The sequence below is a fragment of the Pseudomonas sp. SYWMCR5 genome, from assembly GCF_057197165.1.
In genome coordinates this window covers 1-98696 of sequence record NZ_JBXUNH010000012.1, presented here as the reverse complement: position 1 = coordinate 98696, position 98696 = coordinate 1, and the positions used below count along the sequence as shown (strand labels likewise).

The window sequence follows — 98696 nt, the reverse complement described above, 5'->3', positions numbered from 1 at the left end:
TCGAAAAGGATCACCGGGCGATCAGGTGGGCCGCCGGTTTGTACCCACATCCAGGATTGGCTGCTGGGCCCACGACCTGCGTGAGCTGGGAGAGGAATGCGGGCGGAATAGAGTCGGTCGTCTGATGCAGGCAGAGGGGTTGCGTTCGCAAACGGGCTATCGCCGTCGTCCTGGGTTTTATGGCGGAAAACCAACTGTGGCCTCGCCCAACCACCTTGCCCGGCAGTTCAAGGTCAGTGAGCCGAATAAGGTCTGGGTGACCGATATCACCTACATCCGTACCTATGAAGGGTGGCTGTACCTGGCGGTAGTGCTTGATCTGTTCTCTCGCCAAGTCATTGGTTGGTCAATGAAGCCCAGAATGAGCAGCGACCTGGCCATCGACGCCATGCTGATGGCCGTGTGGCGACGCAAGCCACAGCAGCAAGTGATGATTCACTCAGACCAAGGCAGTCAGTTCAGTAGCTCAGACTGGCAAAGCTTCCTGAAGGCCAACAATGTGATCAGCAGCATGAGTCGACGGGGAAACTGTCACGACAATGCTGTAGCCGAGAGCTTTTTCCAGCTTTTGAAGCGGGAACGAATCCGACGAAAGATCTACGCAACGCGTGACGAAGCCCGAAGTGATATTTTCGATTACATCGAGATGTTCTATAACCCCAAGCGTCGACACAGCGGTGCTATGCAGCTGTCTCCAGTAGAGTATGAGAAACGCTATTTTCTGAGCTTGGAGAGTGTCTAGAAGACCAGGGGCGATTCAGTTTTTTCTTACTTGGAGTGCTCTATAGCAGATTGTGGAGCTGGCTGCTTCTGGCCGGATAGCGACGGCCTGCCTCGACCGTCGCTATGCATGGTCAGACCTCGGTCTGTTCCGCCATTTCCAAGGCGTCATCGACCTCAATCCCCAGGTATCGGACGGTGCTTTCAAGCTTCGTATGGCCGAGCAGGAGTTGGACTGCCCTCAGGTTCTTCGTCCTGCGGTAGATCAGGGATGCCTTCGTACGCCGCAGCGTGTGGGTGCCGTACATGACAGGATCAAGGCCAATGGCTGTCACCCAGGCTTTGACGATTCGAGCGTATTGCCTGGTGGAGAGATGATCTGAGCCTCGCAACCGGCTCGGAAACAGGCAATCCTCGCTGCGGAGTTGGGCCTAAGGCGTCAGCAGCGTCCTGCCAAATCTTGCCGGCCTTTGTCATATCGACCTTCCCTGCGACATCTAAAGCCTCCTCCTGAACTCGGAGTGCCGTGCGGGAGCGCATACCATCCCACTTCCAGACGATCTCCTGCGACAAGGCTAGGTGGAAAGCCATGTCCATACGCAGCTCATCAATCCACTTCTGGCGCTTATCCGCAACGAAAGTCGCCGTTGCGCGATGGGATACCAAGTGTTGGAGATCAAGCTGCTTCGTAATCTGTCGTCGAGAGAGATGGGCAATCAAGAACTGGGTTGCTACGCCGCCGGCCGCAATAATCGCAGTCCACTCAGGCATTGTTAGTGTCATTGGAATTCATTTTCAGAAGTGGCGAGAGCGCAAGATTGTAATCGTTCAGATGTGCAACCGCTCTACAGCATCATTGAAGTGCCTTCGGGCGGCGTCAGCGCTCTACGTTCAGTTGAATAGATGAATGAATAGCCTCCGAATTTGTCGATATGCGATGACCGCTTCTGGCCGATTCCTGCCGGCAACAACCAGCAGAAATCGACCTCTTTTGCTTTGACTCCAGGCCGATCAGGTGCCGGTCTTGATCTTGGTCCAGCTGCGCGTACGCACGCGTTCAAGCCGCAGGGGCAGGGTTTCCAGCGGATAGAGGGAGCTCATGATCTCTTTGGACGGGTAGAGCGCCGGGTTGTCGCGCAGAGGGGTGTCGATCAGGGCGGTGGCGTCCTTGTTGCCGTTGGGATAGCCCACATAGTTGGAATTCTGCGCGGTGATCTATTGCAGAACGAAGAACCTAAGAGCAGTGCAGTTGCTGCTCGGCCATACGAAGCTGGAGAGCACTGTTAGGTATCTGGGTATCGAGGTCGACGAGGCTCTGGAGATGGCGGAGCAGACAGAGGTTTAACCATGTTCCCTCGTTGGCGCCGGGCTTCGGGCCGGCGCCTCCTGGGGCAGCTAGCGGCCAAATACCGCCGGTGAGGCTTGCAGGTATCTACGGCAGAGGGTGGACTCACTTCCTCGGTCATCACGGCATCTGTCCAGACACTAGTTGCTGAACCGAGCGAAATCTTGGAGATGGCGACTCATGCGCGTGCGGTAGCAGCTCGCAACCAACGGCTGGGTGGCGTCGAAGATATATTTTAGCCTCTTCGCTTCCCCGGCCTTGAATTCCGACTTAGCGCCCCTATCTGATTTCAAAGAGCCATTACGCATCAGTGTTCCTGATGTCTCAAGGAGGCCTCGTGGGAAAACAAGAAAAAGCCAATGTTGCCACCGGTCGCTACAACACCGACGACGTGACGAAGCGTGTCGTGTGGACTCAGGCTGCAGGCCATTGTGAGTTGTGCGGTACCGACCTCATGTACGACTACCGTGCAGGTAAGCCCATGAATTGGGGCGAGGTAGCCCACATCCTGCCAGCTAGTCCAAAGGGGCCACGGGGTCGGTCTGACCATGACGAGGGCAAGGCTGCGTCGCTTACGAACGACCCAGCCAATCTCATGCTCCTCTGCCCTGGCTGCCATGACAAAATCGATCGGGATGCTGATGGATATCCGGAAAGCGATCTGAGCGGCCTGCACCAAGCTTACCTGGAACGAGTCCGGCTGGCGGCAACAACTCCTGACGGTGGAAGAGCGATTCCAGTAATTGTCCAAAGCCAGCATTTCGCGACGAACAACGACATACCCGTTCGTGATCTGTTGGTGGCGATGTCCTCAGAGGGACTGACTGCATTCGATCATCCCATCAAGATCACTTTTCCGGCCCCGAGCCATCGTGGCAGGGATGCCCACTATTGGCAGAGTATTCAGGACAATATTCAGCACGAGTTAGAGCAGCAGCTAAAGCGCCGCGGAGGATCCTATGGTGATGTTCCTGCGCTGGCCGTAGTGGGCGTGGCAGATATCCCCGCGCTGATCATGCTAGGGCAGTCTTTAGGTGATCGATCCAAGCGCCTGCTTTTCCAGCCCCTGAGCTGCTGCTTACATGGCTCATGCCACACCTTGCTCCTGACGACAGCGCTCAGTTGTTAGCTTGGTTCAATGCTGGGCTCGGTCCTGACCTGCCTGACACCCGTGGTGACCTTGTCGTTCCTGGTGACCACGCCCGAGGCCTGGGTGGCGAACCTGGGCGATGCGCGGTTCGGGTTTCCCTACCTGTCGGGGGCCGGGCGCCTGGTGCTCAAGGATGTGCTGATGCTGTCGGGAGTTGTAGTGATGGTCGCCGATTCGGCCCGCCAGGTTTTGTACCAAGTCGCCGCGAGAAATAGGCTCACAAATTCTTAGGATAAATCCTTCATTTCCTACGGATTGTGTCAATGTTTCCCTACAGAGCTTTGTCGTATCGTCGGTTGTTTTTTCAACAAGGACGAAGCTCATGCAAACACTGGAACGCGTGCTCGACATACAGCCGCTCAAGGCGGCTGAAATCACCCTTCAACTCAATGGCCAGGCGGTGCAGGCCGCCGAAGGCGAGACGGTACTCAGCGTACTCAACGCCGTTGGCCTGCGCCGTCTGGCGCAGAACGATCATGGCCAGCCAGCTGGCGCCTTCTGCGGCATGGGCGTGTGCCATTGCTGTCTGGTGGCGATCGACGGACGGCCCAAGCGCCGTGCCTGTCAGACGGTAGTCCGCCATGGAATGCGGGTAGAGACCGAGGTCAACCGCGTTGTCGAGGGGGCGCAGTCATGAGCTTGCGTCCAGTGATCGTCGGCGGTGGCTCGGCCGGCATGGCGGCGGCCATCGAACTGGCCGAGCAGGGTGTCGATTGCCTGCTGTTCGATGAAGCGTCGCGTCCGGGTGGCGTGGTCTATCGCGGGCCGCTGCGCGCCGGTGTCGACCTGGGTTACCTGGGGGCGCGCTACAGCAAGGCGCTACAGACATTGCACGAGGATTTCGCCGCCAATGCCGAGCACATCGACCTGCGCCTCAACCATCGTGTGGTTGGCGGTGATACCGAGCGCCTTATGGTGCTCGATGCCGACGAGCAACTGCACGAGATCGACTATTCCCATCTGCTGCTGTCGGCCGGCTGCCATGAGCGCAATGTGCCGTTCCCCGGCTGGACGCTGCCTGGAGTGATGCTGTTGGGCGGGCTGCAGTTGCAGATCAAGAGCGGTGCGGTCAAGCCACTGGGCAGCACTTTGATCGCAGGGACCGGTCCACTGCTGCCGCTGGTGGCCTGCCAACTGCATGCGGCTGGCGCCAAGGTTGCCGGAGTCTATGAGGCCTGCGCCTTCAACCGTATCGCCAAGGAAAGCCTGGCGCTGCTGAATAAACCGCAGCTGTTTCTCGACGGCCTCAGCATGCTGGCGTACATGAAGCTCAACGGCATTGCGATGCACTATGGCTGGGGCTTGGTCAGCGCCAGTGGTGAAGGTGAACTGCGCGAAGTCAGCCTTGCGCCCTATGGCCAGGATTGGAAAGCCGACATGAGCCGCGTGCGGAGCGAGCCGGTGGACACCTTGGCAGTCGGCTATGGCTTCATCCCGCGCACCCAGCTCAGCCAGCAGTTGGGGCTAACGCATGGGTTCAGCGACGACGGCTACCTGCGCGCGGTATGCAATGTCTGGCAGCAGAGCAGCCAGGCGCATATCCACCTGGCCGGCGACATGGGTGGTATCCGTGGTGGCGAGGCAGCGATGCTGACCGGGCGCATCGCTGCGGTGTCGATCCTGCAGCAGCGTGGAGTGCTCGACGCTAACCAGGCCATCGAGCGGCGCGAGCGATACCTGGGCAAGCTGGCTGCGATCACGCGCTTCAGAGCGGGTGTCGAGCGCTATACCCAACGTGGCGCAGCGCAGATCGAGCTGCCGCAGGCCGACACAGTGATCTGCCGCTGCGAGCACGTCACCCGCAGCGATATCGACCTGGCGCTCGAGCAAGGCGTGCAGGACATGGCCAGCCTGAAGATGCGCACCCGGGTGAGCATGGGCGACTGCCAGGGGCGCATGTGTGTGGGCTACTGCAGCGATCGCCTGCGCGCCAGCACCGGGCGAGCGGATGTCGGCTGGCTGCGGCCGCGTTTCCCGATCGATCCCATCCCATTTTCTGCATTCCAGCACCTGGCCACGGAGGCCTGAGCATGAACAAGACCTATGACATCGTCATCGCCGGTGGCGGGGTGATCGGCGCTTCGTGTGCCTATCAGTTGTCCAAGCGCAAGGGGCTGAAAATCGCCCTGATCGACAGCAAGCGTCCAGGTAATGCGACACGTGCATCGGCGGGCGGCCTGTGGGCCATCGGCGAGTCCGTGGGCCTTGGGTGCGGAGTGATCTTCTTTCGCATGATGTCCTCGCGCAGCAAACGCGAGGCCCATGGCGCAGCAGTGGCAGTGGATTCGAGCACGCCGCATATCCTGCCGCAGTGCTTTTTCGACCTGGCACTGCAATCCAACGCACTTTATCCACAGCTGCACCAGGAGCTGATCGAGCGCCATGGCATGGACTTCAAGTTCGAGCGCACCGGATTGAAGTACATCATCCAGGACGATGAGGACCAACTGTACGCCGAGCACATCGTCGCGCAGATCCCGCATCTGGCGGACCAGGTGCGCTGGCTGGATCGCCAGGCACTGCGCGAGAGGGAGCCGGCGGTGACCCTGCAGGCCAAGGGGGCGCTGGAGTTCCTCTGCGATCACCAGGTCAGCCCGTTCCGTCTGGGCGATGCCTACCTGGAAGCCGCGCGGCAGAACGGCGTCGATCTGTACCTGAACACAAACATCACCGATGTGCTGCATGGGAACTCGCAGATCAAGGGTGTGCGTACTGCCGAGGCGGGGGGGTTCCATTGCCACACCTTGCTCAATGCTGCGGGGGCCTGGGCGGGCGAGCTCAGTGAGTGGGCCACCGGCACTTCGATCCCGGTCAAGCCGGTGAAAGGCCAGATCGTTCTCACCGAACGTCTGCCCAAGCTGCTCGATGGCTGCCTGACCACCAGTGATTGCTACATGGCTCAAAAGGATAATGGCGAGGTCCTGATTGGCAGCACTACGGAAGACAAGGGCTTCGATGTCAGCACTACCTTCCCCGAAATTGCCGGGTTGGTGCAGGGGGCAGTGCGTTGTGTGCCGGAACTGGCGCAGGTGAGCCTGAAGCGCACCTGGGCAGGATTGCGGCCCGGGTCGCCTGATGAACTGCCGATTCTCGGTCCTGTGGATGACGTGCCCGGCTACTTCAACGCCTGTGGACACTTCCGCACCGGGATTCTCACCTCGGCCATTACCGGCGTGCTGCTGGACAAGGTTATCCACAGCGAGCCACTGCCGCTGGACCTTACGCCTTTCCTGGCGAGGCGTTTCGGGCGGGCTGTGGATAAGAACTGGGCGGTGGGGTAGGGGCTCGGGCGGGCGCTCCTGCAGGCTTCGTAGTCGCTGCAGGAGCGGCCTTGTGCTCAGATCTGCATCGCCATCCCTTCCACGTTCATCGCTGCCTGGCGCAAGGCTTCGGAGCGGGTCGGATGCGGGTGGCAAGTCAGGGCGATATCCTCGGCCGAAGCGCTGAACTCCATGGCCACGCAGAACTCGCCAATCATCTCGCTGACGCTCGGCCCGACCAGATGCACACCCAGCACCTCGTCGGTCTCGGCATCGGCCAGCACCTTGGCGAAGCCTTCGGTCTCATGGTTGATCTTGGCGCGGCTGTTGGCGGTGAAGGGGAACTTGCCGACCTTGTAGGCACGGCCCTCGGCCTTGAGCTGTTCTTCGGTCTTGCCGACGCTGGCCAGTTCCGGTCGTGTGTAGATAACGCCGGGGATCAGGTTGTAGTTGACCTCATGCGCCTTGCCGGCAATGCGCTCGATGCACGACACCGCTTCGTCTTCGGCCTTGTGCGCGAGCATCGGCCCAGAGGTGACGTCGCCGATCACCCAGATGCCGGGGACCTGGGAGCGGTGGTGGTCATTGGCGAGCATGCCGCGTTTGTCGGTCTGCAGGCCGACGCTTTCCAGGTTCAGGCCTTGGGTGTACGGGCGGCGGCCGATGGCCACCAGTACATAGTCGGCCTCCAGGGTTTGCGCATCGCCGCCAGCTGCAGGCTCAAGCGTCAGGCTGACGCTGCTCGCCGAAGGCGTGGCCTGGGTCACCTTGCTGCCGAGCTTGAAGCTCATGCCCTGCTTGGCCAGGGCTTTTTGCAGGGTCCTGGCGGTTTCCTCGTCGGTGCCGGGGCAGATGCGGTCGAGGTATTCGATCACGGTCACTTCGGCCCCCAGGCGACGCCAGACCGAACCCAGTTCAAGGCCGATCACGCCCGCGCCGATGACCACCAGGTGCTTGGGAACCTGGGGCAGCGACAAGGCGCCGGTGGAGTCGATGATGCGTTGGTTGTCGATTTTCACCCCCGGCAGAGGGGTTGGCTCGGAGCCGGTGGCGATCACGACATCTTTGGCCTGAAGCGTGGTTTCGCTGCCATCCTCGGCCTTGACGATGACCTTGCCGGCGCCGTCGAGGCGGCCCCAGCCCTTGACCCAGTCGACCTTGTTCTTACGGAACAGGTACTCGATACCCTTGGTCAGGCCGCTCACGCTTTCATCTTTCTGTTTCATCATCTGCGCCAGGTTCAGGGTCGGCTTGACCTCGATGCCCAGGTGCGCGAACTCGCTGCCGCTGGCGGCTTCGTACAACTCGGAGGCATGCAGCAGCGCCTTGGAGGGCATGCAGCCGACGTTCAGGCAGGTGCCGCCGAGGGTCGAACGTCCTTCGACGCAGGCCACGCTCAGGCCCAGCTGACCGGCACGGATGGCCGCGTTGTAGCCGCCAGGGCCGCCACCGATGATCACCACATCATAGGATTTCATGGGATTCACTCCAGGGAAGAAGATGCGCGAGAGGGCCACAAGGTTAGTCGCTGAATGGAGGATTGTATACAATCTGTTGGTCGCGGTATGGCCGTTAGCATTGGACTATGGTCGCTATAAAAGGAAACTTCCGACGAATGAACTACCCTGATCCGGTGACGCTCGAATCCTTGTACGGCGTCCGTAATTGAAAGGGGGTCTTTCATGCTTGCGCAACTTCCACCTGCGTTGCAGAGCCTGCACTTGCCTTTACGTCTAAAGCTGTGGGACGGCAACCAGTTCGATCTAGGGCCTAGCCCGCAGGTCACCATCCTGGTCAAGGAGCCTCAACTGATCAGTCAGCTGACGCACCCGAGCATGGATGAACTGGGCACAGCCTTTGTCGAGGGCAAGCTTGAACTCGAAGGGAACATTGGCGAAGTCATCCGCGTTTGCGACGAGCTCAGCGAGGCTTTGCTCAAAGACGATGAAGATGTAGTCCCGGTGCGCACCTCGCACGACAAGAAAACTGACGCCGAAGCCATTTCCTACCATTACGACCTGTCCAACGAGTTCTACCAACTGTGGCTCGATCCGGACATGGCTTATTCCTGCGCCTACTTCAAGGAGTCGGACAACACTCTCGCCCAGGCCCAGCAAGACAAGTTCGACCATCTGTGTCGCAAGCTGCGGCTGCAGGCCGGCGATTACTTGCTGGATGTCGGCTGCGGTTGGGGCGGCCTGGCGCGTTTTGCCGCACGCGAATATGGCGCCAAGGTGTTCGGCATCACCCTGAGCAAGGAGCAATTGACGCTGGGGCGCCAGCGGGTCAAGGATGAAGGACTGGCCGACAAGGTCGACCTGCAGATCCTCGACTACCGCGACCTGCCCCAGGATGGCCGTTTCGACAAGGTGGTCAGCGTCGGCATGTTCGAACACGTCGGCCATGCCAACCTCGAACTGTACTGCCAGCGACTGTTCGGCGCCGTACGTGAAGGCGGCTTGGTGATGAACCATGGCATCACCGCCAAGCATGTGGATGGTCGGCCGGTTGGGCGAGGTGCTGGGGATTTCATCGATCGTTATGTATTCCCGCACGGCGAGCTGCCGCACATCTCGATGATTACCGCGCGTATCTGTGAGGCAGGGCTGGAAGTGGTGGACGTGGAAAGCCTGCGTCTGCACTACGCCAAGACCCTCAATCACTGGAGTGAAAACCTCGAGAACCAGCTGCATCGCGCTGCGGCGCTGGTGCCGGAGAAGACGCTGCGGATCTGGCGGCTGTACCTGGCCGGATGCGCCTATGCCTTCACCAAGGGCTGGATCAACCTGCATCAGATTCTTGCAGTGAAGCCGTATGCGGATGGCCACCACGACCTGCCGTGGACGCGAGAAGATCTCTATCGTTGATCAAGACGGGGCCGCCTTTGCGGCCCCGCTTCTTTTCTGGCTACAGAATCGGTGAAATCAGGCGCGCGATGCGCATCCCCAACTGCTGCAGCCGATGAGTGTCGCGGCTGTCTTCGGCGGTTATCTCCCGCGACTGCTCGAAGTCGCACAGCAGCATGGCCTCGACCTGATCTGCAAAGGCGCGGTCGATGGTCAGCAAGGTGATCTCGAAATTCAAACGGAACGAGCGGTTGTCGAGGTTGGCACTGCCGATGGCGCTGACATCGTCGTCCACCAGCACCACCTTCTGGTGCAGGAACCCTGGCTGATAACGGAACATCCGCACACCTGCCCGCACCGCCTCGAAGGCGAACAGACTGGACGCGGCATAGACGATGCGGTGGTCTGGCCTCGACGGGATCAGGATTCGCACATCGACGCCACGCAGCACCGCCAGGCGCAGGGCTGCGAACACTGCCTCGTCGGGAATGAAATAGGGGCTGGTGATCCAGATGCGCCGGGTCGCCGAGTGGATGGCTTCGACGAAGAACAGTTGGCAGGTTTCCTGGGGGTCGGCCGGGCCAGTGGCGAGGGCCTGGCACAACACGCCGTTCTCCGGATAGGCATCCGGCAGGATCAGCGGCGGCAAGGCACGGGTGGCCCAGTACCAGTCTTCGGCGAACGACTCCTGCAGACAGGCCAGCACCGGGCCGCTGACCTGGACATGGGTGTCACGCCAGGGCGACAGCCTCGGATGCCCACCCATGTACTCATCGCCGACATTGTGCCCGCCAACGAAGCCGAGCAGGCCATCGACCACGACGATCTTGCGGTGGTTACGGAAGTTGACCTGGAAGCGGTTGAACCAGCCACGGCGCGAGGAAAAGGCCTGGATCTGTACGCCACCCTCGCGCAGCACCTGGCTGTAACGCGCCGGCAAGGCATGGCTGCCGACCTGATCGAACAATACGTAAACCCTTACCCCTTCAGCGGCCTTGCGCAGGAGCAGTTGTTGCAGTTCCTGGCCGATGGCATCGTCGTGGATGATGAAGAACTGCACCAGCACAGTGTCCCGCGCCTCGCTGATGGCAGCGAAGATCGCGTCGAAGGTCGCAGTGCCATCGATCAGCAATTTCACCTGGTTGTTGGCCAGGCAGGGCATGCGGCCAAGCTTGGGCATGGCACGCAGTGCCGCGTAGCTTTCCGACTCCCGCGCGGTCAGGGCTTCCTCCACCCAGGGGCGCCAGTTGAGGTCGGCCATCGCCAAGTGCATCTCCTGGTTGGCCTGGCGCCGCGCCTGGATATAGGCGTAGAAGGAGCGGGCGCCAAAGACCAGATAGGGCACCAGGGTCAGGTAGGGAATGAAGAACAGTGACATTGCCCAGGCGATTGCGCCCTGAGCGGTACGCACAGTGAACACCGCATGCAGCGCAGCGACGATGCCCAGGAAGTGAATCAGTCCGAGCAGGTAACCGAAGAAGTAGGGGCTGTGGTAATCCATACGCATCCTGCATTCCAAGAGCACTGCCGCCTAACAGAGCATGTTCCCGGGGCCGCTTGCAACCCGCGGGCGAAAAAGACGTCTAAGGCTCTGTCCGGCCTGGAGCCGGTATTTCGAGGAGCACTGATCCATGAAGATTCGTCTGCCACTGATTGCCCTGGCATTGGGCCTGGGCAGCCCGCTGCTGGCGCAAGCGCAGATGCTGCAACCCGGTCTGTGGGAGTTGACCACCAGCAACATGCAGGTCGACGGCAAGCCACTGCCCGACATGGCGTTCATGCTCGGCCAACTGAAGAACCTGCCGCCGGAGCAGCGCGCCATGATGGAGGGCGCCCTGGCCAAGCAAGGCATCACCGTGGGTGGCAATGGCGTGCGCTCGTGCCTGACACCAGAGCAGGTCGCTACCAACGATATTCCGCTGCAGGATCCGCAGTCAGGTTGCACGCAGAAGATCACCGACCGCCAAGGCAATGTCTGGAAGTTCCAGTTCAGTTGCCCCAAGGCCCAAGGCACCGGTCAGGCAACCTTCCTCAGTGATCGCGAATTCACCACCCAGGTCAGCGGCACCTTCAATGCCTCGGGTGTTCAGCAGCAGGGCAGCATGAACACCCGGGCGGTGTGGCTGGGTAATGACTGCGGAAACGTACGTCCGCGCAGCTAGCTAGCGCCTCACCATTGCCATTGGCTGGCAGCCACTGCGTCGTGGGCATGCAGGCTTTCTGCATGTTCCACGCGGAGGTCGAAGCCGGTGGCCCATTCCAGTTCGCGCAACGCTCGGTGCAGGCGACGTGCAGCATCTTCGCAGAACATCAGGTTCTGACCATTGGCCAAGGCGAACGCCTGTTCGTCGGCTCTTTTCACGGCCGTCTGCACTGCTGTGCCCAATGCGCTTTCCACGGTATCGATCAGCGCGTCGAGCGGTAGCGTCTGCAGGTTGTGCTGCAGGCGCACCTTGACGATGGCCTGACTGCGCTGACTGTGGGGCGTCGCGACGATACCTGCGCTGCTGCCAAGCCATTGCAGAATGGCCTGTGGGTCGAGTGTCTGGTTGGTGAAATCCTTGAGGAATTGCTGTTGAATCAGCTGGCGGGCCAGCGCAGCGGAGCATGGGCAGGTCGACGAATAGGGGATTTCCACTTGTTGTTCCACGTGGAACATCTCATTCTCGATGCGTGCGTCAAGGATGATCGGGTAGCGTTTCCAGCCTTCCAGTGGGCTCACGAGCGCAGGACGTTTCAGCAGATAGTCGAACTTCAATCGCAGGTAGGCGCTGGACGAAAGCCCTTCGTGGCTGTCGAGAAAGCGAGCCAGGAGCTGGCGCAGTGCCAAGGGGGTCAGCTCGGTGTGCTCCAGTGCTTCCAGGGCGAGGTACAGGCGCGACATATGGATACCGCGCGATTCGCCATCATCCAGGCTCACGCCGGCGTCAGCCCAGGCGCTGAGGCGATGCCCATTCAATTGCACAGGCAGGGCGATACCGCGCATCCCGACCCAGTCCAGGGGTTGGAGCTTGTGGCTGGTTTGCGCGGCGATGTCGGGAAGCGTCAGGCTGGTCATCGATAGAGTCCATGAAAAAGGGGCTTCAGCGGCAACCTCCGATCAAGCTGCAGTGCAGGTTGAAACGTTGGCCGCTTGAGCTGGATACGCGGTTCAGGGTGGTCCAGCCGACGCGCCGGCTGTAGCCCACCCAGGCTTCGCCGTCGCTGGCCAGGCCGGTGAAAAAGGTCATCTGTCCATAGCGGCTGTTGGTCTGCGCCCAGAGTCGTCGACTGTTGCTGTCATACCCGCGCAGATGAAAGTCTCGGCCTTCGGTTCGCACACTGTAGTAACTGCCTTTGCCGTCTTCGCAGGCCAACAGCGTGGCGCTGCGGGTGCACAGCGCCAGGCCGGGCTGTGGGATCGCAGCGTAGAGCGGGATGGGCACGGCAAGTGCCAGCAGCAATAGGGCGAGGTTCGAGTGCTTCATGTCCATCCTCTCGGGCAGCCGTTCGACAGACGCGGCTTGGCGAAATTGTATTGTTATATTATAACGTTGTGCAATGCATCGTTTCGAATGCGCTTTGCCCGATGAGGTTCACCATGACCAACCGCCTTCCCGTCACCGTGCTGTCCGGCTTCCTCGGGGCCGGCAAGAGCACGCTGCTCAACCATGTCCTGCGCAACCGTGAAAACCTGCGGGTTGCGGTGATCGTCAACGACATGAGTGAAATCAACATCGATGCCAGCGAGGTACAGCGTAATGTGAGCCTCAATCGCGCCGAAGAAAAGCTCGTCGAGATGAGCAATGGCTGTATCTGCTGCACCCTGCGCGAAGACCTGCTCGAGGAAGTGGCACGGCTCGCCGACGAAGGCCGCTTCGATTACCTGTTGATCGAATCCACCGGCATTTCCGAACCGTTGCCGGTGGCCGAGACCTTCACCTTCCGTGACGAACAGGGCCGTAGCCTCTCCGATATGGCGCGCCTGGATACCATGGTCACTGTGGTGGACGGCCTCAACTTCCTGCGGGATTACCAGGCGGCAGATAGCCTGGCCAGTCGTGGCGAAACACTGGGGGAGCAGGACGAACGCTCGATCAGCGACTTGCTGATCGAGCAGATCGAGTTCGCTGACGTGTTGCTGCTGAGCAAGATCGACCTGATCAGCCAGCACGAACGCGAGGAACTGAGCGCAATCCTGCGCAGCCTCAACGCTCGCGCCCAGATTGTGCCGATGGTGATGGGCCAGGTGCCGCTGGAGCGTATTCTGAATACCGGGCTGTTCGACTTCGAGCAAGCGTCCCAGGCGCCGGGCTGGTTGCAGGAACTGCGCGGCGAGCATGTGCCGGAAACCGAAGAGTACGGAATCGCCTCGACCACCTGGCAGGCGCGCAGGCCGTTTCATCCACAGCGCTTTTTCGACTTTATCCACAACAGCTGGAGCAATGGCCGGCTGCTGCGTTCGAAAGGCTTTTTCTGGTTGGCCAGCAAGTACCAGGAAGCCGGCAGCTGGTCGCAGGCAGGCGGCATGATGCGCCATGGTTTGGCGGGTCGCTGGTGGCGTTTTGTGCCGCGTGAGCAGTGGCCGCAAGATGAAGAGAACCTCGAAGCGATCCTCAAGCAGTGGACGGTCGAGACTGGCGACTGCCGCCAGGAGCTGGTGTTCATCGGTCAGAACATCGACTTCGCACGGTTATCCACAGAGCTTGAAGCGTGCTTGCTGACGGATGAGGAGATGGAACTAGGGCCGATGGCCTGGTTGCGCCTGGCGGACCCGTTCGGCCCCTGGTATGAAGAGGCGGCAGCATGAGGGTGGCATCGCGGCTTGTGGATATCCGCCAGGCGTTCGGTGAGTCGCCGCAGGTGATGACCGAAATCCTTCAGGATGGCGTCAACCTGGCCGTGTGGCAGCGACGCTTGCCGGCACAGGTCGAGGACTTCGCGGCCCTGGTGGTCAACCTTGGCCAGTCGATGTCGGATGAGCGTGTGATGGAGGTGGATGAGCGGGAGGCACCGGTGTTGCATCGCTTGCTGCCCGAGGCGGCGGACCTGCACGGTTACGAAGGCTTCGTGGCTGACGTGTCGTGGCTGGTGGCGGCCTATACCTGCCTGCTGGGCGCTCGCCGCGTGGGCTTGCGGCTGAAGGTGCTCGACGGGGCGATGTGTCCGCGCTTTCATGTGGATCATGTCCCGCTGCGGCTGCTGACCACCTATGTGGGCGCCGGCAGTGAGTGGCTGGAAGAACGCGACATTGACCGCAATCGCTTGCAACTGGCGGAAGCACCTGTGGATAACATTCGGCGCTTGCAGGTGGGCGATGTGGCCTTGCTCAAGGGGGAGAAGTGGCTGGGTAATGAGGGCGCGGGCCTGGTGCACCGCTCGCCGCCGACGCCGCGCGGTGAGAAACGTTTGTTGTTGAGCCTTGATTGGTTGGGGTGAGGGTTTTGCCCGCGAAGAGACCAGCAAAGGCAAGATACCTGCATCCAAGATAGACTGGCTTCACGTCCACCTAGACTTCGAACCATGTTGCAGCACATTCCCACCTACGTCATCGCCGGCCCACTGGGCGCAGGCAAGACCAGCCTGATTCGCCACCTGCTCGGCCAGCGCCCGGAAAACCAGCGCTGGGCGGTGCTGGTCAATGAGTTCGGCCAGATCGGCCTCGACGCTGCCCTGCTCAGCACAGACGAGGACGGCGTCGCCATCGGTGAAGTCGCGGGCGGTTGCCTGTGTTGTATCAACGGGGCGCCGTTTCAGGTCGGCCTGGGGCGTCTGCTGCGCAAGGCCAGGCCCGACCGGCTGTTCATCGAGCCCTCCGGCCTCGGTCATCCCGTGCAATTGCTGGAGCAGTTGAAGCAAGCACCCTGGATCGGTGTGCTGGATGTACAGCCACTGCTGATGGTGCTGGATGCTGTGGCGTTGGCGCGGGGAGAACCGCTGCCCGACGCGCAACAGCAGGCAGTGGCGCAGGCGGGGTTGTTGATTTTCAACAAGTCAGGGGCTGTGGATGACGCTCAGCGGCTGTTGATAACTGCGCAATTTGGCGGAAGCAGGGCGGTCTGGACGGATCATGCTGTTCTCGCCCTGGACAAGCTGCCCATTCTGCCCACAGAGGTTTTCCCCCCGGCGAGTCTTTCCAGCCTGCCTGTGGACAAGACTCCAGTCAGCTTGGCTACCCTGTGGACAGATCCGCGCGAGCCCATCTGCCAGGCGCAGCAAGGTGAGGGCGGGTGGAGTGTTGGCTGGCGCTGGCACCCGAGCCAGCGCTTCCATGAGGCTGCATTGCGTGGCGTGCTCGCGCAATGGGCGTGGCGGCGGGCCAAAGGGGTTATCCACAGCGCTCGGGGTTGGCAATCTTTCAACGGCCTGGAGGGCGGTGTGCCTGAGTGGCGTTCGAGCGAATGGCGCAGGGACTCGCGCATCGAGCTGATCTTCGATCAGCCTCAGCCGTTGCAGCCCCTTCAGGCCGCCATCGAGCACTGCCGCGTAAACGGCTGATCAGTTGCGCCAGCGGTTGTGCTCCTGGCGCCATTGCTGCATTTCGATGACGTTGTCGGTGCGCGGCGGGGTCTTTATCTCGAACGGGTAGGGCGCCAGTTCGATCTGTACGGTATGGGCACCGAACTGGGTCACGGTGCCGGGGTGACGCTGTTCACCGGTGACGGTGAACTCGAAGGCATAGACCCGTGCCAGGCGCTTGCGGCCATTGGCATCGCGCACGAAGGCGATACGCTTGAGGGCCACGGCGTCGTCGAGCAGCTCCAGGTCGAGTTTCGCGCAATGCTGCTTGACCCGTTCCAGCGCCTTCTCACGCAAGCCATGGTTGTGCCACAGCCAGGCGCCAGCCGTCGCCAACAGCATCAGGACGAACAGGTTCTCCAGGGTCAACATTTGCATATGCTCCAGACAGGTGGCTTCAGCTTAACTGCGTCCCTGGCCTGTCGTACAGGTGGCTTTCGGGTTCATACTGCTCGACTTTCAGTTATCCACACAGCTTCGGAAATCTCCTGCATGAAACGTACACCGCACTTGCTCGCGATCCAGTCCCATGTGGTCTTTGGCCATGCCGGAAACAGCGCCGCGGTGTTTCCCATGCAGCGCATCGGCGTCAATGTCTGGCCGCTCAACACCGTGCAGTTCTCCAATCACACTCAGTATGGCCAGTGGGCTGGCGAAGTGCTTGCTCCGGCGCAAATTCCTGCGTTGGTGGAAGGCATTTCCAATATCGGCGAGCTGGGCCACTGCGATGCAGTGCTGTCGGGCTACCTGGGCAGTGCCGAACAGGGGCGGTCGATCCTGGCCGGCGTCGAGCGGATCAAGGCGGTCAACCCGCGAGCGTTGTACCTGTGCGACCCCGTGATGGGCCATGCCGAGAAGGGCTGCATCGTGCCCCAGGAGGTCAGCGACTTCCTGCTCAAGGAGGCGGCGTCGGTGGCCGACATCCTCTGCCCCAACCAGCTTGAGCTCGACAGTTTCTGTGGTCGGCATGCGCAGTCGCTGGAGGATTGCGTGGTCATGGCGCGCAGCCTGCTGGAGCACGGGCCGCAGGTGGTGCTGGTCAAGCACCTGGCGTACCCGGGGCGCGGCGAGGATGCTTTCGAGATGCTGTTGGTGACCCGCGAACAGAACTGGCACCTGCGCCGTCCGCTGCTGGCGTTTCCGCGCCAGCCAGTGGGGGTCGGTGACCTGACCTCGGGGCTGTTCCTGGCGCGGGTACTGCTGGGGGATTCGTGGCTGCGGGCCTTCGAGTTCACCGCGGCGGCGGTGCACGAAGTGCTGCTGGAAACCCAGGCCTGCGCCAGCTACGAGTTGCAGCTGGTGCGGGCGCAGGACCGTATCGCCCATCCGCGGGTGCGCTTCGAGGCACAGAGCCTAGATCACTCGGTCTTCAGGTCCTGATAGCGCTTCTCCAGCTCCTGGCGGATCTGGCGGCGCTGCTGGCCTTGCAGGAAACGGCGCTTCTCTTCGCTGTTCTGTGGCTGACGTGGCGGCACCGCAACCGGACGGCGATTGTCGTCGACCGCGACCATGGTGAAGAAGCAGCTGTTGGAGTGGCGAACGGAGCGCTCGCGAATGTTCTCGGTCACCACCTTGATGCCCACTTCCATGGAGGTGTTGCCGGTGTAGTTGACCGAGGCGAGGAAGGTCACCAGTTCGCCGACATGCACCGGCTCGCGGAAGATCACCTGATCCACCGACAGGGTCACGACGTAGGTGCCGGCATAGCGGCTGGCGCAGGCATAAGCCACTTCGTCGAGGTACTTGAGCAGGGTGCCGCCATGTACGTTGCCCGAGAAGTTGGCCATGTCCGGTGTCATCAGGACAGTCATGCTCAGCTGGGCGTTTCCAGGTTCCATAGTGTGCTCACGGTGAGGTTGCGCTGAAACGGGGCGGGTATCTGCAGACACTTCTGTTCCCCTCTGTTGAGGTTTCCCATCCTGGAAACGGACGTCGCTCGACGGTCCGTCGTCACGCCGATCATGCCATTACCCCGCGCACTTTTGCCGATCTGTTTCTACATATTGCACCGGCGTTTGACGAGCGGACGCGATGTTACCCTGAGTACGCCCATGCAACATGGGTGTTCCACCCTTCAACACAATCTGTACTAGCTGCTCGATCGGGGATGCCTGGCAGAGGAGCGGTCTGCCCCCCGTGCGTAGAGAAAAGGAGTGCCACGCCATGCATGCCATCAGTTTCATCCAGGATCTGGCCGTGATCATGCTGGTCGCAGGGGTGGTAACCATTCTTTTCCACAGGCTGCGCCAACCGGTGGTGCTGGGCTACATCGTCGCCGGATTCATCATTGGCCCGCACACGCCGCCGTTCGGCCTCATCCACGACGAAGACACCATCAAGACCCTGGCCGAGCTCGGGGTGATCTTCCTGATGTTCTGCCTGGGCCTGGAGTTCAGCCTGCGCAAGCTGTTCAAGGTGGGGGCGACTGCCTTCATCGCCGCCTTCCTCGAAATCGTGCTGATGATCTGGATCGGCTTCGAGATCGGCCGCTGGTTCGGCTGGAACACCATGGACTCGCTGTTCCTCGGCGCCATCCTGGCGATTTCCTCGACGACGATCATCGTCAAGGCGCTCAACGACCTGAAGATGAAGAACGAGCGGTTCGCGCAACTGATCTTCGGCGTGCTGATCGTCGAGGACATCCTTGGCATCGGCATCATTGCGCTGCTTTCAGGCATCGCGGTCAGCGGTTCGGTCAGTTCCGGCGAGGTGTTCTCCACCGTCGGCAAGCTGTCGCTGTTCATGATCGTGGCGTTGGTCATCGGCATCCTGCTGGTGCCGCGGCTGCTGGCCTACGTGGCGAAGTTCGAGAGCAACGAGATGTTGCTGATTACGGTGCTGGGGCTGTGCTTCGGCTTCTGCCTGCTGGTGGTGAAGCTCGAGTACAGCATGGTGCTGGGCGCCTTCCTGATCGGTGCGATCATGGCTGAATCGCGCCAGTTGCTGAAGATCGAGCGCCTGATCGAACCGGTACGCGACCTGTTCAGTGCCATCTTCTTCGTCGCCATTGGCCTGATGATCGATCCGCAGGTGTTGATCGACTACGCCTGGCCGATCGTGGTGATCACCCTGGCTGTAGTGTTGGGCAAGATGCTCTCCTGCGGCATGGGCGCCTTCATTGCCGGTAACGATGGGCGCACCTCACTGCGTGTGGGGATGGGGCTTTCACAGATTGGCGAATTCTCCTTCATCATCGCTGCGTTGGGCATGACCTTGCAGGTCACCAGCGACTTCCTCTACCCGGTCGCAGTGGCGGTCTCGGCCATCACCACCTTGCTCACGCCTTACCTGATCCGCGCCGCGGACCCCCTGTCGATTCGCCTGGGCAAGGTGGTGCCGCAACGCCTGTCGCGGGTGCTGTCGTTGTATGGCGAGTGGTTGCGCAACATTCAGCCTCAAGGCGAGGGTGCGATGCTGGCGGCGATGATCCGGCGCATCCTGCTGCAAGTGGGGGTGAACCTGGCACTGGTGATTGCGATCTTCTTCAGCGGTGGTTACTTCGCGGTACGCATCGGCACGTGGCTGAGCGAATGGATCGGTGATGTGGGGCAGCAGAAGGCAGTGATCTGGGGCGCGGCATTGCTGTTGTCTCTGCCGTTCCTGATCGCCGCTTATCGCAAGCTCAAGGCGCTGTCGATGCTGTTGGCGGAGATGGGCGTCAAGCCGGAGATGGCCGGGCGTCACACCCAGCGCGTGCGCCGCGTGATTGCCGAAGTGATTCCGCTGTTGTCGCTGCTGGTGATCTTCCTGCTGCTATCGGCACTGTCGGCGAGCATCCTGCCGACCAACGAGCTGTTGCTGGTCATCGCCGTGGTCGCGGCCGTGGTGGTTGCGCTGTTGTGGCGTTGGTTCGTGCGCGTGCATACGCGCATGCAGATCGCCCTGCTGGAAACGTTGGAGAACAGCCGCGATCACTCGCATTGAGGAGTAATCGCTCCCTGCACAAGACTTCATGGTAGTCCGAGGGGATCAGGCGGTAACGATGTCGCCAGGCGCAGAAAGCCTGGCGATTCTACGAGTAGTTAATGGCGATATGCCATTATTTTTCGTGTTCGGGTTCAGCTTTCCAGCCAGACGTCCCGCGCCCAGTGCCACACCGACTCCCAGCTTTCCTCGGCAACGATCTCGTCATCGCCATCCCACAGCACCACCGTCCCGTCTTCCTCGACGCAGTAGTAATTGTCGCCGTCCTGGCAAAGGGGGATCAGGTCGCGTGGTACGCCGGCATCCCAGGCATTGGCGGCAACATCAGGCAGGTAGGTGTGCGACTGCGGGTCGGTGACAGTGACCGGTTCGAGGGATCCATAGACCACGTCGCTGACGGTCAGCAGGAATTCTTTGAAAACGAACGGAATGTTGATGAACAGCTGTTCTTCGATTTCGACCAGTTGGTCTTCGTCGGGAAGCTCCAGGGGCACCGGTACTGGCTCATTGGCTTCACGGAGTTGTTCGATCACTTCTTCCACAGTTCACTTCCTCTTACCTTGATGACAACGCTTCGCGTTATACCCTAGTAGCCCAGTATGGCAAAAGCAAAAACCCCGGGACAGGCCCGGGGTTTTTCTGTGAAGCGCGTCAGAATCAGCCGTTCTGGCGGATACCGGCGAGCATCCAGGGCTGGTTCTCGCCCTGTGCACGCTCCATGTGCCAGCTTTCGCTGAACGCCTCGCCCTGATCGAAGCGCGAGTTCTTCGATACGCCACGGAAGGTCAGGGTGGCGATGGTCTTGTCGGCACGGTCGTCGACGCCTTCCAGTTGCACATCGAGGTCGTCGATGTAGGTGGACTGGAAGCCATCACCTTGCTCGGCACGCTCACGCTTGAGGAACTCGAGCATTTGCGGGGTGACGAACTCGGCGATCTTGTCCATCTCGTTCGCATCCCAGTGCTGTTGCAGCGTCTGGAAGTGGTTGCGGGCAGCGGCCAGGAAGCTCTGCTCGTTGAACCAGGCCGGGGCGTTGATGACCGGCGCAGCGGCGACAGGTGCGGCCGAACCACCGAAGATCGATTGCGCAGGCTGTTGCGGCACTTCACGCTGGTAAGGGGCGTGACCGGCGGCTGCGGCAGCTTGCGGCTGCTGCTGGCGACGGCGCGCAGCGATGAAGCGGAAGACCAGGAAGGCGATCAGGCCCATGATCAGGAAGTCGAGGATCTGCATGCCCTGGAAGCCATCGCCCATGAACATGGAGGCGAGCAGGCCACCGGCGGCGAGGCCGGCCAGTGGGCCCAGCCAGCGCGAAGCACCGCTGGCAGCGGCCGGAGCGCGGCCTGGAGCGGTCGGCGCGGCGGCAGGCGTGGTAGGGGAGGCCTGGCGGGTCTGGTGCATAGGCGCAGCGCCCGAGCTCTTGCCGCCGCCGAAGCGCTTGGCGTTGGCGTCGAGGCTCAGCGTCAGGCCGACGCAGAGCGCCAGTGCGATGCTAAGAAAACGTTGCATAAGATGGGATTTCCCGTTTTGTGGATTGCACGCGCGTCATGGTGCACATGATCTAGGAGACATGGCTAGCGCAAGAATGTTTCGAGCTTTTGCCTGAGCGTGTAGGCAGCGTCTGAATCTGGTGTCTGAAAGAGCATCGCGGGACGAGTCACGAGCGACTCGTCCTCAGAGCGCTTCCAGCTTGGCATACCCCAGCATCAGCCACTTGCTGCCTTCGTCGAAGTTCACCTGCACGCGTGCCTGTGCCCCGGACCCTTCGAAGTTGAGGATGACCCCTTCACCGAACACCGAGTGTTGCACGCGTTGGCCGAGGCTGAAGGCGGTCTGCGGGATGCTGGCGTTGGCGAACAGGCTGCTGGCCTGGGTCTGCGCACCGCCGAAAGGACGGCTGACCGAATTGGACAAGCGCACTTCCTGAACCAGGCCTGCCGGGATTTCCCGTACGAAACGCGACACCTTGTTGTACGTCTCGCTGCCATAGAGGCGCCGGGTCTCGGCGTAGGTCATGATCAGCTGGCGCATCGCGCGGGTGATCCCGACATAGGCCAGGCGGCGCTCCTCTTCAAGACGACCAGGCTCTTCCAGGCTCATCTTGTGCGGGAACAGGCCTTCTTCCATGCCGACCAGGAACACGTAGGGGAATTCCAGGCCCTTGGCGCTGTGCAGGGTCATCAGCTGCACACTGTCTTCGTGCTCGTCTGCCTGGGCGTCGCCGGCTTCCAGCGAGGCGTGGCCGAGGAATGCCGACAGCGGCGAAAGGTCGGCGTCTTCTTCACTGGATTCGAAGTTGCGCGCAGCGCTGACCAGTTCCTCAAGGTTCTCTACACGGGCTTGGCCTTTTTCACCCTTTTCTTCCTGGTGGTAGATGATCAGCCCGGACTGCTCGATGACGGTCTGGGTCATGGTGTGCAGCGGCATCTCCGTGACCTTGGTCGCAAGGTTCTCCATCAACTCGATGAAGCCGCCCAGGGCGCTGGCAGCACGGCCTTTGAGCGCTTTGGCGGCGAGCAGCTGGCACATCGCATCCCACATCGACAGCTGGCTGTGGCGGGCATGTTCGCGGATGGCTTCGACCGTCTTCTCGCCGATGCCGCGCGGCGGCACGTTGATCACCCGCTCGAGTGCAGCATCGTTGCCGCGGCCTTCGAGCAGACGCAGGTAGGCCATGGCGTTCTTGATTTCGGCGCGTTCGAAGAAGCGCTGGCCACCATAGATGCGGTAGGGGATGCGCTCACGCAGCAGGGCTTCTTCGAGCACTCGCGACTGGGCGTTGGAGCGATAGAGGATGGCGATGTCGCTGCGCGAATTGCCGTCCTTGATGATGCGCTCGATGCTTTCGACCACGTAGCGTGCTTCGTCGTGCTCGTTGTATGCCGCGTACAGGGTGAGGGGTTCGCCTTCGCCCAGGTCGGTCCACAGCTCCTTGCCCAGGCGCCCGCTGTTATTGGCGATCAGGGCGTTGGCAGCCTTGAGGATGCCACTGGTGGAGCGGTAGTTCTGCTCCAGGCGGATCAGCTCGGCGTCGGGGAAGTCGGCGGTGTATTGATGGATGTTCTCGATCTTCGCGCCGCGCCAGCCATAGATCGACTGGTCGTCGTCGCCCACCGCCATCAGGCTTTCGCCACCGCCGGCCAGCAGGCGCAGCCAGGCGTACTGCACGGCGTTGGTGTCCTGGAATTCGTCCACCAGCAGGTGGCGGAAGCGGCGCTGATAGTGCTCGAGCAGGCCGGGGTGGTCGCGCCACAGGTCGAGGGCGCGCAGCAGCAGTTCGGAGAAGTCGATGACCCCGGCGCGCTCGCAGGCCTGTTCGTAGGCTTCGTAGATGCCGCGCATGGTGGCCAGGAACAGGTCGCCGCTGGCCTGGATGTGCTGCGGGCGCAGGCCTTCGTCTTTTTGCCCGTTGATGAACCACTGGGCCTGGCGTGCCGGCCAGCGCTGCTCATCCAGGCCCATCTCGCGGATGACACGCTTGATCAGCCGCTGCTGATCGTCGCCGTCGAGGATCTGGAAATTCTGCGCCAGGCGCGCTTCCTGCCAGTGGGCGCGCAGCAGGCGGTGGGCCAGGCCGTGGAAGGTGCCGACCCACATGCCAGCCGGGTTGATGCCCAGCAACTGTTCGATACGGTGACGCATCTCCGCGGCGGCCTTGTTGGTGAAGGTCACCGACAGAATCGAATGCGGCGAGGCCTGCTCGACCTGGATCAGCCAGGCGATGCGGTGCACCAGCACGCGGGTCTTGCCGGAGCCGGCGCCAGCGAGCACCAGTTGACGCCCACGCGGGGCTGCTACGGCCTGGCGTTGGGCATCGTTGAGGGAGTTGAGCAGTAGGGAGAGGTCATCAGTGTGCATCCGGCCATTCTAGGTTGGCGCGGGGGCTGCGGGCAAATGCTCGGGCATTTGTGAAATCATGACATACAGCAGTTTGGCCTGGCCTTGCGCTTGTGTATGCTCCGTGCACGTTCGCGGCTGACCATTATAAGAACACTGCCATATGACCCAGAATTGCATGGTGATCGACGCATCACCCGAATCGACAAGGAGCGTTCGCAGGCAATTCGCAACCCAGCTCTCCATCGAGCGGACCCGCCTGCTTTACCAGGGCTCGTTGCTGCCCACCCTGTTCATGTTGCTCAACGGCCTGCTTTGCGCCTGGCTGCTGTGGAGTCCTGCCCGCTACCTGCTGGTCGGCGTGTGGATGGTCTGGTTGCTGGCGCTGGTGGCCTTGCGGGTGATCCAGGTGGCGGCTTTCGATGCGGCCACGCCGGCGCGCCAGGCCAAGCCGACCTGGTGGCGGATGTTCCTGGGTGGGTCGGCCTTCAGTGGCCTGACGCTTGCCTGTGCTGCACTCGCGCTGGTGCCGGTGGACAGTTTCGTCCAGCAGGCCTGGGTATTCGGCCTGCTGGGCGCAGCGGCGCTTTCGGCGAGCGTCGCCTATGCGGTCAGCCTGCCGGCCTTTCTCAGCTTCGTGTTACCCGGCCTGTTGCCGCCGATCGGATTTCTGTTCTTCTATCAGGACGGATTGCAGCGCGGCTGGGGCTGGCTTGGCCTTATCCTGCTCGGCGCCCTGATGGTAGTGGCCTGGCAGGTCAATCGTCTGATCGAGCGCGGTCTGCTCCGACGCTTCCAGAACCAGGCACTGATCGAGCATCTGCAGGGTGCGCAACGCCATGGCGAGCAACTGAACCAGGCCCTGAGTGCAGAGATCCGCCACCGTCGTCATGCCGAAGAGCAATTGCGCCAGGCTCAGGCCGGCCTTGAGCTGCGGGTGAGCGAGCGAAGCCGTGAGCTGGCGCTTGCCACCCAGGCCCTGGGCGCCAGCGAGCAGCGCCTGGCCCTGGCGCTGGAGGCCAGCGAGCTGGGGCTGTGGGACTGGGACCTGCAAACCGACGAAGTCCATCACACTCAGTTGCATGCCTTGTTCGGCCTGGAGCCTGGACAAGTGCGCTCGGTGCTTGCCGACCTCAAGCCGCGCCTGCATCCCGACGATCTGCCGCTGCTGCGGCGCACACTGGTCGAGCACCTCAAGGGCCGCAGCGGCGACTATCGCGTCGAATACCGGGTACGCCACACGCAAGGCCGCTGGTGCTGGATCGAGGATCGGGGGCGGGCGGTCGAGCGTGATGCCGACGGCAAGGTCCTGCGCATGCTGGGCACCCGCCGCGACATCACCGCACAGAAGGAGCAGGAAGAGCAGCAACGGCTGGCTGCCACCGTGTTCGAAGCGGCGAGTGAAGGCATCGCCATCCTCGATGCGCACTACCAGTTGCTGGCGGTCAACCAGCGGTTCTGCGATCTCACCGGTTACGGGCGCGAAGACCTGATCCTGCGTGACCTGCTGGAGCTGCCGTGCAGCCGCGACGCTCGCCGGCACAGCCAGTCGATTCTCCAGGCCCTTGAGCAGCAGGGGCGCTGGCAGGGCGAGCTGGTCGAGGCGCGCAGCAATGGCGAGCTTTACCCGCAATGGCTGCAGCTCAATGGCGTGCGCGATGGGCGGGGCAATATCAGCAATATCGTGGCGTTCTTCACGGACCTGTCGGCGCGCCGCGAGTCGGAGGAGCGCCTGCGCTACCTGGCCCACTACGATGACCTCACAGGCCTTGCCAACCGCGCACTGTTCCGCCTGCGCCTGCACGAGGCGGTGCAGCGTGTGCGCCTGAACGGCCGTAGCCTGGCGCTGCTGCATGTCGACCTGGACCGTTTCAAGCTGCTCAATGAAAGCCTGGGGCATGAGCTGGCCGACCAGTTACTGAAGAAAATGGCCCAGCGCCTGGCCAATGCGGTGCCGGAGGCCGACACCGTGGCGCGAATCTCCGGCGACGAGTTCGCCGTGCTGTTCGATGGCTACAGCAATCTTTCCAGCCTGGTGCGGGTCACCACACGGCTGCTCGACAAGCTGCGGGTGCCACAGCGGGTGGGCGGTCATGAGGTGGTGATCAGTGCATCGGTGGGCATCAGTGTGTTGTCGGAGGCCACTTTCGACCTCAACGCCCTGGTCAGCCAGGCCGACATGGCCAAGCAACATGCCAAGCACCTGGGGGGCGACAGTTTCCAGTTCTATACCGAAAGCCTGCGTGCCAGCACCCTGGAGCGCCTGCAACTGGAGAACGATCTGCGCAAGGCTCTCGACGAGAACCAGTTGCGAGTCTACTACCAGCCCAAGCTGTGCCTGCGTTCCGGCCGTCTGCATGCCGCCGAGGCGCTGGTGCGCTGGCAGCATCCGCAGTGGGGCATGGTGCCGCCGGGCGAGTTCATCGGGCTGGCCGAAGAAACCGGGTTGATCGCGCCGATGGGTGAGTTCGTCCTGCGTCAGGCGTGCTGGCAGGCCTGCGAATGGCTGCGCCAGGGCAGAGAGATCCGTGTTTCGGTCAACCTGTCGGTCTACCAGTTGCGCCAGGGCAAGGTGGTCAGCCTGGTGCGCCAGGTGCTGCAGGAGACCGGGCTGGCACCGCACCTGCTGGAGCTGGAACTGACCGAGAGCCAGTTGCTCGACAATGTCGAGCACATCATCGCCACCTTCCAGCAACTGCACGCATTGGGCGTGAAGCTGGCGATCGATGATTTCGGGACCGGCTACTCATCGCTGAGTTACCTCAAGCGCTTTCCGGTGGACTACGTGAAGATCGACCAGGCGTTCATTCGGGGTCTGCAGGAGGGCAGCCAGGATGCCGCGATCATCCGGGCGATCATCGCCATGGCCAAGAGCCTGGGGCTGGAGGTGGTGGCAGAGGGCGTGGAAACCCAGGAGCAGCTGGCATTCCTGCGTGAACAGGGGTGCGACGAGGCTCAGGGTTACCTGATCAGTCGACCGATCGATGCCGCAGCGTTCAAGGCGTTGCTGGAGCGCTCGCGGGGATGACCTGCGCCCCGGCGGCAAGTGCCGGGGCAGGGGATGGTCAGAGGTGCCAGTGTCGGCCCTGATGCGCCAGGAGGCTGTTGGCCTGCTCTGGCCCATTGCTGCCTGCCGGATAGGTCCGCGGTGCCTGGAAGTGTTCTTCCCAGCCCTTGAGGATAGGGTCGATCCAGGCCCACGCGGCCTCCACTTCGTCGCGGCGCATGAACAGTGTCGAGTCACCATCCAGTACATCCAGCAGCAGGCGCTCGTAGGCTTCCCAGCGGCGGGTCTGGGCGAAGGCCTGGGCCAGGTTCAGGTCCAGTTCGACTGGCGCCAGGCGCATGCCGCGGCCGGGGCTCTTGGTCATCATGCGCAGGCTGATGTGCTCGTCGGGCTGCAACTGGATCAGCAACTGGTTGACCTGGCCGCCCGCGAACAACTCGTGGGGCACCGGTTTGAACTGGATGACGATCTGCGACGAGCGCCGTGCCATGCGCTTGCCGGTGCGCAGGTAGAACGGCACGCCGGCCCAGCGCCAGTTCTCGATATGGGCCTGCACGGCGACGAAGGTTTCGGTGTCGCTGTCGTTGTCGACATCTTTCTCGAAGTAGTAGGCCGGCACTTCCTGGCCGCCGATCTTGCCGGCGCTGTACTGGCCGCGCACGGTCTTGTCCTGCACATCCTGGCCGGTGATCGGGCGCAGCGCACGAAGGATCTTCACCTTCTCGTCGCGGACCGCCTCGGCCTCGAACTGCGCCGGCGGCTCCATCGCCACCAGGCAGAGCAGTTGCAGCAGATGGTTCTGCAGCATGTCGCGGGTAGCGCCGGCGCGCTCGTAGTAGGCGCCGCGGTTCTCGACCCCGAGGGTTTCGCAGACGCTGATCTGCACATGATCGACCTGGCTGTTGCGCCATACAGGCTCCAGCAAGGCATTGGCGAAGCGCAGGGCCATGAGGTTCTGCACTGTCTCCTTGCCCAGGTAGTGATCGATGCGAAAGACCTGGGACTCGTCGAATACCGCGCCGATGGCTTCGTTGATCGCCGTGGCCGACTCCAGCGAATGGCCGATGGGTTTCTCCAGCACGATGCGCGCTTCGTTGTCGGCAAGGCCGGCCAGGCGCAGGTTGTTGGCGATGGACACGAACAGGTTGGGGGCGGTGGCGAGGTAGAAGATTCGGGTCAGGCCACCGGGCTCGCCAAGGTAGCGGGCCAGGCGTCCGAAGTCGGCACCCTGGGAGGCATCCATGGCGAAGTAGTCCAGGCGTGCCGAGAAGCGCTGCCAGACCTCCTCGTCGAAGTCGTTGCGGGCAATCTGCGCCCTGCAATGACGCTCGCTGAGCTTGAGGTAGTCGTTGCGCGGCAGGGGGCGGCGGGCCAGGGCGATGATCCGCACGGCGTTGTGCAGGCGACCCTCGCGGTAGAGCTGATAGAGCGCCGGCAGCAGCTTGTGCAGGGCCAGGTCGCCCGTGCCGCCGAAAACCAGAATGTCGCAAGGGATACTCAAGCCACCACTCTCCCATGTTCGTTTAGCTGGGCGGTCAGCCGGTCATGTAGTATAACTACAAGATAGCTACATCCCGGCCAGCCGATCATAACCGAGTCCAGCCTGTGAATCTGTTGCAACATATCGCTCAATCGCGCCACCTGCTGCGCAAATCGGAACTGAAAGTGGCCGACCACGTGCTGCTCGATCCGGCTGCCGTCATGCACAGCTCGATGGCCGATCTTGCCCACAGTGTTGGTATCAGCGAGCCGACCATCGTGCGTTTCTGCCGCGCCATCGGTTGTTCGGGCTTCCAGGACCTCAAGCTCAAGCTGGCGCAAAGCCTGGCGGCGGGCGCCAGCTTCGGCCAGTTCGCCATCCATGAAGACGACTCGGTCGCCGACTACAGCCTGAAGATTTTCGACACCACCTTGCACACGCTGATGGAAGTGCGCGAGCACCTCGACCCGCAGGCGCTGCAGCAGGCGGTGAGTGCCATGGCCCAGGCGCAGCGCGTGGAATTCTACGGCTTCGGGGCTTCCGGCGCGGTCGCCGCCGATGCCCAGCACAAGTTCTTCCGCCTGCTGCTCAGTGCCGCGGCCTATTCCGACCCGCACATGCAGGCGATGTCGGCGGTGACCCTCAAGCCGGGTGATGTCGCCGTGTGCATCTCGCAGTCGGGGCGCTCGAAGGATTTGCTGATCACCGCCAACCTGGTGCGTGAAAGCGGCGCCAACCTCATCACCCTGTGCCCCAGCCAGACGCCACTGGCGGAACTGTCGACCGTCAACCTGGCGATCGACGTGCACGAAGACACCGAGATCTACACCCCGCTGACCTCGCGGATCGCCCACCTGGTGGTGATCGACGTGCTGGCCATGGGTGTGGCCATGGCGCGTGGGCCGAGCCTGGTCAACCACCTCAAGAGCGTCAAGCGCAGCTTGCGCAGCCTGCGTTTGTCGCCCAAGTCGATCAAGGCTACCGACGACTGATTGCACTGCTACCGCACCGGCCTCTTTGGGAGCGGGTTTACCCGCGAAAGGGCCGGTACGGGCAATGAAAATTCACGATTCTGTCACCATTTCTCAGCCAAACCGTAAAACCCCGAAGCCACCCTGAAACTCCCGCACTCGATCTGGGAGACAGGCAATGGCAAACGATCACTTCGGTTCGTACCAACCCAGCGCCAAAGCTCGCAAGCAGGCTGAAAAGGATCAGCGACGCATGGAATATCGTCGCGCGATCGAAAGCTACTGCGACCAGCGCCAACTCTTGCGCGATCTCGCCGACTACCCGGAGCTGCAAGACATCACGGTGTGGCAGGTGGCGTCGGCAGCTTCCCAGAAAATCGCTCCACAAGCCCGCTGATCTTCGCACGTTCGCTGCGAATGAATGCCAGAAACGCCAAGGCCACCGGCGATTGCCGCTTGGCCTTGGACTGCACCACGCACCAGCTGCGGTACAGCGGCAGCTCCTCGACAGGCAACTCCCTGAGCATCCCGGTGGCCAGTTCCATGTTCACTGCATGGCGAGTCAGCAGGGCGATGCCCAAGCCTGCGATCACGCACTCGCGCTGGGCGTCGGCCGAGGCCACTTCCAGGGTCTGGGTGAAGTGCACGCGCTTGTCCTTGAAGTACTCCTCGCAGGCTTTGCGCGTGCCCGAGCCTTGTTCGCGGATGAGCAGGGTATGAGGCTCCAGATCCTGCAGGCGCAAGCGTTCGAGCTTGCACAACGGGTGTTCCGGTGGTGCCACCGCGATGATCGGGTTATTCAGGAATGGCAGGAACTCCAGCCCCATGTCCTGCGGCACCATCGACATGATGATCAGGTCGTCGCGGTTGTCGGACAGGCGTCGAATCGCCTGGGCGCGATTGACCACCGTGAGGGTGAGGTTGACCTCCGGGTGTCGTTGCTTGAAGGCGGCGAACAGGTGTGGCACGAAGTACTTCGCACTGGATTCGATCGCCAGCTTCAATTGCCCCTGAAGTGAGCCCTGCATGTCCGACAGCTGCATGTCGAGGTTTTCCAGGCGCCCGAAGATGTCGCGGCTGGCACGTTGCAGTGCCTCGGCCGCTTCGGTCAGGTAGAGCTTTTTGCCGACGTACTCGAACAGCGGCTGGCCGACCAGCTCTTCGAGCTGGCGGATCTGTAGACTTACGGCGGGTTGCGTAAGCGCCATCTCTTCCGCTGCGCGGCTGTACGAGCGCAAATCACACACTTCGTTAAAGATCTGTAGCTGACGCAAAGTCATACGCATCAAGGACTTACGCATTTATCCCCAGGCTCCGGCAAAACCTTGTTACCTCACTATAAGCTTTTGCTAATACAGCCTCTAACAAATATTGATTTTTGTTTATCAACCGGTAGCGCTAGTTTGAATGTGCGACTGGCCAGCGACGTCTGGTCACGCGCCGACCGGTGTAACCGGATCGTCTGTTCCTACGGCTTTGGGAAGACTCCAGTGATAAAAAAAATCCTGATCGCCAACCGGGGTGAAATCGCAGTTCGGATCGTGCGTGCCTGCGCCGAAATGGGCATTCGCTCTGTCGCGATCTTTTCCGACGCCGACCGTCACGCCTTGCACGTCAAGCGCGCCGACGAGGCCTACAGCATTGGTGCCGAGCCTCTGGCCGGTTACCTGAACCCGCGCAAGCTGGTGAACCTTGCTGTGGAAACCGGCTGTGACGCCCTGCATCCGGGCTACGGTTTCCTGTCGGAAAACGCAGAACTTGCAGAAATCTGCGCCGAACGTGGCATCAAGTTCATCGGTCCTGCTGCCGAGGTCATTCGCCGCATGGGCGACAAGACCGAAGCGCGCCGCACCATGATCCAGGCCGGTGTCCCGGTGACCCCAGGAACCGAAGGCAACGTGGCCGACATCCACGAGGCCCTGAGCGAAGGCGAGCGCATCGGTTATCCGGTGATGCTCAAGGCCACCTCCGGTGGCGGCGGGCGTGGTATTCGCCGCTGCAACAGCCGCGAGGAGCTGGAACAGAACTTCCCCCGGGTGATTTCCGAAGCCACCAAGGCATTCGGTTCCGCCGAGGTGTTTCTCGAGAAATGCATCGTCAACCCCAAACACATCGAGGCGCAGATTCTCGGTGACAGCTTCGGCAACGTGGTGCATCTGTTCGAGCGCGACTGCTCGATCCAGCGCCGCAACCAGAAGCTCATCGAAATCGCCCCGAGCCCGCAGCTGACGCCGGAACAGCGCGCCTACATCGGCGACCTGGCCGTACGCGCCGCCAAGGCGGTCAACTACGAGAACGCCGGTACCGTGGAGTTCCTGCTCGCCGATGGCGAGGTGTACTTCATGGAGATGAACACCCGGGTGCAGGTGGAACACACCATCACCGAGGAAATCACCGGCATCGATATCGTGCGTGAGCAGATTCGCATCGCCTCGGGCCTGCCGCTGTCGGTCAAACAGGAAGACATCCAGCATCGCGGCTACGCGTTGCAGTTCCGGATCAACGCCGAAGACCCGAAGAACAATTTCCTGCCCAGCTTCGGCAAGATCACCCGCTACTACGCCCCCGGGGGGCCGGGCGTACGTACCGACACGGCAATCTATACCGGCTACACCATTCCGCCGTTCTACGACTCCATGTGCCTGAAACTGGTGGTCTGGGCGCTGACCTGGGAAGAAGCCATGGACCGCGGCCTGCGAGCCCTGGATGACATGCGCCTGCAGGGGGTCAAGACCACCGCGGCGTACTACCAGGAAATCCTGCGCAACCCGGAATTCCGTAGCGGCCAGTTCAATACCAGCTTCGTGGAAAGCCATCCGGAACTGACCAACTACTCGATCAAGCGCAAACCCGAAGAGCTGGCCCTGGCCATCGCCGCCGCCATCGCCGCCCACGCAGGCCTGTGAGGAATTCAACAATGTCCAAGAAAATCCATGTAACCGACACGATCCTGCGCGACGCCCACCAGTCCCTGCTGGCCACCCGCATGCGCACCGAAGACATGCTGCCGATCTGCGAAAAGCTCGACAAGGTCGGCTACTGGTCGCTCGAAGTCTGGGGCGGTGCGACCTTCGACGCCTGCGTGCGCTTCCTCAAGGAAGACCCGTGGGAGCGTCTGCGCCAACTGCGTGCGGCACTGCCCAACACCCGTCTGCAGATGCTGCTGCGCGGCCAGAACCTGCTGGGCTACCGCCATTACAGCGATGATGTGGTCAAGGCTTTCGTGGCCAAGGCTGCGGTCAATGGTATCGACGTATTCCGCATCTTCGACGCCATGAACGATGTGCGTAACCTGCGCGTGGCCATCGAAGCGGTGAAGGCCGCCGGCAAGCACGCCCAGGGCACCATTGCCTACACCACCAGCCCCGTGCACACCATCGAGGCCTTCGTGAACCAGGCCAAGCAGATGGAAGCCATGGGTTGCGACTCGGTGGCGATCAAGGACATGGCCGGCCTGCTGACGCCATACGCCACAGGCGAGCTGGTCAAGGCGCTGAAGGCCGAGCAATCGCTGCCGGTGTTCATCCACTCCCACGACACCGCAGGCCTGGCCGCCATGTGCCAGCTCAAGGCGGTGGAAAACGGTGCCGACCACATCGACACCGCCATCTCCAGCTTCGCCTGGGGCACCAGCCACCCGGGCACCGAGTCGATGGTCGCCGCGCTCAAGGGCAGCGAGTTCGACACCGGGCTGGACCTGGAGCTGCTGCAGGAGATCGGCCTGTACTTCTACGCCGTGCGCAAGAAGTACCATCAGTTCGAGAGCGAGTTCACCGCCGTGGATACCCGCGTGCAGGTCAACCAGGTGCCGGGCGGGATGATTTCCAACCTGGCCAACCAGCTCAAGGAGCAGGGCGCCCTCAACCGCATGAACGAAGTGCTGGCGGAGATCCCGCGGGTACGTGAAGACCTCGGCTTCCCGCCGCTGGTGACCCCGACTTCGCAGATCGTCGGCACCCAGGCGTTCTTCAACGTACTGGCCGGTGAGCGCTACAAGACCATCACCAACGAGGTGAAGCTGTACCTGCAGGGCGGCTACGGCAAGGCGCCAGGTGTGGTCGACGAGAAGCTGCGCCGCCAGGCGATCGGCAGCGAAGAAGTCATCGATGTGCGTCCGGCCGACCTGCTCAAGCCGGAGATGGCCAAGCTGCGTGCCGAGATCGGCAGCCTGGCGCACAGCGAGGAAGACGTGCTGACCTTCGCCATGTTCCCGGACATCGGGCGCAAGTTCCTCGAAGAGCGTGAAGCCGGAACCCTCAAGCCCGAAGCCTTGCTGCCGATCCCGGAAGCCGGCGCTGCAACCTCCGTAGGCGGCGAGGGAGTACCGACCGAGTTCGTCATCGACGTGCACGGCGAGACCTACCGCGTCGACATCACCGGCGTGGGCGTCAAGGCCGAAGGCAAGCGTCACTTCTACCTGTCCATCGACGGCATGCCGGAAGAAGTGGTGTTCGAGCCGCTCAACGATTTCGTCGGCGGTGGCAGCAGCAAGCGCAAGCAGGCCAGTGCGCCAGGTCACGTCAGCACCACCATGCCGGGCAACATCGTCGATGTGCTGGTCAAGGAGGGCGATGTGGTGAAGGCGGGGCAAGCGGTGCTGATCACCGAGGCGATGAAGATGGAGACCGAAGTCCAGGCGGCCATCACCGGCAAGGTCGTTGCCATTCATGTGGCCAAGGGCGACCGGGTGACCCCTGGCGAGATCCTGATCGAGATCGAAGGCTGAGCGACAGCCTTCGACTGACAAGCGGTTTACCTCATGGGGAGCGGTTGCTCCCCTTTTTTTGTATTGGGTTTCAGGGCCCAATCGCGGGGCAAGCCCGCTCCCACAGGTACCCCGCTGTTTTCATGGGCAGCGGGGTATCTGTGGGAGCGGGCTTGCCCCGCGATTGCGTCAGGCCTGGCGGCACGCCTCCAGGGTCTTCACCTGCCCGTCAGGCCGCTGGTTCTCTTCGCTCAACCAGCGCTCGAACCCTGTCGCCACCGCTGGCCACTCCCCGTCGGTGATCGAATACCAAGCCGTGTCGCGGTTCTGGTCTTTCACCACCATGTGCTGGCGGAATACGCCTTCGAAGATGAAGCCGAACCGCTCTGCGGCGCGCTTGGAGCGCGCGTTGGCGTTGTTGCATTTCCATTCCAGGCGCCGGTTGCCCAGCTCGAAGCCGAGCTTGCTCAGCAGGTACACCGCCTCGGTGCCCTTGGGCGTACGCTGCATGGCCGCGCCAAAGGCGATATGGCCGATTTCGAAGCGTCCCTGCTCGGGGACGATCGACATGTAGCTGAGGATGCCCTGCACCTGCCCGTTGCGTTTGTCGATGACGCTATAGAACAGTGGGTCGCGGCTGGCTGCGTTGCCTTGCAGCCAGCGGTCGAAGGCGGCGCGCTCGGTAAACGGGCCGTAGGGCAGGTAGTCCCACAGCACCGGGTCCGAACCCGGGCCTTGCAGGACCTCCCACAGGTCGTCGCCATGGCGCGCCGGGTCGAGTTTTTCCAGGCTGATGAAACGGCCATCGAGGGGGGAGGCGTCCGGTGTTGCGGCGGGTTTCCAGTTCAGGGTCATGGTCGGCCTACAGTGCTTTGCGAAATTGAATGAAGCCCGGGCGCTCGGCGACTTGCTCGTACAGGCTGATGGCCGTGGCGTTGGTCTCGTGGGTCAGCCAGTGCACCTTGATGCAGCCGGCGGCCTTGGCGGTGGCGTAGACGTGTTCGATCAGCTGGCGGCCGATGCCCAGGCCGCGCTGCTCGCCGTCGACGTAGAGGTCCTGCAGGTAGCAGGAGTTCTCGATGCTCCAGTTGGAACGATGATAGATGTAGTTGACCATCCCCACCGCCTTGCCATCGACCCAGGCCAAGGCCGAGTGGGTGGGTTCGCTGGGGTCGAGCAGGCGCTGCCAGGTCGTGGCGGTGACCTCGTCGGCGAGCGTGGTCTGGTAGAAGCGCAGGTAGGCCTGCCAGAGGGGCAGCCAGGCGGCGTGGTCTTCGAGAGTGACCGGGCGCAGGGTGACGTTGGACATGGTGGTTTCCTTCAGAGCGAACGCATCTGCGTCGCGAGTTGGTTGTCGAGCGGGTCGGGGCTGCTGGCCAGGCCTTCGCGCACGCCCTGCACATCGTCGGCGCTGCGGTTCTGGCTGAGCTTGCGGGCACCCTGGATGCGGGTGATGGGCAGGCGGATGCCGACGATGGCGCGGAGCATGCCGTCGATGTAGTCGGCAGGAGCGTCGGCGACTTTCCAGGGGGCGGCGCGGCTTTGTTCATGCAGGTCGGTCAGGCGGCTGACGATCTCCAGCAGGGGCACCGGGTCATGGATGACCTCGACCGGCCCATGGGCATGCACCGCGACGTAGTTCCACGTGGGTACCACTTTCGGGTTCTCCAGTTTGCTCGGGTAGTAGCCGGGGCTCACGTAGGCATCGGCACCCTGGAAAACCAGCAGGGCTTCGCCGCCTCGCTCCAGGTCCTGCCACTGGCGGTTGGCGCGTGCCAGATGGCCGTAGACCGTACCGAACTCGCCTTCGTGAGTGTCCACCAGCACTGGCAGGTGGGTCGCCAGCAGGCCGTGTTCGCCGTGGCTGACCAGCGTGGCAAGGCGCGTCTGCAGCATCTGCTGGTGCAGGCGTTGGAGGTCGTGTTCCTGGTGAGGCTTGGCGTTGTACATGGCGAAGTCCTTGTTTGATGACCCCATCCTAGGCAGGCTATTGGTTCTGGGTAAGAGCCATTTGCAGCCGATTTGACAGGTCCAATGCCATGAGTGAGCGTCCCCTCGTTTTGCCTTTCGACCCCGCCGGCATCGTGCTCGACCGCCGCCGTGGCCTCAGCCAGCAGCTCTACCAGGCGCTGCGCGCGCGAGTGCTGGACGGGCGGCTGAGCAGTGGCACGCGGCTGCCGGCCACCCGTGACCTGGCTTCGATGCTGGCGCTGTCGCGCAACAGCGTGGTGCGCGCCTACGACCAGTTGTACGCCGAAGGCTTCATCGAAAGCCGGGTCGGGGATGGCACTTACGTGAGCCAGCTGCCGAAACTATCCACACAGTTATCAACAAGGTTATCCAGGGGGTTATCAACAGGGTTATCCACATTTTTACCTGATGATACTGAGGATTTATCCAGTTCAACGCGCTCGAGCGCACCCTTGGAGCGCTTGAAATCCCACCATCTTTCACCGCCCAGGACGGGCGCTCCGAGGGCTTTTCGGGTCGGTATTCCGGCGTTCGATCTGTTTCCGTTCGAGGTCTGGGCCAAGCTGCAAGCGGGTTTCTGGCGTGATCCCGATCCTGCGCTGCTCGGCTATGGCGACCCGGCCGGTGAGCCTGTGCTGCGCGAGCTGATCGCGGCCTACATGCGTCGCTCGCGAGGGCTTTCGTGCACCGCTGAACAAATTGTGATCACCAGTGGTGCACAGCAGGCCATCAGCCTTTGTGCACAGCTGCTGCTGCAGCCGGGCGAGGAGGTGGCTGTGGAAAACCCGGGCTATCGCGCCGCCGGGCATGCCTTTGCCCTGGCCGGAGCGAAGGTGCGCGGTGTGGCGATAGACGACGAAGGGCTGGTATGCGAGCAGCTTGCCCGGTTGCGCGACTGCCGCCTGGCCTACGTGACGCCTGCGCACCAGTATCCGACCGGCGTCACCATGAGCCTGGCGCGGCGCCTGTCGTTGCTGGCCTGGGCCGAACGCCAGGATGGCTGGATCATCGAGGACGACTACGACGGCGAGTACCGCTACAGCGGCGCACCGCTGGCGCCCCTTGCGGCACTGGATCGCCAGCAGCGGGTGATCTACATCGGCACCTTCGGCAAGATCGCCTTCCCCGCCTTGCGCCTGGGTTACCTGGTGCTGCCGCCGCGGCTGGTGCAAGCCTTCAGCCAGGGGCGGGCATTGGCGGTGCGGCATTCCGAAGTCGGTACGCAGTGCGTGATGGCGCAGTTCATGGCCCAGGGGCACTTCCAGCGGCATATCCGCCGCATGCGCCGGGCGGCGCTGGCGCGGCGCAATGTGCTCAAGGCCGGCTGGCCGCTGGATGTGCCGGGGCTGGGCGCAATGCCGGAAGTGGCGGCGGGGCTGCATGTGAAAGTGGATGTGGATAACTTCGCGCGCGAGCAGGTGCTGGTGGCCAGGGCTGAGGCGGTGGGGGTGGAGGTGCACCCACTGAGCGCCTACTGGCTGGAAGACAGCCAGGTGCCTGTGGATAAGCGTGCGGGGCTGGTGCTGGGGTTTGCGGCGGTGCCCGAGGCGGAGATCGCCGAGGCGCTGATGCGATTGCGCAGGGCTTGGCGGTAAGACGTTGGACCGGGCTGTCTGTTTCGCGGGCAAGCCCGCTCCTACAGGCTCTTTGTAGGAGCGGGCTTGCCCGCGAAGCAGGCGACTCAGGTGCCGGACTTGATCCGCGTCCAGGCCCGGGTCCTTGCCCGTTCGGCTTCCTTGCTCAGCGGCTTGAGGGTATACAGCGTGGTCATCGCCTCAGCCGTCGGGTACAGGTTCGGGTTGTTGCGAATCTGTGGGCTGACCTTTTCGGTCGCGTCCTTGTTCGGGTTGGGGTAGCCGACGAAGTCGCTGATCGGCGCGATCACCTCGGGGCGCAACAGGTAGTTTATGAAGGTGTGGGCGTCGTCCGGGTTCGCTGCATTTTTCGGAATGGCCAGCATGTCGAACCAGATCGGCGCACCTTCCTTGGGCAGGCGCATGTCCACCACCACGCCATTCTTGGCTTCGCGCGCACGGTTGGCGGCCTGCGAGAAGCTGCCCGAGTAGCCCACTGCCACGCAGATGTCGCCGTTGGCGATATCGGCCATGTACTTCGAGGAATGGAAGTAGGTGACGTGCGGGCGGATCTTCATCAGCAGCGCCTCGCCCTTCTTGTAGTCCTCAGGCTTGTCGCTGTTGGGCGACAGGCCCAGGTACTGCAGGGCCAGCGGCAGGATTTCCGACGGCGAGTCGAGCAGCGCCACGCCGCACTGCTTGAGCTTGGCGATGTTCTCTTCCTTGAAGATTAGGTCCCAGCTGTCCACCGGCGCGTCGTCACCCAGCGCGGCCTTCACCTTGGCCGGGTTGAAGCCGATCAGGATGGTGCCGTACATGTAGGGCACGGCGAACTTGTTGCCCGGATCGTTGGCCTCGATCAGCTTCATCAGCGTTGGGTCCAGGTGCTGCCAGTTCGGCAGCTTGCTGCGGTCCAGGGGCTGGAAGACCCCGGCCTCGATCTGCTTGGCGAGGAACACGTTTGAGGGCACGACCACGTCATAGCCGGAGTTGCCGGTCAGCAGCTTGGCTTCCAGTGCTTCGTTGGTGTCGAAGATGTCGTAGATCAGCTTGACCTGGGCATCCTTCTGGAAATCGACCAGGGTCTGCGGGGTGATGTAGTCGAACCAGTTGTACACCCGCAGGGTGCGTTGTTCGGCATGGGCCTGAACGCCACCGGCCAGCAGGCCGGCAGCAACGAGCGGGGCGAGCAGACGCTTGAGTGGACGCATGATCAGGCTCCTGGCTGGGCGCGCTGGAACCCTTCCAGCACATTGACTGCGTTGATGCCGATTTCCTCGACGGCATAACCGCCTTCCATCACGAACAGGGTCGGCTTGCCGAGCTGGGCGATGCGCTTGCCCATCTCCAGGTAGTCCGGGCTGTCGAGCTTGAACTGGGAGATCGGGTCGTCCTTGAAGGTGTCCACGCCGAGCGAGATCACCAGCACATCGGCGTCGAAGGCGGCAATGCGCTGGCACGCGTCTTCGAGGGCGGCACTCCAGGTGGCCCAGTCGCTACCTGCCGGCAGAGGATAGTTGACGTTGCAGCCCTCGCCCGCACCCTCGCCGGTTTCGTCGGCATAGCCGAGGAAGAACGGGAACTCGTCGGTCGGATCGCCGTGGATCGAGGCGAAGAACACGTCGTTGCGCTCGTAGAAGATGTCCTGGGTGCCGTTGCCGTGGTGGTAGTCGACATCGAGGATCGCGACCTTGCGCCGGCCCTGGTCGAGGAAGGCCTGGGCAGCGATGGCGGCGTTGTTCAGGTAGCAGTAGCCGCCCATCACTTCGGCGGCGGCGTGGTGCCCTGGCGGACGGCACAGGGCAAAGGCGGCATGGGCGCCGTTCTGGATCGCGGCCTGCCCGGTCAGGGCGACTTGCGCGGCGCTGTAGGCGGCTTGCCAGGTGCCAGCGGTGATCGGCGCTCCACCGTCGAAGCTGTAGTAGCCCAGTTCGCCGTGCAGGCCGGTGGGTTTGATCTGGCGCAGGGTGCGTGCTGGCCAGGTGAACGGCAGCAGGTCGCCCTCCTGGTTCATGGCCGCCCAGCGCGCCCAGGCGCCTTCGAAGAAGTCCAGGTAGGCGGCGCTGTGGATGCGCAGCAGTGGCGCGCGGCCGAAGTCGTTCGGGCCCTGGACCGGGCCAAGCTTCTGCTGCTGAACGCGAGCGAGCACATGGTCGGCGCGCGAGGGCATCTCGAAACACGGCATCAGCTTGCCGTCGATCAGCTCGCAGCGGCCGTGGTGCAGGCGATGGTCATCGGAATAGATCGTCAGCATTTGTTGTTCTCCGAAGGTGACTGGCGTGGGCCCATTGTGGTGCGCGGGCCAGGTGGGGAGAACGTTGCAAACGGCCAAAAGGGGATCGATATGGCCACTGGCGATGGCCGGATCGGGTCGTGCGGGGATATTTTCGGCCTCTTGCGCCCCGGCAGGGCCGCTGCCGACTACCCGCGAAAATGGCTGGGCGCTACGCCACTCCAGCGTTGGAACGCATGCCGGAAGCTTGCCGTCTCGCTGAACCCCAGGGTTTCTGCGATCCGGTAGATCGGCATCTGGTCTTCGGCGAGCAACTGTTTGGCCCGTTCGAAGCGCAGCTCATCGAGCAGCTGTTGATAACTGCTGCCCAGCGCCTGCAAGTGTCGACGCAAGGTGCGCGACGAGCAGTTCATCTGCCGCGCCAGCCCCTCGAGCCCAGGCGCCGCATCGAGCTGTTGCATCAGCAGTTGGCGAATGCGCCCCAGCCAGGCTTGGCGGCCAGTGAACTCCAGGTTCAGGCGCCTGCAGCGTTCGGCCATGGCTTTGTGGGTGATGGGATCGGCCAGGGGCAGTGGCATGTCGAGCCAGCGCCGTTCGAAGGCAAAGGCGTTGTCTCGCGATTCGAAGCCCGTCGGGCAGGGGAATGCACCGGCGTAGAGCAGATGATAGGCGGGACGTGCGTGTTCGAAGCGTGCCGCCAGCAAGGGTAGCGGCCGGCCGAGCAGGTCATCGCAGATGACTTTCAGCGAGACCAGGCAGAATTCGGCATTGAACGCTGCCAGTGCCGGCTCCTCGCGATAATCGCTGGCGCTCAGCCAGACACGCTGGCCGTCGTCGACCAGGCGCAACTGGAAGATTGTTCCCAGCAGTGCCGGATAACGCAGTGCCAGGCGCAGGGCGTCACCCAAAGTGGCACTCGAGAGCAAGGCGTAACCGAGCATGCCGTAGCACGACACATGCATCCGCCGCCCCAGCTCCAGGCCGATCTCCTCGCGTCGGGCGACCGCATTGGCACACACCTGCAGTTCTTGCTGGGTGGTGATGCGCGCATCGGGATGGCCCAGGTCGGCCGGGCCTATGCCGCTGCCGGCGAGCAGTTGCGAGGCAGTGCAGCCCTCTTCCTGGAACACGTTGAGAATCAACGAAACCGCGTTGAGGGTGGTGAGGTGGCTGTGCAGCATGCTCGGCATCCCGTTGGGGTGAGGGGCATTATCGAGCAAGTAGTGTGCCGGGAAGTGTCTGCGAGTGCTGCGTATAAAAAAAGGGCCCGAAGCGTGCGCTCGAGCCCTTGAAAGGTTGAGAGGTGTCTAGTCCCTCGACCTGGTGAGACAGGTTGCAGCGGTCGGGTTACGCCTTCAGCGGAACCAGACGTGGAGCGATCATGTTTTCCGGACGCAGGATGTCGTTGAGCATCGCTTCGTCCAGCAGCTTCTCTTCGCGCACCAGTTCCAGAACACCGCGGCCGGTTTCCAGGGCGACGCGGGCGATACGGGTGGCGTTTTCGTAGCCGATGTACGGGTTCAGGGCGGTGACCAGGCCGATCGAGTGCTCGACCAGTTCACGGCAGCGCTGTTCGTTGGCGGTGATGCCGACGATGCAGTGCTCGCGCAGCATGTCCATGGCGCGTTGCAGCAGGCGGATCGAATCGAAGATCTTGTAGGCGATCAGCGGCTCCATCACGTTCAGCTGCAGTTGGCCACCTTCGGCGGCGACAGTCAGGGCCAGGTCGTTGCCCATGATGGCGAAGGCGACTTGGTTGACCGCTTCCGGGATCACCGGGTTGACCTTGCCTGGCATGATCGAGCTGCCTGGCTGGCGCGCCGGCAGGTTGATCTCGTTGATGCCGGTGCGTGGGCCGCTGGACAGCAGGCGCAGGTCGTTGCAGATCTTCGACAGCTTGACCGCGGTACGCTTGAGCATGCCGGAGAACAGCACGAAGGCGCCCATGTCGGAGGTGGCTTCGATCAGGTCGGCCGCCGGAACCAGTGGCTGGCCGCTGATGGCTGCCAGGCGTTGTACCGCCAGGGCCTGGTAGCCCGGGTCGGCGTTGATGCCGGTTCCGATGGCGGTGCCGCCCAGGTTGATTTCGGTGAGCAGTTCCGGTGCCAGCGAACGCAGACGGTTGAGATCTTCGGTCATGGTGGTGGCGAAGGCGCGGAATTCCTGGCCCAGGGTCATCGGCACGGCGTCCTGCAGCTGGGTACGACCCATCTTCAATACGTGGCTGAACTCTTCACCTTTGGCGGCGAACGCCTGGATCAGGCTGTCGAGGCTGGCCAGCAGGGCGTCGTGGCCCAGCAGCAGGCCCAGGCGGATGGCGGTCGGGTAGGCGTCGTTGGTCGACTGCGCCATGTTCACATCGTTGTTCGGGTGCAGGTACTGGTACTCACCCTTCTGGTGACCCATGGCCTCCAGTGCGATGTTGGCGATGACCTCGTTGGCGTTCATGTTGGTGGAAGTACCAGCACCGCCCTGGATCATGTCCACCACGAACTGCTCGTGGAAGTCGCCACGGATCAGGCGGGCACAAGCCTCGCTGATGGCGGCGTGCTTGGCATCGCTCAGGTGCCCCAGCTCACGGTTGGCGTCAGCAGCGGCCTGCTTGACCATCGCCAGGCCGACTACCAGTTTCGGGTAGTGCGACAGCGGAACGCCTGAGAGGTGGAAGTTGTTGGCAGCGCGCAGAGTCTGGATGCCGTAGTAGGCATCGGCAGGGACTTCAAGGGTACCAAGCAGGTCTTTTTCGACGCGGAACGATGCAGCGGAGGACATGACGGATATCATCTCAATTTAAACCCGGCACCTGCCGGAATGCCGCCAATCCTAGGCTTCGGCAGATTTGTCGGCCAATGCTGTTAGGCGCTAACCTATGCACAAACGGCATACGGTTTGATGTGACGCCGATTGACAATCGAGCGTGTTCCATTTTGGTGCATGCCTGCGGAGCTTCTCGATGAATCTTGAAAGCAAGTGGCTGGAAGACTTCAGTGCCCTGGCCTCCACACGCAGTTTTTCCCAGGCGGCGGAGCGCCGTTTCGTGACGCAGCCGGCTTTCAGCCGACGCATCCGCAGCTTGGAAGCGGCATTGGGCCTGACCCTGGTGAACCGTTCCCGCACGCCCATCGAGCTGACCGAGGCTGGTCAGCTTTTTCTTGTCACAGCGCGTACCGTTGTCGACCAGTTGAGCGAAGTTCTCCGCCATTTGCATCATCTGGAAGGCGGACAGGGTGAGGTGGTCCAGGTGGCGGCGGCGCACTCGCTGGCGTCAGGCTTTTTCCCCCGTTGGGTGGCCCAGTTGCGCAACGACGGCCTGAACATCGCCACCCGCCTGGTGGCCACCAACGTGGGCGATGCGGTGCATGCCTTGAGGGAAGGTGGCTGCGACCTGATGCTGGCCTTCTACGACCCTGACGCTGCCTTGCAGATGGATGCCGAGATCTTCCCGTCGCTGCACATGGGCACCACTGAAATGTTGCCAGTCTGCGCCGTCGGTGCCGATGGCAAGCCGTTGTTCGACCTCGAAGGCGAGGGCAGCGTGCCGCTTCTGGCCTACAGCGCCGGGGCATTCCTCGGGCGATCCGTCAGCCTGCTGCTGCGTCAGCGCAACCTGCGCTACACCACGGTGTACGAAACGGCGATGGCCGACAGTCTCAAGAGCATGGCGCTCGAAGGCATGGGTATCGCCTGGGTGCCGCGCCTGTCGATGCGTGGCGAGCTGGAACGTGGCGAGCTGGCGATCTGCGGCCCTAGCCAGTGGCATGTGCCGCTGGAGATTCGCCTCTACCGCTGCGCCCTGGTGCGCAAGGCGAACGTGCGCCTGCTGTGGCGCAAGCTCGAAGGTGGCGCGCTGGCAGGCGCAGTTGACTCAAAAGTCAGTCAAAGCCCCGAAAAATAAGGCCGACAGTTGGTCGCCAGGGGTGCCAGCAATGCCTCGCGTTACGGTATACTGCGCGGCCCCTCGACCGGATCGATCCGGTCATGATCAGCAAACAAGCCACGCCGGTCGTCCCGCGTGGCTTGTTGTTTTTTGACGGCGCCCAAGGGCGCACAAGCGAAGAGGCTCGACGATGAGTGCACTGGTTGGCGTGATCATGGGCTCCAAGTCCGATTGGTCCACCCTTAGCCACACCGCCGATATGCTGGAAAAACTCGGCATTCCCTACGAGGTGAAGGTGGTGTCCGCCCACCGGACCCCGGACCTGCTGTTCCAGTACGCCGAAGAGGCCGAAGGCCGCGGCATCGAGGTGATCATCGCCGGCGCCGGTGGCGCTGCGCACCTGCCGGGCATGTGCGCCGCCAAGACGCACCTTCCGGTGCTGGGCGTCCCTGTGCAGTCGTCGATGCTGTCGGGCGTCGATTCGCTGTTGTCGATCGTACAGATGCCGGCCGGCATCCCGGTTGCCACCCTGGCCATCGGCAAGGCTGGCGCGATCAACGCCGCGCTGCTGTCGGCAAGCATCCTGGGTGCCAAGCATCCCCAGTACCATGCGGCGCTCAAGCAGTTCCGCACGGAGCAGACCGAAACCGTCCTGGACAACCCGGACCCCCGCCAGGCTTGAGGCTGACGACATGAAGATCGGTGTAATCGGTGGCGGCCAACTGGGTCGCATGCTGGCCTTGGCGGGCACTCCGCTGGGCATGAACTTCGCCTTCCTCGACCCGGCACCGGACGCCTGCGCCGCCCCCCTGGGCGAGCACCTGCGTGCCGACTACGGCGACCAGGACCACCTGCGCCAGCTGGCCGAGGAAGTCGACCTGGTGACTTTCGAGTTCGAGAGCGTCCCGGCGGAAACCGTGGCCTTCCTGTCGCAGTTCGTGCCGGTCTACCCAAGCGCCGAAGCCCTGCGCATCGCGCGCGATCGCCTGTTCGAGAAGAGCATGTTCCGCGACCTGGGGATTCCGACCCCGGCCTTCGCCGACATCCTTTCGCAGGACGACCTCGACGCGGCAGTGGTCAGCATCGGCCTGCCGGCCGTGCTCAAGACCCGCACCCTGGGTTATGACGGCAAGGGCCAGAAGGTCCTGCGCAAGCCAGAAGACGTGGTCGGCACCTTCGCCGAGCTGGGCAGCGTTCCTTGCCTGCTCGAAGGCTTCGTGCCGTTCACCGGCGAAGTCTCGCTGGTTGCCGTGCGGGCCCGCGATGGCGAGACGCGCTTCTATCCGCTGGTGCACAACACCCATGACAGCGGCATCCTGAAACTGTCGGTGGCAAGCGTCGCGCATCCGCTGCAGGCGCTGGCTGAAGATTACGTCGGCCGTGTGCTGCAAAAGCTCGACTACGTCGGCGTAATGGCGTTCGAGTTCTTCGAAGTCGACGGTGGCCTGAAGGCCAACGAAATCGCCCCGCGCGTGCACAACTCCGGGCACTGGACCATCGAAGGCGCCGAGTGCAGCCAGTTCGAGAACCACCTGCGGGCCGTCGCCGGCCTGCCGCTGGGCTCGACCGCCAAGGTGGGTGAGAGCGCGATGCTCAACTTCATCGGCGAAGTGCCTGCGGTCGCCAAGGTCGTGGCCATCGACGACTGCCATCTGCACCACTACGGCAAGGCGTTCAAGGTCGGCCGCAAGGTCGGTCACGCCACCCTGCGTTGCAAGGACATGGCCACGCTCAAGGCCAAGATCGCCGAGGTAGAGGCGTTGATCGCCGACTGATCGAACTTCTGCCTGGTGCAGGCCCTCTGAGATGGAACACGCCAAAGCGCTGTCTAGGCTTTGGCGTGTTCCATCTTCACTGCAGAGGGATTGCCATGGGCATCATCGGAACCATCTTCATCGGCCTGATCGTCGGCTTGCTGGCGCGCTTCCTGAAACCCGGGGACGACAGCATGGGCTGGATCATGACCATTCTGCTCGGCATCGCCGGCTCCCTGGTGGCGACCTATGGCGGGCAGGCCCTTGGCATCTACCAGGCCGGGCAGGCGGCGGGCTTCTTCGGTGCCCTGGTCGGCGCCATCGTGCTGCTGGTGATCTACGGATTCATCAAGAAGCGCTGAACACAGGCTAGAATGCGCGGCAATTCACCTGAGTTGCCGAGCATTGCCATGCGTGCGTTATTCCTTCTTCCCCTGTTGCTGGCCAGCACCCTGGCCCATGCCGAGCTGCCCGAGACCGACTGGCTGGAGTTGATGCCCAAGTCGGACCAGAAGGCTCTCGAGCAGATGCCCGAGATCGATCACAACTCCCCCGAAGCTATGGGCACCTTCACCGCCAAGGGCGGGCTGAAGCAGAGCAAGGGCTTGCCGGCGGTGATGTATTCGACCAAGACCGTGGCGGCCATGAACGGCAAGCAGATCCGCCTGGGTGGCTACCCGGTGCCGCTGGAGAGCGATGCCAAGGGCAACAGTACGTTGTTCTTCCTCGTGCCTTATCCGGGCGCCTGCATCCACGTGCCGCCGCCACCGCCGAACCAGCTGGTGCTGGTGCGCTATCCGAAAGGGTTGAAGATCGCCGATATCTACACGCCACTGTGGGTGACCGGCACGCTGAAGATCGAGAAGGTCAGCAATGACCTGGCCGATGCGGCGTACGCGCTGGACGCGGGGAAGGTGAGGGTGGTCGAGGACGCCGATCTTTGAGCCTGAACCGGTTCTTGCAGGGGCATAGTTCTCTTTGGGAGCAACTGTCTTGCTCAAAATCTAAAGGCCAGCCCAATCCCTCTGTGGGAGCGGGCTTGCCCGCGAACACGGGCATAGCCCGTGCCAGGCGGCGCGGTGTGGCGGTGTCCTGTTGAGTCAGAGCGCTTCGCGACCGATCACCAGCTGAAGCGCATGGCTGGCGCCAGGCTTGAGCTCCACCACGTCATCCCACACATTCGCCGTCTCCACGCACAGCATCCGCTGCCAGCCATCATCGGCCATGTCGGGAAGCTCGCGGGCGCGGTCGGTCCAGGGGTTCCAGATCACTGCACTGCGTGAGCCGGTGGCGTGCAAGGTGATGCGCCGGTTCCATTGCGGATCGACGATCGCCAGGCGCTCGGGTGCGTTCAGGTAGATGCGGTCGGTTTCGCCGGCAAAGCCCAGCTTGCCCTGCTGGGTGCGCTGTTCCCAGCCTTCCAGGGTCTCGATGTAGGGAAGCTCCTCGACGCCTTCCACCTGTACCTGGCGCACATCGCTGACGGCGAAATAGCTGTGCAGTGCCTGGCTGAGCGTGACGTTGGCGTCGCCCAGGTTGCGGCTGGAAAGCGAGACGTGCAGTTGTGCGCCCAGCTCGATCAGCAGACGCAGCTCGACCTTGTGCGGCCAGTCCGGCAGTTGGCCCTGGGCCTCGGGCAGGTCGAATTCGATTCGCAGGTTTTCACCGACTTCCTCGACGCCCAGCAACTGCCAGTCACGCCCGCGCACCAGGCCGTGGGCTGGCGCCTCGCTGCCGTGGTACATGGTCTTGACCGAATCGGGATTACGCTGGAAGTTGCTGAACCACGGCCAGCATACCGGCACACCGGCGCGTACTGACTTGCCCTGGCGGAAGATCGCCTGGTCACTGAGCCACAGCAGGGGTTCGTCACCGATGGGCTGGTAGCTGAGAATCTGCGCGCCCTGCTGGGCGATGAGGAGTTCGGCGTGCTGGCTGGTGATGCGCCAGCAATTGAGTTCGCCGTGTTGCTCGGTGTCGACCTTGAAGGTTGCCATGCGCTCGTCTCGTTGATTGCAGGTGAGGCCGTTGGACCTCGAAGCCTGCAACGAGTTTACCGCGCGCCGGGTTCAGCGACGAGGTACGGAGCGGGTGCGGCCACTGCCGTCGATGGCCACGAAGACGAACACCGCCTCAGTCACCTTGCGCCATTCACTGGACAGCGGGTCGTCGCTCCAGACCTCGACCATCATCTGGATCGAGCTGCGGCCGATCTCCAGGGTCTGCGTGTAGAACGACAGTTGCGCGCCCACGGCCACCGGCACCAGGAATGCCATGCGATCGATCGCTACGGTGGCCACACGGCCGCCAGCCACGCGGCTGGCCATGGCCGTGCCGGCCAGGTCCATCTGGGCGACCAGCCAGCCGCCGAAAATATCGCCGAAGCCGTTGGTTTCACGCGGCAACGCGGTGATCTGAAGGGCCAGGTCGCCCTGCGGGATAGGATCTTCTTGTTCGAGCTCAATCATGCCGTGGGGCCTCTGACCCGTGACGCTTCGTTGGTTGGCGCGGTGACGGACGCCCTGAAAAACGATTCAGCCAGAAACATACTACGCTGATTTCGCTCCGGTTGGCGGCCAAAGGGAAACTCTGCGAAACCGCCTGCCCTTAATGACCGGCGTTTTCGCACAACATCCCATATCGTAAGCAACCTTTTCCTACGAACTCCTACAAAGAGCGCAGTATATAGACGGTATCGGCCAGCGACGACCGCACATTGATGAATATCTGTAGGGTTTTTGTACCTCTATGAGCGACGCGGGGCAATTTGTTATCTTCCCCATTCCCGCGCCAGAAGCCGCAGCACAAGCGGCCTGCCTTATAAGAGAACGTCCATGACCTCCGTGCCGAGCAGTATCGAGCAGCCCTCGCGGCCGCTGACCCGCAGTGACTACAAGACCCTCTCACTGTCCGCCCTGGGCGGAGCCCTGGAGTTCTACGACTTCATCATCTTCGTGTTCTTCGCCACGGTGGTGGGCAAGTTGTTCTTCCCCGCCGACATGCCCGAATGGCTGCGCCTGATGCAGACCTTCGGCATCTTCGCTGCAGGTTACCTGGCGCGGCCGCTGGGCGGCATCGTCATGGCGCACTTTGGTGACCTGCTCGGGCGCAAGAAGATGTTTACCCTGAGCATCTTCATGATGGCCTTGCCAACCCTGATCATGGGCCTGCTGCCGACCTACGCACAGATCGGCCTGTGGGCGCCGATCCTGCTGTTGCTGATGCGCGTGGTGCAAGGCGCCGCCATTGGCGGCGAGGTGCCGGGTGCCTGGGTGTTCGTCTCCGAACACGTACCGGAGCGCAATACCGGCTACGCCTGCGGCACCCTGACTGCCGGCCTGACCGCAGGCATCCTGCTGGGGTCGCTGGTGGCGACCCTGATCAATACCGTCTACAGCCCGGAAGAAGTGGCCGACTACGCCTGGCGGATCCCCTTCCTGCTCGGTGGCGTGTTCGGCCTGTTCGCGGTCTACCTGCGTCGTTGGCTGCACGAGACTCCGGTGTTCGCCGAGATGCAGCAGCGCAAGGCGCTGGCCGAAGAACTGCCGCTGCGCGCGGTGCTGCGCGACCACCGTGGCGCGATCATCCTGTCGATGCTGCTGACCTGGTTGCTGTCGGCGGGCATCGTGGTGGTGATCCTGATGACCCCGGCGCTGCTGCAGAGCCTCTACCATGTCAGCCCGACCGATTCGCTGAAGGCCAACAGCCTGGCCATCGTCCTGCTGAGCCTGGGTTGCATCGGCGCCGGCAGCCTGGCCGACCGCTTCGGTGCCGGGCGTGTGTTCGTGATCGGCAGCCTGGCGCTGCTGGCCTCGTCCTGGGCGTTCTACCACAGCCTGCCGACTCGCCCTGACCTGCTGTTCCCGCTGTATGCCATCACCGGCCTGTTCGTCGGCCTGGTCGGCGCGGTGCCCTATGTGATGGTCAAGGCCTTCCCGGCAGTGGTGCGCTTCAGCGGGCTGTCGTTCTCCTACAACGTCGCCTACGCGATTTTCGGCGGCTTGACCCCGATGGTGGTGACCGCCCTGCTCAAGTTCAGCCCCATGGCACCGGCCTACTATGTGGCTGGCCTGTGCGCTGTAGGGCTGCTGGTCGGGGTGTACCTGCTGATCAACAAGCGCTGAGTCGGTTTCTTGCGGCGCCCGGAAGGCCATCCTCGGCAACGATGATGGCCTTTCATCCATTTGTCACAATTAGGTCATATCGTGTTCATGCGGCCTGCCGATACTGGGCCCCGTTCCATCCAACACCCCCATATTCCTGCTAGGAGCAAGGCATGAAACTGAAGCGTTTGATGGCGGCCCTGACCTTTGCCGCCGCTGGCGTCGCTGCCGCCAACGCGGTCGCCGCTGTCGACCCTGCTATCCCGACTTACACCAAGACCACTGGCGTATCGGGCAACCTCTCCAGCGTCGGTTCCGACACCCTCGCGAACCTGATGACTCTGTGGGCCGAGGCCTACAAGAAGGAATATCCGAACGTAAACATCCAGATCCAGGCTGCCGGCTCGTCCACCGCACCGCCCGCGCTGACCGAAGGCACCGCAAACCTGGGCCCGATGAGCCGCAAGATGAAGGACGTCGAGCTGCAGGCCTTCGAGCAGAAGTACGGCTACAAGCCGACCGCCATCCCGGTCGCTGTCGACGCCCTGGCCGTGTTCGTGCACAAGGACAACCCGATCAAGGGCCTGACCATGGCTCAGGTCGACGCCATCTTCTCCTCCACCCGCCTGTGCGGTGGCAAGGCCGAGATCAAGACCTGGGGTGACGTCGGTGTGACCGGCGACCTGGCCAACAAGCCAATCCAGCTGTTCGGCCGTAACTCGGTATCGGGCACCTACGGCTACTTCAAGGAAGAAGCCCTGTGCAAAGGCGACTTCAAGCCTAACGTCAACGAACAGCCTGGCTCGGCCTCGGTGGTGCAGTCGATCAGCTCCTCGCTGAACGGTATCGGCTACTCGGGTATCGGTTACAAGACCGCCAGCGTCAAGACCGTAGCCCTGGCCAAGAAGGAAGGCGGCGAGTTCATCGAAGACAACGAAGCCAACGCCCTGAACGGCACCTACCCGCTGTCGCGCTTCCTGTACGTCTACGTCAACAAGGCACCGAACAAGCCTCTGGCCCCGCTGGAAGCCGAGTTCGTGAAGCTGGTCCTGTCGCAGGCAGGCCAGCAGGTCGTGGTGAAGGATGGCTACATCCCGCTGCCGGCCAAAGTGGTCGAGAAGACCCTGGGTGACCTGGGCCTGTCCCACAAGTAATACGCGATACCCGGAAGGGGACGGCATCCGCTGCCGCCCCTTCCACGACTTTCTCCAGTCCGAAGCCAGGCACCCTGAGCGGCGGGCTTTTTTGCGTCACTACACTGTCATGTTTCTGTCATACGGGACCGCTAGGGTGTGCGCATGAATGATCTGGCCAATTCCAAGATGACCCCGAATACCCCTCCCGTGCGCATTGATTTCAATACGCCCGAGCTGCAACGCAAGCGCCGCCTGCGCGCGTTGAAGGATCGCCTGACCCGCTGGTATGTCCTGGTGGGCGGGCTTGCCGTGCTGGCAGCCATCACCCTGATCTTCTTCTACCTGGCTTATGTGGTGCTGCCGCTGTTCCAGGGCGCCGAGCTGACCAGCAAGAAGGCCCTGGAGCCGACCTGGCTGCAGCAGGATGCCGGCAAGCCGCTGATGATCGCCCTCGAGGAGCAGAACCTCGTGGGCATGCGCGTTTCCGACAAGGGCCAGGCGCTGTTCTTCGACACCAAGACCGGTGCCGAACTCAAGCGGGTCGAGCTGCCGTTGCCCGCGGGCACCACGGTCAGTTCGATCGGTACCGACCAGCCGGGTAGCCCGCTGGTGGTGCTGGGGCTGTCCAATGGCCAGGCGCTGGTGTTCCACCACACCTACAAGATCACCTACCCGGACAACAAGAAGACCATCAATGCGGGTATCGATTACCCCTATGGCCAGGATCCGTTCGTCCTCGACGAACAGGGCCGTGCGCTGGAGCACGTGAGCGTCAACCTCAATGGCGACACCCTGCTGCTGGCGGGTTCCACCGGTGCGCAACTGCAGGTGATCGAGCTGTCGCGCACTGAAAACATGATGACCGGCGAGACCACCACCGAGCAGAATCGCATCGCGCTGCCGCAGATGACCGAAACGGTGAAGAACATCTTCATCGACCCACGCCAGCAATGGCTCTACGTGGTCAACGGCCGTGCCACCGCCGATGTCTTCAGCCTGCGCGAGAAGAGCCTCAACGGTCGCTACAAGCTCCTCGAAGACGGCAACGCCGAAATCACCGCCAGTGGCCAGCTGGTCGGTGGCATCTCGCTGATCTTCGGTGACTCCAAGGGCGGCCTGAGCCAGTGGTTCATGGCCCGCGACCCGGATGGCGAATCGCGCTTCAAACTGATCCGCAGCTTCCAGCTGGGCAAGGCGCCGATCGCCCAGATCGATGCCGAGGAGCGTCGCAAGGGCTTCATCGCCCTGGACGCCGAAGGCAAGCTTGGTGTGTTCCACAGCACCGCGCACCGCACCCTGCTGGTCGAGCCGGTCGCCGATAGCGCCGGCGTGCTGGCCCTGTCGCCGCGTGCCAACCGCATCATGATCGAAGAAGGCGGCAAGCTGCTGCCGCTGAGCCTGCGCAACCCGCACCCTGAAGTGTCCTTCAGCGCGCTGTGGGGCAAGGTCTGGTACGAGAACTACGACGAGCCGAAGTACGTCTGGCAGTCCACCGCTTCCAACACCGACTTCGAGCCCAAGCTGAGCCTGTCGCCGCTGACCTTCGGTACGCTCAAGGCCGCGTTCTACGCGATGATCCTGGCAGCACCGCTGGCCATTGCCGCGGCCATCTACACCGCCTACTTCATGGCGCCGGGCATGCGCCGCAAGGTCAAGCCGGTCATCGAGCTGATGGAAGCGATGCCGACGGTGATCCTCGGCTTCTTCGCCGGCCTGTTCCTCGCGCCGTATCTTGAAGGCCACCTCCCGGGCGTGTTCAGCCTGCTGCTGATCCTGCCGATCGGCATCCTGGTCGCCGGCTTCTCCTGGAGCCGCCTGCCGGAGTCGATCCGCCAGCGCATTCCGGATGGCTGGGAGGCGGCAATCCTGATCCCGGTGATCCTGGCGATCGGCTGGTTCGCGCTGTACATGAGCCCGTTCCTGGAGAGCTGGTTCTTCGGCGGCGACATGCGCCTGTGGATCAGCCACGACCTGAAAATCACCTACGACCAGCGCAACGCCCTGGTGGTGGGTATCGCCATGGGCTTCGCGGTCATCCCGAACATCTACTCGATCGCCGAAGACGCCGTGTTCAGCGTGCCGCGCAGCCTCACGCTGGGCTCGCTGGCGCTGGGTGCGACGCCCTGGCAGACCCTGACCCGCGTGGTCATCCTCACCGCAAGCCCGGGCATCTTCTCGGCGCTGATGATCGGCATGGGCCGGGCGGTGGGCGAGACCATGATCGTGCTCATGGCCACCGGCAACACCCCGGTGATGGAGATGAACCTGTTCGAGGGCATGCGCACCCTGGCCGCCAACGTGGCCGTGGAAATGCCCGAATCGGAAGTCGGCGGCAGCCACTATCGTGTGCTGTTCCTCGCCGCCCTCGTGCTGCTGATGTTCACCTTCATCATGAACACCTTGGCCGAGCTGATTCGCCAGCGTCTGCGCAAGAAATACTCGTCGCTTTGATAGAAAGGTAGAGATCCGTGAAAAAGGATTCCCTCAAAGGCTGGTTCAAGAGCGGTGCGCCGGGCGTGTGGATCAGCGGTGGCGCGGTCGCCATGGCGGTGATCATGACCGTCGGCCTGCTCGCCGTGATCGCTGTGCGCGGCCTGGGCCACTTCTGGCCGGCCGACCTGATCCAGGCCACCTACAAGGTGCCCGGCCAGGCCGATCATGTGATCGTCGGCGAAGTGGTGCAGAAGGAAGAAGTTCCGCGCGAGCGCCTCAAGAGCGCTGGCCTGCCGGTGCCTGACCAGGGCCCGGAGTTCATGACCCGCGAACTGGTCAAGGTCGGTAACCGCGACCTCAACGGCAGCGACTTCACCTGGTTGGTCGGTGACTGGCTGGTGGACCAGAGCAAGCCCGCCGACCTGATCGCCCTGGAGCGCCGCGAGTGGGGCAACTTCTATGGTTACCTGGTCAGCGTCAAGGAAGAGGGCCGTGTGGTCGCCGAAGGTCCGAGCGCCTGGAACGAACTGCAGAGCCGCCTCAAGCGCGCCAGTGACCTGAACGACCAACTGGTGTCGCTCGAGAAGAAAGACATTGGCTCTATCAACCACGGCCTCGAACGCCTGCGCCTGCACAGCCGCAAGCTGGAACTGCAGGGCAAGCTGGATGCGGCTGCCCAGGCCGATATCGAATCTGAGCGTGCTGAGCTGAACAGCCGCTACAAGACCATCGAGGAGCGCCTGACCGGCCTGCACCAGGCTTTCGCCCGCGACAGCCTGGTGGCCCGCGACGCCAACGGCCGCCAGGTGGAGATCAACCTGAGCAAGGTGGTGCATGCCATCCAGCCTAACGGCATGTCGGCGATGACCAAGATGGGTGCCTACTTCAGCAAGGTCTGGGAGTTCCTCAGCGACGACCCGCGTGAAGCCAACACCGAAGGCGGTATCTTCCCGGCCATCTTCGGCACAGTGATGATGACCCTGATCATGGCCGTGATCGTCACCCCGTTCGGCGTGCTGGCGGCGGTCTACCTGCGCGAGTACGCCAGGCAAGGCCCGGTCACCCGGCTGATCCGCATCGCGGTGAACAACCTGGCCGGGGTGCCGGCGATCGTCTATGGCGTGTTCGGCCTGGGCTTCTTCGTCTATGTGCTGGGTGGCTCGATCGACCGGCTGTTCTTCCCCGAATCGCTGCCGGCGCCTACGCTGGGCACGCCAGGCCTGTTGTGGGCCTCGCTGACCCTGGCACTGCTGGCGGTCCCGGTGGTGATCGTCGCCACCGAAGAAGGCCTGGCGCGGATCCCGCGTACGGTGCGCGAGGGTTCGCTGGCCCTGGGTGCGACCAAGGCCGAGACACTGTGGAAGATCGTTCTGCCGATGGCCAGCCCGGCGATGATGACCGGCATGATCCTCGCCGTGGCGCGCGCCGCAGGCGAGGTGGCGCCGCTGATGCTGGTGGGTGTAGTGAAACTGGCGCCGTCGCTGCCGGTGGACGGCAACTACCCTTACCTGCACCTCGACCAGAAGATCATGCACCTGGGCTTCCACATCTACGACGTCGGCTTCCAGAGCCCCAACGTCGAGGCCGCACGGCCGCTGGTCTACGCCACGGCGCTGCTGCTGGTGCTGGTGATCGCGACCCTCAACCTCTCGGCGGTGTGGATCCGTAACCACCTGCGCGAGAAGTACAAGGCGCTCGACAGCTGAATCTGATTGCAAGCGGGCCGCCCGCAGAGCGAGCGGCCCTGTGAAACGAATTGATAGCGTATGGAGTTGACCATGCAGCAAGAATCCCACTCCCACGGCATCGACATGTCGGCCCTGGGCCGCGACAAGCAGAGCCTGCGCCTGGCCGAAGAGACCGTGGCTATCGAAGTCCCGGGCCTGTCGCTGTTCTACGGCGACAAGCAGGCGCTGTTCGATGTACAGATGAACATCCCCAAACAGCGCGTGACCGCCTTCATTGGCCCGTCCGGCTGCGGCAAGTCCACGCTGCTGCGCACCTTCAACCGCATGAACGACCTGGTCGATGGCTGCCGCGTGGAAGGTGCCATCAACCTGTACGGCAACAACATATACCGCAAGGGCGAGGATGTGGCCGAGTTGCGCCGCCGGGTGGGCATGGTGTTCCAGAAGCCCAACCCTTTCCCCAAGACCATCTACGAGAACGTGGTCTATGGCTTGCGTATCCAGGGGATCAACAAGAAGCGCGTGCTCGACGAAGCGGTCGAGTGGGCGCTCAAGGGCGCGGCGTTGTGGGATGAGGTCAAGGACCGCCTGCACGACTCGGCGCTGGGGCTGTCCGGTGGTCAGCAGCAGCGTCTGGTGATCGCCCGTACCATCGCCGTGGAGCCTGAGGTGCTGTTGCTCGATGAGCCGTGCTCGGCACTGGACCCGATCTCCACGCTGAAGGTCGAAGAGCTGATCTACGAGCTGAAGTCCAAGTACACCATCGTCATCGTGACCCACAACATGCAGCAGGCGGCGCGCGTCTCCGACTACACCGCGTTCATGTACATGGGCAAGCTGATCGAGTTCGGTGATACCGACACGCTCTTCACCAATCCGGCGAAGAAGCAGACCGAAGACTACATTACCGGGCGTTACGGCTAGCAGCGCGGCGATTCGGCGCCCCGACAAGCCCGCTCCTACAGGATTCAGGGACTAAAGAACGATGATCAATAAAGAAAGCCTTACCCATCACATCTCCCAGCAGTTCAACGCCGAACTCGAGGAAGTGCGCAGCCACCTGCTGGCGATGGGGGGCCTGGTCGAGAAGCAGGTCAACGATGCCGTGACCGCGCTGATCGAAGCCGATTCGGGCCTGGCCCAGCAGGTGCGTGAGGTCGATGAACAGATCAACCAGATGGAGCGCAACATCGACGAGGAGTGCGTACGCATCCTCGCCCGTCGCCAGCCGGCGGCGTCCGACCTGCGTCTGATCATCAGCATCTCCAAGTCGGTGATCGACCTGGAGCGCATCGGCGACGAATCGACCAAGATCGCTCGCCGCGCCATTCAGCTGTGCGAGGAAGGCGAGTCGCCCCGTGGCTACGTCGAGGTGCGCCACATCGGCGACCAGGTGCGCAACATGGTCCGTGATGCACTGGACGCCTTCGCCCGTTTCGACGCCGAGCTGGCACTGTCGGTGGCCCAGTACGACAAGACCATCGACCGCGAGTACAAGACCGCGCTGCGCGAGCTGGTCACCTACATGATGGAAGACCCTCGTTCGATCTCGCGGGTGTTGAGCGTCATCTGGGCCCTGCGCTCGCTGGAGCGTATCGGCGACCACGCCCGCAATATCTCGGAGCTGGTGATCTACCTGGTGCGTGGCACCGATGTTCGCCACATGGGCCTCAAGCGCATGAAGGCCGAGGTCCAGGGCGACACCTCCGGCGCTGCCGAAAAGGCTAATGTTCCGGACGAATCGGACGATAAGTAATATTGCTCCCGAGCATCAACGCCCGGCCTCGTCCGGGCGTTTTCGTTTGTGGCAGATACAGCAGGCACCCGCGAACAGTCTTGAAACGTCCCGGCGTGACCAGTGGTTTGGCAAATTGCCATCAGTCGGCGGTATGCTAGTCGGGATTCAAGAGGAGTATCGATGAGTAAAGTCAATGTGCTGGTCGTGGACGATGCGCCGTTCATCCGCGACCTGGTGAGGAAGTGCCTGCGCAATGCCTTCCCGGGCATGGTCATCGAAGACGCGGTCAATGGCCGCAAGGCCATGGCCATGCTGAGCAAGGAACGTTTCGACCTGGTCCTGTGCGACTGGGAGATGCCGGAGATGTCTGGCCTCGAGCTGCTGACCTGGTGCCGTCAGCAGGAAGAAATGAAAGCCCTGCAGTTCATCATGGTGACCAGCCGGGGTGACAAGGAGAACGTGATCCAGGCCATCCAGGCCGGTGTCTCCGACTTCGTCGGCAAGCCGTTCACCAATGAACAGCTGCTGACCAAGGTGAAGAAATCCCTGACCAAGATCGGCAAGCTCGAGGCTCTGGTGGCGGGCGCGCCGGCGCGAGTCAATTCGGCCTTTGCCAACGACTCGCTGAGCGCCCTGACGGGCGGCAAGCCCGAGGCTGTGAAGGTCGCGCCAACGCCTGCACCGACTGCGGCTGCCAAGCCGTTGATCAATGCACCGACGCCACAAAGCGCCGCTGCAGCCGCCCAGAGTGGGCGTGGCCAGGGGCAGTTGCGCCTGTCGAGCGGCATCCAGCCCTGCGTGATCAAGGCCCTGAGCCTCAAGGAAGCGCTGTTGGTGGTGCGCCGCAGTGCTGCGCTGCCGCAGGTGCTCGAAGGCGCGGTGCTCGACCTGGAGCAGGGCGAGAGCGCCGAGGTGGCGCGCTTGAACGGTTACTTGCACGCCATCGCTGCGCTCGAACCCAAGCCTGAGAGCGACTGGTTGCAACTGACGTTCAAGTTCGTCGATCAGGATGCTCAGAAGCTCGATTACCTGTCGCGATTGATCGCCCGCGGGACTGCGCAGAAGCACTTCACTCCGGGCGGTTGATCCGCTGTTCCACCTCCCTGCAGGAGCGGCACAAGGCCCCTCCTGCAGAAGTCGGGTCGGCCACCCGACCAACTGTCATCCCCCCGGTGTAACCCGCTGCTAGGCTCAAGACATAACAACTGTCAAAAAGCCACTATCATGCGCGCCTGCCTGCTGCTGTCCCTGCTCGTGGCTTCGGCACCGGGCATGGCCATGACCCTCTACAGCACCACCGACACCTTCGGCGTGGCGTCCTATTCCTATCAGCCCAGCCCTGGTGCACGGGCAATGGCGCTGCGCGAGCCGATGGTCGAACGTCTCGACGATCAAGTCCGCCTGCATCCCGAGGTACTGGTTGGCGGTGTGCGTTTTTCGGCGCGCAATGACCTGTTCGCACCCGTGGAGGTCGAGCTGCGTCTGGAAGGCCTGGTCAACGCGCGCGACGGCAATGCTCCGCGTCTCGTTCGACGTGTGCTGGCGCCGCGTTCCACGCAGGTGCTGAGCGTGGTGATGGCGCGTCCGGGCAGCCAGCTGAAATACCGGGCCAAGCTACGCCATGCCATGGGCGACCCCGCTCAGCGCCCGCAGGCGTATCGCTACCCGTTTCCTTGGCGCGGCGGGCCGTTCCGGTTGAGTCAGGGGCCCAATGGGCGCTACAGCCATTTCGGCCCTAAGGGGCGCTACGCCATGGACATCGCCATGCCCGAAGGCACACCGATCATCGCCGCCAGGGGCGGGGTGGTGGTGAAGATGGAGAATCGTCAGACCGGACGCGGTAACAATCCTTCTGGCAACTTCGTACGCATCCTGCACGCAGACGGCACCATGGGTGTCTATCTGCACCTGATGCGTGGGTCAGTGGTGGTAGCCGAAGGGCAACGCGTGGCGCAGGGGGAGGTGCTGGGCAAGTCAGGCAACACCGGCAACAGCAGTGGGCCGCACCTGCATTTCGTGGTGCAGCGCAATGTGGGGCTGGCGCTGGAGTCGATTCCCTACCGCTTCGACCGTCCGATTGGCGGGTTGCCGGACTTCACGGCAGGGAATCCTTGAACAGCGCTGTCAATCGAGCTTCAGCACCTTGGCCAGGACGATCTTCGGCCCTTTCATCTTCTTGATGATGATGCGCAGGCCTTCGACTTCCAGCACTTCCTCTTCCTCGGGCACGCGCTTGAGCGACTCGTAGACCAGGCCGGCGAGGGTCTCGGCCTCGATATGGTCAAGGTCGATGCCCAGCAGGCGTTCGACCTTGAACAGCGGCGTGTCGCCCCGCACCAGCAGCTTGCCCGGCTGGTAGGCGAGGATGCCGCGTTCGGCCTTGCGGTGTTCGTCCTGGATATCGCCGACCAGCACTTCCAGCACGTCTTCCATGGTCAGGTAGCCGATCACCTTGCCATCGGCTTCCTCGACCAGCACGAAGTGGGCACCGCCCTTGCGGAACTGTTCGAGCAACTGCGACAGCGGCATGTGTCGCGATACGCGCTCCAACGGTCGGGCCAGGTCTTCCAGGTCGATGGTTTCAGGGAGGTGGTCCAGTTCGGCCAGCTCCAGCAGCAGGTCCTTGATGTGCAGCAGGCCGGTGAACTCTTCGCGCTCGGCGTCGTACACCGGGTAGCGGCTGAACTTGTGGCGGCGGAACATCGCCAGGATGTTCTTCAGCGGTGCCTTGGCGTCGAGCACCACCATGTCTTCACGGGAGTTGGCCCAGTCGACCACCTCCAGCTCGCCCATTTCCACCGCCGAGGCCAGCACGCGCATGCCTTGGTCGCTTGGGTCCTGGCCGCGGCTGGAGTGCAGGATCAGCTTGAGCTCTTCACGGCTGTAGTGGTGCTCATGGTGCGGCCCGGGCTCGCCCTGGCCGGCGATGCGCAGGATGGTGTTGGCGCTGGCGTTGAGCAGGTAGATTGCTGGATACATCAGCCAGTAGAACAGGTACAGCGGCACTGCCGTCCATAGCGAAAGCAGCTCGGGCTTGCGGATCGCCCAGGATTTGGGTGCCAGCTCCCCGACCACGATGTGCAGGTACGAGATCACGAAGAAGGCGACGAAGAACGACACGGCCTTGATCAGTTCCGGGCTGTCGACGCCCAGGTAGGCCAGCAGCGGTTCGAGCAGGTGGGCGAAGGCCGGCTCTCCGACCCAGCCCAGGCCCAGCGAGGCCAGGGTGATGCCCAATTGGCAGGCCGACAGGTAGGCGTCGAGCTGGTTGTGTACCTTGCGCAGGATGCTGCCGCGCCAGCCGTGCAGCTCGGCGATGGATTCGACGCGGGTAGAGCGCAGCTTGACCATGGCGAACTCGGCGGCAACGAAGAAGCCGTTGAGCACTACCAGGAACAGGGCAAAGAGAATCATGCCGAAATCGGCGAATACAGAGGCGAGGCTGATACCAGGGGAAGGGTCCATGATGGAGTTTTTACGGGGTCCGTCTTTGAAAGAGAGAGAAAAAAAGTGCCAGCTCTAGCTGGCACAGGGGATCCAATGTAGCGGCTGAAGCTGCAAAAGCAAAGGGGATGCTTTTTGCCGTGGGGATTCTCAGCTGCGATTTGCCGCCAATTGAGCCGGCGCAAAATGACAGGTGAACGTGCTGCCATGCCCCGGCACGCTGCTGATTTCAAGCTTGGCGCGATGGCGCATCAGCACATGCTTGACGATCGCCAGGCCCAGCCCGGTGCCGCCGGTGTTGGAGGCGCGGCTGGAGTCGACGCGGTAGAAGCGTTCGGTCAGGCGCGGCAGGTGCTTGGCGTCGATGCCCACCCCCGAGTCCTGCACGCTCAGGTGTGCCCCTTGCTCGTCGGCCCACCAGCGGATGCGAATGGTGCCTTCCTCCTGGGTGTACTTCACCGCGTTGAACACCAGGTTGGAGAAGGCGCTGCGCAGTTCCGACTCGCTGCCTTTCAGGCGCAGGCCCGGCGCGGCTTCCAGCGAGATGTTCTGGCGCTTGGGCCCGGACAGCGCCTGCGCGTCGCCCTTGATCGACTGCAGCAGGGTATCCACCGCCACCGGCTGGTTGTCCGAGGGGTAGTCGGTCGCTTCCAGCTTGGCCAGCAGCAACAGGTCGTTGAGCAGGGTCTGCATGCGCGAGCCTTGCTGGCTCATCTGCTGCAGCGCACGGGCCCAGCGTGGGTTCACGTCTTCGACGTTGTCCAGCAGGGTTTCGAGGTAGCCGGTGATCACCGTCAGCGGGGTGCGCAGTTCGTGGGAGACGTTGGCGACGAAGTCCTTGCGCATCTGTTCGAGCTGATGGATGCGGGTCACGTCGCGCACCAGCATCAGGTGCTCGTTGTTGCCGTAGCGGGTGATGTGCAGTTGCACACGCAGGTGGTCATTGATCGGCGAGGGGATTTCCAGCGGTTCGACGTAGTTTTCCGCTTCGAAGTATTCCTTGAAGCGCGGATGACGGACCAGGTTGGTGACCGGTTGTCCGCCATCCTGGGGCGTCTTGAAGCCCAGCAGGGTCTCGGCGGCGCGGTTCCACCACTCCAGGTTGCCATCGCTGTCGAGCATGATCACCGCATCGCGCAGGGCAGCGGTGGACTCCTGAACCCGGTCGATCACCGCTTGCAGGCGCCCGCGGACACGCTGGTCGCGGCGCTGCAGGTGATAGATGCTGTCGAACACTTCGCCCCACAGCCCGTAGCCGTCCGGTGGCGCTTCGTCGGGCTGGTGGTTGCGCAGCCATTCGTGCAGGCGCAGCAACTGCTTGAGGGTCCAGCCCAGGTAGAGCGCCAGGCCAACCGCCAGGCTCCAGCCGTATTGCCCGCTGACCAGCCCGCCGAGCAGGCAGACGCTGATCAGCAGGAGCAGGTGGCGAATCAGGGTCGCGTGCCAGTTCGGGTTCAATTCACAGTCCTTGTACAGCGGCTTGCAGCGAAGCGTGCGGGCGTGTCAGCTCTTGGTCGAGAAACGGTAGCCGGTGCCGCGGACGGTTTGTACCAGATTTTCGTAGGCCTCACCCAGTGCCTTGCGCAGACGACGGATGTGCACGTCGACGGTGCGCTCCTCGACATAGACGTTGCCGCCCCAGACCTGGTCGAGCAGCTGGCCACGGGTGTAGGCGCGCTCCTGGTGGGTCATGAAGAACTGCAGCAGGCGGTACTCGGTCGGGCCCATCTCGGCGGGTTTGCCGTCGATGGTCACGCGGTGGCTGATCGGGTCGAGCAGCAGGCCGCCGACTTCGATCGGTGCCTCGCTGTCGCTCGGGCCGGTGCGGCGCAGCACGGCCTTGAGGCGGGCCACCAGCTCGCGGGGCGAGAACGGCTTGGTGATGTAGTCGTCGGCGCCGACTTCCAGGCCCTGGATCTTGTTGTCCTCTTCGCCCTTGGCGGTGAGCATGATGATCGGGATGTCCCCGGTCAGCTCGTCGCGCTTGAGGCGGCGTGCCAGTTCGATGCCGGAGGTGCCGGGCAGCATCCAGTCCAGCAGGATCAGGTCCGGCTTGCGGTCGACGATGATGGCGTGGGCCTGCTGGGAGTTCTCTGCCTCGAGGCAGTCGTAGCCGGCCATTTCCAATGCAACGGCGATCATCTCGCGAATAGGCGCTTCGTCGTCGACGATCAGAATGTTCCTGCCAACCATGCTCAAAACTCTCCCATCTATGGTGTCTTGGCCCGCATTAGATAACGGAATTATTGCAGCTGTGTGACAAGGCGTTGGCCGTTCTGGCGACATTGCGTGACTGGGCTAGGCTTCACAGGGCCGCTGCGGCGGTGTTCTCCCTCCTTCCCCCCCGACACGATGGTGATTCCAATGACACGACATACGCTGAGCTGGATGGCCCTTTTCGCTGCGCTGGCATTGCCGGGGGTGGCGTCGGCGCACCATGCGATGGAGAAGGACGGCATGTGGGTCGACCATGCCGGCATGACCCTGTACACCTTCGACAAGGATGCCGGAGGCAAGTCGATGTGCAACGGTGAATGCGCAACCAACTGGCCGCCGCTGCTGGTCAAGGCCGAGGATGAAGCTGCCAAGGACAAGTGGACGGTGATCGAGCGGGACGATGGCAAGAAGCAGTGGGCTTACGACGGCAAGCCGCTGTACACCTTCATCAAGGACAAGAAAGCCGGAGACAAGACCGGTGATGGCGTGAAGGACGTCTGGCATATCGCCAAACCCTGAAGCGTGCGCGGACTCTGAAGGAGCGGCGAAGCGCCGCTCCTGCCCTCAGCGCAGCGCGTAGTCCAGCACCACGCCGATGAAGATCAACAGACCCGCCCAGTGATTGTGCAGGAACGCCTTGAAGCAGGCATCGCGATCCAGCGTACGGGTCGACCAGAACTCCCAGGCGAAGCAGGCCAGGGCGCCCAGCAGCCCCAGGTGGAACCAGCCCCCCAGTTCGAAGCGATTGCCGGCCAGCAACAGGCAGCCGAGCGACAGCACCTGCAAGGTCAGGATGATCACCCGATCGGCCTCGCCGAACAGGATCGCCGTGGATTTCACGCCGATCTTCAGGTCGTCGTCGCGATCGACCATCGCATAGTAGGTGTCGAAGGCTACCGTCCACAGCAGGTTGGCGATGTACAGCAGCCAGGCCGCTGCTGGCAGCTCACCTCCCGCGGCCGTGAAGGCCATGGGAATGCCCCATGAATAGGCGGCACCCAGCACCACCTGCGGGTAGTAGGTGTAGCGCTTCATGAACGGGTAGCAGAACGCCAGGGCAACGCCGCCAAACGAAAGCCACACGGTGCTGGCGTTGGTGCACAGCACCAGCAGGAAACTTATTCCGGTCAGCACCACGAACAGCATCACCGCCTCGCGCGGCTTTACCCGGCCGCTGGCCAGGGGGCGGTCGGCGGTACGCTTGACGTGGCCATCGACCTTGCGGTCGGCGAAGTCATTGATCGCGCAGCCCGCCGCGCGCATCAACGCTACTCCGAGGCCGAAGATCAGCACGTTGGCCAGGGTTGGTGCACCCTTGGCAGCGATCCACACCGCCGCCAGCGTGGGCCACAGCAACAGGTAGATGCCGATGGGGCGATCCAGGCGGCTGAGCTGGACGAAGTCCCAGGCCCTGGGGTGCAGGCGGTTGAGCGACTTGAGCAGGTGCAGGTACATCAGGGCGATACCTCATTGTCCGCCTGCCACATCGCGGGCAGGAATACCTCGGCGACCAGCAGGTCCAGGCCATCGCGCTCGAAGCGCGAACGGCGGCCCCAGAGGTTGGCGCTGGCCACTTCCGTCGGCAACCACGCCTGTGGGTACGTGCACACCTCGATGGGATGGCGAATGAACGCCTGGTCGCAGAACAGCAGTTCGCCGAGCGAGCGGCTGCCCAGGGTTTCCAGGTCGAGGCCGCCGCGCTCCAAGGCCTCGCGGCTGGCGACGCTGCGGGCAAATACCCAGGGCCGGTCATGGCCACGCAGATAGACTTCACGCACCCAGCCCTGCGCGCCTGGCGCAAGATCCAGGGCAAGGCATTCGTCGTCACGCAGTGGCTGCCAGCCTTCGAACAGCGGCGTCACGCAGAAGTGGTCGTGGGAGAGGCGGGTCAGGCGACGAGTCAGGGAGCCTTCGTCGAACAGCCAGTCGAGGGTGCGCTGGTCGAGGTCGCTCGCCAGCTGTGGATACGCCAGCCACGCGACAGCGGCTGCTTGCGGGGATTCGTACGACACGTCGGTATGCTTGTTACATCCAGAGAGGCGGCGAGCTTAGCATGATTGCCGGGTTTGCTTGCATACTGCCGGCCGGGCCAGTACAAAGCCCGTCATGAATTGCGCGGTGAGTCCTTCGCGGCAAAGGGCCATCAGCAGCAACACAACGCCTGACCGAGGAACCCTGATGAAGAAGTGGCAATGCATTGTCTGTGGGCTGATCTACGACGAAGCCGAGGGCTGGCCGGACGACGGGATCGCTCCGGGCACCCGTTGGGAAGACGTGCCGGAAGACTGGCTGTGCCCCGACTGCGGTGTAGGCAAGAGCGACTTCGAAATGATCGCCATCGGCTGATCGACGACCCCCTGCAAGAGGAAGCACGACATGACGTCCCCCGTGGTGATCATCGGCACAGGCCTTGCGGGCTACAACCTGGCCCGGGAGTTTCGCAAGCTCGACGCTGACACGCCGCTGTTGCTGATCACTGCCGACGACGGTCGCTCTTATTCCAAGCCCATGCTTTCCACCGGCTTTGCCAAGCACAAGGACGCCGACGGCCTGTGCATGGCCGAGCCGGGAGCCATGGCCGAGCAGCTCAAGGCCGAGATTCGTACTCATACCCGCATCAGCGGCATCGATCCTGGCCACAAGCGCCTGTGGATCGGCGAGGAGGCGGTGCCCTACCGCGACCTGGTGCTGGCTTTGGGCGCGCAGACGTTACAGGTGCCGGTCGAGGGCGACGGCGCCGAGCTGGTTTTTCCGATCAACGACCTGGAAGACTACGCGCGCTTTCGTGCCGCCGCTGTCGGCAAGCGGCGCGTGCTGCTGCTCGGTGCCGGGCTGATCGGCTGCGAGTTTGCCAACGACCTCACGTTGGGTGGCTACCAGTGCGACGTGGTGGCGCCCTGTGAGCAGGTGATGCCGACCCTACTGCACCCCGCCGCCGCCAAGGCGGTGCAGGCAGGCCTGGAAGCCTTGGGTGTGCGTTTCCACCTGGGGCCGGTGCTGACTCGTCTGCAACGCTCGGGCGATGGCATGGAGGCTCACTTGTCCGATGGCCGAACGATTGCCTGCGACCTGGTGGTCTCGGCCGTCGGCCTGCGACCGCGTACAGACCTTGCCGCCGCTGCCGGGCTGCAGGTCAATCGTGGCGTGGTGGTGGATCGCCAGCTGCGCACCTCCCACGCCAACATCTTCGCCCTGGGCGACTGCGCCGAAGTGGAGGGCATCAACCTGCTCTACGTCATGCCGCTGATGGCCTGCGCCCGCGCGCTGGCGCAGACGCTGGCCGGCAACACCACGGCTGTGAGCTACGGTCCGATGCCTGTCACGGTAAAGACGCCCGCGTGTCCGCTGGTGGTTTCGCCACCCCCGATGGGCCGGGAGGGCACCTGGCAGGTCGAAGGGCAGGGCAGCGACCTGAAAGTGCTGTGCTACGGCGCTGATGGCCAATTGCTGGGTTATGCCCTAACGGGCTCGGCGGTGATGGAAAAGCTGGCGCTGAATCGGCAGCTTCCGCCGCTTATGGCCTGAATGCCGTTCGAACTGTCGCATTTGGCCTGTCCTTGGCGCGACAATGGCCGCCCAGACACTGGCGCGGCCTCGGTGAGCGTGCCATTCTCACTTCCGTCTGCCGCAGATTAGAGCCTGCGGCGCCTTGGGCGCTGCTTTCGCAGGTAGCACGGCATAACAACAAAAATCCCGTCAAAGAGGCTTCACTATGCGTAAACCAGAACTCGCCGCCGTCATCGCCGAAAAGGCCGATCTGACCAAGGAAAAGGCCAATCAGGTGCTGAACGCGATTCTCGACAGCATCACTGGCGCGCTCGACAAGGATACCGTCACCCTGGTCGGGTTCGGCACCTTCGAGAAGCGTCACCGCGGCGCGCGCACCGGCAAGAACCCACAGACCGGTCAACCGGTGAAGATCAAGGCCAGCAACACTGTTGCCTTCAAACCTGGCAAGAACCTGCGTGACAGCGTCAACGCTCCCGCCAAGCCAGCCAAGAAAGGCAAGTGATCGATTCCTGACACCCCAGTGTCATCCGAACGGGCGCCCCAGGGCGCCCGTTGTGCGTTCTGGCGTATGGAAACGATGTGGCGAGCTGGCGTAAAAAGTTTAAGAAAGGGATAAACTGCGAGCTTCAGTCATATTTCAATCGAGGCGCGTTGATGAAGTTTCGCTTTCTTCTCTGGGCCATGGGTCTGCTGATGGCCAGGGCCAGCCGCAACAACCCGGCTTTCCAGCAGCAACTGCGCGACAAGGACCTGGTGTTCCAGATGCAGACCTTGGACGGCAAGGTGGCCCGGCATTTCACGGTGAGTGGTGAGCGCATCAGCAGCAAGGGTGGCCTGCACCCACAGCCGGCCTTTGCCATTGCCTTCAAGGATGCCGCGTTCGGCTTTGCCACCCTGCAGGCTGGCAACAAGCAGTTGGCGTTCATGCAGGGGATTCAGGACAAGAACATCCAGATCAAGGGCAACCCGGCACTGGTGATCTGGTTCCAGGGGCTGATGAAGTACCTCAAACCTCGCAAGAATAAGGGCTGATTCGGCCTGTGCAGGAACGGGAAACCCCGCTCCTGCCAGTCAGTGCGGCGCCTGGAACTGCGATGCCAACTCGCGCAGCAACGCTTCGGCTTCCAGTACCTTGCTGACCACGTCCTCCGCCTTGTCGCGCGTCAGCCCCAGGCGTTCGAGCAGCGCATCCGGAATCTCTTCCTGCGGCCCTGAACCGATGCCCCGCGAACGCAGCAGCGACGTGGCCAGGCACACGAGGTTCGGGTAGGCCGAATACTCGCCTTCATAGCTTGGGTCATGCTGGAAGCGCAGCGCTGCAGACAGCTCGTCCGGCATGTCCCACAGTTTCATCAGCCAGGCGCCGATCTGCTCGCGGCTGATGCCCAGCAGGTGCTGCTCGACATAGCTGTGGTACAGGTGCGGGTTGACCTCAAGATGACGACAGATCAGCGAGAAATGCGGCGGGAACACGTGGGCCAGCAGCAGATAGCCGAAGTTGTGCAGCAGCCCCGCCAGGTAGGTGAGGCCGGCTTCGGGGCGTTCGGCGCGCGGCATGGCGCGGGTCAGGCCTTCGATCACTGCGGCCGTGTAGATCGACTGCTGCCAGTAAGGCGTGGCTTGTTGCGGGTGATCTTTCGGCAGGCTCAGGGTCTTGCCCAGGGCCAGGCCCAGCGCCAGGTTGATCACCAGGTCGAAGCCCAGCACGCGAACGATGGCATCTTCCACCGAGCGGATCTTGCCGGGTGACGCGTAGTAGGGCGAGGCAGCCCAACTGACTACCTGGGCGGCCAGTGCCGGGTCGGTTTCGACCACGCCGGTGATGTCGTCGACGCTGGCGTTGGGGTCGACGCGCAGCTTGATGATCTTCTGCGCGGTATCGGCCAGCGGTGGGATCTCGATGGTCTGCTCCAGGCGCTGCTGGATGCGTCGGGCAGTGAAGGCCTGGACCGCGTTGGAGATTTCCTTGGTGTCGTCGTGGGGGCGGTCGAGGTTGCGCTGGATACTTTCGACTTCAAGGCCAAAGCTGCCTGCAGTGGCCTTGCTCAGCATGCGCTTGAAATTGTCGCGGGCGATCTCGAGCAGCAGGCCCACCTCGCCGGACTGGATCAGCAGCGAGTCGGCGTCCAGCAGCCGCTCATCGTACAGGCACGGCGAGCTGGTCAGGGCCGGGATCGCCGGCAACGCCTTGAGCTGGTGCTTGTCGAGCATCTTCTTCAGACGCTCCAGCGGCACGGCCTTGAGTGTGCGACCGGTCAGCTCTTCCAGGCGCTTCAGGTCCAGCAGGTGGCTCTGGGGAAACAGCACCATGAGCGCGCCGACTTCGTCGTCCAGCAGAACGGCCTGGACGCGCGATTTCGCGGGCAGCCGCGGGTGTTCGGACACCTCGCGATAGACTACGCCGAGCTTGTCCAGCAGCAGTCGGATGACCGACGGAGCGTGCGGGGTTGCGGTGTCCAAGGCCACTTCAGTCATGGTCTGTTTCCAAAGGTGTCTTTTTAAACGCGAAGTATAACCATCCTGAGCCCCGAACTGGGGCACGAATGGGACCGGCGTCACACTTGGCCGTATTGTTGGCCGTGACGCAGCCACCGATCCAGCAGCGGGCTGACATGATCGGGCCAGCGTGCCAGCAATGCCTGTGCGGCGTCGCGTACCGCGGGCAGCAGGTCGGCGTCACGCATCAGGTCGGCGACCTTGAATTGCAGCAGGCCGGTCTGGCGGGTGCCGAGCATTTCGCCGGGGCCGCGCAGCTCGAGATCCTTCTCGGCGATGATGAAGCCATCGTTGGTCTCGCGCATGATCCCTAAGCGTTCGCGGCCGATCTGCGACAGTGGCGGGTGATAGAGCAGCACGCAATGGCTGACTGCGCTGCCCCGACCGACCCGGCCACGCAACTGGTGAAGCTGGGCCAGGCCCAGGCGCTCAGGGTTTTCGATGATCATCAGGCTGGCGTTGGGCACGTCCACCCCCACTTCGATCACCGTGGTGGCCACCAGCAGTTGCAGATGGCCGGCCTTGAATTCGGCCATCACTGCGGCTTTTTCCGCAGGTTTCATGCGCCCGTGGATCAGGCCCACACGCAGCTCGCCGAGCGCGCTGCCAAGCTCTTCGAAAGTACTCTCGGCGGCCTGGCAGGTCAGTTCTTCGGATTCTTCGATCAGGGTGCACACCCAGTAGGCCTGGCGCCCTTCGGCGCAGGCAGCGCGGACCCGCTCGACCACCTCGAAGCGGCGGCTGTCGGCCACCAGCACGGTATTGACCGGCGTTCGACCAGGCGGCAGCTCATCAAGAATGGAGGTGTCGAGATCGGCGTAGGCGCTCATGGCAAGGGTACGCGGGATGGGGGTGGCGGTCATTATCAACTGGTGCGGACACAGCGTGCCGTTCACGCCCTTCTTGCGCAGGGCCAGCCGTTGCTGCACGCCGAAACGGTGCTGTTCGTCGATGATCGCCAGGGCCAGGTGGCGAAACTTCACTTCTTCCTGGAACAGCGCATGGGTGCCGACCACCATGGGGGCGCCGCCGGCGATCTGCTCCAGCGCACTGGCGCGGGCCTTGCCCTTGAGCTTGCCGGCCAGCCAGGCGACTTCTATGCCCAAGGGTTCGAGCCAGCGCTTGAAGGTGATGTAGTGCTGTTCGGCGAGGATCTCGGTAGGCGCCATCAGCGCGACCTGGTAACCGGCCTCCAATGCCTGCAGCGCTGCCAGCGCAGCAACCACGGTCTTGCCGGCACCCACGTCACCTTGCACCAGGCGCATCATCGGTTCTGGCTGGCTGAGGTCGTAGGCGATCTCGTTGCCGACCCGCTGCTGGGCACCGGTGGGGCTGAATCCGAGGTTGGCCAGGTATTGTCCGGGCAGGCGGCTGGCCTTGGGCAGCACCGGGGCTCGCAGGGCGCGCAGGCTCTCACGCAGGCGCTGCTGGGAGAGCTGGTGCGTGAGCAGTTCCTCGAACGCGAGGCGGTGCTGGGCCCAGTGCTGGCCTTCGGCAAGCTCGTCGAGGTCGGCGTCGGCGGGTGGGTTGTGCAGATAGCGAATGGCGTCGTCCAGTGGCGCCAGGTGATAGTCGCGGGCCAGCTCATCCGGCAGCCAGTCGGGCAGGCTACGCGGGCCGAGCTTGCTCAGGCTGAGCTGGCAGAGCAGGCGCAGCCGCTGCTGGGTGAGGCCTTCGGTGGTCGGGTAGATCGGGGTGAGCGTCTGCTCGACCGGCGGTGGCGGCTCGTCGCCGTTGAGCGCGCGGTATTCCGGATGATAGATCTCAAGGCCAGAGGCGCCGGGGCGTGCTTCACCGTAGCAGCGTAGGTGGGTGCCACGCTTGAGGCCTTCTTTCTGCGCGTTGCTGAAGTGATAGAAGCGCAGGCTCAGCACGCCCGTGCCGTCGCCCAGGCGCACTACCAAGCTGCGGCGCTTGCCCATGGTCACGTCGGCACCGCTGACCACGCCTTCGATCACGGCATCCTGACCCGGACGCAGGGCGCCGATCGGTACGACGCGGGTGCGATCCTGATAACGCAGTGGCAGGTGGAATAGCAAGTCCTGCAGGCTTTCCAGGCCGACCTTGGCGAGCTTTTCCGCCATGGCCTCGCCGACGCCCTTGAGCTCTGTGACCGGGACCTTCGACAACTCCGTCATGGCATCAGGCCGGCTGTGGCGCAGGCGCCTTGGCGACCGAACAGAGGCGGATCGAGTCGGCGAGGATCTCGATGGCCTTTGGCCGTGGGAAGCTGGCGCGCCAGGCGATGGCCACGGTTCGGAACGGTGCAGGCGCTGTCAGTGGACGCACTTCGATGACGCCCGGGGCGTAGTGATGGCTGTGCACCGCCGACAACGGCAGGATCGAAACACCCAGGCCCGAGGCGACCATATGCCGGATGGTCTCCAGCGAGCTGGATTCGACCGTGGTGTGCTTCGAAGCATCGTTACCCTTGTTCAACGTCGGGCAGGCTTCGAGCACCTGGTCGCGGAAGCAGTGACCCTCGCCAAGCAGCAGCAGGCTCTTGTCGTTGAGCAAGGCGGTGTCGATGGTCTTCTTGGCGGTCCAGGGGTGGTCGGCCGGCATCAGCGCACAGAACGGCTCATCGTACAGCGGCAGCGTCAGCACGTCGGCCTCGTTGAACGGCAGCGCGATGATCACCGCGTCCAGTTCGCCGTTGCGCAGTTTCTCGCGCAGCACGTGGGTGAAGTTCTCTTCGATGTACAGCGGCATCTGCGGGGCGACCCGGTGCAGCTGTGGAATCAGGTGCGGGAACAGGTAGGGGCCGACGGTATAGATGGCGCCGACCTTCAGCGGTGCGGTGAGCTGGTTCTTGCCGGCCTGGGCCAGTTCGCGAATGCCCTGGGCCTGCTCGAGCACCTTCTGCGCCTGGGCGACGATGCTTTCGCCGACCGGTGTCAGGCGCACGGCGCTCTTGCTGCGTTCGAAGATCAGCACGCCCAGCTCGTCCTCAAGCTTCTTCACCCCGACCGACAGGGTCGGCTGGCTGACGTGGCAACGCTCGGCGGCGTGGCCGAAGTGCTGCTCCTGAGCGAGTGTGACGATGTAGCGGAGTTCAGTGAGGGTCATAACGTGCGTCCATGAAGTTGCGGCCCCAGCATAGCGGGTGCAATCGATAGACGCACGTTATCAGACTTGCGGTTTTGTGACAGATGCAATGTATCAGCGCTTGTCCAACGAGTAGACGAAGGGCGCCACTACCTCGATCGTGCCATTGTTCAACAACTCCGCAGGCGGCTTGGGTACCGTGCCGGCGCGGCGGATCATGTCCATCGTCGCGCGGTCCAGTGCAGCACTGCCTGAGCCTCCGGCCAATGAATACGACAGCACCTTGCCTTCGGCATCGACCACGAAGCGCAGTCGGTTGATCCCTTGCAGGCCACGGCGACGCGCGTCTTCCGGGTACCTCTTGTACTTCGCCAGGTGACGCAGCAGGTCGCTTTGCCACGTCGGCAGGGCGTTGCTGTTGGAGGCGATACTCGGCTGCGGCGCTGCCGATTTCTGCGGCGGCGCGTTGCTGGGCGCGGTATCGGCCACTTGTTCCTTGGCCGGTGGTTCGTCCTTCGGCGGCTCAGGCTTTTTCTCGGGCTTGGGCGGCTGGGGCTTGGCCTTCGGCTTGGGCGGCTTCGGGATCGCGATTTTCGGTTTCGGAGCCTCCACCAGCTTGGGCAGCGGTGGCTCTTCGACCGGCGCAGGCGGCTTTGGAGCCGCTTTCGGTGGTGGCGGTGGCGCGGGCTCTGGGATCGGCGCCAGCTCGACCATCATCGCTGCCGGCGGCAGCTCGATAGCCTGGGGCACCGACCAGTTGAGCGTCAGCACTACGGCGATCACGTGCACACCGAGCACGGCTGCGAGGCTGCCACCGTAGCGCACCAGGTTGGAGCGCTTGTTCGTCATTTCTTGGCTGCCGTCTCGAGTCCGACCAGACCGACCTTGAGGTAGCCGGCCGCGCGCATGGTGTTCATGACTTCCATCAGGTCGCCGTAGTCAACACCCTTGTCGGCCTGGAAGAAGATGGTGGTTTCCTTGTCGCCCTTGGTCTTGGCGTCGAGCATCGCGCCAAGCTGTTCGGGCAGGGGCACCGCGTCATCGCCGACGTACAGCTTCTTGTCGGCCTTGACGCTGACGAACACCGGTTTCTCGGGCCTCGGTGCGGGTTTTGCGGTCGAGGCCGGCAGGTCGACCTTGATGTCGACCGTCGCCAGTGGTGCGGCAACCATGAAGATGATCAGCAGTACCAGCATCACGTCGATGAACGGCGTGACGTTGATTTCGTGGTTCTCGGCGAGGTCGTCGCCACCTTCGTTGAGATGCAGGCCCATGGCTTACCCCACTTTCACCATGTGCGGGGCGGCGCGCTCGCCAGCCTGATGGTCCAGGTCACGGCTGACCAGCAGCAGGACCTGCGCCGAGGCGTCGGAGACCTGCGCCTTGTAGCCGGCGATGGAACGGGCGAAGACGTTGTAGATGACCACGGCCGGGATCGCGGCGACCAGGCCCAGGGCGGTGGCCAGCAGGGCTTCGGCGATGCCTGGGGCAACGACGGCGAGGTTGGTGGTCTGGGTCTTGGCGATGCCGATGAAGCTGTTCATGATGCCCCACACGGTGCCGAACAGGCCGACGAATGGCGCGGTGGAGCCGATGGTGGCGAGCACGCCGGTGCCGCTGCTCATGTTGCGACCGCTGGCGGCGACCAGACGCTCCAGGCGGAAGCTGACACGTTCCTTGATGCCTTCCTTCTCGCGGGCGTTGGCCGACAGGCGCATTTCCTCGAGGGCGTCGTGGACCAGGGTGTGGGCCAGGGTGCCTTCCTTTTGGGCGACGCTGCTGGCTTCTTTCAGGCTGGCGGACTTCTTCAGCAGGGCGATTTCACTGCGCAGGCGACGCTTGGCGCCCATCAGCTCGAAGCCCTTGGCGATCCAGATGGTCCAGGTGATGATGGAGGCGATGACCAGGCCGATCATCACCGCCTTCACGACGATATCGGCGTTCTTGTACATGCCCCATGGGGACAGGTCGTGGGCCATGCCCAGCGAGGTGTCCTCGACCAGCGCTTCGCCGTTCTCGTCTGCTGGCGCCTGGGCCTCGGCGGGCTCAGCGCCGTTGGCAGGTGCCTGGCCGGTGGCGGCCGGGTCAGCCGGAGCGACTGCAGCAGGAGGGGTGGCGCCGTTGGCGGCAGGCTCTTCAGCCATGGCGGCCGGGGCCAGCACCAGGCTGAACAGCAGCGCGGCGATGGCGCGCCAGGCGCGCGACGTGGTTGGCGAAGCGGAAGGTTGAGTACGAGTCATGCTGGCCGGACCTGATGAAGAAAAATAAGGTGGTGTTCTCCATGGCCTCGAGGCGGGCCGAGAACTGATCAGGGCGCCATTATTGCAAGTAATTCTTGTTAACAAAAGTAATAGAGTAACTTTTTTTACGCCTTGGATAGCCGCTGATCGTCTAATACGGCTAGCCTGGGCCTTTCGTTATGGAGTGAAGTGATGTCGGATCTGTCCGCGATGATCGTAGGTTGTGGTGATGTAGGCAGCCGCCTGGCCCGGCAACTGCTTGCCCGCGGCTGGCAGGTGCATGGGCTGCGCCGCACGGTGGGACAACTGCCTGCAGGCGTTCTGCCGGTGGCGGCCGATCTGTCCGACGCCAGTGTTCCTGCCGCCTGGCCCGAGCGTTCGCCGGACTACCTGGTGTATTGCGTGGCGGCCAGCCAGCACGATGAAGCCGGTTATCGGGCCGCCTATGTCGAGGGTTTGCGCAACGTACTGGCCTGGTTGGCGCACAAAGGGCAACGCCCGCGCCGCTTGCTGTTCGTGTCCAGCAGCAGTGTCTATGCGCAGCAGGACGGCGAGTGGGTCGAGGAAGGTGCGGCCACCGAGCCCGAGGGGTATTCGGGGCGGATCATGCTGGAGGCCGAACGCCTGGCGCTCGAGAGCGGGATTCCCGCCAGCGTGGTGCGCCTGACGGGTATCTATGGTCCCGGCCGCGAATGGCTGCTGAGCCAGGTGCGCCAGGGATACCGGGTGGTCGAGGAGCCACCGCTGTACGGCAATCGCATTCATGCCGAGGACGCGGCCGGGTTGCTGGCGTTCCTGCTGCAGGCTGACGCGGAAGGCGTGGAGCTGCAGGACTGCTACATCGGTGTCGACGACGATCCAGCCCCGCTGGCCGAGGTGGTGGCCTGGCTGCGTCAGTACATGGGCGTTACCGAGTGGTCGGACGAGCAGCGCGTGCGCCGCACCGGCAGCAAGCGCTGCAGCAATGCGCGGGCGCGGGCGCTGGGTTGGGCGCCGCAGTATGCGAGCTACAAGGAAGGCTACGCGGCGATCCTGAAAGGCTGAACCTGCACACCACCGCCCTTGAGGCTGGCCGGATACTTGTAGGAGCGGGCTCGCCCGCGAACACGGGCGCAGCCCGTGCCAGGCAACGCGGTGTCTCTTTCGCGGGCAAGTCGGGGCGCCGAACTGCCGTTCCTACAGAGGGATTGAGCTGGCTGTCAGATTTTCAACAAGCCAGCTGCTCCTGCAAGTGGATCAGTCGCGTTCAAGCACCCACTGCCGCGCGCCAGCCGCGAGCTCCGGCATTTCGTCGGGCTGCGCCCGGTTGACCGCGCGGAAAATCTCCAGCTTGTCGTCATCACGCTTGAACACCCACGGGGCGCCGCGTTGGTCACGCTCCAGCCAGAGGCTGTCGTTGTCGCCGCCCATGGACGCGCAATCTCCGGCCAGGCACAGGGCGTAACGGTCCAGATCGGGCAGGCCGGTCACGCCGCCGTCGTCGGCGAAGCGGACCTTGGCGCCCTGGCCCGGGCCTTCGACGATTTTCCATTCACCGCCCAGGTATGCCTTGTACAGCGCCTTCTCGAAGCTGCCGCCCAGTGGGGCGTCGGCCGGTGCCGGGGGCTTGCTGCGCACGAAGGTCTGTTTGGCGCCGGAGGTATCGGTCGTTTGCAATTCGTCGCCGTCGAGGCTCAATCGCTCGCTCTGGCCGCCTTCGAAATTGGCTTGCCATTGTTTGTCCGCCGCGACGAGGCTGCCCTCGGCGGCTTCGAAGCCATTGCTGTAGCGAGCTTGCTGGCTGGCGACGTCGATCTTCCATTCGAACACCGGGCCATGGCTGGAGAGCGCCTTGCGCAAGCTGTCGCCCTTGACGGCGGCGTCGATGGCATCCTGGTTGATCCAGGTGCCGTTGAAATCTTCAGGTTTGTGGCTGGCGCAGCCGCCCAGAAGCAGGGCTGCCAGCGCGAGAGGCAGGGCATGACGCATGGTGGTAACCTTCAGGAAGGGAAGGCGACAGGCCGGGCGCCTGCCGCCTGGGCATCACTCGATGACGAGGATGGCGTCCATCTCGACTTGCGAGCCCTTGGGCAGGGCAGCCACGCCGATCGCGGCGCGGGCCGGGTAGGGCTGCTCGAAGTAGCGGCCCATGACCTCATTGACCTTGGCGAAGTGGCTCAGGTCGGTGAGGAAGATGTTCAGCTTGACGATATCCTTGAACGAACCGCCAGCGGCCTCGGCAACAGCCTTGAGGTTTTCGAAGACTTGCACGGTCTGTGCCTCGAAGCCTTCAACCAGCTCCATGGTCTTGGGGTCCAACGGAATCTGGCCCGACATGTAGACGGTGTTGCCGGCCTTGATCGCCTGGGAGTAGGTGCCGATGGCGGCAGGGGCCTTGTCGCTGTTGATGACAGTCTTGGTCATGTTGACTCCTTGCGGTTGACGGACTACGCACGCGTTCGGGTGATGCGGACCACGCCGGTCAGGGTGCGCAGCTTCTTGATCACGCGAGCCAGGTGCACGCGGTCGCGCACGCTGACCACCAGTTGGACCACGCTGACGCGACCGTCGCGCTCATCCATGCTGATCTTCTCGATGTTGCCGTCGGCGGCGTTGACGCTGCTGGCCAGCAGGGCGATCAGGCCGCGCTGGTGCTCCAGCTCGACGCGCAGTTCGACGTTGAACTCGCCGGTGACGTCCTTGGCCCAGGAGAGCTGCAGGCACTTCTCCGGGTTGTGCCGGATTTCACTGATGTTGCGGCAGTCTTCCAGGTGGACGACCATGCCCTTGCCCGCCGACAGGTGGCCGACGATGGGGTCCCCCGGGATCGGCGTGCAGCACTTGGCGTAGCTGAGCACCAGGCCTTCTGTGCCGCGGATCGCCAGCGGGCCCTCGGGCGATGGCAGTTGCTCGCCTTCGGCCGACAGCAGGCGGCGTGCGACCACGTAGGCCATGCGGTTACCCAGGCCGATGTCTTCGAGCAGGTCTTCGACGAGCTCCAGACGGTATTCGGTGAGGATGGCCTGGACGCGCTCGTCGGCGATCTTGTCCAGGCTGCTGTCGAAGCCGGTCAGCACTTTGTTCAGCAGGCGTTCGCCGAGGCTGATGGATTCGGAGCGTCGCTGCTGCTTGAGCGCATGGCGAATGTGCGTGCGCGCCTTGCCGGTCACCACGAAGTTGAGCCAGGCCGGGTTCGGGCGTGCGCCCGGGGCGCTGACGATCTCGACCGTCGAGCCACTTTGCAGCGGCTCGGAGAGCGGTGCCAGGCGACGGTTGATGCGGCAGGCGATGCAGCTGTTGCCGACGTCGGTGTGCACCGCGTAGGCGAAGTCGACGGCCGTGGAGCCTTTGGGCAGCTCCATGATCCGGCCTTTGGGGGTGAAGACGTAGACCTCGTCCGGGAACAGGTCGATCTTCACGCTCTCGATGAACTCCAGCGAGTTGCCGGCCCGCTGCTGCAGCTCGAGGATGCCCTTGACCCATTGGCGGGCGCGGGCGTGGCTGCCCTTGGGCTGCTCTTCCTCGTTCGACTTGTACAGCCAGTGCGCCGCGATGCCGTTATTGGCCATCTCTTCCATTTCGCGGGTGCGGATCTGGATTTCGATGGGCACGCCGTGCATGCCGAACAGCGTGGTGTGCAACGACTGGTAGCCGTTGGCCTTGGGAATCGCGATGTAGTCCTTGAAGCGCCCCGGCAGTGGCTTGTACAGGTTGTGCACGGCACCCAGCACGCGGTAGCAGGTGTCGACCTTGTCTACGATGATGCGGAAGGCGTACACGTCCATGATTTCGTTGAAGGCGCGGCGCTTGCCGCGCATCTTCTTGTAGATGCCATAGAGGTGTTTCTGTCGGCCGCTGACCTCGCCCTCGATGCCATCCGCGGCCAGGCAGTTGGCCAGCGAGGTCTCGATCTTGGCGACGATTTCCTTGCGGTTGCCGCGCGCGCTCTTCACCGCTCGGTGAATGAGCGAGGAGCGCATGGGGTGCATGGCCTTGAAGCCCAGGTCCTCGAACTCAACGCGCACGGTGTGCATGCCCAGGCGGTTGGCGATGGGGGCGTAGATCTCGAGGGTTTCCTTGGCGATGCGCCGGCGCTTTTCGCCGGACAGCACTTCCAGGGTGCGCATGTTGTGCAGGCGGTCGGCCAGCTTGACCAGGATCACGCGGATATCGCGGGCCATGGCCATGGCCATCTTCTGGAAGTTCTCGGCTTGCGCCTCGGCCTTGGTCTCGAAGTTCATCTGGGTCAGCTTGCTGACCCCGTCGACCAGCTCGGCGACGGTTTCGCCGAACTGCTGGCTGAGAGCTTCCTTGGCGATGCCGGTGTCTTCGATCACGTCGTGCAGCATGGCGGCCATCAGGCTCTGATGGTCCATGTGCATATCGGCGAGAATGCTGGCGACCGCCAGCGGATGGGTCACGTAGGGCTCGCCACTGCGGCGGCGCTGGCCATCGTGTGCCTGCTCGGCATAGAAATAGGCCCGGCGCACCAGATTGACCTGGTCGGGGCCCAGATAGGTCGACAGCCGCTCGGCGAGGGCTTCTATACCCGGCATGGTTTCACCTCTTGCAGAGGAAGAGGATCGTGTGCCGCGCGACGTCGACCGGGCATGAATCAGACGGCCTCGTTGTTCTCGTCCTCGAACGCAGCGAACACCGGATCCTCGGTGACGATCTCTTCGGCGGCGATGAATTCATTGGTCACGATGCCTTCGGCGATTTCGCGCAGGGCGACGACGGTTGGCTTGTCGTTTTCCCACGCCACGCGTGGCTCTTTGCCGCCGGTGGCCAGTTGGCGGGCGCGCTTGGTCGAGAGCATGACCAGCTCGAAGCGGTTATCCACGTGTTCCAGGCAGTCTTCAACAGTTACGCGGGCCATGGTCTTCCTCAGTAGCAGATGCGATTAGCGTGCAGCCCAGAATGGGCAGGCGGACTCGATAGTTTAAAAAATCACCAGCCAATAGGGAAGGCCTGTTTTGTCTGGTGATCCGTGTCAGCTGCTCGTGGGAGCGGGCTTGCCCGCGAAAGGGCCGTAACAGACGGCCTCTCACTTGAATCTGACGATAACGCTTCCCGCCCCGCGAACACAACAGCTTCACAACATCGCGTCACGCAATCGCGGGGTCAGCTCCTCGAACAGCGTCTGCACCGAGCGCAGCGCGCGGCAATCGGGGCGGGTCAGCAGCCACAACTGGGTGTCGCAGCCTGGCAGCGCGCCGCTCAAGGCCTCAACGCCGGGCAGGGTATCGACCATATAGTCGGCCAGTGCCGCCACCCCCATGCCGGTGCTGACCAACTGAGCAATGGTCGACATGCCACTGCACTGGTAACGCGGGATCAGGTCGGGGTGCTGCTGGTTGCGCCAGACCACCGTGGGGTGGTCCTGCATGGCGTCGTCCGGGGCGATCCACGGCACGCTGTTTGGCGACTCGGCCAGGCGCTCGCGAAACTCCGGGCGGCCGCAGATCACGTAGGACGTTGAGCCCAGGCAGCGTCCGACCAGATGCTCCGGCGGTGTGTTGGTCAGGCGCAGGGCGATGTCGGCGTCGCGGCGGCTGAGGTTGGCGAAGGTGTTGGAGGTGCCCATCTCCAGCGACAGCGCGGGGTAGTTGGGCATGAACTCGGCCAGCGCGGGGAGCAACAGGCTGTGCAGCACGGCTTCGGTGCAGGTCAGGCGCACCGTGCCGCTGACCACCTGCTCGCCGCTGGTCAGGGCGATGCGCGCGGCGTCCAGCGCCTGCTCGGCACGCTCTGCCTGTTCGGCGAGGGCCTGCGCGGTGTCGGTCGGCAGGTAGCCCTTGCGGCTCTTGACGAACAGCGCAGTGCCCAGCGCCGACTCCAGCCGCCGGATCGAGCGGAATACCGTTGAAACATCGACCTTAAGGAGCTCGGCGGCCTTGGCCAGTGAGCGACCACGTTCCAGCGCCAGGACCAGGGCGAGGTCCGCGTGATTGATCTGATATTGCATTTGTGCACGCTCTGCTTGCCGATTTGCCAATGTCTGTTGCACTGGAGCCCACTTTATAGTGGAACGGCCCCCGGGAATCAATGCGCCCGGCGAGCGACAGAATTCCCCCACGATGGGGCAGTGAAAAGAACAACAGCAGCAACCATCGTCGCCCTCGAGGCGCCAGCCGTATCCCCACATCGCCGCTCCGAATCAAAGGATGTACAGCCATGACGTCGGTCTCCCCGTGCGCCCGTTCTTCCCGCGAGATGAATGAATTCCTGGAAGCCCACCCGGACACGCAGTACGTCGATCTGTTGATCTCCGACATGAACGGCGTGGTGCGCGGCAAGCGCATCGAGCGGGCCAGCCTGCACAAGGTCTACGAGAAGGGCATCAACCTGCCGGCTTCGCTGTTCGCCCTGGACATCAACGGCTCGACCGTCGAAAGCACGGGCCTTGGCCTGGACATCGGCGACGCCGACCGCATCTGCTACCCGATCCCCGGTTCGCTCTCCAATGAGCCCTGGCAGAAGCGCCCGACGGCCCAGTTGCTGATGACCATGCACGAAATCGAAGGCGAGCCGTTCTTCGCCGATCCACGCGAAGTGCTGCGCCAGGTGGTGAGCAAGTTCGATGCGCTGGGCCTGGAAATCTGCGCGGCGTTCGAGCTGGAGTTCTACCTGATCGACCAGGACAATCTGAACGGTCGACCGCAGCCGCCGCGTTCGCCGATCTCGGGCAAGCGCCCGCAGTCGACCCAGGTCTACCTGATCGATGACCTGGACGAGTACGCCGACTGCCTGCAGGACATGCTCGAAGCCGCCAAGGAGCAAGGCCTGCCGGCCGATGCGATCGTCAAGGAAAGTGCTCCGGCGCAGTTCGAGGTCAACCTGCACCATGTCGCCGACCCGCTCAAGGCCTGCGACTACGCGATCCTGCTCAAGCGCCTGATCAAGAACATCGCCTACGACCATGAGATGGACTCGACCTTCATGGCCAAGCCCTATCCGGGCCAGGCGGGTAACGGCCTGCATGTGCACATCTCGCTGCTGGACAAGAAAACCGGCAAGAACATCTTCGCCAACGATGACGCGCTGCAGAGCGAAACCCTGCGCCACGCCATTGGCGGTGTGCTGGAAACCATGCCGGCGTCGATGGCCTTCCTGTGCCCGAACATCAACTCTTACCGCCGCTTTGGCGCCCAGTTCTATGTGCCGAACGCACCGAGCTGGGGCCTGGACAACCGTACCGTGGCCCTGCGCGTGCCCACCGACAGCAGCGATAACCTGCGCATCGAGCACCGTGTCGCAGGGGCCGATGCCAACCCTTACCTGATGCTCGCCGCGATTCTCGCAGGCATCCACCACGGCCTGACCAACAAGGTCGAGCCCGGCGCGCCGATCGAGGGCAATTCGTACGAGCAGCTCGAGCAGAGCCTGCCGAACAACCTGCGTGACGCCTTGCGCGCGCTGGATGACAGCGAAGTCCTCAACCAATACATCAGCCCGGAATACATCGACATCTTCGTGGCCTGCAAGGAAAGCGAGCTGGCGGAGTTCGAAGTGTCGATCTCCGACCTCGAATACAACTGGTACCTGCACACGGTGTAAGCCCATGAGCGCAAACGCGGTTCCCTTGATCGGTGTCAGCGCCTGCCGCCAGCAGGTTGGGAAGAACTCGTCGCACACGGTGGGCGACAAGTATGTCGAGGCGGCAGGTTTTGCCGGGTTGCCGCTGATCCTGCCGGCGCGCGACACGGCCAGCGACCCGCAGGCGCTGCTGGCGCGCCTGAATGGCATTCTTTTTACCGGCTCGCCTTCAAATGTCGAGCCGCATCATTACAATGGCGCCCCCAGCGTGGACGGTACCCGGCACGACGTTGCGCGTGATCGCCTGACCCTGCCGTTGCTGCAGGCCGCCATTGCCGCCGGCGTGCCGGTGTTGTGCATCTGCCGTGGATTCCAGGAACTCAACGTGGCCTTGGGTGGCACTCTGCACCAGCGGGTGCAGGAACTGCCCGGCTACCTGGACCACCGCGAACCTGAGGACGCACCCCTGGAGGTGCAATACGGGCCTCGACACACGGTCGGCATTGCGCCGGGCGGATTGTTCGAGCGCCTGGGCCTGGCTGCGCAGTTCGAGGTCAACTCGCTGCATAGCCAGGGCATCGACCGTCTGGCCCCGGGCCTGCGTGTCGAGGCACGGGCCCCGGATGGCCTGATCGAAGCGGTGTCGATGACTGATGCGCCGGGCTTCGTGCTTGGCGTGCAATGGCACCCGGAGTGGCGTTTCGCCGAAAACCCGGTCTCCCTACGTCTGTTTCAGGCGTTTCGCGAGGCCTGCATTGCCCATGCTGCTCGGGAGGGTTCGCGCCAGAAGGCATTCTGACGTTACCCGAAGGTCTCGGATGACCCACCCCCTGCAGCAAGCTTTCAATGAGTGAAAGCGGGCCTTGTTCGCAAGGCCTGTGAAAACAATACCAATAGCAACGGCAAATAACTCATGAGCGAATACACAGAAGCCGGCCGCCCTCCCGATGTGGCGGCCGACGCGGGCAGCAACACCCAGCGTGCCAGCAAAGGCCTGGCCAAAGGTCGCCTGGGCCTGCTGGCCAGCGTGGTGCTGGGCATCTCCACCATTGCCCCGGTCTATACCCTGACCGGCGCCCTCGGCCCGACCGTACGCGAAGTCGGCGCCCATCTGCCGGCGGTCTTTATCGTCGGCTTCCTGCCGATGCTGCTGGTTGCCCTCGGCTACCGCGAGCTGAACGCCGCGGAGCCCGACAGCGGCACCTCTTTCACCTGGTCGGCACGTGCCTTCGGCCCGATGATCGGCTGGATCGGTGGCTGGGGGCTGGTCGTTGCCACCACCATCGTGCTGTCGAACCTGGCCGGTGTGGCGGTCGATTTCTTCTACCTGTTCATCGGACAGATCACGGGGCATCACGCGTATGCCGCGCTGGCGGACAACCTGCTGATCAACGTCACCACCTGTTGTGCGTTCATCGCCCTGGCGGTGTGGATCTGCTGTCGGGGCATGGGCACCACCATGACCGTGCAGTACGGCCTGGTCGCCCTGCAATTGCTGGTGTTGGTGGGCTTTGGTTTTGCGGCTTTCGGCGAGACCACTGCGCCGCCGCCGCTGGAGTTCGATTTCGCCTGGTTCAACCCCTTCGGTGTCGAATCGTTCTCGGCCTTCGCGGCCGGCCTGTCGCTGTCGATCTTCATCTTCTGGGGCTGGGACGTGTGCCTGACCGTCAGCGAAGAGTCCATCGGCAGCGACGAAGTGCCCGGCAAGGCGGCCACCTGGACGGTGCTGCTGATCCTGGGGCTGTACCTGTTCACCGCCATTGCCACCTTGCAATTCGCCGGTATCAGCGACAGCGGCCTGGGCCTGGGTAATCCGCGCATCCAGGAGAACGTCTTCGCCCACCTGGCCGGCCCGGTCATGGGGCCGCTGGCGATCCTGATGTCGATTGCGGTGTTGGCCAGCACCGCGGCATCGCTGCAGTCGACCTTCGTGTCTCCTGCGCGCACCCTGCTCGCCATGGGCTACTACGGTGCCGTGCCGCAGCGTTTCGCCAGCGTCTGCCCGCGTTCGCAGACGCCGCGCTACGCGACCATCTGTGCGGGCGTGGCGGCGGCCTTGTTCTACGTGACCATGCGCACCCTGAGCGAGAACGTGCTGGCAGATACCATCACCGCGCTGGGGATGATGATCTGCTTCTACTATTCGCTGACCGCGTTCGCCTGTGTCTGGTACTTCCGCGACAGCCTGTTCGACAGCCTGCGCCACTTCTTCATGCGCGGCCTGTGCCCGCTGGTGGGTGGGGTGATCCTGTCGGTGATCTTCGTGCGTACCGCGATCGACAGCGCTTCGCCCGACTTTGGCAGCGGCTCGCATGTAGGCGGGCTGGGGCTGGTATTCGTGATCGCGGCGATCATCTCGGTGCTGGGCATCGTGCTGATGATGCTGTCGCGGCTGCGCGCCCCGGCGTACTTCCTCGGGGCAACCTTGCAGCAGCAGGCGAAACTTCAGTTGCAGGAATAAGGCGTAGGTGGGGCTGCTGTGCAGCCTGATCGCGGGGCAAGCCCGCTCCTACAGGTGCGGTGCCGTACCTGTAGGAGCGGGCTTGCCCCGCGATTGTTTCAGCCGACCAACTGCTTCAACAGCGCACCATGGCGCTGCTGCTGCTTCTTGAGCAGCAACCGGTTCGAACGGAACACCGACTTCAGGTCTTCGAGCGCGTCTTCGAAGTCGTCGTTGACGATGACGTAGTCGAACTCGTTGTAATGCACCATCTCGCTGACCGCTTCCTTCATGCGCCCGGCAATGATCTCTTCGCTGTCCTGGCCGCGTCCGTCCAGACGCTGACGCAGGGCTTCCTGGCTCGGTGGCAGGATGAAGATCGACAGGGCCTCGGGCATCAGCTTGCGCACCTGCTGCGCACCCTGCCAGTCGATTTCCAGGATCAGGTCGAAGCCTTGTTCGAGGGTTTCCTGCAGCGCGCTGCGCGAGGTGCCGTAGTAGTTGCCGAACACCTCGGCGTGCTCGAGGAAGTCGCCTTGGGCGATCAATGCCTTGAACTCCTCGTGAACCACGAAGTGGTAGTTCACCCCGTGAGCCTCGCCCGGGCGCATGGCGCGGGTGGTATGGGAGACAGACACGCGGATCTGCTGGTCTTGCGCGGTCAGGGCGGTGACCAGGCTGGTCTTGCCAGCGCCGGAAGGCGCCGAAACGATGTAGAGGGTGCCGCTGCTGTGGTTCATGGTGGGGTGGCCTTACTCGATGTTCTGTACTTGTTCACGCATCTGTTCGATCAGCACCTTCAGGTTGACCGCCGCCTGGGTGCTGCGCGAGTCGAAGGCCTTGGAGCCGAGCGTGTTCGCCTCGCGGTTGAGTTCCTGCATCAGGAAGTCCAGGCGTCGTCCGGCGGCGCCGCCCGACTTGAGCACTCGGCGCACCTCGGTGACGTGGGTGCTGAGGCGGTCGAGTTCTTCGGCGACGTCGCTCTTTTGTGCCAGCAGTACCATTTCCTGCTCCAGACGCTGCGGGTCGAGTTCGGCCTGCAGGTCGTTGAAGCGGTCGACGATGCGCTGGCGCTGGGCTGCCAGCATCTGCGGCACCAGGGTGCGCAGTGTGGCGACCTCGCTGGTCATGGCGTCCAGGCGCTCGTTGATCAGTCGTGCCAGCTCCTGGCCTTCGCGCAGGCGACCGGCCTTGAGTTCGGCCAGCGCCTCGTCGAACAGGGCGATGGCTTCGGCGTTGAGGGCCTGCGGGTCGGCGGCATCGGCCACCAGCACGCCGGGCCAGGCCAGCACTTCCAGCGGGTTGAGCGGCGCCGGCTGCTTGATCAGCCCGGCCACGGTCTCGGCGGCGGCGACCAGTTGCGCGGCGCGTTCGCGATCGACCTGCAGCGGCTTGCCGGTGCTGTCGTCGGACAGGCGCAAGGTGCATTCGACCTTGCCGCGCGACAGCCCCTGGCGCAGACCTTCACGTACCGCGCCCTCGAGGTCACGCAGGGCTTCCGGCAGGCGCAGGTGCGGTTCGAGATAGCGATGGTTGACCGAGCGCAGCTCCCAGGCCAGGGTGCCCTGGCTGCCGGCGCGCTCGACGCGGGCAAAGGCGGTCATGCTGTGCACCATGGGGAGTACCTCGCGAATTCGGTTTGTACGGGGGAAGCCTTTCGGCTGCAAGGCGCAGGATTGTAGCGCAGTGCGGCGGTGACGCCCAATCGAACCATGCTACAGGGCGGGGCTGCTATCGGTGGGAAAAGTCGACGGGGTGCGAGGCTGCGACAATAGGCATGTCCTCCCAGGACGCGCGGCTCTATAATGGCCGCCAGATTCGATTTCCGGTACAGGTATCCCAGATGAAACGTCCAAGTGGTCGCGCTGCCGATCAGCTTCGCTCGATCCGCATCACCCGCAACTACACCAAGCACGCCGAGGGGTCGGTACTGGTCGAGTTCGGTGACACCAAGGTCATCTGCACGGTCAGCGTCGAGAACGGTGTTCCGCGCTTCCTCAAAGGCCAGGGCCAGGGTTGGTTGACCGCCGAGTACGGCATGCTGCCGCGCTCCACTGGCGAGCGTAACCAGCGTGAGGCCAGCCGTGGCAAGCAGGGCGGTCGCACCCTCGAGATCCAGCGCCTGATCGGCCGTTCGCTGCGTGCGGCACTGGACATGAGCAAGCTGGGCGACATCACGCTGTACGTCGACTGCGATGTGATCCAGGCGGACGGCGGCACTCGCACCGCTTCGATCACCGGCGCCATGGTCGCCCTGTGCGACGCCCTGGCGGTGATCAAGAAGCGTGGCGGTCTAAAGGGCGGCAATCCGCTCAAGCACATGATCGCCGCAGTGTCGGTGGGCATGTACCAGGGCGAGGCAGTGCTGGACCTCGACTACCTCGAAGACTCGGCTGCCGAAACCGACCTCAACGTGGTCATGACCAGCGCCGGTGGCTTCATCGAAGTGCAGGGCACTGCCGAAGGCGCGCCGTTCCAGCCTGAAGACTTCAACGCCATGCTGGCGCTGGCGCAGAAGGGCATGACCGAGATCTTCGACCTGCAGCAGGCTGCATTGGCCGACTGAAGCTGCGCCAAGGAGGCGATGGACCCATGAGTGAGACGAATCTGCCGATCGAAACGCCGAGCGCCGAAGTTCGGCAATGGGCGATGTTCTGCCACTTCAGCGCCTTGCTCGGGCTGGTGATGCCGCTCGGGCATCTGCTCGGGCCACTGGTGATGTGGATCTGGAAGCGTGAGGTCGATCCGTTCGTCGATGCCCAGGGCAAGGAGGCGCTGAACTTCCAGATCAGCGTCACCATTGCCGGATTCATCTGCTTCCTGCTGATGTTCGTGGTTATCGGCATCGTGCTGTTCGCCATCCTGGCAGTGGCCGTGCTGATCCTGATCATCCTTGCAGGGGTTCGGGCCAATGAAGGCAAGCCGTACCGCTATCCGCTGATCTGGCGGCCGATCAAGTAGCCCCGCGCGCTCAAGGTAGCTGCAAACCGCCAGCTGCCTTGTGCAGGGCGCGCAGGTGTTCACCGATCTGTTTCACATTGGCCTCGATTGCCGCAATCTCCTTCGCCCGTGCAGGCTCCAGCAATGCCCGTACTTCCTTGTCCAGATCGGTACTCAGGCGCAGCAACTGCGCCTGCCGCTCGCTGCTGACCTTTTCAAGGTGCACGCGCTCCTGAGGTTGGGGCAAGCCGTAGCCATCCGCCTCGAGCAATTCGGCCGGGCGGCTGAGGAACCCACTGTTGGCAAGCATCTTCTGCAGCGTGGCGTTGGCCTTGTCGATGCTGCCGTCCTTGAGTGCGGCGGCGTTCAGGTAACGTTGTTTGACTTCATCCTGTGCCAGTAGCAACTGACGGCGCAGGCTGGCCTGCTCGAGCAGCAGCAAGGCAGCACTGGTGCGCAGATCGGCCTGGGCGAACCAGGGGCGGCGTTGCTCGGCATCCTGGGCCAACCAGTCCTCCACCGCTGTCTGCTTGATCGGCAACTGTTTCTTCAGCACCTCGAACATGGCCTGATAGCGATCGCGATAGGAGTCGAAGCGATACCCCAGGCGCAGCGCCTCACGCGGGTCGTCGAGCACACTGGTGTCGGCCAGCCCCCGCCCCTTGAGCACCTCCAGCAAACCATTGGGCATGATCGCGTCGAGGTCGTTGAAGCGTTGGTCGGCGGTGCCGCTGCGCATCAGCTTGAGGGTTTCCACCGCGCAGTTGTTGGACAGGAAGTAGTAATTGCCGTCGTAGCTCCAGTGCATTTCGGCAGCCTGGCGCACCAGGTCCTCGATCTGCTGGCGGTCGAGCTTGAGCGGCACGGAGGCCAGGCTGCGCAGTTCGGTCTTGGTGTACTCGTCGATCACCTGGCCCAACGGCAGGACGAACAGGCGCGACGGATAGGCGCCGGTCAGGCCGTCCCAGCTGGACAGTTGCACATCATTGACGAACGCGCGGTACGACAACACCAGGTGGCGGTCCAGATCCAGGCGGCAGTCTGGCCCGCGTGGGCGGCCCGGTGCGCAGATCACCAGGCGCAGCATGCTGTGTCCCCAGCGGCTGACCCAGTTCTGGTTGGCCTCGGCAAGCAGGTAGTCGACTTCGTAGACGCGCTCCGGGTCGATCTCGCCCAGTGGCTCTCGGGCGAAGTCGCTGCCGGCGTTAAGGAACGGCAGACCCTTGGCGCAGGTGTCCTGCTTGGGTGCCCAGCCGAAATGATCGCGCAGGTACTGGTTCAAGGCGGGGCGTCGGCAGCCATAGCTCGGGTCGAGGAGGAAGTACTCCATGTTGACCGCGACAAACTCCTTGGGGCTGCTCAGCTCGTAGCTGTCCGGGGTGCGTACCAGTTGACCGTTGTGCTGTTCACGCTCGCCGCGACGGCCGACGTACTGCGGCCAGCCGGCAAGGTCGAGCAGGCGCGGATCGTCACTCAGGGTGAAGCGGCGTGCTGTCTGGCCACGGCATTGCTGGGGGAGGCCGATCTGGCCGAGGGTGCCCTGCTGGCGGTTGCAGCGGGCAATCAGCGAGCGCTCGGCACTGGGCCACAGTCGCGCGCGATCATAGATATGGGTCAGCTCGTGCAGCACGGTGGCAAGCAGTTCTTCCCGCACCGTGCCGTGGGGGCGATGGGTTTTTTCCTTGGCGGCACTGCCATCGGTGAGCCCTGGCAGCAGGCGACTGTTGAGGTCGAGGGTCGAGACTGGCGAAGCCTGGCCGTAGGCATCGGCGGGCATCTTGTCGGTCCAGCTGACCTGGATGCGTCGATCCAGACGCTGCTTGAAAGAGGGAGGCAGCTTCGACAGTGCCTCATCCAGCAGTTGCTGGGAGGCGTGCTGCTGTCGAGCGTCCAGACCGGCAGTCTGCAGCTCGAGCTGCAGATCGGCCAGGGCGGGCGTGCCGAGCAGCGTCAGGGCGCAGCCGAGCAGCCAGGCACGCACACGCTTCACAGCGACAGGATGGCTTCGGCCAGTACCTGGTCGCTGGCATTGCGCGCTTCAGGCACGCGGTCGCGCAGGGTGTCGAATGCGGCTTCGAGCTGGGCGCCGCGAATATCGCCATTGCTGGCGACGAAGCTGGCGGCGTCGTCGCGGGCTTCGCGCACGACTTTGGAGTCGCGGATCGAGGTGGTGGTGTCGGATGTGAAATCGATCGAGCGGCCAAAGGCGCGAACGATGATATTGCTGGTGGCCACCAGGGTTTGCGCCTGGGCCAGGTCGGCCAGCAGCAACATGCCGAGGGTAGCGGCGATCAGCGGTTTACGCATGGAGCATCTCCGAAAAATACAGGGAGTCAGGTGTGATCATTGGACGAGAATTGCTTCCGCCAGTTCAAGGTCGCCGACGGACTGACGCGAATAGATATGACGCAGTTCCGTCAGTGCAGCTTGCAGGCGTGCGCCGCGAATCCGACCGCCAGTGGCGACGAATACGGCCGCATCATCATGGGCCATGCCGATGATCTTGCGGTCGAACGGCGCAGTGGTCACCTGGCTGGTGACATAGCCGGTCATGACCGGAAACTGGGTCGTGACATCCATGGCATGGGCGCTTCCCACACTGGCAATGGCGAGCAGCAAGGGCACAAGGTAACGCATGGGCTTGGACAACGCTCTGTAGACAGGATGAATGCTGTCCCGCAGGCAGCGGGGGCGCCGTAGCCTGCGGGTACGATGGCTGGCGTCAGAGGGCCAGGATGGCCTGTGCCAGTTGCGCGTCGCTGGCTTGCAGCGCAGGCATCTGCTGGCGGATATGGATGAAGGCGCTTTCCAGCTTCGCGCCGCGAATATCCCCTTGGCTGCCGACGAAGCTGGCAGCATCGTCACGGGCAGCCTGGACGATCTTGTCGTCGCGGAACGAAGAGGAAATGTCGGAGGTGGCGTCGGTGGACGCGGCCACTGCGCCAACCACGGCATCGGTGGTGACGACGAAGCTGGTGGCGTGGGCGGTGCCCGCCAAGGTCAGCAGCATTGCAGCGCCAAACAAGTATTTACGGGACATGGTAGGGCTCCTGCGGGGGTAGTTCTGGTTATTCGGACGCTCGCACTGCTCGTCACGGCACTTGAAATGACAGGCAGCGCGTTTGACCAAGCTAACAGGCCGCTGTCGCAAGCGTACCACGCAGCTCTGTTTCCAGATGTGAAGGACGAGATCGGAAGAAACTGTTATGGTTGTTTTCTGTTTTTTTAAAATTGTACTGCTTGTGAGTTGAGCAGCTCAACTGCGCGCCTTTGAAACAAAAAACCCGTCGCAGTTCCCTGCGACGGGTTTTGAGAAATCGCGGTGCCGGCCTTGGGCCGGCAAGCCGGAGCTTAGCGCCAGAAAGGCTTGCTCAGCTCTTGGTAGCGCTGGGACTCGCTGATGCCGGCGTCGGCCAGCAGGCGGGCATCCAGGCGAGCCAGTTGACGGCGGCTGGCGATGCGACGCTGCCACAGCAGCAGGGTCGACAGGGCGCGCAGAGGAGCCGAGGCTTTGGATTCAACGTTGTTTTCGAAAACCAGACCGGAACTGAGGGTACGTTCCATGATGTGTCATCCTTCCGCTTGTGGCGGGATTAGGTAGTGATTTAACTGATGCCAATGATCCTCCCCTGTCGTCCATAACAGTAGATACAGTTCAACAGTATTGCGATGGGCCAGTTAACTGTTAAACGCTACTGTTGCACTCAGAATTGGCATAACTGTACTGGTCTGCACTATTTATGTGCATTTATGCTCGATTTGAAAATATTGGCGGCATTGAAGCGCGGTTTCTAGCGGTACAGTAGTACAGTTTTTTAATATTTATCGGTTAACTGTTTTAGCCAGGCAGACGTCATCGCGGGACGACCCCGCTCCCACAACTGAAATGTGGAAGCGGGGTCGTCCCGCGATGGGTTCAGAGGAGCAATGCAGTTGGCGGATCAGCCGGCCAGCATCCGCCCGCTTTCTTCCAGGTTCTCGTGCCAGCTCAACGCTTCGCGCAGGATATGCGGAGTGTGCCCGCCTCTTTGGCAGGCGCGGTTGAAGTAGTCGTTGAGGGCCGCGCGGTAGTCCGGGTGCACGCAGTTGTCGATGATCGCCCGGGCGCGTTCGCGTGGTGCCAGGCCGCGCAGGTCGGCCAGGCCCTGCTCGGTGACCAGGATGTCCACGTCATGCTCGGTGTGATCGACGTGGCTGACCATCGGCACCACGCTGGAAATCGCGCCGCCCTTGGCCATCGACTTGGTGACGAATACCGCCAGATGAGCGTTGCGGGCGAAGTCGCCGGAACCGCCGATGCCGTTCATCATCCGGGTGCCGCACACGTGGGTGGAGTTGACGTTGCCATAAATGTCGAACTCCAGCGCGGTGTTGATCCCGATGATGCCCAGGCGGCGCACCACTTCGGGGTGGTTGGAGATCTCCTGCGGACGCAGCACAAGCTTGTCCTTGTAGCGCTCCAGGTTACCGAACACCTCAGCGTTGCGGCGGGTCGAGAGGGTGATCGAGCTGCCCGAGGCAAAGCTCAGCTTGCCGGCATCCATGAGGTCGAAGGCCGAATCCTGCAGCACTTCGGAGTACATGGTCAGGTCTTCGAACGGCGAGTCGATCAAGCCGCTCAGCACGGCATTGGCGATGGTGCCGACACCGGCCTGGAGAGGGCCGAGCTTGTTGGTCATGCGCCCTTCATCCACTTCTTTCCTGAAGAAGTTGATGAGGTGGTCGGCGATAGCCTGGGTTTCGTGATCCGCTGGCAGTACAGTGGACGGCGAGTCGGGCTGGTCGCTGATGACGATGCCGACGATCTTGGCCGGATCAATCGGGATCGCGGTGCTGCCGATGCGGTCATCGACCTTCACCAGCGGGATCGGCGTGCGGGTCGGGCGATAGGTCGGGATATAGATGTCGTGCAGCCCTTCGAGGTTGGGGTTGTGCGACAGGTTGATCTCGACGATGACCTGCTTGGCGAAGATCGCGAAGCTGGCCGAGTTGCCCACCGAGGTGGTTGGCACGATGTGGCCCTGTTCTGTGATCGCGACCGCTTCGATGACTGCGATGTCCGGCAAGGTCAGCTGCTTGTTGCGCAATTGCTCGACGGTTTCCGACAGGTGCTGGTCGATGAACATCACCTGCCCGTCATTGATGGCCTTGCGCAGGGTATTGTCCACCTGGAAGGGCATGCGCCGGGCAAGTACACCGGCCTCGGTCAGTTGCTTGTCCAGGTCGTTGCCCAGGCTGGCGCCGGTCATCAGGCTGATCTTCAGTGGCGACTGCTTGGCTCGTTCGGCCAGGGCGTGTGGCACTGCCTTGGCTTCGCCGGCGCGGGTGAAGCCGCTCATGCCGACGGTCATGCCGTCCTTGATCAGGCCAGCGGCATCGGCCGCACTCATTACCTTGCTGTGCAGGGAGGACAAGCGGATACGATCACGGTACATGGATTGTTATCTCGGGCTACTTGGGCTACTGCAGCGCAGTCTAGAGATTTCGCCCGATGCCGTCCCGCGACCATGGTCGTATGAGAAGCCTGGAAATAGAGCCGTTGATCTGGATCAGCAAAACGACAAGGCCCCAGGAAAAATCTTCCCGGGGCCTTCTATAAGAGCGGCTGTTCAGTTCGGAAAAGGACTACTCCACCGCCTTGACCATGTCCTCGATGACTTTCTTGGCGTCACCGAACACCATCATGGTCTTGTCCAGGTAGAACAGTTCATTGTCCAGGCCCGCATAACCGCTGGCCATGGAGCGCTTGTTGACGATGATGGTCTTGGCCTTGAAGGCTTCGAGGATCGGCATGCCGGCAATCGGCGACTTGGGATCGTTCTTCGCTGCCGGGTTGACCACATCGTTGGCGCCCAGCACCAGCACCACGTCGGCCTGACCGAACTCGGCGTTGATGTCCTCCATCTCGAACACCTGATCGTACGGAACCTCGGCCTCGGCCAGCAGTACGTTCATGTGCCCGGGCATGCGCCCCGCCACCGGGTGAATCGCATATTTCACGGTGACGCCGTTATGGGTCAGCTTCTCGGTCAGTTCTTTCAGGGCGTGCTGGGCGCGGGCCACTGCAAGGCCGTAGCCGGGAACGATGATCACGCTGTCGGCGTTGCTCAGCAGGAAGGTTGCATCGTCGGCCGAGCCGGATTTCACCGGGCGCTGCTCCTTCGTGCCAGCCGCCGCGCCGCTATCGGTGTCGCCACCGAAACCACCGAGGATGACATTGAAGAACGAGCGGTTCATCGCCTTGCACATGATGTACGAGAGGATTGCGCCGCTGGAACCGACCAGGGAGCCGGCGATGATCAGCATCGAGTTGTTCAGCGAGAAGCCGATGCCTGCCGCCGCCCAGCCCGAGTAGCTGTTGAGCATCGACACCACTACTGGCATGTCGGCGCCGCCGATCGGGATGATGATCAGCACACCCATGACGAAGGCGAGGACCAGCATCAGGGTGAAGGCGCTGTAGTGCCCGGTGAAGGTGAACAGCAAGCCCAGGGCGAGGGTGGTGATGCCAAGGATCAGGTTCAGCTTGTGCTGGCCGGCGAACTGTACGGGTGCGCCCTGGAACAGGCGAAACTTGTACTTGCCCGACAGCTTGCCGAAGGCGATCACGGAGCCGGAGAAGGTGATCGCACCAATGGCTGCGCCGAGGAACAGCTCCAGGCGATTGCCGGTGGGGATCGGGTCGCTGATGCTGGCGACGATGCCCAGCGATTGCGGCTCGAGCACCGCGGCGATGGCGATGAACACCGCGGCCAGGCCGATCATGCTGTGCATGAAGGCGACCAGCTCTGGCATCTTGGTCATCTCGACGCGCTTGGCCATGATCGACCCGGCGCTGCCGCCGATCAGCAGGCCGATGAGCACATAGCCGATACCCGCGGTGGCGCCGCCGCTACCGACCGAGAGTGCGGCGAGCTTATAGATGAGGCCGATGGTGGTGAGCATGGCGATGCCCATGCCGATCATGCCGAACAGGTTGCCGCGCCGTGACGTGGTCGGGTGCGACAGGCCTTTGAGGGCCTGGATGAAGCAGACCGAGGCGACCAGGTAGAGAAGGGTGACCAGATTCATGCTCATGCTTACTTCTGCCCCTCGTTCTTGGTTTTCTTCTTGAACATTTCCAGCATGCGGCGGGTGACCAGGAAGCCACCGAACACATTGACCGCGGCCAGGGCCACGGCGAGGGTGCCCATCAGCTTGCCGGCCGGGGTCACGGTCAGCGCTGCGGCGAGCATCGCGCCGACGATGACGATCGCGGAAATCGCGTTGGTCACCGCCATCAGCGGGGTGTGCAGCGCCGGGGTGACGTTCCAGACCACGTGATAGCCAACGTAGATGGCCAGCACGAAGATGATCAGGTTGTAGATTCCGTGGGAAATCAGCATGTCTTCCATTGTCGTGCTCCTCAGCCGTTCTTGCGCACGACCTGGCCGTCGCGGCACATCAGGCACGCGGCGACGATGTCGTCTTCCAGGTTGATCACCAGAGCGCCGTCCTTGTCGAACAGCAGCTTCATGAAGTCCAGCAGGTTGCGTGCGTACAGCGCCGAGGCGTCGGCAGCCAGCTGGGCAGGCAGGTTGGTCGGGCCGACGATGGTCACGCCGTGCGCCATCACGACCTGATCGGCGACCGTGAGCGGGCAGTTGCCACCCTGGGCTGAGGCGAGGTCGATGACCACCGAGCCCGGTTTCATCTGCGCCACGGTCTCGGCGCTGAGCAGCGTCGGGGCCTTGCGGCCGGGGATCAGTGCGGTGGTGATGACGATGTCGGCCTGCTTCGCGCGTTCGTGCACCGCCTGGGCCTGGCGTTGCATCCAGCTGGCCGGCATCGGGCGGGCATAACCGCCTACGCCTTCGGCGCACTCGCGTTCTTCGTCGGTCTCATAGGGGACGTCGATGAACTTGGCGCCGAGCGATTCGATCTGTTCCTTCACCGCTGGCCGTACGTCGGACGCTTCGATCACTGCTCCGAGACGCTTGGCCGTGGCGATGGCCTGCAGGCCGGCCACACCGGCACCGAGAATCAGCACGCGCGCGGCTTTCACGGTGCCCGCAGCGGTCATCAGCATGGGCATGAAGCGTGGATAGTGGTGCGCCGCAAGCAGCACGGCCTTGTAGCCGGCGATGTTGGCCTGCGATGACAAAACGTCCAGGCTTTGCGCGCGCGAGGTGCGCGGAGCGGCTTCAAGGGCGAAGGCGGTGATGCCGTGTTCGGCCATCCTTGCGATGAGCTCGCTGTTGAAAGGGTTGAGCATGCCCACCAGGATACTGCCGGGATTGATCCGGGCCAGTTCCTGGTCGCTGGGCGCCACTACCTTGAGCACCAACTGCGCGCCCAAGGCATCGCCAGCGTCACCCAAGGAAGCGCCCGCGGTCTCATAGGCGCTGTCCGGGATGCTGGCTTTGAGCCCGGCGCCCCGTTCGACAGTGACCTGATGGCCCTGGCCGACCAGTTTCTTGATGGTTTCCGGGGTCGCGGCGACCCTCGCCTCACCCGTCTGCGTCTCTAGAGGAACACCAATGTGCACGACTTTGTCTCCTGCGGTGACCTTGTCATTGTTGATTCCAGCGCACTTCGGGTGGTGCGGCTGGAGCGGCCTTTGAGCATGCATACCGCCGGTTCCGGGGCGGGCGAGGCATTTTGCAGATGAACCGAAGGTGCTTCAACCAGTTCTGGAGCGAAACGAAGTTAAAACTACAAGTCACCCTGTGACCACTTGTCGCAACCATCCGCCTTCAGGCTGTCAAGGACACGCTATTGGGAGCTTAGGAGAAAAAAACGAAATTTTTTGGCGGTTTTCGTTAGTAGTTTGCTAGATGTCGTAAAAACAGCGGCAAACCCCCGCGGTTATTAGGGTTGATTCGGTTTTTCCCGCTTATGGAACAGTTTATGGATTTGCGACAAATCCATATATCTGTAGGTGTTTAAAATAATTGACTACGAAGTCAGCTTTCAGTCTCATGCACCTGCTGCGTAGTCGCGGGCCTGGATCACCAGCCAGTCGCGGAAGGCGCGCAGCGAAGCTGACTCCACCTTGCGCTCGGGGATCATCAGATAGTAGGCCTTGTCGCTCGACAGGGCATGCTTGTTTGCGACCACCAGCCGGCCTTCCGCCAGCTCGCGCTGGATCAGGAACGGCGGGATCAACGCGATGCCCATTTCGTGCATGGCCGCCTGCCCCAGCATGGAAAACAGCTCGTAGCGCGGGCCGTTCATGTCGCGCTCCACACTCATGCCCAGGCTGTCGAACCACTGCCGCCAGGCATAGGGGCGGGTGGTCTGCTGCAGCAATGGCAGCTCGGCTATGGAGTCGGCGTCGAGCGTGTCTCTCCCGTTGAGCCATTGCGGGCTGCATACCGGCATCGGGTTTTCACCCATCAGGCGGTGTGACTGGGTGCCAGACCAGTCGGCGTCGCCGAAGTAGATGGCGGCGTCGAAGGCGGTGTCGGCGAACAGGAACGGGCGCGTGCGGTTGGTCAGGTTGACCGTTACCTCCGGATGGCGTTGCTGGAAGTCCTTCAGGCGGGGGAGCAGCCACTGGGTGCCGAAGGTCGGCACTACGGCCAGTTCGATGACGTTGGCGCCCTGCTGGCGCATCACCGACAGGGTATCCCGCTCCACCGCATCCAATTGCGCCGAGACCTGGCGGCTATACGACAGGCCGGCCTCGGTCAGCTTCACGCCCCGGCGCGAGCGTCGGAAAAGCTCCACATTGAGAAAGCCCTCGAGGCCACCGATTTGCCGACAGACGGCACCTTGGGTCAGCGCCAGTTCCTGAGCGGCCTTGGTAAAGCTCTCGTGGCGGGCCGCCGCCTCGAAGCAGACCAGTGCCGTGGTGCTGGGGATCTTGCGCCGCATGTACGTCATCCTCACTTATAAGGGGCTCGAAATAGGTATTTCACTTATTACGGAGTGAGAAAATAGCACTAATGGGTGCGCAATCCTCGTTTGTCCGTTGACAGGTTCCGGCCTAGGATCAAGGCAACAAGAATTTCGTCGCACACCTTTCGAGGACTCTGCCCATGGCCGGTAAAGCAAGTTTCAACTGGATCGACCCGCTGTTGCTGGATCAGCAGCTCACTGAAGAAGAGCGCATGGTGCGTGACAGCGCTTATCAGTTCGCCCAGGACAAGCTGGCTCCGCGGGTGATCGAGGCGTTCCGTCACGAACAGACCGATCCGGCAATCTTCCGCGAGATGGGCGAGGTCGGCCTGTTGGGGGCGACCATTCCGGCCGAGTATGGCGGTAGTGGTCTCAACTACGTGTGCTATGGGCTGATTGCCCGTGAGGTGGAGCGGATCGATTCGGGTTACCGCTCGATGATGAGTGTGCAGTCTTCGCTGGTCATGGTGCCGATCAACGAGTTCGGCAGTGAAGCGCAGAAGCAGAAGTACCTGCCCAAGCTTGCCAGCGGTGAATGGATCGGTTGCTTCGGTTTGACCGAGCCCAACCACGGCTCCGACCCTGGTGCAATGATCACCCGCGCGCGCAAGGTCGAGGGTGGCTACAGCCTGACGGGCAGCAAGATGTGGATCACCAACAGCCCGATCGCTGATGTGTTCGTGGTCTGGGCGAAGGACGATGCCGGCGATATTCGTGGCTTCATTCTGGAAAAGGGCTGGAAGGGCCTGAGCGCTCCGGCCATTCATGGCAAGGTTGGCCTGCGCGCGTCGATCACCGGTGAGATCGTCATGGACGGCGTGTTCGTGCCGGAAGAGAACATTTTCCCTGAGGTACGTGGTCTGAAAGGCCCGTTCACCTGTTTGAACTCGGCGCGCTATGGCATTTCCTGGGGCGCGCTGGGGGCGGCGGAGGCTTGCTGGCACACTGCACGCCAGTACACCCTGGACCGCAAGCAGTTCGGCCGCCCTCTGGCCGCCAACCAGCTGATCCAGAAGAAACTCGCCGACATGCAGACCGAGATCACTTTGGGGCTGCAGGGCTGCCTGCGGCTGGGGCGAATGAAGGACGAGGGCTCGGCGGCGGTGGAGATCACCTCGATCATGAAGCGCAACTCCTGCGGCAAGGCCCTGGACATCGCCCGTCTGGCGCGCGACATGCTCGGCGGCAACGGAATCTCTGACGAGTTCGGGGTGGCGCGTCACTTGGTCAACCTCGAGGTGGTCAACACCTATGAAGGTACGCATGACATCCATGCGTTGATTCTCGGCCGCGCGCAGACCGGCATTCAGGCGTTCTATTAATAGAGGGGCGCGGCCATGGGAGCGCTGTCACATCTGCGGGTGCTGGACCTGTCGCGTGTATTGGCCGGACCGTGGTCCGGCCAGATTCTCGCCGACCTCGGGGCTGACGTGATCAAGGTCGAGCGACCGGGTACGGGTGATGACACCCGGGCGTGGGGGCCGCCCTTCCTGCGGGACGCCCACGGCGAGAACACCAGCGAGGCGGCCTACTATCTGTCGGCCAATCGCAACAAGCGCTCGGTGACGATCGACTTCACCCAACCTGAAGGTCAGCGCCTGGTGCGCGAACTGGCGGCAAAGTCGGATATCGTCATCGAGAACTTCAAGGTGGGCGGGCTGGCGAGCTATGGGCTGGATTACGAATGCCTGAAGGCGGTCAATCCCAAGCTTATCTATTGCTCGATCACCGGCTTCGGCCAGACGGGCCCCTATGCCAAGCGCGCGGGCTACGATTTCATGATCCAAGGGCTGGGCGGGCTGATGAGCCTGACCGGGCGGCCTGAGGGTGAGCAGGGGGCTGGGCCCATGAAGGTGGGGGTGGCGCTGACCGACATTCTCACCGGGCTGTATTCCACGGTGGCGATCCTTGCGGCACTGGCGCATCGCGATCAGTCGGGAGAGGGCCAGCATATCGATATGGCCTTGCTGGATGTGCAGGTGGCGTGTCTTGCCAACCAGGCAATGAACTACCTGACCACGGGTACATCGCCCAAGCGTCTGGGCAATGCGCATCCCAACATCGTGCCTTATCAGGATTTTCCGACGGCTGATGGTGACTTCATCCTTACCGTGGGTAACGACGGGCAGTTCCGCAAGTTCGCAGAAGTGGCCGGTCAGCCGCAGTGGGCGGATGATCCGCGCTTTGCCACCAACAAGCAGCGGGTTGCGCATCGGGCGGAGCTTATTCCTCTAATCCGACAGGCGACGGTGTTCAAGACCACGGCCCAATGGGTGGCGGAGCTGGAAAGGGCTGGGGTGCCGTGCGGCCCGATCAACGACCTGGCGCAGATGTTTCAGGATCCGCAAGTGGTGGCGCGCGGGCTGAGGGTGGATGTTCCTCATCCGCTGGCGGGCAGCGTGCCTCAGGTGGCGAGCCCGATCAGGTTGTCGGAGACGCCCGTGGAGTATCGTCGCGCCCCACCTTTGTTAGGGGAGCACACCGAGGCAGTACTGCTGGATGTCTTGGGCCTGGATGCAGGGGCTGTTCAGTTGCTGCGCTCTGCTGGCGTGTTGTGACAGCGTATTGGCTATGTATAGAAGCGGGGAGGCCGACAGGCCTCCCCGCTGTGTTTTCAGCGATCTGAAAGATTCTTGAAATAAAAGGTTGACGCCCTCTCAGATCCCCTTATAATGCGCCCCACTTCCGCAGCAAACGGAACGCAAAACTCC

Annotated in this window: 94 protein-coding genes and 2 pseudogenes; 45 read left to right on the top strand and 51 right to left on the bottom strand. The window is 63.0% G+C overall.

Features of this window, described 5'->3' with window-relative positions:
* Positions 1-742, top strand: a 742-nt coding sequence (locus tag AC2CGW_RS24130; protein ID WP_484574720.1) for an IS3 family transposase, incomplete at its 5' end; no start/stop codon positions are given.
* A gap of 112 nt (positions 743-854) precedes the next feature.
* Here the strand turns inward: AC2CGW_RS24130 and AC2CGW_RS24125 are convergent.
* From AC2CGW_RS24125 to AC2CGW_RS24115, 3 genes and pseudogenes are all read right to left on the bottom strand, one after another.
* Positions 855-1151, bottom strand: a pseudogene (locus tag AC2CGW_RS24125) (tyrosine-type recombinase/integrase); the annotation flags it as partial.
* Complete coding sequence (locus tag AC2CGW_RS24120; RefSeq protein ID WP_484574719.1) at positions 1036-1491, bottom strand: hypothetical protein; 456 nt, start codon at positions 1489-1491, stop codon at positions 1036-1038. The pseudogene AC2CGW_RS24125 and the gene AC2CGW_RS24120, both read right to left, overlap by 116 nt.
* Positions 1492-1731: 240 nt before the next feature.
* Positions 1732-1911, bottom strand: a complete 180-nt coding sequence (locus AC2CGW_RS24115; RefSeq protein ID WP_484574718.1) for a hypothetical protein — start codon at positions 1909-1911, stop codon at positions 1732-1734.
* Positions 1912-2402: 491 nt separating this feature from the next.
* Here AC2CGW_RS24115 and AC2CGW_RS24110 point away from each other — a divergent pair.
* From AC2CGW_RS24110 to hcnC, 5 genes and pseudogenes are all read left to right on the top strand, one after another.
* A pseudogene (locus AC2CGW_RS24110) lies at positions 2403-3125 on the top strand (HNH endonuclease); the annotation flags it as partial.
* Between the two features lie 78 nt (positions 3126-3203).
* Positions 3204-3446, top strand: a complete 243-nt coding sequence (locus AC2CGW_RS24105) for a DUF417 family protein (RefSeq protein ID WP_484574717.1) — start codon at positions 3204-3206, stop codon at positions 3444-3446.
* Positions 3447-3537: 91 nt separating this feature from the next.
* Positions 3538-3852, top strand: a complete 315-nt coding sequence (gene hcnA / locus AC2CGW_RS24100; RefSeq protein ID WP_484574716.1) for a cyanide-forming glycine dehydrogenase subunit HcnA — start codon at positions 3538-3540, stop codon at positions 3850-3852.
* On the top strand, positions 3849-5243 hold the full coding sequence (gene hcnB, locus AC2CGW_RS24095; protein WP_484574715.1) for a cyanide-forming glycine dehydrogenase subunit HcnB: 1395 nt from the start codon (positions 3849-3851) through the stop codon (positions 5241-5243). The genes hcnA and hcnB overlap by 4 nt, the downstream gene beginning before the upstream one ends.
* 2 nt (positions 5244-5245) lie before the next feature.
* Positions 5246-6496 (top strand): cyanide-forming glycine dehydrogenase subunit HcnC, encoded by a 1251-nt coding sequence (gene hcnC, locus AC2CGW_RS24090; RefSeq protein WP_186709481.1) that lies wholly within the window; start codon positions 5246-5248, stop codon positions 6494-6496.
* Between the two features lie 56 nt (positions 6497-6552).
* Here hcnC and lpdA read toward each other — a convergent pair whose 3' ends face one another.
* Positions 6553-7953 (bottom strand): dihydrolipoyl dehydrogenase, encoded by a 1401-nt coding sequence (lpdA, locus tag AC2CGW_RS24085; protein ID WP_186721146.1) that lies wholly within the window; start codon positions 7951-7953, stop codon positions 6553-6555.
* Between the two features lie 204 nt (positions 7954-8157).
* Here lpdA and cfaB point away from each other — a divergent pair, with 204 nt between their 5' ends.
* Entirely contained in the window at positions 8158-9342 is a 1185-nt protein-coding gene (cfaB, locus tag AC2CGW_RS24080; protein WP_484574714.1) for a C17 cyclopropane fatty acid synthase CfaB, read from the top strand.
* A gap of 40 nt (positions 9343-9382) precedes the next feature.
* On the opposite strand, the gene cls is transcribed toward cfaB, so the two are convergent.
* A complete protein-coding gene (cls, locus tag AC2CGW_RS24075; RefSeq protein WP_484574721.1) occupies positions 9383-10822 on the bottom strand; it encodes a cardiolipin synthase in 1440 nt (479 codons plus the stop codon).
* A gap of 130 nt (positions 10823-10952) precedes the next feature.
* Between cls and AC2CGW_RS24070 the strand changes: the two genes are divergently transcribed.
* A complete protein-coding gene (locus AC2CGW_RS24070; protein ID WP_054892991.1) occupies positions 10953-11483 on the top strand; it encodes a DUF3617 domain-containing protein in 531 nt (176 codons plus the stop codon).
* Between the two features lie 8 nt (positions 11484-11491).
* Here AC2CGW_RS24070 and folE2 read toward each other — a convergent pair whose 3' ends face one another.
* Together folE2 and AC2CGW_RS24060 are read right to left on the bottom strand one after the other, a co-directional pair.
* Entirely contained in the window at positions 11492-12379 is an 888-nt protein-coding gene (folE2, locus tag AC2CGW_RS24065) for a GTP cyclohydrolase FolE2 (RefSeq protein ID WP_484574713.1), read from the bottom strand.
* A 25-nt stretch (positions 12380-12404) separates the two neighbouring features.
* The gene (locus AC2CGW_RS24060) at positions 12405-12788 is read right to left on the bottom strand and encodes a hypothetical protein (protein ID WP_063541878.1); all 384 of its coding nucleotides are present in this window, start codon (positions 12786-12788) and stop codon (positions 12405-12407) included.
* A 113-nt stretch (positions 12789-12901) separates the two neighbouring features.
* Between AC2CGW_RS24060 and zigA the strand changes: the two genes are divergently transcribed.
* The 3 genes from zigA to AC2CGW_RS24045 all read left to right on the top strand — a co-directional run bounded on the left by zigA (position 12902) and on the right by AC2CGW_RS24045 (position 15798).
* Positions 12902-14110, top strand: a complete 1209-nt coding sequence (gene zigA, locus AC2CGW_RS24055; protein ID WP_186721148.1) for a zinc metallochaperone GTPase ZigA — start codon at positions 12902-12904, stop codon at positions 14108-14110.
* Positions 14107-14739, top strand: a complete 633-nt coding sequence (locus AC2CGW_RS24050) for a DUF1826 domain-containing protein (RefSeq protein WP_186670152.1) — start codon at positions 14107-14109, stop codon at positions 14737-14739. The genes zigA and AC2CGW_RS24050 overlap by 4 nt, the downstream gene beginning before the upstream one ends.
* A gap of 84 nt (positions 14740-14823) precedes the next feature.
* On the top strand, positions 14824-15798 hold the full coding sequence (locus tag AC2CGW_RS24045; RefSeq protein ID WP_484574712.1) for a CobW family GTP-binding protein: 975 nt from the start codon (positions 14824-14826) through the stop codon (positions 15796-15798).
* Here the strand turns inward: AC2CGW_RS24045 and AC2CGW_RS24040 are convergent, their stop codons facing one another.
* Positions 15799-16191, bottom strand: a complete 393-nt coding sequence (locus tag AC2CGW_RS24040) for a DUF3301 domain-containing protein (protein WP_054892985.1) — start codon at positions 16189-16191, stop codon at positions 15799-15801.
* Between the two features lie 120 nt (positions 16192-16311).
* Here AC2CGW_RS24040 and pdxY point away from each other — a divergent pair, with 120 nt between their 5' ends.
* The gene (gene pdxY / locus AC2CGW_RS24035) at positions 16312-17199 is read left to right on the top strand and encodes a pyridoxal kinase PdxY (protein WP_186721154.1); all 888 of its coding nucleotides are present in this window, start codon (positions 16312-16314) and stop codon (positions 17197-17199) included.
* Here the strand turns inward: pdxY and AC2CGW_RS24030 are convergent.
* The gene (locus AC2CGW_RS24030; protein ID WP_054892983.1) at positions 17178-17657 is read right to left on the bottom strand and encodes an acyl-CoA thioesterase; all 480 of its coding nucleotides are present in this window, start codon (positions 17655-17657) and stop codon (positions 17178-17180) included. The two genes, pdxY and AC2CGW_RS24030, sit on opposite strands and share 22 nt — an antisense overlap.
* A gap of 325 nt (positions 17658-17982) precedes the next feature.
* Here AC2CGW_RS24030 and AC2CGW_RS24025 point away from each other — a divergent pair, with 325 nt between their 5' ends.
* Positions 17983-19743, top strand: a complete 1761-nt coding sequence (locus AC2CGW_RS24025) for a cation:proton antiporter (protein WP_186670145.1) — start codon at positions 17983-17985, stop codon at positions 19741-19743.
* 134 nt (positions 19744-19877) lie between these two features.
* On the opposite strand, the gene AC2CGW_RS24020 is transcribed toward AC2CGW_RS24025, so the two are convergent.
* The 3 genes from AC2CGW_RS24020 to uvrD form a co-directional block, all read right to left on the bottom strand.
* A complete protein-coding gene (locus AC2CGW_RS24020) occupies positions 19878-20285 on the bottom strand; it encodes an SMI1/KNR4 family protein (RefSeq protein ID WP_186670143.1) in 408 nt (135 codons plus the stop codon).
* Between the two features lie 115 nt (positions 20286-20400).
* Positions 20401-21252, bottom strand: coding sequence for a Tim44 domain-containing protein (locus AC2CGW_RS24015; RefSeq protein ID WP_186710115.1), 852 nt, complete (start codon positions 21250-21252; stop codon positions 20401-20403).
* 165 nt (positions 21253-21417) lie between these two features.
* On the bottom strand, positions 21418-23601 hold the full coding sequence (gene uvrD, locus AC2CGW_RS24010) for a DNA helicase II (protein WP_186670132.1): 2184 nt from the start codon (positions 23599-23601) through the stop codon (positions 21418-21420).
* 142 nt (positions 23602-23743) lie between these two features.
* On the opposite strand from uvrD, the gene AC2CGW_RS24005 reads away from it, so the two are divergent.
* The gene (locus AC2CGW_RS24005) at positions 23744-26608 is read left to right on the top strand and encodes a putative bifunctional diguanylate cyclase/phosphodiesterase (RefSeq protein WP_484574711.1); all 2865 of its coding nucleotides are present in this window, start codon (positions 23744-23746) and stop codon (positions 26606-26608) included.
* Positions 26609-26645: 37 nt separating this feature from the next.
* Here the strand turns inward: AC2CGW_RS24005 and zwf are convergent, their stop codons facing one another.
* The gene (zwf, locus tag AC2CGW_RS24000; RefSeq protein WP_186721160.1) at positions 26646-28088 is read right to left on the bottom strand and encodes a glucose-6-phosphate dehydrogenase; all 1443 of its coding nucleotides are present in this window, start codon (positions 28086-28088) and stop codon (positions 26646-26648) included.
* A gap of 104 nt (positions 28089-28192) precedes the next feature.
* Between zwf and hexR the strand changes: the two genes are divergently transcribed.
* Both hexR and AC2CGW_RS23990 read left to right on the top strand, forming a co-directional pair.
* Entirely contained in the window at positions 28193-29059 is an 867-nt protein-coding gene (gene hexR, locus AC2CGW_RS23995; protein WP_003253273.1) for a transcriptional regulator HexR, read from the top strand.
* Positions 29060-29216: 157 nt separating this feature from the next.
* On the top strand, positions 29217-29435 hold the full coding sequence (locus tag AC2CGW_RS23990) for a PA3496 family putative envelope integrity protein (protein ID WP_238348354.1): 219 nt from the start codon (positions 29217-29219) through the stop codon (positions 29433-29435).
* Here the strand turns inward: AC2CGW_RS23990 and AC2CGW_RS23985 are convergent.
* A complete protein-coding gene (locus tag AC2CGW_RS23985; protein WP_186710112.1) occupies positions 29377-30339 on the bottom strand; it encodes a LysR family transcriptional regulator in 963 nt (320 codons plus the stop codon). The genes AC2CGW_RS23990 and AC2CGW_RS23985 overlap by 59 nt on opposite strands.
* Positions 30340-30528: 189 nt before the next feature.
* On the opposite strand from AC2CGW_RS23985, the gene AC2CGW_RS23980 reads away from it, so the two are divergent.
* Complete coding sequence (locus AC2CGW_RS23980) at positions 30529-31944, top strand: acetyl-CoA carboxylase biotin carboxylase subunit (protein ID WP_054892975.1); 1416 nt, start codon at positions 30529-30531, stop codon at positions 31942-31944.
* 11 nt (positions 31945-31955) lie between these two features.
* Positions 31956-33764, top strand: a complete 1809-nt coding sequence (gene oadA / locus AC2CGW_RS23975) for a sodium-extruding oxaloacetate decarboxylase subunit alpha (protein ID WP_484574710.1) — start codon at positions 31956-31958, stop codon at positions 33762-33764.
* A gap of 168 nt (positions 33765-33932) precedes the next feature.
* On the opposite strand, the gene AC2CGW_RS23970 is transcribed toward oadA, so the two are convergent.
* From AC2CGW_RS23970 to AC2CGW_RS23960, 3 genes are read right to left on the bottom strand one after another with little or no spacing between them, the layout of a single operon-like run.
* Entirely contained in the window at positions 33933-34598 is a 666-nt protein-coding gene (locus tag AC2CGW_RS23970) for a GNAT family N-acetyltransferase (RefSeq protein WP_484574709.1), read from the bottom strand.
* 7 nt (positions 34599-34605) lie between these two features.
* Positions 34606-35052, bottom strand: a complete 447-nt coding sequence (locus AC2CGW_RS23965) for a GNAT family N-acetyltransferase (RefSeq protein ID WP_186670122.1) — start codon at positions 35050-35052, stop codon at positions 34606-34608.
* An 11-nt stretch (positions 35053-35063) separates the two neighbouring features.
* Positions 35064-35693 carry an FMN-binding negative transcriptional regulator gene (locus AC2CGW_RS23960; RefSeq protein ID WP_186670120.1) on the bottom strand — a complete coding sequence of 210 codons (630 nt, stop codon included), beginning with the start codon at positions 35691-35693 and terminating at the stop codon, positions 35064-35066.
* Positions 35694-35782: 89 nt separating this feature from the next.
* Here AC2CGW_RS23960 and pdxR point away from each other — a divergent pair, with 89 nt between their 5' ends.
* The gene (pdxR, locus tag AC2CGW_RS23955) at positions 35783-37309 is read left to right on the top strand and encodes a MocR-like pyridoxine biosynthesis transcription factor PdxR (RefSeq protein WP_484574708.1); all 1527 of its coding nucleotides are present in this window, start codon (positions 35783-35785) and stop codon (positions 37307-37309) included.
* A gap of 86 nt (positions 37310-37395) precedes the next feature.
* Here the strand turns inward: pdxR and AC2CGW_RS23950 are convergent, their stop codons facing one another.
* The 4 genes from AC2CGW_RS23950 to aspA form a co-directional block, all read right to left on the bottom strand.
* Complete coding sequence (locus tag AC2CGW_RS23950; protein ID WP_484574707.1) at positions 37396-38499, bottom strand: polyamine ABC transporter substrate-binding protein; 1104 nt, start codon at positions 38497-38499, stop codon at positions 37396-37398.
* A 2-nt stretch (positions 38500-38501) separates the two neighbouring features.
* A complete protein-coding gene (locus AC2CGW_RS23945) occupies positions 38502-39542 on the bottom strand; it encodes a histone deacetylase family protein (RefSeq protein ID WP_186710104.1) in 1041 nt (346 codons plus the stop codon).
* Between the two features lie 167 nt (positions 39543-39709).
* Positions 39710-40702, bottom strand: coding sequence for an AraC family transcriptional regulator (locus AC2CGW_RS23940; protein ID WP_186710103.1), 993 nt, complete (start codon positions 40700-40702; stop codon positions 39710-39712).
* Positions 40703-40868: 166 nt separating this feature from the next.
* Positions 40869-42293, bottom strand: a complete 1425-nt coding sequence (gene aspA, locus AC2CGW_RS23935; RefSeq protein ID WP_054892966.1) for an aspartate ammonia-lyase — start codon at positions 42291-42293, stop codon at positions 40869-40871.
* 181 nt (positions 42294-42474) lie between these two features.
* Here aspA and AC2CGW_RS23930 point away from each other — a divergent pair, with 181 nt between their 5' ends.
* From AC2CGW_RS23930 to AC2CGW_RS23910, 5 genes are all read left to right on the top strand, one after another.
* Positions 42475-43416 carry a LysR substrate-binding domain-containing protein gene (locus tag AC2CGW_RS23930; protein WP_186670112.1) on the top strand — a complete coding sequence of 314 codons (942 nt, stop codon included), beginning with the start codon at positions 42475-42477 and terminating at the stop codon, positions 43414-43416.
* A gap of 172 nt (positions 43417-43588) precedes the next feature.
* Positions 43589-44080: a 5-(carboxyamino)imidazole ribonucleotide mutase gene (purE, locus tag AC2CGW_RS23925; protein ID WP_186670110.1), complete on the top strand. Its 492-nt coding sequence runs from the start codon at positions 43589-43591 to the stop codon at positions 44078-44080.
* A gap of 10 nt (positions 44081-44090) precedes the next feature.
* Positions 44091-45173, top strand: coding sequence for a 5-(carboxyamino)imidazole ribonucleotide synthase (locus AC2CGW_RS23920; protein WP_484574706.1), 1083 nt, complete (start codon positions 44091-44093; stop codon positions 45171-45173).
* 95 nt (positions 45174-45268) lie between these two features.
* Positions 45269-45514: a GlsB/YeaQ/YmgE family stress response membrane protein gene (locus AC2CGW_RS23915; RefSeq protein WP_054892962.1), complete on the top strand. Its 246-nt coding sequence runs from the start codon at positions 45269-45271 to the stop codon at positions 45512-45514.
* A gap of 48 nt (positions 45515-45562) precedes the next feature.
* Positions 45563-46096, top strand: a complete 534-nt coding sequence (locus AC2CGW_RS23910) for a DUF3299 domain-containing protein (RefSeq protein WP_186710101.1) — start codon at positions 45563-45565, stop codon at positions 46094-46096.
* 156 nt (positions 46097-46252) lie between these two features.
* Here AC2CGW_RS23910 and AC2CGW_RS23905 read toward each other — a convergent pair whose 3' ends face one another.
* A complete protein-coding gene (locus AC2CGW_RS23905; protein WP_484574705.1) occupies positions 46253-47149 on the bottom strand; it encodes a D-hexose-6-phosphate mutarotase in 897 nt (298 codons plus the stop codon).
* A gap of 72 nt (positions 47150-47221) precedes the next feature.
* Complete coding sequence (locus AC2CGW_RS23900) at positions 47222-47620, bottom strand: acyl-CoA thioesterase (RefSeq protein WP_003253317.1); 399 nt, start codon at positions 47618-47620, stop codon at positions 47222-47224.
* A 366-nt stretch (positions 47621-47986) separates the two neighbouring features.
* Here AC2CGW_RS23900 and AC2CGW_RS23895 point away from each other — a divergent pair, with 366 nt between their 5' ends.
* The 8 genes from AC2CGW_RS23895 to AC2CGW_RS23860 all read left to right on the top strand — a co-directional run bounded on the left by AC2CGW_RS23895 (position 47987) and on the right by AC2CGW_RS23860 (position 58365).
* Positions 47987-49276 carry an MFS transporter gene (locus AC2CGW_RS23895; RefSeq protein WP_186670102.1) on the top strand — a complete coding sequence of 430 codons (1290 nt, stop codon included), beginning with the start codon at positions 47987-47989 and terminating at the stop codon, positions 49274-49276.
* A gap of 152 nt (positions 49277-49428) precedes the next feature.
* Positions 49429-50409: a phosphate ABC transporter substrate-binding protein PstS gene (locus AC2CGW_RS23890; protein ID WP_054892958.1), complete on the top strand. Its 981-nt coding sequence runs from the start codon at positions 49429-49431 to the stop codon at positions 50407-50409.
* A gap of 144 nt (positions 50410-50553) precedes the next feature.
* Positions 50554-52842, top strand: a complete 2289-nt coding sequence (locus AC2CGW_RS23885) for an ABC transporter permease subunit (protein WP_186670100.1) — start codon at positions 50554-50556, stop codon at positions 52840-52842.
* 17 nt (positions 52843-52859) lie between these two features.
* Entirely contained in the window at positions 52860-54530 is a 1671-nt protein-coding gene (pstA, locus tag AC2CGW_RS23880) for a phosphate ABC transporter permease PstA (protein WP_186670097.1), read from the top strand.
* Positions 54531-54602: 72 nt separating this feature from the next.
* A complete protein-coding gene (gene pstB / locus AC2CGW_RS23875) occupies positions 54603-55436 on the top strand; it encodes a phosphate ABC transporter ATP-binding protein PstB (RefSeq protein WP_054892955.1) in 834 nt (277 codons plus the stop codon).
* Positions 55437-55497: 61 nt separating this feature from the next.
* Complete coding sequence (gene phoU, locus AC2CGW_RS23870) at positions 55498-56268, top strand: phosphate signaling complex protein PhoU (RefSeq protein WP_186670095.1); 771 nt, start codon at positions 55498-55500, stop codon at positions 56266-56268.
* 162 nt (positions 56269-56430) lie between these two features.
* Positions 56431-57336 (top strand): response regulator, encoded by a 906-nt coding sequence (locus AC2CGW_RS23865; protein WP_186670093.1) that lies wholly within the window; start codon positions 56431-56433, stop codon positions 57334-57336.
* Positions 57337-57474: 138 nt separating this feature from the next.
* Positions 57475-58365: a M23 family metallopeptidase gene (locus AC2CGW_RS23860; RefSeq protein ID WP_484574704.1), complete on the top strand. Its 891-nt coding sequence runs from the start codon at positions 57475-57477 to the stop codon at positions 58363-58365.
* 9 nt (positions 58366-58374) lie between these two features.
* Here the strand turns inward: AC2CGW_RS23860 and AC2CGW_RS23855 are convergent, their stop codons facing one another.
* The 3 genes from AC2CGW_RS23855 to phoB form a co-directional block, all read right to left on the bottom strand.
* A complete protein-coding gene (locus AC2CGW_RS23855) occupies positions 58375-59715 on the bottom strand; it encodes a hemolysin family protein (RefSeq protein ID WP_186670089.1) in 1341 nt (446 codons plus the stop codon).
* Positions 59716-59844: 129 nt separating this feature from the next.
* Positions 59845-61152, bottom strand: coding sequence for a phosphate regulon sensor histidine kinase PhoR (phoR, locus tag AC2CGW_RS23850; protein ID WP_186670087.1), 1308 nt, complete (start codon positions 61150-61152; stop codon positions 59845-59847).
* Between the two features lie 45 nt (positions 61153-61197).
* Positions 61198-61887 (bottom strand): phosphate regulon transcriptional regulator PhoB, encoded by a 690-nt coding sequence (gene phoB, locus AC2CGW_RS23845; protein ID WP_003253341.1) that lies wholly within the window; start codon positions 61885-61887, stop codon positions 61198-61200.
* A gap of 171 nt (positions 61888-62058) precedes the next feature.
* Between phoB and AC2CGW_RS23840 the strand changes: the two genes are divergently transcribed.
* Complete coding sequence (locus AC2CGW_RS23840; protein ID WP_186710929.1) at positions 62059-62430, top strand: COG4315 family predicted lipoprotein; 372 nt, start codon at positions 62059-62061, stop codon at positions 62428-62430.
* 45 nt (positions 62431-62475) lie between these two features.
* Here AC2CGW_RS23840 and ubiA read toward each other — a convergent pair whose 3' ends face one another.
* The gene (gene ubiA, locus AC2CGW_RS23835; RefSeq protein ID WP_186670083.1) at positions 62476-63366 is read right to left on the bottom strand and encodes a 4-hydroxybenzoate octaprenyltransferase; all 891 of its coding nucleotides are present in this window, start codon (positions 63364-63366) and stop codon (positions 62476-62478) included.
* A complete protein-coding gene (locus AC2CGW_RS23830) occupies positions 63366-63923 on the bottom strand; it encodes a chorismate--pyruvate lyase family protein (RefSeq protein WP_484574703.1) in 558 nt (185 codons plus the stop codon). Before AC2CGW_RS23830 ends, ubiA begins: the two co-directional genes overlap by 1 nt.
* 166 nt (positions 63924-64089) lie before the next feature.
* Here AC2CGW_RS23830 and AC2CGW_RS23825 point away from each other — a divergent pair, with 166 nt between their 5' ends.
* The 4 genes from AC2CGW_RS23825 to AC2CGW_RS23810 all read left to right on the top strand — a co-directional run bounded on the left by AC2CGW_RS23825 (position 64090) and on the right by AC2CGW_RS23810 (position 66453).
* On the top strand, positions 64090-64257 hold the full coding sequence (locus AC2CGW_RS23825) for a rubredoxin (protein ID WP_011536423.1): 168 nt from the start codon (positions 64090-64092) through the stop codon (positions 64255-64257).
* 30 nt (positions 64258-64287) lie between these two features.
* Entirely contained in the window at positions 64288-65436 is a 1149-nt protein-coding gene (locus tag AC2CGW_RS23820) for an NAD(P)/FAD-dependent oxidoreductase (protein WP_484574702.1), read from the top strand.
* A 187-nt stretch (positions 65437-65623) separates the two neighbouring features.
* Positions 65624-65923 (top strand): HU family DNA-binding protein, encoded by a 300-nt coding sequence (locus tag AC2CGW_RS23815; protein ID WP_016394014.1) that lies wholly within the window; start codon positions 65624-65626, stop codon positions 65921-65923.
* Positions 65924-66075: 152 nt separating this feature from the next.
* Positions 66076-66453, top strand: a complete 378-nt coding sequence (locus tag AC2CGW_RS23810) for a helicase (RefSeq protein ID WP_484574701.1) — start codon at positions 66076-66078, stop codon at positions 66451-66453.
* 39 nt (positions 66454-66492) lie between these two features.
* On the opposite strand, the gene AC2CGW_RS23805 is transcribed toward AC2CGW_RS23810, so the two are convergent.
* From AC2CGW_RS23805 to exbB, 6 genes are all read right to left on the bottom strand, one after another.
* A complete protein-coding gene (locus AC2CGW_RS23805) occupies positions 66493-67896 on the bottom strand; it encodes an aminoacyl-tRNA deacylase and HDOD domain-containing protein (RefSeq protein WP_186670075.1) in 1404 nt (467 codons plus the stop codon).
* Positions 67897-67976: 80 nt separating this feature from the next.
* The gene (gene recG / locus AC2CGW_RS23800; protein WP_186670073.1) at positions 67977-70055 is read right to left on the bottom strand and encodes an ATP-dependent DNA helicase RecG; all 2079 of its coding nucleotides are present in this window, start codon (positions 70053-70055) and stop codon (positions 67977-67979) included.
* A 4-nt stretch (positions 70056-70059) separates the two neighbouring features.
* Positions 70060-70986 (bottom strand): hydrogen peroxide-inducible genes activator, encoded by a 927-nt coding sequence (locus tag AC2CGW_RS23795; protein ID WP_054894878.1) that lies wholly within the window; start codon positions 70984-70986, stop codon positions 70060-70062.
* Positions 70987-71079: 93 nt separating this feature from the next.
* A complete protein-coding gene (locus AC2CGW_RS23790; RefSeq protein ID WP_484574700.1) occupies positions 71080-71814 on the bottom strand; it encodes an energy transducer TonB in 735 nt (244 codons plus the stop codon).
* Positions 71811-72239 carry a TonB system transport protein ExbD gene (gene exbD / locus AC2CGW_RS23785; protein ID WP_186670069.1) on the bottom strand — a complete coding sequence of 143 codons (429 nt, stop codon included), beginning with the start codon at positions 72237-72239 and terminating at the stop codon, positions 71811-71813. The genes AC2CGW_RS23790 and exbD overlap by 4 nt, the downstream gene beginning before the upstream one ends.
* A 3-nt stretch (positions 72240-72242) precedes the next feature.
* Positions 72243-73205, bottom strand: a complete 963-nt coding sequence (exbB, locus tag AC2CGW_RS23780; RefSeq protein ID WP_484574699.1) for a tonB-system energizer ExbB — start codon at positions 73203-73205, stop codon at positions 72243-72245.
* Positions 73206-73397: 192 nt separating this feature from the next.
* Between exbB and AC2CGW_RS23775 the strand changes: the two genes are divergently transcribed.
* Positions 73398-74249 (top strand): SDR family oxidoreductase, encoded by an 852-nt coding sequence (locus AC2CGW_RS23775; RefSeq protein ID WP_288377721.1) that lies wholly within the window; start codon positions 73398-73400, stop codon positions 74247-74249.
* A gap of 192 nt (positions 74250-74441) precedes the next feature.
* Here the strand turns inward: AC2CGW_RS23775 and AC2CGW_RS23770 are convergent, their stop codons facing one another.
* The 5 genes from AC2CGW_RS23770 to AC2CGW_RS23750 form a co-directional block, all read right to left on the bottom strand.
* Complete coding sequence (locus AC2CGW_RS23770; RefSeq protein WP_411383501.1) at positions 74442-75173, bottom strand: hypothetical protein; 732 nt, start codon at positions 75171-75173, stop codon at positions 74442-74444.
* A 54-nt stretch (positions 75174-75227) separates the two neighbouring features.
* Positions 75228-75608, bottom strand: coding sequence for a RidA family protein (locus AC2CGW_RS23765; protein WP_029612280.1), 381 nt, complete (start codon positions 75606-75608; stop codon positions 75228-75230).
* 23 nt (positions 75609-75631) lie between these two features.
* Positions 75632-77740, bottom strand: a complete 2109-nt coding sequence (spoT, locus tag AC2CGW_RS23760; RefSeq protein WP_186670062.1) for a bifunctional GTP diphosphokinase/guanosine-3',5'-bis pyrophosphate 3'-pyrophosphohydrolase — start codon at positions 77738-77740, stop codon at positions 75632-75634.
* A 59-nt stretch (positions 77741-77799) separates the two neighbouring features.
* Positions 77800-78063, bottom strand: a complete 264-nt coding sequence (gene rpoZ / locus AC2CGW_RS23755; RefSeq protein ID WP_003253383.1) for a DNA-directed RNA polymerase subunit omega — start codon at positions 78061-78063, stop codon at positions 77800-77802.
* A gap of 216 nt (positions 78064-78279) precedes the next feature.
* Positions 78280-79152, bottom strand: coding sequence for a LysR family transcriptional regulator (locus AC2CGW_RS23750; RefSeq protein WP_186670061.1), 873 nt, complete (start codon positions 79150-79152; stop codon positions 78280-78282).
* A 209-nt stretch (positions 79153-79361) separates the two neighbouring features.
* Here AC2CGW_RS23750 and AC2CGW_RS23745 point away from each other — a divergent pair, with 209 nt between their 5' ends.
* From AC2CGW_RS23745 to AC2CGW_RS23735, 3 genes are all read left to right on the top strand, one after another.
* Complete coding sequence (locus AC2CGW_RS23745; RefSeq protein ID WP_186710926.1) at positions 79362-80744, top strand: glutamine synthetase family protein; 1383 nt, start codon at positions 79362-79364, stop codon at positions 80742-80744.
* Between the two features lie 4 nt (positions 80745-80748).
* Positions 80749-81522 carry a gamma-glutamyl-gamma-aminobutyrate hydrolase family protein gene (locus AC2CGW_RS23740; protein ID WP_186710925.1) on the top strand — a complete coding sequence of 258 codons (774 nt, stop codon included), beginning with the start codon at positions 80749-80751 and terminating at the stop codon, positions 81520-81522.
* Positions 81523-81636: 114 nt separating this feature from the next.
* The gene (locus AC2CGW_RS23735) at positions 81637-83184 is read left to right on the top strand and encodes an APC family permease (RefSeq protein WP_411383500.1); all 1548 of its coding nucleotides are present in this window, start codon (positions 81637-81639) and stop codon (positions 83182-83184) included.
* 98 nt (positions 83185-83282) lie between these two features.
* Here AC2CGW_RS23735 and gmk read toward each other — a convergent pair whose 3' ends face one another.
* A complete protein-coding gene (gene gmk, locus AC2CGW_RS23730; RefSeq protein WP_186670058.1) occupies positions 83283-83903 on the bottom strand; it encodes a guanylate kinase in 621 nt (206 codons plus the stop codon).
* Between the two features lie 12 nt (positions 83904-83915).
* Complete coding sequence (locus AC2CGW_RS23725) at positions 83916-84779, bottom strand: YicC/YloC family endoribonuclease (protein ID WP_186710924.1); 864 nt, start codon at positions 84777-84779, stop codon at positions 83916-83918.
* Between the two features lie 227 nt (positions 84780-85006).
* On the opposite strand from AC2CGW_RS23725, the gene rph reads away from it, so the two are divergent.
* Positions 85007-85729 carry a ribonuclease PH gene (gene rph / locus AC2CGW_RS23720; RefSeq protein WP_186670055.1) on the top strand — a complete coding sequence of 241 codons (723 nt, stop codon included), beginning with the start codon at positions 85007-85009 and terminating at the stop codon, positions 85727-85729.
* A 26-nt stretch (positions 85730-85755) separates the two neighbouring features.
* Positions 85756-86124 (top strand): DUF4870 domain-containing protein, encoded by a 369-nt coding sequence (locus tag AC2CGW_RS23715; RefSeq protein ID WP_054894864.1) that lies wholly within the window; start codon positions 85756-85758, stop codon positions 86122-86124.
* 10 nt (positions 86125-86134) lie between these two features.
* Here the strand turns inward: AC2CGW_RS23715 and AC2CGW_RS23710 are convergent, their stop codons facing one another.
* The 10 genes from AC2CGW_RS23710 to AC2CGW_RS23665 form a co-directional block, all read right to left on the bottom strand.
* Complete coding sequence (locus tag AC2CGW_RS23710; protein WP_484574698.1) at positions 86135-88093, bottom strand: DUF7844 domain-containing protein; 1959 nt, start codon at positions 88091-88093, stop codon at positions 86135-86137.
* Complete coding sequence (locus AC2CGW_RS23705; protein WP_186670051.1) at positions 88090-88410, bottom strand: DUF2388 domain-containing protein; 321 nt, start codon at positions 88408-88410, stop codon at positions 88090-88092. The genes AC2CGW_RS23710 and AC2CGW_RS23705 overlap by 4 nt, the downstream gene beginning before the upstream one ends.
* Positions 88411-88446: 36 nt before the next feature.
* Positions 88447-88740: a DUF2388 domain-containing protein gene (locus tag AC2CGW_RS23700; RefSeq protein WP_186670049.1), complete on the bottom strand. Its 294-nt coding sequence runs from the start codon at positions 88738-88740 to the stop codon at positions 88447-88449.
* Positions 88741-88825: 85 nt separating this feature from the next.
* Complete coding sequence (locus tag AC2CGW_RS23695) at positions 88826-89143, bottom strand: DUF2388 domain-containing protein (RefSeq protein WP_186670047.1); 318 nt, start codon at positions 89141-89143, stop codon at positions 88826-88828.
* Between the two features lie 311 nt (positions 89144-89454).
* Entirely contained in the window at positions 89455-89667 is a 213-nt protein-coding gene (locus AC2CGW_RS23690; RefSeq protein WP_054894859.1) for a DUF1127 domain-containing protein, read from the bottom strand.
* 377 nt (positions 89668-90044) lie between these two features.
* Complete coding sequence (scpC, locus tag AC2CGW_RS23685) at positions 90045-91538, bottom strand: succinyl-CoA:acetate CoA-transferase ScpC (RefSeq protein WP_484574697.1); 1494 nt, start codon at positions 91536-91538, stop codon at positions 90045-90047.
* Positions 91539-91728: 190 nt separating this feature from the next.
* Entirely contained in the window at positions 91729-93180 is a 1452-nt protein-coding gene (locus tag AC2CGW_RS23680) for an NAD(P)(+) transhydrogenase (Re/Si-specific) subunit beta (RefSeq protein ID WP_288377725.1), read from the bottom strand.
* A gap of 2 nt (positions 93181-93182) precedes the next feature.
* On the bottom strand, positions 93183-93497 hold the full coding sequence (locus tag AC2CGW_RS23675) for an NAD(P) transhydrogenase subunit alpha part 2 (protein WP_023378063.1): 315 nt from the start codon (positions 93495-93497) through the stop codon (positions 93183-93185).
* Between the two features lie 11 nt (positions 93498-93508).
* Complete coding sequence (locus AC2CGW_RS23670; RefSeq protein ID WP_484574696.1) at positions 93509-94630, bottom strand: Re/Si-specific NAD(P)(+) transhydrogenase subunit alpha; 1122 nt, start codon at positions 94628-94630, stop codon at positions 93509-93511.
* 431 nt (positions 94631-95061) lie between these two features.
* Positions 95062-95961, bottom strand: coding sequence for a LysR family transcriptional regulator (locus AC2CGW_RS23665; RefSeq protein ID WP_186670039.1), 900 nt, complete (start codon positions 95959-95961; stop codon positions 95062-95064).
* 164 nt (positions 95962-96125) lie between these two features.
* Between AC2CGW_RS23665 and AC2CGW_RS23660 the strand changes: the two genes are divergently transcribed.
* Together AC2CGW_RS23660 and AC2CGW_RS23655 are read left to right on the top strand one after the other, a co-directional pair.
* Complete coding sequence (locus AC2CGW_RS23660; protein WP_186670037.1) at positions 96126-97307, top strand: acyl-CoA dehydrogenase; 1182 nt, start codon at positions 96126-96128, stop codon at positions 97305-97307.
* A gap of 15 nt (positions 97308-97322) precedes the next feature.
* On the top strand, positions 97323-98543 hold the full coding sequence (locus AC2CGW_RS23655) for a CaiB/BaiF CoA transferase family protein (RefSeq protein ID WP_186722381.1): 1221 nt from the start codon (positions 97323-97325) through the stop codon (positions 98541-98543).
* The last annotated feature ends 153 nt before the right edge of the window (positions 98544-98696 follow it).

What these genes read in the sequence shown, in the direction of transcription:
- AC2CGW_RS23950 (WP_484574707.1), bottom strand. Translation starts at nt 38,499, where the DNA reads ATGCGTCCACTCAAGCGTCTGCTCGCCCCGCTCGTTGCTGCCGGCCTG.
- phoU (WP_186670095.1), top strand. Translation starts at nt 55,498, where the DNA reads ATGATCAATAAAGAAAGCCTTACCCATCACATCTCCCAGCAGTTCAAC.
- AC2CGW_RS23770 (WP_411383501.1), bottom strand. Translation starts at nt 75,173, where the DNA reads ATGCGTCATGCCCTGCCTCTCGCGCTGGCAGCCCTGCTTCTGGGCGGC.
- AC2CGW_RS24120 (WP_484574719.1), bottom strand. Translation starts at nt 1,491, where the DNA reads ATGCCTGAGTGGACTGCGATTATTGCGGCCGGCGGCGTAGCAACCCAG.
- AC2CGW_RS23990 (WP_238348354.1), top strand. Translation starts at nt 29,217, where the DNA reads ATGGCAAACGATCACTTCGGTTCGTACCAACCCAGCGCCAAAGCTCGC.
- AC2CGW_RS23920 (WP_484574706.1), top strand. Translation starts at nt 44,091, where the DNA reads ATGAAGATCGGTGTAATCGGTGGCGGCCAACTGGGTCGCATGCTGGCC.
- AC2CGW_RS23965 (WP_186670122.1), bottom strand. Translation starts at nt 35,052, where the DNA reads ATGTCCAACGTCACCCTGCGCCCGGTCACTCTCGAAGACCACGCCGCC.
- hcnA (WP_484574716.1), top strand. Translation starts at nt 3,538, where the DNA reads ATGCAAACACTGGAACGCGTGCTCGACATACAGCCGCTCAAGGCGGCT.
- AC2CGW_RS23865 (WP_186670093.1), top strand. Translation starts at nt 56,431, where the DNA reads ATGAGTAAAGTCAATGTGCTGGTCGTGGACGATGCGCCGTTCATCCGC.
- AC2CGW_RS23840 (WP_186710929.1), top strand. Translation starts at nt 62,059, where the DNA reads ATGACACGACATACGCTGAGCTGGATGGCCCTTTTCGCTGCGCTGGCA.
- AC2CGW_RS23765 (WP_029612280.1), bottom strand. Translation starts at nt 75,608, where the DNA reads ATGACCAAGACTGTCATCAACAGCGACAAGGCCCCTGCCGCCATCGGC.
- cfaB (WP_484574714.1), top strand. Translation starts at nt 8,158, where the DNA reads ATGCTTGCGCAACTTCCACCTGCGTTGCAGAGCCTGCACTTGCCTTTA.
- oadA (WP_484574710.1), top strand. Translation starts at nt 31,956, where the DNA reads ATGTCCAAGAAAATCCATGTAACCGACACGATCCTGCGCGACGCCCAC.
- AC2CGW_RS24045 (WP_484574712.1), top strand. Translation starts at nt 14,824, where the DNA reads ATGTTGCAGCACATTCCCACCTACGTCATCGCCGGCCCACTGGGCGCA.
- AC2CGW_RS23910 (WP_186710101.1), top strand. Translation starts at nt 45,563, where the DNA reads ATGCGTGCGTTATTCCTTCTTCCCCTGTTGCTGGCCAGCACCCTGGCC.
- pdxR (WP_484574708.1), top strand. Translation starts at nt 35,783, where the DNA reads ATGAGTGAGCGTCCCCTCGTTTTGCCTTTCGACCCCGCCGGCATCGTG.
- phoB (WP_003253341.1), bottom strand. Translation starts at nt 61,887, where the DNA reads ATGGTTGGCAGGAACATTCTGATCGTCGACGACGAAGCGCCTATTCGC.
- spoT (WP_186670062.1), bottom strand. Translation starts at nt 77,740, where the DNA reads ATGCCGGGTATAGAAGCCCTCGCCGAGCGGCTGTCGACCTATCTGGGC.
- AC2CGW_RS24105 (WP_484574717.1), top strand. Translation starts at nt 3,204, where the DNA reads ATGCTGGGCTCGGTCCTGACCTGCCTGACACCCGTGGTGACCTTGTCG.
- hcnC (WP_186709481.1), top strand. Translation starts at nt 5,246, where the DNA reads ATGAACAAGACCTATGACATCGTCATCGCCGGTGGCGGGGTGATCGGC.
- AC2CGW_RS23885 (WP_186670100.1), top strand. Translation starts at nt 50,554, where the DNA reads ATGAATGATCTGGCCAATTCCAAGATGACCCCGAATACCCCTCCCGTG.
- AC2CGW_RS24070 (WP_054892991.1), top strand. Translation starts at nt 10,953, where the DNA reads ATGAAGATTCGTCTGCCACTGATTGCCCTGGCATTGGGCCTGGGCAGC.
- purE (WP_186670110.1), top strand. Translation starts at nt 43,589, where the DNA reads ATGAGTGCACTGGTTGGCGTGATCATGGGCTCCAAGTCCGATTGGTCC.
- AC2CGW_RS23695 (WP_186670047.1), bottom strand. Translation starts at nt 89,143, where the DNA reads ATGTCCCGTAAATACTTGTTTGGCGCTGCAATGCTGCTGACCTTGGCG.
- AC2CGW_RS23735 (WP_411383500.1), top strand. Translation starts at nt 81,637, where the DNA reads ATGAGCGAATACACAGAAGCCGGCCGCCCTCCCGATGTGGCGGCCGAC.
- scpC (WP_484574697.1), bottom strand. Translation starts at nt 91,538, where the DNA reads ATGTACCGTGATCGTATCCGCTTGTCCTCCCTGCACAGCAAGGTAATG.
- AC2CGW_RS23905 (WP_484574705.1), bottom strand. Translation starts at nt 47,149, where the DNA reads ATGGCAACCTTCAAGGTCGACACCGAGCAACACGGCGAACTCAATTGC.
- AC2CGW_RS23895 (WP_186670102.1), top strand. Translation starts at nt 47,987, where the DNA reads ATGACCTCCGTGCCGAGCAGTATCGAGCAGCCCTCGCGGCCGCTGACC.
- rph (WP_186670055.1), top strand. Translation starts at nt 85,007, where the DNA reads ATGAAACGTCCAAGTGGTCGCGCTGCCGATCAGCTTCGCTCGATCCGC.
- AC2CGW_RS23665 (WP_186670039.1), bottom strand. Translation starts at nt 95,961, where the DNA reads ATGCGGCGCAAGATCCCCAGCACCACGGCACTGGTCTGCTTCGAGGCG.
- AC2CGW_RS23815 (WP_016394014.1), top strand. Translation starts at nt 65,624, where the DNA reads ATGCGTAAACCAGAACTCGCCGCCGTCATCGCCGAAAAGGCCGATCTG.
- AC2CGW_RS23810 (WP_484574701.1), top strand. Translation starts at nt 66,076, where the DNA reads ATGAAGTTTCGCTTTCTTCTCTGGGCCATGGGTCTGCTGATGGCCAGG.
- gmk (WP_186670058.1), bottom strand. Translation starts at nt 83,903, where the DNA reads ATGAACCACAGCAGCGGCACCCTCTACATCGTTTCGGCGCCTTCCGGC.
- recG (WP_186670073.1), bottom strand. Translation starts at nt 70,055, where the DNA reads ATGACGGAGTTGTCGAAGGTCCCGGTCACAGAGCTCAAGGGCGTCGGC.
- AC2CGW_RS23775 (WP_288377721.1), top strand. Translation starts at nt 73,398, where the DNA reads ATGTCGGATCTGTCCGCGATGATCGTAGGTTGTGGTGATGTAGGCAGC.
- aspA (WP_054892966.1), bottom strand. Translation starts at nt 42,293, where the DNA reads ATGTCCTCCGCTGCATCGTTCCGCGTCGAAAAAGACCTGCTTGGTACC.
- AC2CGW_RS23860 (WP_484574704.1), top strand. Translation starts at nt 57,475, where the DNA reads ATGCGCGCCTGCCTGCTGCTGTCCCTGCTCGTGGCTTCGGCACCGGGC.
- AC2CGW_RS23690 (WP_054894859.1), bottom strand. Translation starts at nt 89,667, where the DNA reads ATGGAACGTACCCTCAGTTCCGGTCTGGTTTTCGAAAACAACGTTGAA.
- AC2CGW_RS23675 (WP_023378063.1), bottom strand. Translation starts at nt 93,497, where the DNA reads ATGGAAGACATGCTGATTTCCCACGGAATCTACAACCTGATCATCTTC.
- AC2CGW_RS24015 (WP_186710115.1), bottom strand. Translation starts at nt 21,252, where the DNA reads ATGCAACGTTTTCTTAGCATCGCACTGGCGCTCTGCGTCGGCCTGACG.
- AC2CGW_RS23700 (WP_186670049.1), bottom strand. Translation starts at nt 88,740, where the DNA reads ATGCGTTACCTTGTGCCCTTGCTGCTCGCCATTGCCAGTGTGGGAAGC.
- AC2CGW_RS23660 (WP_186670037.1), top strand. Translation starts at nt 96,126, where the DNA reads ATGGCCGGTAAAGCAAGTTTCAACTGGATCGACCCGCTGTTGCTGGAT.
- AC2CGW_RS24040 (WP_054892985.1), bottom strand. Translation starts at nt 16,191, where the DNA reads ATGTTGACCCTGGAGAACCTGTTCGTCCTGATGCTGTTGGCGACGGCT.
- AC2CGW_RS23985 (WP_186710112.1), bottom strand. Translation starts at nt 30,339, where the DNA reads ATGCGTAAGTCCTTGATGCGTATGACTTTGCGTCAGCTACAGATCTTT.
- exbB (WP_484574699.1), bottom strand. Translation starts at nt 73,205, where the DNA reads ATGACTCGTACTCAACCTTCCGCTTCGCCAACCACGTCGCGCGCCTGG.
- pdxY (WP_186721154.1), top strand. Translation starts at nt 16,312, where the DNA reads ATGAAACGTACACCGCACTTGCTCGCGATCCAGTCCCATGTGGTCTTT.
- folE2 (WP_484574713.1), bottom strand. Translation starts at nt 12,379, where the DNA reads ATGACCAGCCTGACGCTTCCCGACATCGCCGCGCAAACCAGCCACAAG.
- AC2CGW_RS23745 (WP_186710926.1), top strand. Translation starts at nt 79,362, where the DNA reads ATGACGTCGGTCTCCCCGTGCGCCCGTTCTTCCCGCGAGATGAATGAA.
- AC2CGW_RS23680 (WP_288377725.1), bottom strand. Translation starts at nt 93,180, where the DNA reads ATGAGCATGAATCTGGTCACCCTTCTCTACCTGGTCGCCTCGGTCTGC.
- AC2CGW_RS23715 (WP_054894864.1), top strand. Translation starts at nt 85,756, where the DNA reads ATGAGTGAGACGAATCTGCCGATCGAAACGCCGAGCGCCGAAGTTCGG.
- AC2CGW_RS23890 (WP_054892958.1), top strand. Translation starts at nt 49,429, where the DNA reads ATGAAACTGAAGCGTTTGATGGCGGCCCTGACCTTTGCCGCCGCTGGC.
- AC2CGW_RS23915 (WP_054892962.1), top strand. Translation starts at nt 45,269, where the DNA reads ATGGGCATCATCGGAACCATCTTCATCGGCCTGATCGTCGGCTTGCTG.
- AC2CGW_RS23945 (WP_186710104.1), bottom strand. Translation starts at nt 39,542, where the DNA reads ATGCTGACGATCTATTCCGATGACCATCGCCTGCACCACGGCCGCTGC.
- AC2CGW_RS23790 (WP_484574700.1), bottom strand. Translation starts at nt 71,814, where the DNA reads ATGACGAACAAGCGCTCCAACCTGGTGCGCTACGGTGGCAGCCTCGCA.
- AC2CGW_RS24030 (WP_054892983.1), bottom strand. Translation starts at nt 17,657, where the DNA reads ATGGAACCTGGAAACGCCCAGCTGAGCATGACTGTCCTGATGACACCG.
- AC2CGW_RS23795 (WP_054894878.1), bottom strand. Translation starts at nt 70,986, where the DNA reads ATGACCCTCACTGAACTCCGCTACATCGTCACACTCGCTCAGGAGCAG.
- AC2CGW_RS24025 (WP_186670145.1), top strand. Translation starts at nt 17,983, where the DNA reads ATGCATGCCATCAGTTTCATCCAGGATCTGGCCGTGATCATGCTGGTC.
- AC2CGW_RS23750 (WP_186670061.1), bottom strand. Translation starts at nt 79,152, where the DNA reads ATGCAATATCAGATCAATCACGCGGACCTCGCCCTGGTCCTGGCGCTG.
- AC2CGW_RS23655 (WP_186722381.1), top strand. Translation starts at nt 97,323, where the DNA reads ATGGGAGCGCTGTCACATCTGCGGGTGCTGGACCTGTCGCGTGTATTG.
- AC2CGW_RS23930 (WP_186670112.1), top strand. Translation starts at nt 42,475, where the DNA reads ATGAATCTTGAAAGCAAGTGGCTGGAAGACTTCAGTGCCCTGGCCTCC.
- AC2CGW_RS23960 (WP_186670120.1), bottom strand. Translation starts at nt 35,693, where the DNA reads ATGTACAACGCCAAGCCTCACCAGGAACACGACCTCCAACGCCTGCAC.
- cls (WP_484574721.1), bottom strand. Translation starts at nt 10,822, where the DNA reads ATGGATTACCACAGCCCCTACTTCTTCGGTTACCTGCTCGGACTGATT.
- zigA (WP_186721148.1), top strand. Translation starts at nt 12,902, where the DNA reads ATGACCAACCGCCTTCCCGTCACCGTGCTGTCCGGCTTCCTCGGGGCC.
- AC2CGW_RS23740 (WP_186710925.1), top strand. Translation starts at nt 80,749, where the DNA reads ATGAGCGCAAACGCGGTTCCCTTGATCGGTGTCAGCGCCTGCCGCCAG.
- AC2CGW_RS24005 (WP_484574711.1), top strand. Translation starts at nt 23,744, where the DNA reads ATGACCCAGAATTGCATGGTGATCGACGCATCACCCGAATCGACAAGG.
- AC2CGW_RS24050 (WP_186670152.1), top strand. Translation starts at nt 14,107, where the DNA reads ATGAGGGTGGCATCGCGGCTTGTGGATATCCGCCAGGCGTTCGGTGAG.
- AC2CGW_RS23825 (WP_011536423.1), top strand. Translation starts at nt 64,090, where the DNA reads ATGAAGAAGTGGCAATGCATTGTCTGTGGGCTGATCTACGACGAAGCC.
- hcnB (WP_484574715.1), top strand. Translation starts at nt 3,849, where the DNA reads ATGAGCTTGCGTCCAGTGATCGTCGGCGGTGGCTCGGCCGGCATGGCG.
- rpoZ (WP_003253383.1), bottom strand. Translation starts at nt 78,063, where the DNA reads ATGGCCCGCGTAACTGTTGAAGACTGCCTGGAACACGTGGATAACCGC.
- lpdA (WP_186721146.1), bottom strand. Translation starts at nt 7,953, where the DNA reads ATGAAATCCTATGATGTGGTGATCATCGGTGGCGGCCCTGGCGGCTAC.
- ubiA (WP_186670083.1), bottom strand. Translation starts at nt 63,366, where the DNA reads ATGTACCTGCACCTGCTCAAGTCGCTCAACCGCCTGCACCCCAGGGCC.
- pstB (WP_054892955.1), top strand. Translation starts at nt 54,603, where the DNA reads ATGCAGCAAGAATCCCACTCCCACGGCATCGACATGTCGGCCCTGGGC.
- AC2CGW_RS23805 (WP_186670075.1), bottom strand. Translation starts at nt 67,896, where the DNA reads ATGACTGAAGTGGCCTTGGACACCGCAACCCCGCACGCTCCGTCGGTC.
- AC2CGW_RS23970 (WP_484574709.1), bottom strand. Translation starts at nt 34,598, where the DNA reads ATGACCCTGAACTGGAAACCCGCCGCAACACCGGACGCCTCCCCCCTC.
- exbD (WP_186670069.1), bottom strand. Translation starts at nt 72,239, where the DNA reads ATGGGCCTGCATCTCAACGAAGGTGGCGACGACCTCGCCGAGAACCAC.
- AC2CGW_RS23855 (WP_186670089.1), bottom strand. Translation starts at nt 59,715, where the DNA reads ATGGACCCTTCCCCTGGTATCAGCCTCGCCTCTGTATTCGCCGATTTC.
- AC2CGW_RS23705 (WP_186670051.1), bottom strand. Translation starts at nt 88,410, where the DNA reads ATGCGTAAACCGCTGATCGCCGCTACCCTCGGCATGTTGCTGCTGGCC.
- AC2CGW_RS23900 (WP_003253317.1), bottom strand. Translation starts at nt 47,620, where the DNA reads ATGATTGAGCTCGAACAAGAAGATCCTATCCCGCAGGGCGACCTGGCC.
- AC2CGW_RS23820 (WP_484574702.1), top strand. Translation starts at nt 64,288, where the DNA reads ATGACGTCCCCCGTGGTGATCATCGGCACAGGCCTTGCGGGCTACAAC.
- AC2CGW_RS23940 (WP_186710103.1), bottom strand. Translation starts at nt 40,702, where the DNA reads ATGCTGCACAGCCACCTCACCACCCTCAACGCGGTTTCGTTGATTCTC.
- uvrD (WP_186670132.1), bottom strand. Translation starts at nt 23,601, where the DNA reads ATGCACACTGATGACCTCTCCCTACTGCTCAACTCCCTCAACGATGCC.
- AC2CGW_RS23725 (WP_186710924.1), bottom strand. Translation starts at nt 84,779, where the DNA reads ATGGTGCACAGCATGACCGCCTTTGCCCGCGTCGAGCGCGCCGGCAGC.
- AC2CGW_RS24060 (WP_063541878.1), bottom strand. Translation starts at nt 12,788, where the DNA reads ATGAAGCACTCGAACCTCGCCCTATTGCTGCTGGCACTTGCCGTGCCC.